The sequence below is a fragment of the Bacillus sp. 275 genome (assembly GCF_001999205.1).
Classification (GTDB): domain Bacteria; phylum Bacillota; class Bacilli; order Bacillales; family Bacillaceae; genus Bacillus; species Bacillus velezensis.
The window spans coordinates 1511088-1626430 of record NZ_CP019626.1 but is presented as its reverse complement, the minus strand read 5'-3'; the positions used below and the strand labels follow the sequence as shown (position 1 = coordinate 1626430).

120 protein-coding genes, 1 pseudogene and 1 riboswitch (2 of these 122 cut by a window edge) are annotated in these 115343 nt (G+C 48.1%); of the genes and pseudogenes, 88 read left to right on the top strand and 33 right to left on the bottom strand.

What is annotated here, in order from left to right; translation table 11 throughout:
* Positions 1-14: the beginning of a cystine ABC transporter substrate-binding lipoprotein TcyA gene (gene tcyA, locus BZ167_RS07795; protein ID WP_015416795.1), read on the bottom strand. 784 nt of this gene lie to the left of the window's left edge; the window shows 14 of its 798 coding nt (coding positions 1-14); the start codon lies at positions 12-14; its stop codon lies off the left edge, out of view.
* 128 nt (positions 15-142) lie between these two features.
* Complete coding sequence (locus BZ167_RS07790; RefSeq protein WP_015416796.1) at positions 143-1015, bottom strand: LysR family transcriptional regulator; 873 nt, start codon at positions 1013-1015, stop codon at positions 143-145.
* Between the two features lie 91 nt (positions 1016-1106).
* Here BZ167_RS07790 and BZ167_RS07785 point away from each other — a divergent pair, with 91 nt between their 5' ends.
* The 4 genes from BZ167_RS07785 to BZ167_RS07770 are packed head-to-tail and all read left to right on the top strand — an operon-like array spanning position 1107 to position 3851.
* Entirely contained in the window at positions 1107-1721 is a 615-nt protein-coding gene (locus tag BZ167_RS07785) for a non-oxidative hydroxyarylic acid decarboxylases subunit B (protein ID WP_094032062.1), read from the top strand.
* Between the two features lie 2 nt (positions 1722-1723).
* Entirely contained in the window at positions 1724-3145 is a 1422-nt protein-coding gene (bsdC, locus tag BZ167_RS07780; RefSeq protein ID WP_007410249.1) for a phenolic acid decarboxylase BsdC, read from the top strand.
* A 17-nt stretch (positions 3146-3162) separates the two neighbouring features.
* Positions 3163-3390, top strand: a complete 228-nt coding sequence (locus BZ167_RS07775; RefSeq protein ID WP_007410250.1) for a non-oxidative hydroxyarylic acid decarboxylases subunit D — start codon at positions 3163-3165, stop codon at positions 3388-3390.
* Entirely contained in the window at positions 3390-3851 is a 462-nt protein-coding gene (locus tag BZ167_RS07770) for a hypothetical protein (protein ID WP_007410251.1), read from the top strand. The genes BZ167_RS07775 and BZ167_RS07770 overlap by 1 nt, the downstream gene beginning before the upstream one ends.
* Before the next feature lie 48 nt (positions 3852-3899).
* On the opposite strand, the gene BZ167_RS07765 is transcribed toward BZ167_RS07770, so the two are convergent.
* A complete protein-coding gene (locus tag BZ167_RS07765; RefSeq protein WP_007410252.1) occupies positions 3900-5378 on the bottom strand; it encodes a peptide MFS transporter in 1479 nt (492 codons plus the stop codon).
* A gap of 278 nt (positions 5379-5656) precedes the next feature.
* Here BZ167_RS07765 and BZ167_RS07760 point away from each other — a divergent pair, with 278 nt between their 5' ends.
* On the top strand, positions 5657-7402 hold the full coding sequence (locus BZ167_RS07760) for a right-handed parallel beta-helix repeat-containing protein (protein WP_077392017.1): 1746 nt from the start codon (positions 5657-5659) through the stop codon (positions 7400-7402).
* A gap of 92 nt (positions 7403-7494) precedes the next feature.
* Here BZ167_RS07760 and BZ167_RS07755 read toward each other — a convergent pair whose 3' ends face one another.
* Positions 7495-7716: a YczF family membrane protein gene (locus BZ167_RS07755; protein ID WP_007410254.1), complete on the bottom strand. Its 222-nt coding sequence runs from the start codon at positions 7714-7716 to the stop codon at positions 7495-7497.
* A 121-nt stretch (positions 7717-7837) separates the two neighbouring features.
* Here BZ167_RS07755 and gerKA point away from each other — a divergent pair, with 121 nt between their 5' ends.
* The 10 genes from gerKA (at position 7838) to BZ167_RS07705 (ending at position 18625) form a co-directional block, all read left to right on the top strand.
* Positions 7838-9478, top strand: a complete 1641-nt coding sequence (gene gerKA / locus BZ167_RS07750; RefSeq protein ID WP_077392016.1) for a spore germination protein GerKA — start codon at positions 7838-7840, stop codon at positions 9476-9478.
* Positions 9465-10691 carry a Ger(x)C family spore germination protein gene (locus BZ167_RS07745; protein WP_020955315.1) on the top strand — a complete coding sequence of 409 codons (1227 nt, stop codon included), beginning with the start codon at positions 9465-9467 and terminating at the stop codon, positions 10689-10691. Before gerKA ends, BZ167_RS07745 begins: the two co-directional genes overlap by 14 nt.
* 24 nt (positions 10692-10715) lie before the next feature.
* Complete coding sequence (locus tag BZ167_RS07740; protein ID WP_015416803.1) at positions 10716-11834, top strand: endospore germination permease GerKB; 1119 nt, start codon at positions 10716-10718, stop codon at positions 11832-11834.
* Between the two features lie 168 nt (positions 11835-12002).
* Entirely contained in the window at positions 12003-13328 is a 1326-nt protein-coding gene (locus tag BZ167_RS07735) for an LLM class flavin-dependent oxidoreductase (protein ID WP_029326230.1), read from the top strand.
* A gap of 13 nt (positions 13329-13341) precedes the next feature.
* Positions 13342-13833: a GNAT family N-acetyltransferase gene (locus BZ167_RS07730; RefSeq protein WP_015388710.1), complete on the top strand. Its 492-nt coding sequence runs from the start codon at positions 13342-13344 to the stop codon at positions 13831-13833.
* 28 nt (positions 13834-13861) lie between these two features.
* Positions 13862-14653, top strand: a complete 792-nt coding sequence (locus BZ167_RS07725) for an amino acid ABC transporter substrate-binding protein (protein ID WP_060675187.1) — start codon at positions 13862-13864, stop codon at positions 14651-14653.
* Positions 14654-14675: 22 nt separating this feature from the next.
* The gene (locus BZ167_RS07720; protein ID WP_007410261.1) at positions 14676-15350 is read left to right on the top strand and encodes an amino acid ABC transporter permease; all 675 of its coding nucleotides are present in this window, start codon (positions 14676-14678) and stop codon (positions 15348-15350) included.
* 13 nt (positions 15351-15363) lie between these two features.
* Complete coding sequence (locus BZ167_RS07715) at positions 15364-16113, top strand: amino acid ABC transporter ATP-binding protein (protein ID WP_012116792.1); 750 nt, start codon at positions 15364-15366, stop codon at positions 16111-16113.
* A gap of 17 nt (positions 16114-16130) precedes the next feature.
* Positions 16131-17282, top strand: a complete 1152-nt coding sequence (locus tag BZ167_RS07710; RefSeq protein ID WP_007410263.1) for a M20 peptidase aminoacylase family protein — start codon at positions 16131-16133, stop codon at positions 17280-17282.
* Positions 17279-18625: an MmgE/PrpD family protein gene (locus tag BZ167_RS07705; RefSeq protein ID WP_033575086.1), complete on the top strand. Its 1347-nt coding sequence runs from the start codon at positions 17279-17281 to the stop codon at positions 18623-18625. Before BZ167_RS07710 ends, BZ167_RS07705 begins: the two co-directional genes overlap by 4 nt.
* A gap of 103 nt (positions 18626-18728) precedes the next feature.
* Here BZ167_RS07705 and BZ167_RS07700 read toward each other — a convergent pair whose 3' ends face one another.
* A complete protein-coding gene (locus BZ167_RS07700; protein ID WP_033575085.1) occupies positions 18729-19412 on the bottom strand; it encodes an ABC transporter ATP-binding protein in 684 nt (227 codons plus the stop codon).
* Between the two features lie 14 nt (positions 19413-19426).
* Positions 19427-20839: an ABC transporter permease gene (locus tag BZ167_RS07695; RefSeq protein WP_053104586.1), complete on the bottom strand. Its 1413-nt coding sequence runs from the start codon at positions 20837-20839 to the stop codon at positions 19427-19429.
* Between the two features lie 212 nt (positions 20840-21051).
* Here BZ167_RS07695 and BZ167_RS07690 point away from each other — a divergent pair, with 212 nt between their 5' ends.
* From BZ167_RS07690 to BZ167_RS07675, 4 genes are all read left to right on the top strand, one after another.
* Complete coding sequence (locus BZ167_RS07690; protein ID WP_007410267.1) at positions 21052-21735, top strand: two-component system response regulator YclJ; 684 nt, start codon at positions 21052-21054, stop codon at positions 21733-21735.
* Complete coding sequence (locus BZ167_RS07685; protein WP_020955322.1) at positions 21722-23155, top strand: two-component system sensor histidine kinase YclK; 1434 nt, start codon at positions 21722-21724, stop codon at positions 23153-23155. Before BZ167_RS07690 ends, BZ167_RS07685 begins: the two co-directional genes overlap by 14 nt.
* Before the next feature lie 152 nt (positions 23156-23307).
* Positions 23308-24456 (top strand): Rap family tetratricopeptide repeat protein, encoded by a 1149-nt coding sequence (locus BZ167_RS07680; protein ID WP_007410270.1) that lies wholly within the window; start codon positions 23308-23310, stop codon positions 24454-24456.
* A complete protein-coding gene (locus tag BZ167_RS07675) occupies positions 24440-24559 on the top strand; it encodes a phosphatase RapC inhibitor PhrC (protein ID WP_003156334.1) in 120 nt (39 codons plus the stop codon). The genes BZ167_RS07680 and BZ167_RS07675 overlap by 17 nt, the downstream gene beginning before the upstream one ends.
* Positions 24560-24706: 147 nt before the next feature.
* Here BZ167_RS07675 and BZ167_RS07670 read toward each other — a convergent pair whose 3' ends face one another.
* Both BZ167_RS07670 and BZ167_RS07665 read right to left on the bottom strand, forming a co-directional pair.
* Complete coding sequence (locus BZ167_RS07670; RefSeq protein WP_369878517.1) at positions 24707-24817, bottom strand: YjcZ family sporulation protein; 111 nt, start codon at positions 24815-24817, stop codon at positions 24707-24709.
* 79 nt (positions 24818-24896) lie between these two features.
* A complete protein-coding gene (locus BZ167_RS07665) occupies positions 24897-26261 on the bottom strand; it encodes an aspartate kinase (protein ID WP_015239155.1) in 1365 nt (454 codons plus the stop codon).
* A gap of 413 nt (positions 26262-26674) precedes the next feature.
* On the opposite strand from BZ167_RS07665, the gene BZ167_RS07660 reads away from it, so the two are divergent.
* The 4 genes from BZ167_RS07660 to BZ167_RS07645 are packed head-to-tail and all read left to right on the top strand — an operon-like array spanning position 26675 to position 30283.
* Entirely contained in the window at positions 26675-27628 is a 954-nt protein-coding gene (locus BZ167_RS07660; RefSeq protein ID WP_015239156.1) for an ABC transporter permease, read from the top strand.
* Positions 27618-28565, top strand: a complete 948-nt coding sequence (locus BZ167_RS07655; RefSeq protein ID WP_014416905.1) for an iron chelate uptake ABC transporter family permease subunit — start codon at positions 27618-27620, stop codon at positions 28563-28565. Before BZ167_RS07660 ends, BZ167_RS07655 begins: the two co-directional genes overlap by 11 nt.
* The gene (locus BZ167_RS07650; protein ID WP_003156330.1) at positions 28559-29317 is read left to right on the top strand and encodes an iron ABC transporter ATP-binding protein; all 759 of its coding nucleotides are present in this window, start codon (positions 28559-28561) and stop codon (positions 29315-29317) included. The genes BZ167_RS07655 and BZ167_RS07650 overlap by 7 nt, the downstream gene beginning before the upstream one ends.
* A 21-nt stretch (positions 29318-29338) precedes the next feature.
* Positions 29339-30283, top strand: a complete 945-nt coding sequence (locus tag BZ167_RS07645) for a siderophore ABC transporter substrate-binding protein (RefSeq protein ID WP_061047178.1) — start codon at positions 29339-29341, stop codon at positions 30281-30283.
* A gap of 41 nt (positions 30284-30324) precedes the next feature.
* On the opposite strand, the gene BZ167_RS07640 is transcribed toward BZ167_RS07645, so the two are convergent.
* The 4 genes from BZ167_RS07640 to BZ167_RS07625 form a co-directional block, all read right to left on the bottom strand.
* Complete coding sequence (locus BZ167_RS07640) at positions 30325-31749, bottom strand: MDR family MFS transporter (protein WP_007410276.1); 1425 nt, start codon at positions 31747-31749, stop codon at positions 30325-30327.
* Positions 31750-31766: 17 nt separating this feature from the next.
* Positions 31767-32642: a TetR/AcrR family transcriptional regulator gene (locus tag BZ167_RS07635; RefSeq protein ID WP_042634829.1), complete on the bottom strand. Its 876-nt coding sequence runs from the start codon at positions 32640-32642 to the stop codon at positions 31767-31769.
* A gap of 160 nt (positions 32643-32802) precedes the next feature.
* On the bottom strand, positions 32803-33549 hold the full coding sequence (gene nfsA, locus BZ167_RS07630; RefSeq protein WP_017419269.1) for an oxygen-insensitive NADPH nitroreductase: 747 nt from the start codon (positions 33547-33549) through the stop codon (positions 32803-32805).
* A 16-nt stretch (positions 33550-33565) separates the two neighbouring features.
* Positions 33566-33853: a putative quinol monooxygenase gene (locus BZ167_RS07625; protein ID WP_003156323.1), complete on the bottom strand. Its 288-nt coding sequence runs from the start codon at positions 33851-33853 to the stop codon at positions 33566-33568.
* Positions 33854-33994: 141 nt separating this feature from the next.
* Here BZ167_RS07625 and BZ167_RS07620 point away from each other — a divergent pair, with 141 nt between their 5' ends.
* Positions 33995-34309, top strand: a complete 315-nt coding sequence (locus BZ167_RS07620; RefSeq protein WP_015416816.1) for an ArsR/SmtB family transcription factor — start codon at positions 33995-33997, stop codon at positions 34307-34309.
* A 27-nt stretch (positions 34310-34336) separates the two neighbouring features.
* On the opposite strand, the gene gabR is transcribed toward BZ167_RS07620, so the two are convergent.
* The gene (gene gabR, locus BZ167_RS07615; protein ID WP_061890423.1) at positions 34337-35746 is read right to left on the bottom strand and encodes a MocR-like transcriptional regulator GabR; all 1410 of its coding nucleotides are present in this window, start codon (positions 35744-35746) and stop codon (positions 34337-34339) included.
* Positions 35747-35853: 107 nt separating this feature from the next.
* Between gabR and gabT the strand changes: the two genes are divergently transcribed.
* The 4 genes from gabT (at position 35854) to gdh (ending at position 40479) form a co-directional block, all read left to right on the top strand.
* A complete protein-coding gene (gene gabT / locus BZ167_RS07610) occupies positions 35854-37161 on the top strand; it encodes a 4-aminobutyrate--2-oxoglutarate transaminase (RefSeq protein WP_015416818.1) in 1308 nt (435 codons plus the stop codon).
* A gap of 105 nt (positions 37162-37266) precedes the next feature.
* The gene (gene gabD, locus BZ167_RS07605) at positions 37267-38655 is read left to right on the top strand and encodes a succinate-semialdehyde dehydrogenase (protein ID WP_007410282.1); all 1389 of its coding nucleotides are present in this window, start codon (positions 37267-37269) and stop codon (positions 38653-38655) included.
* A 154-nt stretch (positions 38656-38809) separates the two neighbouring features.
* On the top strand, positions 38810-39673 hold the full coding sequence (locus tag BZ167_RS07600) for a RhaT/GlcU family sugar-proton symporter (protein WP_003156317.1): 864 nt from the start codon (positions 38810-38812) through the stop codon (positions 39671-39673).
* Between the two features lie 20 nt (positions 39674-39693).
* The gene (gdh, locus tag BZ167_RS07595; RefSeq protein WP_015416819.1) at positions 39694-40479 is read left to right on the top strand and encodes a glucose 1-dehydrogenase; all 786 of its coding nucleotides are present in this window, start codon (positions 39694-39696) and stop codon (positions 40477-40479) included.
* A 46-nt stretch (positions 40480-40525) separates the two neighbouring features.
* On the opposite strand, the gene BZ167_RS07590 is transcribed toward gdh, so the two are convergent.
* Genes BZ167_RS07590 through BZ167_RS07580 form a run of 3 tightly spaced genes read right to left on the bottom strand, consistent with a single transcriptional unit; the run spans position 40526 to position 43383 of the window.
* The gene (locus BZ167_RS07590) at positions 40526-41137 is read right to left on the bottom strand and encodes a YcnI family copper-binding membrane protein (RefSeq protein ID WP_031378676.1); all 612 of its coding nucleotides are present in this window, start codon (positions 41135-41137) and stop codon (positions 40526-40528) included.
* 12 nt (positions 41138-41149) lie between these two features.
* Positions 41150-42778, bottom strand: a complete 1629-nt coding sequence (locus tag BZ167_RS07585) for a copper resistance CopC/CopD family protein (protein WP_015416821.1) — start codon at positions 42776-42778, stop codon at positions 41150-41152.
* Between the two features lie 32 nt (positions 42779-42810).
* Positions 42811-43383 (bottom strand): DeoR family transcriptional regulator, encoded by a 573-nt coding sequence (locus BZ167_RS07580; protein WP_007609432.1) that lies wholly within the window; start codon positions 43381-43383, stop codon positions 42811-42813.
* Between the two features lie 176 nt (positions 43384-43559).
* Between BZ167_RS07580 and BZ167_RS07575 the strand changes: the two genes are divergently transcribed.
* From BZ167_RS07575 to BZ167_RS07555, 5 genes are all read left to right on the top strand, one after another.
* Complete coding sequence (locus BZ167_RS07575) at positions 43560-43901, top strand: hypothetical protein (protein WP_003156306.1); 342 nt, start codon at positions 43560-43562, stop codon at positions 43899-43901.
* 177 nt (positions 43902-44078) lie between these two features.
* Positions 44079-45518 carry a PTS mannitol transporter subunit IIBC gene (locus BZ167_RS07570; protein WP_134816609.1) on the top strand — a complete coding sequence of 480 codons (1440 nt, stop codon included), beginning with the start codon at positions 44079-44081 and terminating at the stop codon, positions 45516-45518.
* A 25-nt stretch (positions 45519-45543) separates the two neighbouring features.
* Complete coding sequence (locus tag BZ167_RS07565; protein WP_012116817.1) at positions 45544-45975, top strand: PTS mannitol transporter subunit IIA; 432 nt, start codon at positions 45544-45546, stop codon at positions 45973-45975.
* Position 45976: 1 nt separating this feature from the next.
* Positions 45977-47098, top strand: a complete 1122-nt coding sequence (locus BZ167_RS07560) for a mannitol-1-phosphate 5-dehydrogenase (RefSeq protein ID WP_061861156.1) — start codon at positions 45977-45979, stop codon at positions 47096-47098.
* 68 nt (positions 47099-47166) lie between these two features.
* Positions 47167-47562, top strand: a complete 396-nt coding sequence (locus tag BZ167_RS07555; RefSeq protein WP_033575072.1) for a 3-hydroxyacyl-ACP dehydratase FabZ family protein — start codon at positions 47167-47169, stop codon at positions 47560-47562.
* A 39-nt stretch (positions 47563-47601) separates the two neighbouring features.
* Here the strand turns inward: BZ167_RS07555 and BZ167_RS20130 are convergent, their stop codons facing one another.
* Positions 47602-47766, bottom strand: coding sequence for a hypothetical protein (locus BZ167_RS20130; protein ID WP_003156294.1), 165 nt, complete (start codon positions 47764-47766; stop codon positions 47602-47604).
* A gap of 127 nt (positions 47767-47893) precedes the next feature.
* Here BZ167_RS20130 and BZ167_RS07550 point away from each other — a divergent pair, with 127 nt between their 5' ends.
* The 9 genes from BZ167_RS07550 (at position 47894) to BZ167_RS07510 (ending at position 55306) form a co-directional block, all read left to right on the top strand.
* Positions 47894-48643, top strand: coding sequence for a Cof-type HAD-IIB family hydrolase (locus BZ167_RS07550; RefSeq protein ID WP_007410293.1), 750 nt, complete (start codon positions 47894-47896; stop codon positions 48641-48643).
* Between the two features lie 207 nt (positions 48644-48850).
* Positions 48851-49615: a 5-oxoprolinase subunit PxpA gene (locus tag BZ167_RS07545; RefSeq protein ID WP_007410294.1), complete on the top strand. Its 765-nt coding sequence runs from the start codon at positions 48851-48853 to the stop codon at positions 49613-49615.
* A 22-nt stretch (positions 49616-49637) separates the two neighbouring features.
* The gene (locus BZ167_RS07540; RefSeq protein ID WP_077392015.1) at positions 49638-50852 is read left to right on the top strand and encodes an NRAMP family divalent metal transporter; all 1215 of its coding nucleotides are present in this window, start codon (positions 49638-49640) and stop codon (positions 50850-50852) included.
* A 25-nt stretch (positions 50853-50877) separates the two neighbouring features.
* Positions 50878-51651 (top strand): putative hydro-lyase, encoded by a 774-nt coding sequence (locus BZ167_RS07535; RefSeq protein ID WP_228903616.1) that lies wholly within the window; start codon positions 50878-50880, stop codon positions 51649-51651.
* A gap of 29 nt (positions 51652-51680) precedes the next feature.
* Positions 51681-52412: a 5-oxoprolinase subunit PxpB gene (gene pxpB / locus BZ167_RS07530; protein ID WP_033575070.1), complete on the top strand. Its 732-nt coding sequence runs from the start codon at positions 51681-51683 to the stop codon at positions 52410-52412.
* A 2-nt stretch (positions 52413-52414) separates the two neighbouring features.
* Entirely contained in the window at positions 52415-53422 is a 1008-nt protein-coding gene (locus BZ167_RS07525) for a 5-oxoprolinase subunit C family protein (protein WP_095284651.1), read from the top strand.
* Between the two features lie 17 nt (positions 53423-53439).
* Positions 53440-54189: an IclR family transcriptional regulator gene (locus BZ167_RS07520; RefSeq protein WP_031378670.1), complete on the top strand. Its 750-nt coding sequence runs from the start codon at positions 53440-53442 to the stop codon at positions 54187-54189.
* Between the two features lie 64 nt (positions 54190-54253).
* The gene (locus tag BZ167_RS07515) at positions 54254-54895 is read left to right on the top strand and encodes a spore germination lipase LipC (protein ID WP_015416832.1); all 642 of its coding nucleotides are present in this window, start codon (positions 54254-54256) and stop codon (positions 54893-54895) included.
* Between the two features lie 195 nt (positions 54896-55090).
* Positions 55091-55306: a YczI family protein gene (locus BZ167_RS07510; protein WP_370529532.1), complete on the top strand. Its 216-nt coding sequence runs from the start codon at positions 55091-55093 to the stop codon at positions 55304-55306.
* Here the strand turns inward: BZ167_RS07510 and BZ167_RS07505 are convergent.
* Positions 55277-55597, bottom strand: a complete 321-nt coding sequence (locus tag BZ167_RS07505) for an antibiotic biosynthesis monooxygenase family protein (RefSeq protein WP_077392013.1) — start codon at positions 55595-55597, stop codon at positions 55277-55279. The two genes, BZ167_RS07510 and BZ167_RS07505, sit on opposite strands and share 30 nt — an antisense overlap.
* A 156-nt stretch (positions 55598-55753) precedes the next feature.
* On the opposite strand from BZ167_RS07505, the gene BZ167_RS07500 reads away from it, so the two are divergent.
* The 10 genes from BZ167_RS07500 (at position 55754) to BZ167_RS07455 (ending at position 68148) form a co-directional block, all read left to right on the top strand.
* Entirely contained in the window at positions 55754-57757 is a 2004-nt protein-coding gene (locus BZ167_RS07500) for a penicillin-binding transpeptidase domain-containing protein (RefSeq protein ID WP_015416835.1), read from the top strand.
* Between the two features lie 113 nt (positions 57758-57870).
* Positions 57871-58773: an aldo/keto reductase gene (locus BZ167_RS07495; RefSeq protein WP_007410303.1), complete on the top strand. Its 903-nt coding sequence runs from the start codon at positions 57871-57873 to the stop codon at positions 58771-58773.
* 299 nt (positions 58774-59072) lie between these two features.
* Positions 59073-61157: a BglG family transcription antiterminator gene (locus BZ167_RS07490; RefSeq protein WP_033575069.1), complete on the top strand. Its 2085-nt coding sequence runs from the start codon at positions 59073-59075 to the stop codon at positions 61155-61157.
* Between the two features lie 222 nt (positions 61158-61379).
* The gene (locus BZ167_RS07485; RefSeq protein ID WP_039252750.1) at positions 61380-62894 is read left to right on the top strand and encodes a class I adenylate-forming enzyme family protein; all 1515 of its coding nucleotides are present in this window, start codon (positions 61380-61382) and stop codon (positions 62892-62894) included.
* Positions 62895-63052: 158 nt separating this feature from the next.
* Complete coding sequence (locus BZ167_RS07480) at positions 63053-63913, top strand: SDR family oxidoreductase (protein WP_007410307.1); 861 nt, start codon at positions 63053-63055, stop codon at positions 63911-63913.
* A gap of 12 nt (positions 63914-63925) precedes the next feature.
* Complete coding sequence (locus BZ167_RS07475; RefSeq protein WP_015416839.1) at positions 63926-64429, top strand: D-lyxose/D-mannose family sugar isomerase; 504 nt, start codon at positions 63926-63928, stop codon at positions 64427-64429.
* A gap of 87 nt (positions 64430-64516) precedes the next feature.
* Positions 64517-65140: a GNAT family N-acetyltransferase gene (locus BZ167_RS07470; RefSeq protein ID WP_077392012.1), complete on the top strand. Its 624-nt coding sequence runs from the start codon at positions 64517-64519 to the stop codon at positions 65138-65140.
* A 6-nt stretch (positions 65141-65146) separates the two neighbouring features.
* Positions 65147-65569 (top strand): pyridoxamine 5'-phosphate oxidase family protein, encoded by a 423-nt coding sequence (locus BZ167_RS07465; protein ID WP_003156270.1) that lies wholly within the window; start codon positions 65147-65149, stop codon positions 65567-65569.
* Between the two features lie 499 nt (positions 65570-66068).
* Positions 66069-66878 carry a lipid II flippase Amj gene (locus BZ167_RS07460; RefSeq protein ID WP_060675201.1) on the top strand — a complete coding sequence of 270 codons (810 nt, stop codon included), beginning with the start codon at positions 66069-66071 and terminating at the stop codon, positions 66876-66878.
* 119 nt (positions 66879-66997) lie between these two features.
* Positions 66998-68148 (top strand): IS3 family transposase gene (locus BZ167_RS07455; RefSeq protein WP_148660071.1). Its coding sequence is split into 2 segments (ribosomal slippage): positions 66998-67271 and positions 67271-68148, totalling 1152 coding nucleotides; the frame shifts between segments, so codons are not numbered across the junction.
* A 56-nt stretch (positions 68149-68204) separates the two neighbouring features.
* On the opposite strand, the gene BZ167_RS07450 is transcribed toward BZ167_RS07455, so the two are convergent.
* Positions 68205-68495 (bottom strand): DUF3817 domain-containing protein, encoded by a 291-nt coding sequence (locus BZ167_RS07450; RefSeq protein WP_007410179.1) that lies wholly within the window; start codon positions 68493-68495, stop codon positions 68205-68207.
* Positions 68496-68670: 175 nt separating this feature from the next.
* Between BZ167_RS07450 and BZ167_RS07445 the strand changes: the two genes are divergently transcribed.
* The 10 genes from BZ167_RS07445 (at position 68671) to BZ167_RS07400 (ending at position 83124) form a co-directional block, all read left to right on the top strand.
* Positions 68671-69105, top strand: coding sequence for a transcriptional regulator LrpC (locus BZ167_RS07445; RefSeq protein WP_007410180.1), 435 nt, complete (start codon positions 68671-68673; stop codon positions 69103-69105).
* Positions 69106-69168: 63 nt separating this feature from the next.
* Positions 69169-71355, top strand: coding sequence for a DNA topoisomerase III (locus BZ167_RS07440; protein ID WP_060675358.1), 2187 nt, complete (start codon positions 69169-69171; stop codon positions 71353-71355).
* A gap of 233 nt (positions 71356-71588) precedes the next feature.
* A complete protein-coding gene (locus BZ167_RS07435; RefSeq protein ID WP_060675352.1) occupies positions 71589-72674 on the top strand; it encodes a lipoprotein YdaJ in 1086 nt (361 codons plus the stop codon).
* The gene (locus BZ167_RS07430) at positions 72655-73503 is read left to right on the top strand and encodes a diguanylate cyclase domain-containing protein (protein ID WP_041482102.1); all 849 of its coding nucleotides are present in this window, start codon (positions 72655-72657) and stop codon (positions 73501-73503) included. The genes BZ167_RS07435 and BZ167_RS07430 overlap by 20 nt, the downstream gene beginning before the upstream one ends.
* Positions 73493-75220: a DUF2334 domain-containing protein gene (locus BZ167_RS07425; protein WP_077392011.1), complete on the top strand. Its 1728-nt coding sequence runs from the start codon at positions 73493-73495 to the stop codon at positions 75218-75220. The genes BZ167_RS07430 and BZ167_RS07425 overlap by 11 nt, the downstream gene beginning before the upstream one ends.
* A complete protein-coding gene (locus tag BZ167_RS07420) occupies positions 75213-76475 on the top strand; it encodes a glycosyltransferase family 2 protein (RefSeq protein WP_017419244.1) in 1263 nt (420 codons plus the stop codon). The genes BZ167_RS07425 and BZ167_RS07420 overlap by 8 nt, the downstream gene beginning before the upstream one ends.
* Positions 76476-76480: 5 nt before the next feature.
* A complete protein-coding gene (locus BZ167_RS07415; protein WP_061890427.1) occupies positions 76481-78586 on the top strand; it encodes a cellulose biosynthesis cyclic di-GMP-binding regulatory protein BcsB in 2106 nt (701 codons plus the stop codon).
* A gap of 135 nt (positions 78587-78721) precedes the next feature.
* A riboswitch (cyclic di-AMP (ydaO/yuaA leader) is annotated at positions 78722-78868 on the top strand.
* Between the two features lie 156 nt (positions 78869-79024).
* On the top strand, positions 79025-80845 hold the full coding sequence (locus BZ167_RS07410; RefSeq protein WP_077392010.1) for an APC family permease: 1821 nt from the start codon (positions 79025-79027) through the stop codon (positions 80843-80845).
* Positions 80846-80898: 53 nt separating this feature from the next.
* Complete coding sequence (locus BZ167_RS07405) at positions 80899-81345, top strand: NUDIX hydrolase (protein ID WP_015239176.1); 447 nt, start codon at positions 80899-80901, stop codon at positions 81343-81345.
* A gap of 57 nt (positions 81346-81402) precedes the next feature.
* Positions 81403-83124 (top strand): pyruvate oxidase, encoded by a 1722-nt coding sequence (locus BZ167_RS07400; RefSeq protein ID WP_060675354.1) that lies wholly within the window; start codon positions 81403-81405, stop codon positions 83122-83124.
* 164 nt (positions 83125-83288) lie between these two features.
* Here BZ167_RS07400 and BZ167_RS20480 read toward each other — a convergent pair whose 3' ends face one another.
* From BZ167_RS20480 to BZ167_RS07370, 5 genes are all read right to left on the bottom strand, one after another.
* Entirely contained in the window at positions 83289-83519 is a 231-nt protein-coding gene (locus BZ167_RS20480; RefSeq protein WP_033575060.1) for a hypothetical protein, read from the bottom strand.
* A gap of 380 nt (positions 83520-83899) precedes the next feature.
* Positions 83900-84457 carry a hypothetical protein gene (locus BZ167_RS07385; protein ID WP_033575058.1) on the bottom strand — a complete coding sequence of 186 codons (558 nt, stop codon included), beginning with the start codon at positions 84455-84457 and terminating at the stop codon, positions 83900-83902.
* Positions 84458-84552: 95 nt separating this feature from the next.
* On the bottom strand, positions 84553-85131 hold the full coding sequence (locus tag BZ167_RS20325; RefSeq protein WP_170936342.1) for a hypothetical protein: 579 nt from the start codon (positions 85129-85131) through the stop codon (positions 84553-84555).
* Between the two features lie 225 nt (positions 85132-85356).
* Complete coding sequence (locus BZ167_RS07375) at positions 85357-85623, bottom strand: hypothetical protein (protein ID WP_060675355.1); 267 nt, start codon at positions 85621-85623, stop codon at positions 85357-85359.
* A gap of 104 nt (positions 85624-85727) precedes the next feature.
* Positions 85728-87005 (bottom strand): Nramp family divalent metal transporter, encoded by a 1278-nt coding sequence (locus BZ167_RS07370; RefSeq protein WP_088005335.1) that lies wholly within the window; start codon positions 87003-87005, stop codon positions 85728-85730.
* Positions 87006-87660: 655 nt separating this feature from the next.
* On the opposite strand from BZ167_RS07370, the gene BZ167_RS07360 reads away from it, so the two are divergent.
* On the top strand, positions 87661-88014 hold the full coding sequence (locus tag BZ167_RS07360) for a hypothetical protein (protein ID WP_007410203.1): 354 nt from the start codon (positions 87661-87663) through the stop codon (positions 88012-88014).
* Positions 88015-88072: 58 nt separating this feature from the next.
* Here the strand turns inward: BZ167_RS07360 and BZ167_RS07355 are convergent.
* The 3 genes and pseudogenes from BZ167_RS07355 to BZ167_RS07345 form a co-directional block, all read right to left on the bottom strand.
* Positions 88073-88288 (bottom strand): annotated as a pseudogene (locus tag BZ167_RS07355) (DUF2188 domain-containing protein); the annotation flags it as partial.
* Between the two features lie 57 nt (positions 88289-88345).
* On the bottom strand, positions 88346-88753 hold the full coding sequence (locus tag BZ167_RS07350; protein ID WP_015416856.1) for a DUF5360 family protein: 408 nt from the start codon (positions 88751-88753) through the stop codon (positions 88346-88348).
* The gene (locus BZ167_RS07345) at positions 88750-89115 is read right to left on the bottom strand and encodes a DMT family transporter (RefSeq protein WP_017419236.1); all 366 of its coding nucleotides are present in this window, start codon (positions 89113-89115) and stop codon (positions 88750-88752) included. Before BZ167_RS07345 ends, BZ167_RS07350 begins: the two co-directional genes overlap by 4 nt.
* Positions 89116-89281: 166 nt before the next feature.
* Between BZ167_RS07345 and BZ167_RS07340 the strand changes: the two genes are divergently transcribed.
* The 4 genes from BZ167_RS07340 (at position 89282) to BZ167_RS07325 (ending at position 91388) form a co-directional block, all read left to right on the top strand.
* Positions 89282-90088 carry an EcsC family protein gene (locus BZ167_RS07340; RefSeq protein WP_053573668.1) on the top strand — a complete coding sequence of 269 codons (807 nt, stop codon included), beginning with the start codon at positions 89282-89284 and terminating at the stop codon, positions 90086-90088.
* A gap of 100 nt (positions 90089-90188) precedes the next feature.
* Positions 90189-90560, top strand: a complete 372-nt coding sequence (gsiB, locus tag BZ167_RS07335) for a glucose starvation-inducible protein GsiB (RefSeq protein WP_012116853.1) — start codon at positions 90189-90191, stop codon at positions 90558-90560.
* A gap of 134 nt (positions 90561-90694) precedes the next feature.
* On the top strand, positions 90695-91054 hold the full coding sequence (locus BZ167_RS07330) for a cupin domain-containing protein (RefSeq protein WP_015416860.1): 360 nt from the start codon (positions 90695-90697) through the stop codon (positions 91052-91054).
* A complete protein-coding gene (locus tag BZ167_RS07325; RefSeq protein ID WP_015416861.1) occupies positions 91029-91388 on the top strand; it encodes a DUF4937 domain-containing protein in 360 nt (119 codons plus the stop codon). Before BZ167_RS07330 ends, BZ167_RS07325 begins: the two co-directional genes overlap by 26 nt.
* A gap of 36 nt (positions 91389-91424) precedes the next feature.
* On the opposite strand, the gene BZ167_RS07320 is transcribed toward BZ167_RS07325, so the two are convergent.
* Both BZ167_RS07320 and BZ167_RS07315 read right to left on the bottom strand, forming a co-directional pair.
* Positions 91425-92246 (bottom strand): manganese catalase, encoded by an 822-nt coding sequence (locus BZ167_RS07320; protein WP_012116856.1) that lies wholly within the window; start codon positions 92244-92246, stop codon positions 91425-91427.
* Between the two features lie 85 nt (positions 92247-92331).
* A complete protein-coding gene (locus tag BZ167_RS07315; RefSeq protein ID WP_061861169.1) occupies positions 92332-93384 on the bottom strand; it encodes a TRAP transporter substrate-binding protein in 1053 nt (350 codons plus the stop codon).
* An 80-nt stretch (positions 93385-93464) separates the two neighbouring features.
* On the opposite strand from BZ167_RS07315, the gene BZ167_RS07310 reads away from it, so the two are divergent.
* The 8 genes from BZ167_RS07310 to BZ167_RS07275 all read left to right on the top strand — a co-directional run bounded on the left by BZ167_RS07310 (position 93465) and on the right by BZ167_RS07275 (position 101813).
* A complete protein-coding gene (locus BZ167_RS07310) occupies positions 93465-95087 on the top strand; it encodes a two-component system sensor histidine kinase DctS (RefSeq protein ID WP_031378646.1) in 1623 nt (540 codons plus the stop codon).
* Positions 95062-95733: a two-component system response regulator DctR gene (locus BZ167_RS07305; protein WP_003156219.1), complete on the top strand. Its 672-nt coding sequence runs from the start codon at positions 95062-95064 to the stop codon at positions 95731-95733. Before BZ167_RS07310 ends, BZ167_RS07305 begins: the two co-directional genes overlap by 26 nt.
* A 108-nt stretch (positions 95734-95841) precedes the next feature.
* Positions 95842-97098 carry a C4-dicarboxylate transporter DctP gene (gene dctP / locus BZ167_RS07300; RefSeq protein ID WP_012116859.1) on the top strand — a complete coding sequence of 419 codons (1257 nt, stop codon included), beginning with the start codon at positions 95842-95844 and terminating at the stop codon, positions 97096-97098.
* A gap of 185 nt (positions 97099-97283) precedes the next feature.
* Positions 97284-98333: an AI-2E family transporter gene (locus tag BZ167_RS07295; protein WP_007410215.1), complete on the top strand. Its 1050-nt coding sequence runs from the start codon at positions 97284-97286 to the stop codon at positions 98331-98333.
* 101 nt (positions 98334-98434) lie between these two features.
* Complete coding sequence (locus tag BZ167_RS07290) at positions 98435-99361, top strand: ABC transporter ATP-binding protein (protein ID WP_061861172.1); 927 nt, start codon at positions 98435-98437, stop codon at positions 99359-99361.
* A complete protein-coding gene (locus tag BZ167_RS07285) occupies positions 99354-100121 on the top strand; it encodes an ABC transporter permease (protein WP_007410217.1) in 768 nt (255 codons plus the stop codon). Before BZ167_RS07290 ends, BZ167_RS07285 begins: the two co-directional genes overlap by 8 nt.
* 94 nt (positions 100122-100215) lie before the next feature.
* The gene (locus tag BZ167_RS07280; RefSeq protein ID WP_007410218.1) at positions 100216-100551 is read left to right on the top strand and encodes a hypothetical protein; all 336 of its coding nucleotides are present in this window, start codon (positions 100216-100218) and stop codon (positions 100549-100551) included.
* A gap of 116 nt (positions 100552-100667) precedes the next feature.
* Positions 100668-101813 (top strand): acyl-CoA dehydrogenase family protein, encoded by a 1146-nt coding sequence (locus tag BZ167_RS07275; RefSeq protein WP_061861173.1) that lies wholly within the window; start codon positions 100668-100670, stop codon positions 101811-101813.
* Positions 101814-101839: 26 nt separating this feature from the next.
* On the opposite strand, the gene fbpB is transcribed toward BZ167_RS07275, so the two are convergent.
* Together fbpB and BZ167_RS07265 are read right to left on the bottom strand one after the other, a co-directional pair.
* Complete coding sequence (gene fbpB, locus BZ167_RS07270) at positions 101840-101986, bottom strand: Fur-regulated basic protein FbpB (protein ID WP_003156206.1); 147 nt, start codon at positions 101984-101986, stop codon at positions 101840-101842.
* Positions 101973-102152 (bottom strand): Fur-regulated basic protein FbpA, encoded by a 180-nt coding sequence (locus BZ167_RS07265; protein ID WP_033575050.1) that lies wholly within the window; start codon positions 102150-102152, stop codon positions 101973-101975. The genes fbpB and BZ167_RS07265 overlap by 14 nt, the downstream gene beginning before the upstream one ends.
* Positions 102153-102365: 213 nt before the next feature.
* Here BZ167_RS07265 and BZ167_RS07260 point away from each other — a divergent pair, with 213 nt between their 5' ends.
* A complete protein-coding gene (locus BZ167_RS07260) occupies positions 102366-103259 on the top strand; it encodes a cation diffusion facilitator family transporter (protein ID WP_031378641.1) in 894 nt (297 codons plus the stop codon).
* Here the strand turns inward: BZ167_RS07260 and BZ167_RS07255 are convergent.
* A complete protein-coding gene (locus tag BZ167_RS07255; protein WP_015416869.1) occupies positions 103256-103573 on the bottom strand; it encodes a thioredoxin family protein in 318 nt (105 codons plus the stop codon). The two genes, BZ167_RS07260 and BZ167_RS07255, sit on opposite strands and share 4 nt — an antisense overlap.
* Positions 103574-103726: 153 nt before the next feature.
* Here BZ167_RS07255 and BZ167_RS07250 point away from each other — a divergent pair, with 153 nt between their 5' ends.
* The 5 genes from BZ167_RS07250 (at position 103727) to BZ167_RS07230 (ending at position 110129) form a co-directional block, all read left to right on the top strand.
* Positions 103727-104812 (top strand): D-alanine--D-alanine ligase, encoded by a 1086-nt coding sequence (locus tag BZ167_RS07250; RefSeq protein WP_031378639.1) that lies wholly within the window; start codon positions 103727-103729, stop codon positions 104810-104812.
* A gap of 76 nt (positions 104813-104888) precedes the next feature.
* A complete protein-coding gene (locus BZ167_RS07245; RefSeq protein WP_015416870.1) occupies positions 104889-106259 on the top strand; it encodes a UDP-N-acetylmuramoyl-tripeptide--D-alanyl-D-alanine ligase in 1371 nt (456 codons plus the stop codon).
* A 331-nt stretch (positions 106260-106590) separates the two neighbouring features.
* Complete coding sequence (gene cshA, locus BZ167_RS07240) at positions 106591-108075, top strand: degradosome RNA helicase CshA (RefSeq protein WP_014416963.1); 1485 nt, start codon at positions 106591-106593, stop codon at positions 108073-108075.
* Between the two features lie 118 nt (positions 108076-108193).
* A complete protein-coding gene (locus BZ167_RS07235; protein WP_077392209.1) occupies positions 108194-108673 on the top strand; it encodes a PH domain-containing protein in 480 nt (159 codons plus the stop codon).
* Positions 108663-110129 (top strand): PH domain-containing protein, encoded by a 1467-nt coding sequence (locus BZ167_RS07230; RefSeq protein WP_021495081.1) that lies wholly within the window; start codon positions 108663-108665, stop codon positions 110127-110129. Before BZ167_RS07235 ends, BZ167_RS07230 begins: the two co-directional genes overlap by 11 nt.
* Here the strand turns inward: BZ167_RS07230 and BZ167_RS07225 are convergent.
* A complete protein-coding gene (locus BZ167_RS07225) occupies positions 110126-110725 on the bottom strand; it encodes a rhomboid family intramembrane serine protease (RefSeq protein WP_003156193.1) in 600 nt (199 codons plus the stop codon). The two genes, BZ167_RS07230 and BZ167_RS07225, sit on opposite strands and share 4 nt — an antisense overlap.
* Before the next feature lie 92 nt (positions 110726-110817).
* On the opposite strand from BZ167_RS07225, the gene acpS reads away from it, so the two are divergent.
* The 7 genes from acpS to rsbS all read left to right on the top strand — a co-directional run.
* Positions 110818-111183, top strand: a complete 366-nt coding sequence (gene acpS / locus BZ167_RS07220; RefSeq protein ID WP_007410229.1) for a holo-ACP synthase — start codon at positions 110818-110820, stop codon at positions 111181-111183.
* 164 nt (positions 111184-111347) lie between these two features.
* Complete coding sequence (locus tag BZ167_RS07215; RefSeq protein ID WP_077392009.1) at positions 111348-112355, top strand: LolA family protein; 1008 nt, start codon at positions 111348-111350, stop codon at positions 112353-112355.
* A 116-nt stretch (positions 112356-112471) separates the two neighbouring features.
* Positions 112472-113641 (top strand): alanine racemase, encoded by a 1170-nt coding sequence (gene alr / locus BZ167_RS07210; RefSeq protein ID WP_015416873.1) that lies wholly within the window; start codon positions 112472-112474, stop codon positions 113639-113641.
* Between the two features lie 119 nt (positions 113642-113760).
* Positions 113761-114042: a type II toxin-antitoxin system antitoxin EndoAI gene (gene endB / locus BZ167_RS07205; RefSeq protein WP_003156188.1), complete on the top strand. Its 282-nt coding sequence runs from the start codon at positions 113761-113763 to the stop codon at positions 114040-114042.
* 5 nt (positions 114043-114047) lie between these two features.
* A complete protein-coding gene (gene ndoA, locus BZ167_RS07200; protein ID WP_003156187.1) occupies positions 114048-114398 on the top strand; it encodes a type II toxin-antitoxin system endoribonuclease NdoA in 351 nt (116 codons plus the stop codon).
* A 117-nt stretch (positions 114399-114515) separates the two neighbouring features.
* On the top strand, positions 114516-115337 hold the full coding sequence (locus BZ167_RS07195) for an STAS domain-containing protein (protein ID WP_015416874.1): 822 nt from the start codon (positions 114516-114518) through the stop codon (positions 115335-115337).
* 4 nt (positions 115338-115341) lie between these two features.
* Positions 115342-115343: a 2-nt sliver of an RsbT antagonist protein RsbS gene (gene rsbS, locus BZ167_RS07190; RefSeq protein ID WP_003156180.1), read on the top strand. It continues 364 nt past the right edge of the window; just 2 of its 366 coding nucleotides fall inside the window; the start codon is cut by the window's right edge — 2 of its three bases fall inside, at positions 115342-115343; its stop codon lies off the right edge, out of view.

Here is a 115343-nt window from a genome sequence, read left to right as displayed (position 1 = left end):
AATGCTTTTTTCATCTTCTTTATTCCCCACTTTTCTGAGTAGTTTTATTGAGAAAAAATAGCTCCCAATTGTAAAGGATAACTTTTTTTTAGTATGAGTCAAGTAATTGGTTTTCATAAGCGGGAATTCTTCGTGTTCCGGATCAAAATAATTCCAAAAACTGTCTGACCGGCTTCGGCAGATAGCTGTCTTTCCTCCAGATGACGGCCGGTGTCATGACAAACGGGTTGTCTTCGATGATAACCGTTTTGACATGCGAGCGCATATGGACGGGAATCATCGTCAAAGGCAGAATTGTGGCGCCGAACCCTGATGATACGAGGCTCAAGAGCGTCGCGGAGTCATGACATTCACAGACAACCTGAAGGTCGAGACCGTACTGTTCACAAACTTGCAGGACTTGGTCATACACACCTCTTCCATTGACGGTGCGCAAAAGGATCAAAGGCAAAGAGGCGATGTCATTCAGTTTAATCGTTTCACCGCACAGTCGTTTTGAATGCTCGGACAGCACCAATACACACGGAATGTCTTCAAGCTCCTTCGATTCAATGCCGTCGTTTTTAATCAAGGTGGTGGTGACGGCGGCGTCAATCTGCCGGGTTTCCAGAAGCTCGAGCAGTGAGACAGGCTCATCTTCCCAAATGTTAAAGGTGAGATGCGGAAACCGCTCTTTCATCTGTGACACTTTCTCAAGCATGAGCGCGGCGCAGTAAATGGTTGACCCGACGGCAAGTGTCCCGGCCACCTCCTCCTTCAGCTCTTGTACCTCGATTATAGCGTCCTCAAACTTATGAAGAATCTCTTTCGCTCTTTTCAAAAAGACATTTCCTTCATATGTAAGGGTCATGTGTTTCTTTTTATTGCGGTCAAACAGAATGACGCCCAATTCTTCTTCGAGCTGTTTCAGCTGTCTGCTTAAAGGCGGCTGTGCCATATGAAGCTTTTTGGCGGCCGTCGTGATTTTCTGCTCTTGGGCAATGGTGATGAAATAACGCAATTGCCGGATATCCATGAGAACGCGCTCCTTTCTGTTATACCTTTAAGGTATGATACATAGATTTAACGAATATTTTTCATATGGATATATCAGGAGTATGATGGTTTTGACACCACATTTCAAGCGTAAAGGAGGGGTCGATATGAAGCTCGTCATCGGAATGACCGGGGCAACGGGAGCCATATTCGGGATCAGGCTTTTAGAATATTTAAAAGCCGCGGAGATCGAAACCCATCTTGTCGTGTCTCCTTGGGCAAATGTCACCATTACACATGAAACCGATTATACGTTAAAAGATGTCGAGAAACTCGCATCCTATACGTATTCTCACAAAGACCAAGCCGCGGCGATTTCAAGCGGCTCGTTTGAAACGGACGGGATGATCATCGCTCCGTGCAGCATGAAATCACTGGCAAGCATCCGCACCGGAATGGCTGACAATCTGCTGACAAGGGCGGCTGACGTCATCTTGAAGGAGCGGAAAAAACTTGTGCTGCTGACAAGAGAAACGCCGCTCAGCCAAATTCATTTAGAAAATATGCTAGCGCTTACAAAAATGGGTTCCGTCATTCTTCCGCCGATGCCGGCATTTTATAACAAGCCGGCTGACATGGATGAATTGATCGACCATATTGTGTTCCGGACGCTCGATCAGTTCGGCATCCGTCTGCCGGAAGCGAAACGGTGGTACGGAATTGAAAAACAAAAAGGAGGAATCTGATAATGGCCTATCAGGATTTTAGGGAATTTCTCGCCGCTCTTGAAAAAGAAGGGCAGCTCTTAACAGTCAACGAAGAGGTAAAACCGGAGCCGGATCTGGGCGCCGCTGCGCGTGCAGCCAGCAATCTCGGGGATAAAACCCCTGCGCTTTTGTTTAACAATATTTACGGACATCACCATGCGCAGGTGGCTCTGAATGTCATCGGCTCGTGGCCGAATCACGCGATGATGCTCGGCATGCCGAAAGATACGCCTGTTAAAGAACAATTCTTTGAGTTCGCCAAACGGTACGATGCATTTCCGGTGCCGGTCAAACGGGAAGAAACCGCGCCGTTTCATGAAAATGAAATAACGGAAGATATCAATCTATTTGACATCCTTCCGCTATTCAGAATCAACCAGGGGGACGGCGGCTACTATTTGGATAAAGCGTGTGTCATTTCCCGCGATCTTGAAGATCCGGACAATTTCGGCAAGCAGAATGTCGGCATTTACAGAATGCAGGTAAAGGGAAAAGACCGCCTCGGCATTCAGCCCGTGCCTCAGCATGATATTGCGATTCATCTTCGCCAAGCTGAAGAACGCGGCGTGAATCTTCCCGTTACGATCGCGCTCGGCTGTGAGCCGGTGATTACGACAGCTGCGTCAACTCCGCTGTTATACGATCAATCCGAGTATGAAATGGCCGGCGCGATTCAAGGGGAGCCCTACAGAATCGTCAAATCTAAATTGTCTGATTTAGACATCCCTTGGGGCGCTGAAGTCGTTCTGGAAGGAGAGATCCTTGCGGGAGAACGGGAATACGAAGGGCCTTTCGGTGAGTTCACGGGCCATTATTCCGGCGGCCGCAGCATGCCGGTGATCAAAATCAAACGGGTATATCATAGAAACAATCCGATTTTTGAACATTTATACTTAGGCATGCCGTGGACGGAGTGCGATTATATGATCGGCATTAATACGTGCGTGCCGCTTTACCAGCAGCTCAAGGAAGCTTATCCGAACGAAATTGTCGCCGTGAATGCGATGTATACGCACGGCCTGATCGCCATCATTTCAACGAAAACGCGCTACGGCGGATTTGCCAAGGCGGTCGGCATGCGCGCCCTGACCACGCCGCACGGACTCGGCTACTGCAAAATGGTCATTGTCGTGGATGAGGATGTCGATCCGTTTAACCTGCCGCAAGTCATGTGGGCGCTCTCAACGAAAATGCATCCGAAACACGATGCAGTCATCATTCCTGACCTGTCCGTCCTTCCGCTTGACCCGGGGTCTGATCCGGCAGGGATGACACACAAAATGATTCTTGACGCCACGACGCCCGCCGCGCCGGAAACAAGAGGCCATTATTCTCAGCCGCTTGATTCTCCGCTGACAACGAAAGAATGGGAACAAAAACTGATGGACTTAATGAATCAATAAGAAAGGATGAGGTTGCAATGAAAACATGCCCGCGCTGTGAATCGAAAAAAGGAGAAACCGTCAGCCAATCGCCGGTCAAAGGCGCTTGGGAAATTTACCAATGCCAAACCTGCTTTTTCACATGGAGATCCTGTGAACCGGAAAGCATCACGAATCCGGCGGCATTCAACCCGGCATTTAAAATCGATCCGAAAGAAACGGAGACGGCCGCACATGTTCCCGCTGTTCCGGAAAGAAAAGCGTAATGCTGACGGAGCACTTGCCGGAGGCGCTTTACACACTTTTAGACGGGACGGAGCTTGAAAAAAAGCAGCACGACGCATTTGTGCTCCAATCCGTGACAAAAGAAGGCCGTCCGCACGCGGCCATGATCAGCGCCGGTGAAATCGTGGCCGTGAGCAGAACAAATCTCCGGCTCGCCTTATGGAAAAACACGACGACCGTAAGCAGCCTTCTGCATTCGGGACAAGCTCTTTTCATCGCCTGGCACGGAGGAGCCGCATATTACGTCACATTGGAATGTGAGGCGCTTCCGCCGCTGAAAGAGGCGAAACACGAGCGGGAACGGTTCAGCTGCCGGGTGATCACCGTCAAGGAAGATCGGGCGAAATACGCGGATCTGACATCCGGACCGGCCATCCAGCTCCACGAACCGGAAGATGTCTTGAAGAGATGGAGAGAAACACTTGAGGAGTTAAAACAATAGACGCATCAAAAAAGCCTGCGGACGATTCCGCAGGCTTTTCTTTATCTGTTATTGAACGCCTTTCATCGCCCGTTTAATGACGGGAGACAGAAGAATCAAAATAATACCGAGAATGATCGAAACAAGACCGATTGAGCCGAAGTAGGCCGCTTCAGAAATCTTATCAAACAAACCGACTACTTTTGCGTTCAGGGCTTGACCGCAGGCGTTTGTTAAAAACCACATACTCATCGTCTGCGCTGAGAAAGCGGCAGGCGCAAGTTTCGTTGTGACGGATAAACCGACCGGTGAAAGGCAAAGCTCACCAAGCACAACCAAAAGGAAGCTGAGCACAAGCCAAAGCGGGCTCACAAGCTCGCCGCTTCCGCCCATAACCGGAAGCACCATGACTAAAAATGATAATCCGGCAAGGATAATGCCGATCGCGAATTTAATCGGTGTTGAAGGCTGGCGTTTGCCGAGCTTCATCCAGATCCAGGCGAACACCGGCGCGAAAATAACGATGAATAATGGGTTCAGAGACTGGAACCATGAAGACTCAAGATGCATGCCTGCAAAGGAAAGTCTCGTGCGCTGATCCGCATATAAAGCAAGAATCGTCGCGCCCTGCTCCTGAATCGCCCAGAACATTGCCGCTGCAATAAACAGCGGAACATAAGCCGCAAGCCGTGATTTTTCCGTTTTCGTCGCTTTTTTGCTCGTGAACATCACGATAAAGTAAATAACCGGAATGACAATGCCGAGGATACTGACGGTGTCAATCACACGCTGGATCGTCAGCCAGCCGGTTTGAATCAGAACGATAATAACGGCTGCTGCGATGACCACTCCGATTCCCGTGCCGATCACTGATGATTTAGAAATCGGATTCGGTACATTGGAGCCTGCTTTGCCGAGGTATTTCTTTCTCGTAAGAGCGAAAACAATCAGTCCGAGGAACATACCGGCCGCGGCGCATCCGAAGCCTAAGTGGTAGTTGTACTTCTGTCCGAGTGTTCCGACAATTAGCGGCGCAAGCAATCCGCCGAGGTTGATCCCCATGTAAAAGATGCTGAAACCTGAGTCGCGGCGCTCGTCTTCCTTAGTATATAAATCTCCGACAACGCTGGATACGTTTGGTTTAAGCAGGCCGGTTCCGATAATGATCAGAGCCATGCTGGTAAAAAACGCTGCCGTGCTGCCAGGGAAGGCAAGAGCGATGTGCCCGAACATAATTAAAATTCCGCCGTAAAATACGGTGTTTGCCGTGCCGAATACCCGGTCGGCCAGCCATCCGCCGATGACGCTCGACATGTATACGAGAGATCCGTATATGGACATGATGGCAACTGCGGTCGTTTTATCAAAGCCGAGACCGCCATGAGCGACTTCCGTGTATAAATAGTAAAGCAATATGGCTCTCATACCATAGTAGGAGAAACGCTCCCAAAATTCGGTGAAAAACAGTGTAAACAAGCCGCGGGGATGACCGAAAAAGCCTCGTTGCGGCACAGTTTCTGTTATAGAGTCCTTATCAATAGATGCCACCTGAGCCAACCCTTTCTTAAAAAAGTGTATTACAAAAATCATATTCTTATATAATACTTGTGTCAATATAATTTATACTGAATTCAAAAAATTCCAGAATGAAAAGATATTAAAACGTTGAATATAGACGAATTTCCCTAATTCCAATGACTTATTTTGTTATATTATCTAACTAAACTATCTTTATAAACTTTTTTAATAAAATTTAAAGTATGTACAGGCGGAGCGGGATATGGCGGAATAAGATGACAATAAGAGAGGAAGGAGGAGATTATCACTTGCCGAATCGTATATTGGATATTACGGATTGCGGTGTGGCGGCAGACGGAAAAACCGATGTGACGGGCGCCATCAACCAATGCTTGGCCAAGGCCGTCAGCGAAGGCTGTCATACGGTGTTTTTTCCGCCGGGAACCTATAAAATCAACGGCACGCTTGGCGGGGACAGCAGCCAGCCGTTTCGGAACGCCGGGATTAACGTGCCGAGCCATCTCACCATCGTTTTAGATCCGGAATGCACGATTAAAGTGGCGCCGAACAGCTCCTGGGGCTACTCGGCTTTCTATATAGGCAGGCGGGAAAATGTCACCATCACCGGCGGCCGGATCATCGGGGAACGGGATGAACACACGTATACCAATGTCCCTTTGCGTTCGACCCATGAATGGGGGTTTGGAATCTGTATTGAAGGCAGCAGCAATGTGCTGATCGAAAATGTGAAGATTTCGGATTTTACGGGAGACGGCATTATTGTCAGCCCGCTCGGGTTAAAAACAAACAGTGATTACGAAACTTCAGAACAGGTGACCATCCGCCGCTGTGAGATCAGGCAGTCAAGGCGAAACAACATTTCAATCACCGGCTGCAATACCGTTACGGTAGAAGAATGCGTGATTGAAGACGCCGGGCAAGGGAACGGAACGGCTCCGAAATTCGGAATCGATATTGAATCGTACGGAGAAGGCGATATTGATTATGAAGAAGCTCTTCATATTACGGTCCGCAACAACTTCTTTTCCGGAAACGCCGCAAGCTCAGTCACCAACTTTAACGGATATCATGTGTTAATTGAAGGAAATCATTCCGATAACACAATCAGCTACGGGTATGGGGCACATACCGTCATTTCGGGGAATATCTTCTTTCGGTCAGACGGCGGCTCAAGGACCGCAGTCGCCGGACAAGGTGTGTCACAAGGACAGGACAGCAGCAATGCCGTCATTTCCAACAATCTGATTACCGGTTTTTCCACCGGAATAGATGTAAGGGGAAAAAGCGTCCTCGTCACCCATAACAAAATCAGTCAATTTGAAAATACGGGCATTTCCGTCTATCAAGCGGAAGATGTGACCGTTGACGGCAATGTCATTGAAAACGGACGTTCCGAAACGAGACGAAGCACGGGGATGCGGGCGACGCTGTCGGAAAACGCCGTCTTTATGAATAATACTCTGAATCAGGTAACGGACGGAATCAGCATGTCGGCCGGCAATATCACCGTAAAACAAAATGTGCTGAAATCGTTCAGCCGGGGCATATGGGTCACAGGCGGAAATGCCGTTATTGAAGGAAATACGCTGATTCCGAATGCGTATCAGGGCGCCGCGGAGTCCTATGCCGTATCTGTGACAAATGACGCCAGGGCTGTCATCAAGGGAAATCTCTTCAAAAGCTACAAAAACTATCCCATTTTCAGTTCAACATCCTCGGGAACCTCTGTCATCAGCAACCGCTTTGAATCATCACCGCTTATCGTTACCGTGTATCTGAATTCAGGCACGCATGAAGTCATAGACAATACGCTCACGATCAACCGAACGGCGGGCAGCCCGATCGGCATCTATCTGAACGGATCCTCAAATTCCCTCGTGTCGGGAAATACCATCAACAACCTTTCCGCCGCTTCTGCTTCCGCCATCCAAACCAATTCCTCCGCAAGTACTAAAATCATCGGCAACCGCATTATCAAAGGCGTCATTGTGAAACACGCGACAGATACGGACAGCGGAAATATCGTCATCTGAAAACAATCTGCATCGGAAAAATAAAAAGAACACATGAACTCCGAATGAAGGAGGGATGTGTTCTTTTTTGACACAATACAGCCGTGCGCCTGTCAGGCATCTTTTTTACCGGATTTATATAAAACGATCATTTCTCTGATTAAAAAGAGGGCGAATAAAAACAGCATCAGCCATTCTGAGAAGGTGGTCAATTTAAAAGCGGACAGGTTGTTTTGGACCGCTCCATAGAAACTGAAACCTTGCAGCATATCTATCGTTACTGAAATGATCAGACAGGCAGCCAGCAAAAAAAATGAAACCCCCAATATTTTCATGCGCATCACTCTCCCTTTTTATCCTTTTCGATTACGCAGAACTTATACAGACTTTCCGCCGTGCATAATCTTTTGCCGTACAGGAAGAATATGAAAAAAACGAGGAAAGGTTTTTTGCGATATGCCGCCATTTTTTAAACAGAAGAAACAAAAAAAAGCCGAACAAAACGACCGTGACAATGAAGGCAGAAAAGAAGCGGACAGCCAGCCGGACAAAGAGCGGGATGAGCCGATCTCCCTCAGCTTAAAGCAAAATATGAAGAAGCTGTCTGGGAGGTTCGGCAACAGTGCCGATGTCGTCATCCGCCGGCTGAAAATCGGAAAAGAAGAGCTTCCGGCCGCAATTGTGTATATCGCCGGTTTGGTAGACGAACAGCTCGTCAGCCAATCCCTTCTGGAGGATTTAATCGACATCCCGTCCGTTCAGCCGGAACAAGCGGTCTGCCTGATATACGATAAAACGCTTGCGATCGGCGGGGTGAAAGAGGAAGAAAAATGGAAAAGTCTTTATGCCGGGCTGGTGGCGGGCAGCACGCTCATTTTTGTCGACGGGGCTGACAAGGCGCTGATTGCCAGCACGGAAGGGGGAGAGCATCGGTCCATTCAAGAGCCGAGCACCCAGGTCTCTTTCCGCGGCCCGCGGCAGGGATTCACCGAATCTCTGCAAACCAATATTTCCATGATCCGCAGGTATGTAAAAACGCCTGATGTATGGGTTGAAAAAATGGAGATCGGACACGAAACGAATACGGATGTCGCGCTGATGTATATTAACGGAATTTGCGATAAAAAGCTGATTAAGGAAGTCCGCAAGCGGCTGAAGCACATTGACATCGACAGCATTCTGGAATCCGGCTACATTGAACAGCTCATTGAAGACGCGCCGTTTTCTGTGTTTCCCACCGTATATCATACGGAGCGGCCGGACGTTGTGGCGGGGAATCTGCTGGAAGGACGATTTGCGATTATCGTGGACGGAACGCCGTTCGTTCTCATCGCGCCGGCCTTATTTATTCAATTTTTTCAATCCGTTGAGGATTATTATTCACGATTTGATATCGCCACTAGCATCAGGGTGCTGCGGGTTTTGATCTTCTTCATTTCACTGGTGGCGCCGGGGATTTATGTGGCGGCGACGACCTTTCACCAGGAAATGATTCCGACGCAGCTGCTGATTGTCATCGCGGCCCAGCGGGAGACGGTGCCGTTCCCGGCCGTGATTGAAGCGCTAACGATGGAAGTGGCCTTTGAGATTCTCAGGGAAGCGGGTGTCCGGCTTCCGAGAGTTGTCGGCTCCGCCGTTTCCATAGTCGGAGCGCTTGTCATCGGCCAGGCCGCCGTACAGGCCGGCATTGTTTCCCCAGCCATGGTTATCGTCGTCGCCCTGACGGCGATTGCCAGCTTTGCGACCCCGGCTTTTGACATGGCGATATCTGCGCGGCTGATCCGGTTTCTCTTTATTCTGTCGGCGGCGGTCATGGGATTTTACGGGCTGATTCTGGGCATTATCATGATGTTTGTCCATCTGTGCGGCCTGCGTTCATTCGGATTTCCGTATATGTCCCCGCTCGCTCCTTTAACCCCGGGCGGGCTGAAAGATTCCCTCCTCCGCGCCCCGTTATGGGCGGATGAAAAAAGGCCGGGACTGCTCGTGCAGGAAAACAACAGGCGCCAGGGGGAACATCAAAGACCGAAACCGGAGACATCCAGAGGAATGGTTAATAAAGATGTAGAAGAGGGCGACGGTAATGAAAAGACGTAAATGGATGCTTATCCTTTGTACGATGGTTTCCCTTATGTTTGTATCCGGATGCTGGGATAAAAGGGAGCTGACCGATTTAGCGGTGATCTCCGCCATCGGTATTGACCGGACCGAAACGGGAAAATACGTCCTTCACTTGCAAATTATCAATCCGGGAAACGTGGCCGGCGGTCTGCAGGGCGGCGGAGCGGGAGACCGGCCTCCGGTTTCCGTCTATTCGGTGTCCGGAGACAATATGACGGAAGCTTTGAGAAAAGGCTCGATGAAAGTGTCCAGAAGGCTCTATTTTGCGCATACGAATCTCGTGGTGTTCAGTGAAAAACTGGCGAAAGAGGAAGGGCTCAGTTTTATTCTGGACAATCTTGACCGCGACACCGAATTCAGGACGACCGCAACCGTTGTGATCGCGCATAATTGCAAGGCTGAAGACATTATTAAAGTGCTGACGCCGATTGATAAAATCCCTTCCAATAAAGTGAACAAGACGCTCAGCTTCACGCAGGAACAATACGGCAGAGTCATTAAAACCAGCCTTCAGGACGTTCTGATTGATCTCGCTTCTCCGGCCGGGTCGCCGTTTATTCCTGGTTATGAAATGCACGGAGACGATAAAGCCGGTCCTACGATGGAAAATACGCAGACAACTGAACCGAAAGCAGTGCTGTCAGCGGACGGACTGGCGGTGTTCAAAAAGGATGGGAGGCTGGATTACTGGATTGAGGATGACGACAGTGTGGGGGCTGTATGGCTGCTCAATAGGATCAAGCATACGTTCATCAATGCGGATTGGAAGAACGTGAAGCATGCAATCAGTCTGCAGGTCACCCGCCAGAATACAAAAGTGACGGCCACTTTTCCGAACGGAAAACCGCATATTCACGTGCATGCTCAGGTCGAGGGGCTGGTGGACGCTGTCAGATACCCTTTCCATCTGTCTGATCCGCAAGTGCTGATGACGATGCAAAAGGCGCTCAGCGTGCAGCTTGAGAAAGATATCACCAAATCGATTGAAGATATAAAAGCCCATAAGAATGACTTCGTCGGCTTTGGAGACCTGATCTATCGGAAGCATCCGGACAAATGGAAAAAGTTCAAAGGGAAGTGGGATGAAGAATATTTCCCAAATCTCCCCGTAGATGTCAAAACGGAAGTCATTATCAGAAGAACGGGCTTGCGGAATAATCCTCTCTCAGACAAGCTTGAGCATGATTGATTTGAGGAGAAAGGAGCGAAGCGTATGGAAAATGCGAAAATCGGCACGCGTCAGCTGTTTATTATGATCATTTTGTTTGAATTGGGCAGTTCGTTATTGATCCCGCCGGGCACGATGGCCGGGCGGGATGCATGGCTGTCCGTGCTTCTCGGGTGCGTTACCGGTCTCGGACTTTTCTACGTTTATCAGGCGCTGTATCAATTTTTTCCTGAGTCTTCTCCGAGAGATTACATGAACGAACTGATCGGCAGACACCTGAGCTGGGCGGTCTCCCTTCTTTATATTCTCTATTTTGCTTATATCGCCGCCCGCGTATTGCGGGATTTCGGCGAAATGCTTGTCACCTTCGCCTACCAGGACACGCCGATTTTAATTGTGAATGCCATGCTGATGATCGCCGCGATATTTGCGGTCAGAAAGGGAATTGAAGTGATAGCGAGAGCCGGCGAGCTGCTGTTTGGCATTATGTATTTCCTGACAGCCGTCGGGCTGATCCTCATTATCAGCTCAGGCACGATAAACCTCAGATTTCTCCAGCCCGTTTTAGCGGAGGGTGCAGGAACGGTCATTTATTCCGTGTTTAAACAGACGATGTTCATCCCGTTCGGTGAATTAATCGTGTTTGTCATGATTTTCCCTTATTTAAAAGATCGGAAAAAGGTGAAGAAAACCGGATTTCTGGCGATTATCATCAGCGGGCTGTTTTTGGCAATGTCAGTGGCGATTAATATTTGTGTGCTGGACGTCAACTTAATGCTCCGCTCTCAATTTCCGCTGCTGAGCACCATACAGACAATTAAAGTGGAAGAGTTTTTAGACCGGCTGGATGTCTTTTTCATGCTCGTGCTCGTCATCGGCGGTTTTTTCAAAGTCAGCCTTTTTACATATGCGGTTGTCGTGGGCGTGTCCACGCTGTTTAAAGAAAAAAATCCGTCCCAGCTGGCCTTCCCGGTCGGATTGGGGGTGCTGATTCTCTCCATCAGCATCGCAAGCAATTTTTCGGAACATATGAATGAAGGTTTAAACATTGTGCCGATCTATATTCATCTTCCGTTTCAAGTGCTGTTCCCCGTTTTGCTGCTTATCATTGCCGTTATTAAGAAAAAGGTCAAAGGGACCGTCTATACAGTTTCGAAGAAATAACCCGGCCGGTGCGCCGGGTTATTTTAAAAATCATGATTTTTGTCTTCATGCATTGACAAACTTGCCTGACAATTGTACATTTTGATTTATTCTTATAAAATTACTAGGAAATATAGGTTTAGTGGTGTTAATGTGTTCCGAACCGTATTTCAGAATAGAAGGAGATCCATCATGACAAAGAAAAAAGAAATCAAACTCGGTGTGTTTCTCGCGGGCACCGGCCATCATGTCGCTTCTTGGAGACATCCTCAGGCACCGGCGGACGCGAGCATGAATTTGGATTATTTCAAAGAACTGGCGAAAACAGCGGAGCGGGGGAAATTGGACATGCTGTTTTTGGCGGACAGTTTATCAATAGACGGCAAATCACATCCGAATGTGCTGACGCGCTTTGAGCCGTTTACGCTTCTGTCGGCGCTCGCTCAGGTCACATCCCGCATCGGTCTGACGGCGACCGCGTCTACCACATACAGCGAACCGTTCCATATCGCGAGACAATTTGCATCGCTTGATCATCTTTCCAACGGCCGCGCGGGCTGGAATGTCGTCACATCTTCGATTGAATCGACCGCGCTTAATTTCAGCGGCGAAAAGCATCTTGAGCACCATCTCAGATATCAGCGCGCGGAAGAATTCGTTGAAGTCGTCAAAGGATTATGGGATTCGTGGGAGGAAGACGCCTTTATCCGTGACAAAGAATCAGGAGCATTTTTCGATAAAGACAAAATGCATGAATTGAACCATAAAGGAACATATTTCTCCGTGAGAGGGCCGTTAAATGTCGCCCGCACACCTCAAGGGCGCCCGGTCATTATTCAGGCCGGATCATCAGGAGACGGAAAAGCGCTGGCCGCCAAAACGGCGGAGGTCATTTTCACCGCGCAAAATCATTTGGAATCTGCGCAGGAATTCTATCAATCTATTAAAGAACAAGCGGCTTCTTTCGGCCGTGATCCTGAAAAAATCGCGATCATGCCGGGAATTTTCCCCGTTATCGCCGATACCGAAGAAGAAGCGCAGGCAAAATATGAAGAGCTCCAAGACCTCATCATTCCGTCTGTCGGCCTGAACATTCTGCAAAACTATCTGGGCGGCGTCGACCTGTCCGCCTGCCCGCTTGACGGCCCGCTGCCTGAATTGGATGCGGATGCGTCGAATGCCGTTAAAAGCCGCTTCAAGCTCGTTCAGGAGATGGCCAAACGCGATAACATGACCATCCGCGAGCTGTACAAATATGTGGCGGGTTCAAGAGGCCATCATATCTTTGTCGGAACGCCGGAACAGCTTGCCGATAAGATGGAAGAATGGGTCGGAAAACAAGCTTGTGACGGTTTCAACATCATGCCGCCGCTTTTGCCTGAAGGTCTCACTCTTTTTGTAGACAAAGTGATTCCGATTTTACAAGAACGGGGCGTGTTCAGAAAAGAGTATGAAGGAACGACGCTCAGAGAACATTTCGGACTGGAAAAACCGGCAAACCGATATGCCGACTAAAGGAGGGCTCATCATGTCAAGACAATACCGGCTCGCAACGGAGGCAGACGCTGATGAGCTGCTTTCACTGACACTGCGGGCGTATGAACCGATCCGCAAGCTCGGCATCAACTTTGCCGCTGCCACGGCGGATAAAGAACTCGTATTAACTAACATACAAAAAAACGCCTGTTACGTTTTGGAGGAAGACGGCCGGATTCTGGCGACGATTTCTCTGCGGATGCCGTGGGGGCCGAATCCCGGGCCGTACGGTGTTCCTCATATTTGGTGGTTTGCCGTCGATCCTGAAACCGGAAAAAAAGGGACGGGCTCAGACATGCTGGAGTGGCTGGAGAATACAGTGCTCCGCGACACATTAAAAGCGCCTTTCGTGTCACTGGGCACAGCGGATAAGCATCCGTGGCTGATCGGCATGTACGAGCGGAAAGGCTACGTCCGTGCAGGCGAAAAGGACTTAGGAAAAGGGCACATCACCATTTATTTGAAAAAACAATTGCAGGATTAACATTCTAATAGGAAAAGGCGGGATTTCAATGAAGAAGAAAACATGGGCTTTGCTGCTGTCTGCCGCACTTTTGGCGGTCTTATCAGCATGCGGAAACGGAAAAGAAAGCGAAGGCGGCGATAACGTACTGCATGTCGGCGCCACGGGACAAAGCTATCCGTTCGCATATAAAGAAAACGGCAAGCTGACCGGCTTTGACGTGGATGTCATGGAAGCCGTCGCAAAAAAAATCAACATGAAACTGGACTGGAAGCTGCTTGAATTCAGCGGTCTGATGGGAGAGCTCCAGACCGGCAAACTCGACACCATCTCTAACCAGGTCGCTGTCACGGACGAACGCAAGAAAACGTATAACTTCACAGAACCGTATTCGTATGCGGGCACTCAAATCGTCGTCAAAAACGATAACAAAGACATCAAATCAGTCAACGATCTAAAAGGAAAAACAGTGGCGGCCGTTCTGGGCTCAAACCACGCGAAAAACCTTGAGAGCAAGGACCCGGATAAAAAAATCAACATAAAAACATATGAAACACAAGAAGGCACGCTGAAAGACGTGGCTTACGGACGGGTTGACGCTTATGTAAACAGCCGCAGCGTCCTGATCGCCCAGATCAAAAAGACCGGTCTGCCTCTGAAATTAGCAGGAGACCCGATTGTCTATGAAAAAGTCGCTTTCCCGTTTGCGAAAGATGCGGCTCACGATAAAATCCGCAAAAAAGTAAACAAAGCCATTGAAAACCTGCGAAAAGAAGGCACGCTGAAAAAGCTGTCTGAAAAGTACTTTAAAGAAGATATCACAACAGAAGCAAAGCATTAAGAAACGGCGGTGAAAATCGAGAATGAACAGCATTGATTGGGGATTTATGTTTTCAGCTTTTCCCGCGTTAATCGAAGCCTTGCCGATCACATTACTAATGGCCGTCGCAGCCATGGTATTTGCCGTGATCGGCGGCCTTATATTAGCGCTTATCACAAAAAATCGTGTTCCTGTGCTTCACCAGCTGTCAAAGGTGTATATTTCATTTTTCCGGGGCGTGCCGACGCTCGTCCAGCTTTTCTTAATTTATTACGGCCTGCCTCAGCTGTTTCCCGGAATGAGCAAGATGACGGCGTTAACTGCGGCGATTATCGGGTTAAGCCTGAAGAATGCCGCCTACTTGGCTGAAATCTTCCGCGCGGCGCTCAACTCAGTCGATGAGGGGCAGCTTGAAGCCTGTCTGTCTGTCGGAATGACAAAATCCCAGGCGTACAGACGGATCATTTTCCCGCAAGCCGTCAGAAACGCGCTTCCCGCGACGGGAAATACGTTTATCGGCCTGTTAAAAGAAACATCGCTCGCCTTTACATTAGGAGTGATGGAAATGTTCGCCCAAGGAAAAATGTACGCATCAGGCAACCTCAAATATTTTGAGACGTATTTAGCCGTCGCGGTCATGTACTGGATTCTTACGATTATTTACAGTGTGCTGCAGGATCTGCTCGAACGGGCGATCAGCAAGCCTTATCGCACATAGGAGGAGGCTCAGGATGATACAAGTCAGACATATTCGAAAAGCATTTAAAGACCTTACCGTACTTGACGGGATCGATCTTGAGATCAAAAGCGGCGAAGTCACGGCCATCATCGGCCCGTCAGGCTCGGGAAAATCAACGCTCCTCCGTTGTTTGAATCTGCTGGAGCGCCCGGATGACGGAATCATTGAAATCGGTGATGCAAAGCTGAATGCAGCGTCCTATTCGCGCAAAGACGTTCATAAGCTTCGCCAGCAGACGGCGATGGTGTTTCAGAATTACAACCTGTTCAAAAACAAAACCGCCCTGCAAAATGTGACAGAGGCGCTGATCACCGCGCAAAAGAAACCGAGAAAAGAAGCGGAACAGATCGGTATGGATCTGTTGCGGCAAGTCGGTTTAGAACACAAAGCGGACAGCTACCCGATTACGATGTCAGGCGGGCAGCAGCAGCGGATCGGGATTGCGCGTGCCTTGGCCGTTGATCCTCACGCGATTTTACTGGATGAACCGACTTCGGCCCTTGACCCTGAGCTTGTAGCCGGGGTGCTCCAAGTCATCAAATCAATTGCCGAAAAACAGACAACCATGATCATCGTCACGCATGAGATGGCTTTTGCTCGTGAAGTGGCCGACAAGGTCATATTTATGGCGGACGGACGCATCATCGAACAGGGAACGCCGGAAGAGCTGTTTGACAATCCGCAGAACGAACGGACGAAAAAATTCATTAAGCAAGTGGGAGAGCCCGCCGAACTTGTCTAAGAAGGGAAGAAGAAGAAATGGCAAATGAAACGTATGAATCATTAAACAAACGTTTAATCAATATCCGCCGCGACCTTCATGAACACCCTGAGCTGTCAGGCGAGGAATACGAAACGACGAATAAAATCCGCCGCTGGCTGGAGGAAGAAGGAATCACGGTTCTTGATATGCCGAAACTTCAAACCGGAGTGATCGCTGAAATCAAAGGAGACAAAAGCGGCCCCGTCATCGCCGTCAGAGCGGACATCGACGCACTGCCGATCGAAGAGAAAACAAACCTTCCGTTTGCTTCGCGTAACAGCGGCGTGATGCACGCCTGCGGCCATGATTTCCATACGGCATCTATCCTCGGCACGGCTTTTTTATTAAATGAGAGAAAGCATGAGCTGAAAGGAACGGTGCGGTTTATTTTTCAGCCCGCGGAAGAAATCGCCGCCGGAGCAAGACAGGTCATTGAAGCCGGCGCGCTTGACGGTGTATCGGCGATATTCGGCATGCATAACAAACCTGACCTCCCCGTCGGCACGGTCGGTCTGAAAGAAGGCCCGCTGATGGCGAGTGTCGACCGCTTTGAAATCACTGTTAAAGGAAAAGGCGGCCACGCCGGAATCCCTGATAACAGCATTGATCCGATTCAGGCGGCAGGACAGATCATCGGCGGCCTGCAATCAGTTGTCAGCAGAAATATCAGCTCGCTTTATAATGCCGTCGTCAGCATCACAAGAGTTCAGGGCGGCAGCTCTTGGAATGTCATCCCGGACCATGTTGAAATGGAAGGCACCGTCCGGACGTTTCAAAAGGAAGCGCGTGACGCTGTTCCGAAACATATGAAGCGGGTTGCCGAAGGAATCGCGGCCGGATTCGGGGCAGAGGCTGATTTCCGCTGGTATCCTTACCTTCCGTCAGTGATGAACGACGCCCGTTTCATCCAGGCGGCGGAACAAACGGCTGAAAGCCTCGGGCTTCAGACCGTTCGGGCAGAACAGTCGCCCGGCGGGGAAGACTTCGCATTATATCAAGAAAAAATCCCCGGCTTCTTCGTCTGGATGGGAACAAACGGAACGGAAGAATGGCACCATCCCGCCTTCACACTCGACGAAAAAGCGCTCCCGGCAGCGGCTGAGTTTTTCGCCCGGCTTGCCGTCAACGTATTGGAGCAGACGGAATGAATACGGAAAATCTGACGGCCGGGCTTGCTCAGGCCGTCATGTCGTCTGTGCCGGAAACATCCGCTGAAGCGATGAAAGAAGCGCGCAAAGGACTGCTTGATTTTACAGCGGCAGCTTTTGCGGGGAGACGGGATAAAGGAGTTGAAAAGCTGGTAAAACTGGCCGAAGAAGAAGGCGGGGTGCCGATAGCGCCGCTTATCGGCAGAAATCAGAAAACCACGCCGTCCCAATCCGCGCTCATTAACGGATTCATCGCACATGCGCTTGATTTTGACGATGTTCATTCTGATGTAAGAGGACATCCGAGCGCAGTCATCCTTCCGGCTTTGATTGCAGCCGCATCAGCCGGCCGTATAGACAAAAGCCGTTTTCTCGGTGCTTATGTGACGGGAATCGAAGTGATGGCGCGGCTCGGCGAGTCAGCTGGAAGGCATCATTACGAGAAAGGCTGGCACAATACAGGAACGTTAGGTGCCATTGCGGCCGCATGCGCCGTCGGATTCGCGGAGAATCTGAATCAAACCCAATTGCAGAAAGCAATCGGGTTTGCGGCTGCCCGCTCCGGAGGCATGAGAGTGCAATTCGGGACAGAAATGAAGCCGCTCCACGCCGGACTGGCCGCTCAAGCCGGGTTGTTCGCCGTGCAGCTTGCAAAGGCCGGTATCGGCGGCTCAGTTCATGCGCTCGACGGGGAGAAAGGTTTTTTCGGACTGTACGGCGATCTTGAACGGGCAGAAACCCTCCTTGTAAGCGGGTGGGGAAAACCTTGGCGGATTGTGAGCCCGGGACTTTGGTTTAAGGTTTATCCGTTTTGCTCGGCGGCTCATCATGCGGCGGACGCCATTCTCAAGCTGAAGGCCGAACATGGTCTCACTTTCGGCCAAACGGAACGGATCGACGTGATTTATCCGCCGGGCGGTGACGCCGCATTGACAGAACGGCGTCCGAAAACAGGCGAAGCGGGGAGATTCAGCGTGGAATATGTGATCACCTTAGCTTTGCACGGTAAGGATTTTTCAGTTGAACATTTCACATCCGCGCCGATTCCGGAATCCCTTCAAAAAGGATTTGAGCTGATTCACCGCAGTTGCGATGACCAAATTCAGCCGGCTGAAAACGCCGTTCCGAAGGGCCGTTTTACAATTGTGCGGGTCACGGCTACCGGCGGTCATGTCTATGAAACACGTATCGACTGTCCGAAGGGAGCGCCGGGAAACGGTCTTTCTGAAAAAGACATTGAAGACAAACTCCGGCTCGCTTTGCCGGGAGAAGAGAAAAAGGCGGAAGAATTGATCAAAGCAGCCGGACAATCAAATATGGACCGTTATTTACAGCTGATATAAATAAAAAGAGCGAGGGGATGCAGCCCTCGCTCTTTTTACGTTCACTTCTATTGAATAGGGGGATATAGGGTGCGCCCCTGTCTGCGCTGGCAGGGGCGCGGTATCAGGAAACGGCCGTGCCGTTTTCTTTAACCGTGAAACTTCCTCTTGATAAGCGGATGTTGATATCCGAAACTTTGGCAATTTGTTCGTCGTGCGTAACCATGATGACGCATTTGCCGTCTTTATGCGCCAGATCCTGAAAGAGCCGGACGATTTCCTTTGACGTATCCTCGTCGAGATTTCCCGTCGGCTCGTCCGCGCAAATCAAATCCGTGTTACAGCTGAAAGCCCGCGCAATTGAAACGCGCTGCTGCTGTCCGCCGCTTAATGTCAGCACCCGCTGACGGGCCTGCTGTTCGGTGATGCCGACTTTTTTCAGCATGCTGAGCGCGAACGCATCTTTGCTGTTCTCCTTAGAGCCGGTGATCTCCATCGCCGTTGTGACATTCTGGAGCGCCGTCATATACGGGATCAGATGATAAGATTGAAAGACGATAGAGACATATTGATTTCTGAATTTGGTTAATCCGATTTTGGAGATGTCTTTTCCGTTATAAAGGATGCTTCCCTCTTTAGGTGTGTCAAGGCCGCCCGCCAGAGACAAAAACGTTGTTTTCCCCGTTCCGGAGGCGCCGGCAATTGTATAAAACTTCCCTTTTTCAAAGCTGATCGTTATATCCTGAAACAGCGGCTGTGATTTATCTTGGTACCAGTAGCCGGTCTGTTGAAAGGTTAATAGGCTCATTATGCTGCCTCCTCTTATTCCTGCTTGGTCAGGATCGTTTTAGGGTGAAGCCGCATGACTGATACAGACGGCAGTAATGTGGCGATGACGGCAATTGCGACGCCGATCCCGCCAAGAATCAGAAGGTCATTCAGCGAGACGTTTACCTGCATTGTACTGATGACATCCGCGCCGGATGAATGCTGACCGAACATGCCGCCCCAGCCGCTTGTTTGCTGCTGTGAATCATCGGCTGAGCTGACCTGCTGGGAAAGAAGCTGATTTCCGAGCTGATTCGCCACAAGGCTGCCCGTGACGGATGCGATCCCGATGGCAATAACGGCGACAACCAGAATTTCCGTTAAGAATTGTCCGATGAGCTTCCAGCGCTTTTCGCCGATCGCCATCAAGACACCCATTTCATACTTGCGTTCCCTGATCGACATCATCACGATCAACCCGAGAATGACCGCGCCCGCGATGGATACAAGGTATACCACGTTTTTAGAAAATGACGCGACATTTTCAATCGGGCCGACCATTTGCTGATACACCTGATCATTTGTCGTCAGCGCGTAGGTTTTATCATCTATAGATGTTTTTTTCGCAGCCGCAACGAATGAGTCAATATATTTGGCATCATCCATATAATAAACAGCTGAGCTGATTTTGTTTTTGTTATCAGACCCTTTTAACGCCGCCGCGGCGGTGTAAGGCGTATAGATTTTATTGTCAGGATTTAAGAATGAAAAATGCTGTGCCTGATCGTCTCCTGATGATGTTGTTTTATAGATTCCCACAATTTTAAGCTTCGTTTTCACAGAATCATCCGCTGCTGAGGAAACGGTAATGGAGCCGCCGACCTTCAGTTTGTTTTGATCTGCCAGCGTTTCATTAATCACGGCGACTTTTGCGTTCTCATCTGTTTTTGTGATGGCGCGTCCGTCAGTGATTTTTGAGCTCCCGCCTGTGAAATCATCAAGCAATGCCGTAGAGAGCACGCCTTCGATCGAGATATCAGCTGAAATCATCTGTCTTCCGCCGCCTTGAAAACGGCCGGCGCCGGAACGGTTATCGGCTGATTCGCCTGAGCTTTTTATCGCGTCAAAGCTTTCTGCATTTGCTGACGCTGTCGTGAGGAAGTTGTAATTTTTAACATGCTGTAAAGATGTAAGCTTCTTGGCATCTGAGACGGAAATCGGCGTTGATTCAAACGTCCTCTTTTCACCGTCTTTTTGCTGCTGCGCCATTTGCTTTTGGCGGTCAGCCTGGAGTGTGACGCTCCCGCCGAGCTGCTGCCTTGCCAGTTCGCTTGATTTCTTTGCCGCTGACTGGATCGTAAGACCGGACAGGACAAAAATGCAAATCACTGAAAACACAACCAGCTGCAAAAATGTTTTTCCCTTTTTTGCCTTCATGCTCCAAAAGGCTCTTTTTATAAAGTTCATGTCTGTTCCTCCGTGTGGGTGTCAGATCTTGTAAAACCGGCCTTCTTTAGCACCGGCCATCCGATATGTATATAGTAGGAGAAATGTATGAAAAAAATATGAACAAACTATTTCCGGGTGATGAAATAAAAACTAACAATTGTGAAACCCGAAAACACCCGGGTAAAATGGTGCTATTATAAGAAAAAGCGTGAAGATAAGCGGAGGAACCAATGAAGATATTAATGATAGAAGACAATATAAGCGTATGCACCATGACGGAAATGTTCTTTTTTAAAGAAGGATTTGAAGCCGAATTTGTCCATGACGGAGTGGAAGGCTATCAGCGTTTCACGGAAGAGGACTGGGATTTGGTCATTCTGGACATTATGCTTCCATCCATGGACGGAGTGACGATCTGCCGGAAAATAAGAGAGACGAGCAGTGTGCCGATTATTATGCTGACCGCAAAGGACACGGAGTCTGATCAGGTGATCGGGTTTGAAATGGGGGCGGACGACTATGTCACCAAGCCGTTCAGCCCGCTGACGCTAGTAGCGCGGATTAAAGCGGTGATCAGAAGATACCGGGCGACGGGGCAGGCCGTTAAAAGCGACGACTTGATCGAAACGGCGTGTTTTTCAATCAATAAGAAGACGCGGGAAGTGTTTCTGCACGGAAAACCTGTCGAGAATCTGACGCCGAAGGAATTCGATCTGCTCTTTTATCTCGCACAAAACCCGCGCCAGGTTTTTTCGAGAGAGCAGCTGCTTGAGCAGGTGTGGGGCTATCAATTTTACGGCGATGAACGTACGGTTGATGTTCATATTAAACGGCTGCGCAAAAAACTGTCCAGTGAGGAAAAACCGTTTTTATACACGGTGTGGGGGGTAGGATACAAATTTGATGAGGATTAAATACTTATATCAGCTGCTGTTAAGTCATGTCAGCATTTTGATTTTGGCCTTTTTCATCATCATTTCCCTGTTTTCGCACTTTGTGAAAGATTTTGCGTATCAAAATAAAGTGGATGAGCTGTCATCTTACGCCCAGCAGATCACAAGTGAGCTGAACGGCCGCGAGCTTGATCTGCGCCGCCTGTATCCGTATCAGGACATGTTAAAAACGCGCGAGACCAGGTTTATTATTTTTGATGAACATCAGCGGCCTTACTTTTTTCCTGACGATATGCCGCCGCGCGAGAAGCTGAAAAGTAAAGAGTGGCACATGCTGAAGCAAGGGAAAACCGTTCAGATCAGAGCGGAGATGAACCGTTTTAATACGGAAGGCTTAGAAGTATCGCTTGTCGCAAAACCGCTTTTTATCAACGATCAATTTAAAGGCGCGGTGCTGCTCGTGTCTCCCGTCAGAGGGGTCGAGCAGATGATCAGCCAGGTCAACCGCTATATGATTTACGCGATCATCAGCACCCTGATCATCACGATTCTGCTGAGCTGGCTTTTATCTAAATTTCACGTCAAGCGGATTCAGACATTGCGGGATGCGACCGGAAAAGTGGCATCCGGTGATTACGATATTTCGCTCAAGAACAGCGGCGGCGATGAAATCGGCATGCTGGCGTCTGATTTCAACACCATGGCCAAAAATCTGAAGCAATCGAGAGAGCAGATTGACCGCCTCGAAAAACGGAGGCGCCAATTTATCGCCGATGTCTCCCATGAGCTGAGAACGCCTTTGACGACCATTAACGGACTTGTGGAGGGGCTTAACAGCAACACCATCCCGGAAAAAGATAAAGAGAAATGCTTCTCGCTGATCAGCGAAGAAACGAAGCGGATGCTCAGGCTCGTGAAAGAAAACCTGGATTATGAAAAAATCAGATCCCAGCAAATCAAACTGGACAAGCTCAGTCTGCCGCTCATCGAGGTGTTTGAAATTATTAAAGAGCATCTCAATCAGCAGGCGGAGGAAAAACAAAATCAACTGCGAATTCAAGTGGAGGACGGCGTCAAAGTGTTCGCCGATTATGACAGGCTGATCCAGATTCTCGTCAACATCACGAAAAACAGCATTCAATTTACGCAAAAGGGAGACATCACGCTGCGCGGGTATGAAGGCTATAAAGAAACGGTGATTGAAATCGAAGACACCGGGATCGGCATCTCCAAAGAGGAAATTGAGCATATATGGGAGCGGTTTTATAAGGCGGACGTGTCCCGGACGAATACGGCATACGGCGAATACGGACTCGGCCTGTCCATCGTCAGGCAGCTCGTCGAAATGCACAAGGGCACGATAGATATTGACAGCGAAAAAGGAAAAGGCACGACCTTTACAATCCGCCTTCCGCTGAATACGAAACATGAATCATCTTGAAAGCGGCGGTCCCGTCTGGCCGCCGTCTGTTTTAACTCCACTCGGAAAATTGCGCTCTGCCGAAACAAAGTTTGCGTGTTTTTCGGGATGGAAAGAGACGGAAACGTGATAAAATAACTGGTAAACAGGTCTTGGATGGGGAGGGTGAAGGAATGAAGAGCGGGTTAATTCCTTCTTCAGCAGTCGGGCAGAAAATTAACGAGTGGTATCGATACATCAGAACATTCAGCGTGCCGGATGCGGAGATCTTGAAGGCCGAGATCAAACAAGAGCTTGACCATATGGAGCCTGATTCGAACTTAGTGCTTTATTATTCCCTCATGGAATTTCGCCATCAGCTGATGCTGGACTACTTGGAGCCGCTGGAAAAACTGAAGATAGAAGACCAGCCGACCCTGTCGGAAATTCTTGATAACATTGATAACAGCCAGGCCGGCCTCAAAGGGCTTCTCGATTATTACGTCAACTTTTTCAAAGGCATGTTTGAATTTGATAAAAGAGAATTTATCTCAGCGATTACATATTATAAACAAGCTGAGAAAAAACTGGCCTTCGTATCGGACCACGTGGAACGGGCAGAGTTTTATTTTAAAGTGGCCGAAGCTTATTATCATATGAAACAAACGTATTTTTCTTTGATACATATAAAAAACGCTTATGAAATTTACGTAGAGCAGGACACATATAACGTCCGGATCATTCAATGCCATTTTGTATTCGGCGTCAATTTAATGGATGAAAGGCGCTTTGAACAGGCGGCCAAACATTTTCAGCACGCTCTGCAAATGGCCGAAAAAGAACAAAAAGCGCAGCTTGTCGGGAGGGCGCTGTATAACCTCGGACTGTGCTACTACAATCAGGACCGCATCGGCGAAGCGATTCCGTACTTTGAACGGGCGGTCGATACATTTGAATCACAAAGAATCGTCAATTCTCTTCCTCAAGCATATTTTCTAATCACACTCATTTACTTTAAACTCGGAAAAAAAGAAAAAGCGTCGGAATATCACAAGCGGGGATATGAATATGCTAAAGAAACAGACGATCCCGTTTATACGGTAAAATTCGAATGGCTGCAGGCTCTGTATCAGGCGAAACCGGATGAGGAAACAATCAGCGCGTGTTTCCGTTACCTGGAAGATAAAAATTTATACGCCGATATAGAGGATTTAGCACTAGAAGCAGCTAAATATTACTATGAACAAAATTGCTTTAAAATTTCTTCTGACTATTTTCTGAAAGTCGAAGAGGCAAGGAAACAAATACAAAGGAGTGAGGGTTTGTATGAAATTGAAATCTAAATGGTTTGTTATTTGTTTAGCAGCCGCCGCGATTTTTACAGTGACAGGTGCAGGCCAGACAGATCAGGCTGAATTCCATGTAGCTGAAAGAGGAATGACGTGAGAAGAAAATAACCTGAACAAAGGAAAAGACTGCCCGAGAATGTTCTCGGCAGTCTTTTTTGCGCGGCCGGACTTGGACAGCGGCGGAAAACAAAAGAAAACGCCGCAGGTCAAAACCCGCAGCGTCCTCATATAGACGGAGTGATGTTTAGAAACCGCCAACGAAGGCAGTACCTACAATAATCAACAGGATAAATAAAACAACGATCAAAGCGAAAGAGCTGACTCCAGAATATCCTGACATGAGCTTCACCTCCATATTGTCTATACCATACAATATGTAAAAGAAGCTGTTTTGTAAGGGATATTAGTGGACAAGAGAAAAAAGAGGCGGTGCCCTATGAGAGTAAGACTCCGGCGAAAAATTCGTCATACAGCGCACGCACCGCGTGTTTTTCCTGTTCTTCTTTCACTCCGAACATCATGCTGACTTCCGATGACCCTTGATTGATCATCTCGATGTTGACGCCGGCTTCCGACAGGGCTTTGGATGCCCTGGCGGTTGTGCCGACATTATGGCGCATCGCTTCCCCGACGACCATAATCAGCGCCAGATTGTGCCTGACTGTGACTTCATCTGCTTGAAGTTCCTGCTTCAGGCGGGTGACGAGCCTGTGTTCCAGTTCTGAGTCCATCTGATTGTGCCGAAGGATGATCGTGATGTCGTCAATGCCGGATGGAACGTGTTCATACGTCAATCCTTCTTCCTCCAAAATGTGAAGGGCTTTGCGGCCGAAACCGATTTCCCGGTTCATTAAATATTTGCTTATGTAAATGCTGCAAAAGCCCGTGTCGCTTGCGATGCCGATGACTGGCCCGTTCGTATTGTCACGGCTGCTGACGACCCGCGTTCCTTTCGCATCCGGATTATTCGTATTTTTAATCTGAACGGGGATGCCGGCCCGAAATGCGGGAATCAGCGCTTCATCATGAAAAACGGAAAATCCGGCATAGGAGAGCTCACGCATTTCCCGATACGTCAGTTCGTTAATTTCTTTCGGATGCCGCACGATTGACGGGTTGACGGAATAGACGGCGTCCACATCAGTAAAGTTTTCGTACAGGTCGGCTTTTAAGCCGCTGGCGAGAATGGAGCCGGTAATATCAGAACCGCTCCTGGAAAACGTCACAATCTCATGCTCCTTCGTGTAACCGAAGAATCCCGGAAAAATGATCAAGCCTTCACGGTTTCTCAGACGGTACAAATGATCATAAGACTCAGGGAGCACCTGCGCGCTTCCGGGTTCATTCGTCACAAACAGCCCCGCTTCTTTCGGACTTACGTATTCCGCTTTCACGCCCTGCCGTCGGAAGTAGGCTGCGATCAGCTTCGCGTTGTTGTCCTCGCCGCTCGCCTTCACCGCATCCATATATTGTTTGGGATTGGTTTTACAGCTGTTTAAAAGAGCGAATAGGTCACTGCGGATTCTTTCTATAATAGAGAAATCCAGGTTCAGCTCACGCGCGATGGCGGCGTACCGTTCAATGACCGTTTCGGCAAGCTCGGGCGCTGCACCTTTTTGCAAATAATGCTCCGCACAGCGGATTAACAGATCCGTCACCTTTGTATCGTCCGAGAAGCGTTTTCCCGGCGCCGATACGACGACGGCTTTCCGCGCGGGATCAGCCGTCACGATTTGAAACACTTTCTCAAGCTGGGCTCCTGACGCAAGAGAGCTGCCTCCGAATTTTACAACTTTCATGATTTACATCCCCTAATATTTAAATTTTCTCACAAATTTAATTTTTATTATCTCTCTTTCAAACATGTAAATCAAGGATTTTTTCTACGTGGGGAGAACATTTGTATTTTCATGGAGGAATTTTGCCGCTGTTTGTCAGATTTGTTTCCCTCAAGCGTGTCATCATGTGCAAAAAATGATAAGCAGCCAAATGAAGGTTATAGAAAATCCTGCAAATTCTTGATAGACTGATTGTAAGACAATTTAGTGTACGGCCCGCGGATGACCGCTTTTGAAAGCAAAACTGTATTGACTGCGCTTGGAAAGATGATAAGATTATAATTGTCGTTGATAATGATAATCATTACGAGTGGGATATATGGGAGTTGTTTGGCAATCAGTCATACCGTTTGTGATGGGTGCAGGGAGGCAGCATGAAGCTACGTTACTTACTTTTGCTACTGGCGGTTTTGGCGTGTACTTCTATATTTATCGGTGTAGAAGATTTGTCGCCGCTGGATATTTTTCATTTAAATAAAGAACAGGCAGGTACATTGTTTGACAGCCGGCTGCCGCGTTTGGTGAGCATTATCATCGCCGGCATGAGCCTGAGCATCTGCGGATTAATCATGCAGCAGATCAGCCGGAATAAATTTGTATCGCCGACGACTGCGGGAACGATGGACTGGGCAAGGCTCGGAATTTTGATTTCATTAATGCTTTTTACGTCAGCGAGTCCGCTTGTGAAAATGTCTATCGCTTTCGTTTTCGCGTTGGCGGGAAATTTCCTTTTCATGAAAATCCTCGAGAGAATCAAGTTCAATGATGCGATTTTTATTCCTCTCGTCGGTTTAATGCTTGGGAACATCGTCAGCTCAATCGCCACGTTTATCGCATATAAATATGACCTGATCCAAAACCTGTCGTCTTGGCTGCAGGGAGATTTCTCACTGGTCGTCAAAGGCCGGTATGAGCTTTTATATCTGAGTATCCCGCTGGTGATCATCGCTTATGTGTATGCGGATAAATTTACGGTGGCGGGAATGGGAGAGAGCTTTTCCGTCAATCTCGGCCTGAAATACAAACGCGTCGTTAATATCGGTCTGATTATCGTGTCGCTCATCGCTTCACTGGTGATCCTGACCGTCGGGATGCTGCCGTTTCTCGGTTTGATCATTCCCAATATGGTGTCGATTTACAAAGGGGACAACCTGAGGAGCAGCCTGCCTCACACCGCTCTGCTGGGCGCTGTTTTTGTGCTGTTTTGCGACATTTTGGGAAGAGTGATTATCTTCCCGTACGAAATTTCCATCGGCCTGATGGTCGGTGTTATCGGCAGCGGCATCTTCCTGTATATGCTGTTAAGGAGAAAAGCATATGAGTCATAATAAAAAAATTACGCTGCTGGCGGCGCTCGCCATGATATGTATCGGATTCTTCCTGTTCTACGGACTGGGCAATTGGGAATACTCCCTGCCGAGACGATGCTTCAAAGTGCTTGCCATGATGCTCACCGGAGGAGCGATCGCGTTTTCGACGGTCATCTTCCAGACGATTACAAATAACCGCATACTGACACCGGGCATTTTAGGCCTCGATTCCCTGTATATGCTCATTCAGACCGTCATCGTGTTCCTGTTCGGTTCAATGAATATCGTCATGATGAACAAAAATCTTAATTTCGTCATCTCCGTCGGGCTGATGGTGCTCTTGTCACTCGTTTTGTATCAGCTCATGTTTAAAGGCGAGGGGCGGAACGTGTTTTTCCTTCTGCTTGTCGGCGTCGTGTTCGGCACGCTGTTCAACAGTCTGTCATCCTTTATGCAGATGCTGATTGATCCGAATGAGTTCCAGGTTGTTCAGGACAAAATGTTTGCCAGCTTTAACAATATCAACACCGATCTTTTATGGTTTGCCGGTGCTGTCTTTCTTCTGACGGGCATTTATGTCTGGCGGTTCACGCGGTTTTTTGACGTGCTGTCGCTCGGCAGGGAGCACGCCGTCAACCTGGGGATTGATTACGATAAGCTTGTGAAACAGATGCTCATTGTCGTCGCCATTCTTGTGTCTGTCTCTACGGCTCTTGTCGGACCGATTATGTTTTTAGGACTGCTTGTCGTCAATCTGGCGAGAGAGTTTTTAAAAACCTACAGGCACACGTATTTAATCGCGGGTTCTGTCCTGATCAGCATCGTCGCGCTCGTCGGGGGCCAGTTCGTCGTGGAGAAAGTGTTCACGTTTTCCACGACGCTGAGCGTCATCATTAATTTTGCCGGCGGGATTTATTTTATCTATCTGCTGTTAAAGGAGAATAAATCATGGTAGAGGTCAAAAATGTAAGCAAACAATACGGAGGGAAAACCGTCCTTGAGAAAACGTCTCTATCCATTCAAAAGGGCAGGCTCACCTCATTTATCGGTCCGAACGGCGCGGGAAAAAGCACGCTGCTGTCTATCATGAGCCGGCTGATTAAGACGGATTCCGGGGAAATCACGGTCGACGGGCAAGAGATCGGGGCCTGTAAAAGCAACGATCTGGCAAAAAAAATCAGCATCCTGAAGCAGACGAACCAAATCAATATCAGGCTGACGATTAAAGACCTGGTCAGCTTCGGCAGATTTCCGTATTCCCAGGGGAAACTGACGGATGAAGATTGGGTGCATATCAACCAGGCACTCAGTTATATGAAGCTGGATGACTTAAAGGATAAATATCTCGATCAGCTCAGCGGAGGCCAGTGCCAGAGGGCGTTTATCGCGATGATCATCGCTCAGGATACGGACTATATTTTTCTCGATGAGCCGCTGAACAATTTAGATATGAAGCATTCCGTTGAAATGATGAAGCTGTTGAAGCGGCTTGTGGAAGACTTCGGAAAAACGGTCGTCGTAGTGATTCACGATATCAACTTCGCATCCGTATATTCAGACCATATCGTTGCACTGAAAAACGGCCGGATCGTCAAAGAAGGGCCGGCGGAGGAGATCATTGAAACCTCCGTGCTTGAAGATATTTATGATATGACCATCCCGATTCAAGAGATTGACAGTCAGCGGATCGGTGTGTACTTTTCTTAAAAACCAGATGAGGTGAAAATCATGAAAAAATTCGCATTGCTATTCATTGCGCTCGTTACGATTTTTGTTGTTTCTGCATGCGGAAACGGGGACAAAACATCAGGCAAATCAAAAGAAACAATCACAATCAAAGATGACCTGAACAAAGAAGGCGTCAAAGTGCCGAAGAATCCGAAAAAAGTCGTCGTATTCAACTTCGGAATGCTGGACACGATGGATGAACTGGGTTTACAGGATCATGTGGCGGGGCTTCCGAAACAAAACATTCCAAAATACTTATCTTCATATAAAAGTGATAAATACACCAATACAGGCGGTTTAAAAGAACCGGATTTTGAAAAAGTCGCGGATATTGACCCGGATTTAATCATTATCGCTCACAGACAATCTGATTCTTATAAAGAGTTCTCAAAAATCGCGCCGACGATTTACCTTGATGATGACTATACAAACTACGTTGACAGATTCAAGCACAACACCGATGTGATCGGCAAAATCTTTAACAAAGAAAATGAAGTGAAAGATAAGCTTGCGAAAATTGACAAATCCATTGCGGATCTGAAGAAAAAGACAAGCAGCACGGATAAAAACGGGTTAGTGGTGATGGCGAACGACGGCAAAATCAGCGCGTTCGGATCTAAATCAAGATACGGCTTCATTCATGATGTGTTCGGCGTCAAACCGGCTGACAAAAACATCGAAGCCTCATTGCACGGACAAAGCATTTCTTATGAATATATCGCCAAAACAAACCCTGATTATATGTTTGTCGTTGACCGCGGAACAGCGATCGGCACAAAATCTTCAACAAAACAAGTGGTTGAAAATGATTATGTAAAATCGGTGAAAGCCGTGAAAAACAACCATGTTGTCTACCTTGATTCAGCTACATGGTATTTATCAGGAGGCGGCCTGGAATCCATGGCGCAAATGGTGAAAGAAGTTAAAGACGGAATCGAGAAGTAAAAAAAGAACCCGGTCACATATGTGATCGGGTTCTTTTTGGTTTACCGCGTAACGGCCTGCTGCTGCTCGGGCTGACGCGGTTTTTTCTTCAATATAAAAGATAGGAGGAAGCCGGCCAGCGCGATGCAGGCGGCTACGACAAATGCCGCATTCATGCCGTGCAGGGCGGCGTTTGCCGGAGTTGTCGCATTTGCGTGCGCGGCCTGGCTGCTCATCACGGAAACTAGCAGCGCCGTACCGATAGAACCGCCGACTTGTCGGACGGTATTGTTCATGGCTGTGCCGTGCGGAATTAAGTGGCGCGGCAGGGCGTTGATACCCGCTGTCGTCACCGGCATCATAATCATGGCTGTTCCCAAAAGCCGCGCGGTATAAACGACGACAATCCAAATGAGAGACGTCGAGTCCGTCAGATTCATAAACGGCAGGGACGTGAGCAGGATGATGAAGAATCCGGTCATCGCAAGGCCCTTTCCGCCGATTTTGTCAAACACCCGGCCGATAAACGGAGACATCATCCCCATCACAATCGCGCCCGGCAAAAGCATTAATCCGGTATCAAACGCGGATACGCCCCGGACTTTTTGCGTGTAAAGCGGGAGAATGGTTTCCGTTCCGATCAGCAGCGCGAAAACAAGCGTTCCGAGCAGGGTGGTCAGGCTGAAAATCCCGAAAGAAAACACACGGAATTCCAGCATCGGTTTTTTGAGCTTCATCTGTCTTGCGATAAAGAAAATCAGCGCGACCGCTCCGACAAGCAGCGAAGTCAGCACTTCAGTACTGGTCCACCCTGATGAACCGGCGCTTGAGAAGCCGTAAAGCAGACCGCCGAATCCGAGGGTCGATAAGATCACAGATAAAATATCAATCTGTGTTTCTCGTAATGTCGTGACGTTTTTCATCAGAATAATCGCTAAAAGCAAATCGATGACTGCGATCGGGAAGATAATATAAAACAAAGACCGCCAAGAGAATGCTTCGACCGCCCATCCGGAAAGCGTCGGGCCGATCGCCGGCGCGAACGAAATAACCAAGCCGACCATACCCATGGCGCGGCCGCGCTTTTCCATCGGGAAAATCGTGAGAAATACCGTCTGCATGAGCGGCAACATAATTCCGGCGCCGGCCGCCTGAATAATCCGGGCCGTTAAGAGCACCGGAAAGTTCGGGGCGAATGCGCCGACAATGGTGCCCGCCGTGAAAATACTCATGGCGGAAATCAAGAGGGTGCGGCTTGTGAATTTCTCTATTAAAAACGCGGTAATCGGAATCAAAATCCCGTTCGTCAGCATAAACGACGTTGTCAGCCATTGCGCTTTGTTGGCGTCTATATTGAAGTCATTCATAATGTGCGGCAGCGCCGTAATAAGCAGTGTCTGGTTCAAAATGGCGACGAACGCACCCGCCAAAAGAATCCCGACAATGACAGAGCGGTTGTATGGTGCAGTTTTAATACTCTTATTCAAGCTGATTCCTTCTTTCTTTATAGTTTGAGCAATGTTTTAACGGCTGCAAGCGGCTGGTGCAGCGGTCCGGCCTGCTCCAAATAACCGATGAGCGCTTTTATAAGAAAATCTCGCGGCTGTTTGTCCGCTGATTCTTTCTCCAGCATAGCCGCAGCGGAAGCGAGTCCTGCGGCGTCATATTTTTCCTCCGGAAGGGCTGAGACGGCTTCTTTCAGTTCCTTCAGGCTTTCAGCCAGCAATACGGTTTTGTCTTTCGGCTCAAATGAGGAAGCGGAGGCGGTATAAAGGTCAATCATCTCCTGAGGCAAAGCGGTTTCGGTTGTCCTGTTTTCGACGATGAGATTGAGATGGCGGATGATAAACTCCGTGAGCGGCTCCAGGGCGAGCGGTTCTTTTTCCAGCTTAATCAGCGTGATGCATTCTCTCAGGAGCCCCTGCAGGACGATCACCAGCTCCCATACATAAGGAATAATGTCTTCGCCGTACGTCTGAATCAGTGAATCGCGATGCCAGCAGATAAAGGTGGAGCGGGCCCTGTGAATATGCCGTTTTACCCGCTCATTAATGGAAGAGGGGCTTCCGTACATCAGCATATTAAAAAATTGCTGATTGCGCCTGAAGCCTTCAAGCTCAGCCATCAGTTTTTTGGCAAACCGTTCCTCAGGGGAGAGGCTTGTTTCTTCATTCAATAATGAAGCCGCGGCTACCATCTGTTTCTGGTTAAAGTCGAGCAGCTCCAACAGCAGGTCTTCCTTTGATTCAAACAGCTTATATAAAGATGCTTTGGAGACTTTGCACTCCTCTGCGATCGCCTGCATCGAAACCGACGAAAAGCTTTTCCCGGAAAAAAGCTTTCTTGCCGCCAGCAGAATATCCGTTTTCTTATCATTCATAAGCCCAGATTCCTTCTTTCGTCACAATAGAAAACCCATCGGTTCACAGAAAACCAATGAGTATATGATGAAAATATTAACAAAAATTTTTACACAGTGTCAACGCTTTTGTTTGAGAAACAGAAAAAACCTGCCGGAGTGTTCCGGCAGGCTGATCCGCTTATTTATCCGTCTTAAATCCTTGTTTTTCAAGCATTTCACGAATGTGAGGATAATAAAGCTGCTTATAGTAGGAGGTGATGCCTTGTGACCAGTTTCTCGTTTCCTGTCCGTCGGTGCGTTTTTTCATGTATTCGGACATCTGCTTGTCATAGGCCTCGATATGGGTTCTTACATCTTCTTCTTGATACGTTTCATGATGCAGAACGGCTGCTTGCGGCAGACGCGGTTTTTTCGCGGAGCGGTCTGCCGGATGGCCGATGACGAGACCGGAAACCGGGAAAACGTATTTCGGAAGTTTCAGCAATTCAATGAGTTCGTCCGGCTTGCCGCGCACGGCGCCGATCGGCACAGTGCCGAGTCCCATTGATTCAGCCGCAGCCGTTGCCGTACCCAGCGCAATCCCGACATCTACGGCTCCGACTAAGACGGACTCTAAACCGTTCGTGATCTCAAGCGGTGTATCATTATACTCTTCAAGCGCAATTTTGGCACGGTTAAAATCAGCGCAGAATAAAAGGAAAACCGGCGCTTGGTCAATCCACGGCTGGCCGCCAGCCAATTCGGATATTTTTTTCTTCCGTTCCTTATCTTTCACCGCAATAACGGTAAATTGCTGGCCGTTAATGGAAGTCGGCGCTGCCTGAGCGGCTTGGATGATAAGGTCCAGCTGTTCATCCGATACGGGTTCATCTGTGTAGCTGCGGATGGAACGGTGGTCTGTTAATATTTGAAGGACTTCGTTCATGTCATTCATCCTTTCGTTACTCTGACAGTTCTGTGCGGACGACGTCAAGCGGCGCACTCAGCACTTCTTTTGCTTTTGCCACGAATCCTTGGAAATGGTCAGTTGCGTTGTGGAATTTCATCGCTTCTTCATCTTTCCATTGCTCAAGCATAACGAATGTATTTTCCTCACCGACTTTTTCGAAAAGATCGTATTGCACATTTCCTTCTTCCGCGCGTGAATGCTGAACAAGTGATTGCGCTTCTCCTAAAAATTCCTCGCGTTTATCCGCTTTTACTTTCATGTAAGCCTGTAAGACGATCATTGTTATTCCTCCTGATTGGGTTTATTTGTTATAGTTCGAATATTATCGAACTAACTGTAACATGTTTCGCTGCGAATGGTAAAGGAAAAACCCTCACCGCCTAAATTGTCACCCGCCGATGATCTGTGTTACATTTGACTCATGAACATTCCAAACCATCCTGAAACCGAACGCTTACAGCTGACAAAGGTTCTTCATGCTCTGAGTGATCCGCTCCGCTTAGAGCTGGTCAAACAATTGGCGGAAACAACAGAAAAAACGTGCGGAACCTGCGCTGATGTCCGGGTCGCTAAATCAACGCTGTCCCATCACTTCAAAGTGCTGCGGGAAGCGGGGATCGCCCAAGTGCGCATAGACGGGAAGCACCGTTATTATTCCCTGCGCAAACATGATTTACAAGCGGCGTTTCCCGGCCTGTTGGAGGCGATTTTGCAGACAGAACCGGACCGCTGGTAAATAAGTCCCCGAATTCCGGGGGTTTTTTTATGCGCCGAAAACCGCCCGGTAAAGCCTGTAGACGCCTTCTTGAATATCGCTCTCCTTCAGGCGTGCGAACCCCAGGATAAGCTGCGGCTTATTTGAATCGCCTCCCGCTTTCAGACGGAATCGGCTCATCGCAAACAGATCGAGCTGTTCTGCATCCGCCCGTGCCAATATCTCTTTTTCTGAACGTGCGCATTCAAACTCAGTGACAAAATGAAGCCCCGCATTGGCGCCCTTTACACTGATTCTTTCTCCGAATGTTTCTTCCAAAGCCGAAATGAGGCATTCCCGCATGTTCTTATAATGCTGCTTCATCTTTTTAATATGTTTCTGATATTCACCTGATTCGATAAATTCTTTAAGCGCGAGCTGGGCAAGCGTGCTGCACGTTTGCAGGTCATACGTTCTCTCTTTGAACGTCCGCAAAAGCCCGGGCGGCAGAACCATATAGCTGATGCGCAGACCTGGGAAAAGGGATTTTGAAAAGGTCCCCATGTAGATGACATTTTGAAACCGGTCAAGGCTTTGAAGCGCCGGTATCGTATCGGCGTCATATTTAAATTCACTGTCATAATCATCTTCAATGATGAAGCGGCCGTTCTGTTCGGCGGCCCAGTTTAAAAGCTGAATCCGCCGGGAAGCCGGCATGATCACGCCTGAGGGGAATTGATGGGAAGGCGTGGTGATCAATACAGAGGGCCGGCGTTTTTCGATTTCGTTCATGGACATGCCTTTTTCATCAAGGCTGATCGTCGCAACCTTTTTCCCGAGGTTTTGCAGCAGCCGGTACATCCTCATATATCCCGGGTTCTCCATGGCGTAGAGCGCGTCTTTTGGCAGCAGTTCCGTCAGCAGCTGCATCAGCATTTGTGTGCCCGCTCCGAGCACGATTTGTTCCGGGCGGCATGTAACGCCCCTTGTCAGGGAAATAAGCCGCGAAATTGTTTCACGGACTTCATATAAACCTTGAGGATGGACGAGTTCTCCGAGTGTATGAAATGAACGGGCGGCTGCTTTCTGCTCACAGCGGAACCAGCTTTTCAGGGGGAAATGCGCCGTATCCACGCTCATATGTGAAAATGAAATCCAGCCGCTTTTATCCGTCTCCCGCTCTTTCAAATCATCAGGCAATAGGAGCGAAGGCGTTTCTTCATAATAAACCGTATCAATTTCCTCCACGAAAAAACCTTTTCTTTCGACCGCATATAAATAACCTTCCGAAAGCAGCTGCTGATAAGCTGAATTCACTGAATTCACGCTGACCTTCAGCGTCTCGGCAAGCTCCCGTTTAGACGGCACCTTTGTATGAGGCATCAGGCTGCGCTTAAAAACGGCCGCTTTTATGTGCTGATAGATCTGCTGATAGATATAATCCGCCGTTTCCGAATGATCAATGGAAATCGTCAGCATCCAGACCCTGCTCCTTTCTGATACCATGGATAAATTGATTTTGGTACTTTTCATCATACCAAAAAGAAGTCAGAATGATAAGAAAACAATGCAGGGGGATGGAATCTATGAGTCGAACAGCATCATCGGAAGTGACAACTGCCCAGTGGCAGCAAAAACGGGATCAATTCGTTTCCAAGGGGGTCGGCAACGGAAACCGCAGCATGGCGGTAAAAGGGGAAGGGGCGCTTTTGTACGATTTGGACGGCAGACGATTCATTGATTTTGCCGGAGCGATCGGAACGCTGAATGTCGGCCATTCCCATCCGAAAGTGGTGGAGGCCGTGAAGAAACAGGCGGAGGATCTGATTCACCCGGGATTTAACGTCATGATGTATCCGTCTTATATTGAGCTGGCCGAAAAACTTTGCGCCCTTGCGCCGGGAGATCATGCGAAAAAAGCGATTTTTCTCAATTCGGGGGCGGAAGCGGTGGAAAACGCCGTAAAAATCGCCAGAAAATATACGAAGCGCCAGGCTGTCGTGTCATTTACAAGAGGGTTCCACGGCCGCACGAACATGACGATGAGCATGACGAGCAAGGTGAAGCCTTATAAATTCGGTTTCGGCCCGTTTGCCTCAGAGGTGTATCAGGCGCCGTTTCCTTACTATTATCAAAAGCCGGCCGGCATGAGCGACGAGCAGTATGACGACTTTATCATCAGCGCTTTTGAGGATTTCTTTATCGCCGCAGTTGCACCGGAAACCGTCGCCTGTGTCGTCATGGAGCCGGTTCAGGGAGAGGGCGGCTTCATCATTCCGTCAAAACGTTTCGTGCAGCACGTCGCCGCTTTTTGTAAAAAACACGGCATCGTTTTTGTAGCGGATGAGATTCAGACCGGTTTTGCCAGAACGGGAACGTATTTTGCGATTGAACATTTCGGGGCCGTTCCTGATTTGATCACCGTTTCCAAATCACTTGCGGCCGGATTGCCGCTGAGCGGCGTCATCGGCCGGGCGGAAATGCTTGATGCCGCCGCGCCGGGGGAACTCGGGGGCACATATGCGGGAAGCCCGCTCGGCTGTGCGGCTGCGCTTGCGGTCTTGGATATTATTGAAGAAGAAGGGCTGAATCAGCGTTCCGAGGAGATCGGCCGGATCATCGAGCATCAAGCGCTCGAGTGGAAAAAAGAGCATGCCTGCATCGGAGAAGTGCGCAGACTCGGCGCGATGGCGGCCATCGAAATTGTCAAAGATCCGGACACGCGGGAACCGGACAAAGCAAAAGCCGCGGCGATCGCCAAAACGGCGAACGAGAACGGACTGCTGCTGCTGACGGCCGGCATTAACGGCAACATTATCAGATTCCTGACGCCGCTTGTCGTGACGGATGAGCAGCTCAAAGAAGGCCTTTCCATTATCGAAGCAGCTCTGTGAGTTCAATTATTGGAATGCCGGCGGATGTGTCTGCTATCATGAAAGTGTGAGATACATCAACTAGCATTCAATGGCTTTACTATAGCAGAGAAAGGAATGTTCAATATGCCAGAACAATTAACAGTGTACAACCCGGCAACGGGAGAGGCGATCGAAAGCATCCCCCAGCAGACGGCCGAAGATGTTGAAAAAGCGATTGAACGTTCACATCAAGCGTTTCAATCATGGTCCAAAACATCAGCGGGAGAACGTGCCTCACTGCTGAGAAAATGGTATGAGCTGATTGTTGAAAATAAAGAAGAACTTGCGGAATTAATTACGAAAGAAAACGGCAAACCGTACGAAGAAGCGGTCGGAGAAGTTTTATACGGCGCCGGCTATATTGAATGGTTCGCCGAAGAAGCAAAACGGATTTACGGCAGAACAGTACCTGCGCCGACAACGGGCAAACGGATTGTCGTCACCCGTCAGGCGGTCGGCCCGGTAGCCGCGATCACGCCGTGGAATTTCCCGAATGCGATGATTACAAGAAAAGCCGCGCCCGCTTTGGCGGCAGGCTGTACGTTCATCATCAAACCGGCGGAGGATACGCCGCTTTCCGCTTACGCCCTTGCGCGTCTCGCATATGAAGCGGGAATTCCGAAGGACGTGCTGCAAGTGGTGATCGGTGACGGAGCCGAAATCGGAAACGTCTTCACCAGCAGCCCGAAAATCCGCAAAATTACCTTTACCGGCTCAACGCCTGTCGGCAAAATCCTGATGAAAAACAGCGCCGACACCGTAAAACATATGTCAATGGAGCTTGGCGGACATGCGCCGCTGATCGTGGATGAAGACGCTGATCTTGATCTGGCGGTAGCCCAAACAATGGCCTCTAAATTCAGAAATGCCGGCCAAACCTGCGTCTGTGCGAACCGGCTGATCGTACACGAATCCGTAAAAGACGAGTTTGCGAAAAAACTGAGTGAAGAAGCTGCGAAACTCAAAGTCGGAAACGGTCTTGAAAAAGGCGTAAACGTCGGCCCTGTCATCAACAAAAAAGGCTTCGATAAAATCGTCGGCCAAATTAATGACGCCGTGGAAAAAGGCGCAAAAGTGCTGACGGGCGGAACGTATGACCAAAACGATGAAAAAGGCTGCTATTTCGTGACGCCGACCGTGCTGTCAAATGTAGATACATCCATGAACATCATGCATGAAGAAACATTCGGCCCGGTTGCGCCGATCGTTACGTTCTCAGATATTGATGAAGCGATCAAGCTTGCGAACGATACGCCGTTCGGGCTTGCGGCTTATTTCTTCACAGAAAACTACCGCCGCGGCATTTATATTTCTGAACAGCTTGAATACGGCATCATCGGCTGGAATGACGGCGGTCCGTCCGCGGTTCAAGCGCCGTTCGGAGGAATGAAAGAAAGCGGCATCGGCCGTGAAGGCGGTACGGAAGGCATTGAGCCGTACCTGGAAACCAAATACATGTCTATCGGACTTTAATCAGCCGAAAAGTAAGCCCCGCTTCTAAGCGGGGCTGTTTTTATTGAGCAGTCTGCCGGTGAATATCGCCGGCAGGCTTTTTTGATCTTGCGGGAATAATCGGTTCGATTCCAGACAAAATAACAGCAAATACGATTGAAAGAAGGTCGCCATCATGGATATATTACTGGCTCTTCTCCCGGCTTTATTTTGGGGGAGCATCGTGTTATTTAACGTCAAATTAGGCGGCGGGCCTTACAGCCAGACGCTGGGAACGACAATCGGGGCGCTCATCGTTTCGTTTGTGTTGTATCTGTTTGTCCACCCGGTGCTGTCTGGGCGCATTTTTATTGTCGGCATCATCTCGGGGCTGTTTTGGTCGCTCGGCCAAAGCAATCAGCTAAAAAGCATACAGCTGATGGGCGTTTCAAAAACGATGCCGATATCAACGGGAATGCAGCTCGTCTCGACTTCTTTGTTCGGTGTGATCGTATTCAAAGAATGGTCAACCCCGATCGCGATTACGCTGGGTATTCTCGCCCTTATTTTTATCATCATCGGGATTGTGCTCACATCTTTAGAAGATAAAAAGGGGCGGGCGGACGGAGAACCGGGAAACTTAAAAAAAGGCATTGTCATCCTGCTGATCTCCACGCTCGGTTATTTGGTCTATGTCGTTGTGGCCCGGCTGTTCGGCGTATCCGGATGGTCAGCGCTTCTGCCGCAGGCGATCGGGATGGTCATCGGCGGGCTGCTCCTGACGTACAAGCATAAACCGTTTAATAAGTACGCCCTCAAGAACATTCTGCCAGGAATCATCTGGGCGCTCGGGAATATGTTTCTGTTCATCTCACAGCCGCGCGTCGGAGTCGCGACAAGTTTTTCCCTCTCTCAAATGGGGATCGTCATCAGCACGCTCGGCGGAATCTTCATTCTCCGTGAGAGCAAAACGAAGCGTCAGCTGGTCGCCATTGCCATCGGGATTATCCTGATCATTGTGGCCGCGGTATTCTTAGGCGTTGCGAAATCAAATTCATAACAAATGCAGGAGGTTTGAACATGTACACGGATTTAAAAGGAAAAGTCGTTGCCATTACGGGAGCTTCATCAGGATTAGGAAAAGCGATGGCGATCCGCTTCGGACAGGAGCAGGCGAAAGTCGTGGTTAACTACTATAGTAATGAAAAAGACGCCCAAACCGTTAAAGAAGAGATTCAAAAAGCGGGAGGCGAAGCGGTCATCATTCAAGGCGACGTCACAAAAGAAGAAGATGTCAAAAACATCGTGCAGACCGCGGTGAAGGAATTTGGCACATTGGATGTCATGATCAATAACGCCGGTATGGAAAATCCGGTTCAGTCGCATGAAATGCCGCTCAAAGACTGGAACAAAGTCATCAATACCAATCTGACCGGCGCTTTCTTAGGAAGCCGCGAAGCCATTAAATATTACGTAGAGAATGATATTCAAGGAAACGTCATTAACATGTCAAGCGTACATGAAATGATTCCATGGCCTCTGTTTGTTCACTACGCGGCGAGTAAAGGCGGCATCAAATTGATGACGGAAACGCTGGCGCTTGAGTACGCGCCGAAGCGCATCCGTGTCAACAACATCGGGCCGGGAGCCATCAATACGCCGATCAACGCGGAAAAATTTGCGGATCCCGTTCAGAGAAAAGATGTGGAAAGCATGATTCCGATGGGATATATCGGTGAGCCGGAAGAAATCGCGGCTGTCGCCGTCTGGCTTGCTTCAAAGGAATCAAGCTACGTAACCGGCATTACGCTGTTTGCTGACGGGGGAATGACCAAATATCCGTCATTCCAGGCAGGCCGCGGATAAGAAAAAAAAGCGATCGCAGGCTCTTTAGAGCCGGATCGCTTTTTGCTTACGCGCGTTTTTTCTTTACAAGCGCCGCGATGGAAAGGATAATCGCCGCAGCTGACAGAACGATGGCTGCAATATCAAACGCTGATACGCCGGATTTGCTTTCTTCGTTTGGCTGTTCAGCTCCGTGCGCATCCGTCACGCTGGCCGATTTCGTGATTTTCGTAATCGAGTGGGGCGTGTCGGCTTTCTCATCACCCGTCCATTCTACAATGCTGCCGTCTTTGTAATATTGATAAGCGTCCCAAGCGGCATCTCCGCTCTTTTCAGGATTTTTCGCAACGAACGTGAACTGCTGGAATTGGCCGGGCTGAATGCCGCCGTCCTTTGCTTCCCAAGTGACGGAGACCGCTTTGTCATCATGTTTGGATACGGATGTTTTCCAGCCCGGAATCGGCTGATACTGCTGAAATTCAACGCCGGCGGGCATTTTCAGCACGACTTTCGTTGTCGGCTCATTCTTTTCCACAGGCACTTTCATCGTGTACGTTTCCCAAGAACCGGCCGCGGATTCCGCCGGTTTGACTGAGACGTGGGCGCTTGCTGCCGCCGTAAAACCGACGAGTGACAGGGTCACGGCGGATATGAATAATAAAGCCTTTTTTTTCAACATGAGATACACTCCTTAGTTTGTCGTTGAGAATATTTGGTTGATTTCATTAAAATCGTTTGTCAGCCCGTGGACTTTGATCTTCCAGTTTCCCTTTTCGGTGATGGACAGGTTGGCGGCTTCGAATGTGCCTTCTTTCGTCTTCTTCAAATCAAAGGTGCTTTCATGCTGGTTGCCGCTGAAGCCCGTCTGGTAAACAGTGACCGTAAATTGCTGAATGTCTTTTACCAAGCTGCCGTTGTGATCGGTGACAATGACTTGAAATTCATTTTTACCCGGCTGGTTCGGCGTAATGTGCAAGGACAGGGTTTCCCCGTTTCCGATCGTTTCTGAGCCGTTAAAAGGCAATGGCGCAGGCGGCGGCGGGCTGGGCAGGCTTGTGAAGACGGCGGTTGTAAATAACACCGCAATGCCTAGTGCCCATTCGGCCTTTATCGTTGCGCTGATGCTCCTTTTTCTGCTGAACTTCGTCATCCATACGTGAACGGCGCCGAGCACAAGCATGATGACAAACAGTCCGATTTTCAAAAGGAGCGTCTTACCGTAAGCGGTGTGAAAGAGTGAATCAAACGTGCGGATAATGAAAAATCCGTTCAGCACACCTGAAAATAACAGCACACCGACAGAGGCGAACGCCCAAGGAGAAAACCGTCTGACCGTTTCCCAAGCGATGGTTTTATCGGGTTTTCTCCACTCTGATGAAAGAAGCAGCACAAGCGCGGCGATACCGCCCATCCATACAGACGCGGCCGATAAATGGAGAAAGTCCATCGCGATGCCGACCGCTTTTTCGTCGATAACCGCCGCATGCCCTGCGAATGCTTTTGCCAAAAGCGAAGCGAAGAAGAACAACAGCGGCGCCGTCCAGTACGCAAATGACCGGAATGCTTTCTTCTTCAACAGCGGGATCATGGACAGGGCGAGCAGGATAAATAAGCTGATCTGGATCATCCAGACATACCCGCCTGCCGTTTTCAGAAGCGTTTCTTTTACATAGTCAGGCTGGAACGCGGCGCTCCAAGCGCCGCCCGCGTTTTCTTTCGTCTGGATCGGGAGCTGGCAGATAAGCGCGAGCCCCGTTACACATAAAGAAATCACGAGCAGCTTTACAGTTCGTTTTGCTTTTGATGAATCTTTATTATTTCTGTACCAAAACAGATGGAAAAAAGCCGTGCCGATAAACAGGGAGAGAGCGATGTACAAAATACCGCGGCCGATGGCCGCTTCGGGATGAAGCGCCGCTTGCGATGATGTCTGCTCCTGAAGTTCTCCGCCGGCTTTTCCGATACTGAAAGGGATGACGCCGGATACCGGATGTCCGTCGGCCGATACCGCGTTCCATTCTGCTCTGTAAATATCATGCGGCAGATTTTTTTTCAATGCCGCGGTCATGATGCGGGCATCATTTTTTTGAATCACCGTTTTGCCCGCATCGACCCGTTCGCCGGATGAATTATAGACCTTAATGGAGTGGAATCCTTCTTCAATCTGTTCATTAAACTCAATTTCAATCTGCTTCGGCGCTTGTTTTAATTCGCTGTTCTCACCCGGATTTGAGTTTGTGATGTAGGCGTGGGCGAAGCTTGTTTTCGGAATCAAAACAAGGAACAGCAAAAAGATGAGCCAGCGTTTGTTCTGTCTCATGGATGATGACACCGCCTTCCGGTTGGTTGTTGTTATGTCTTGCTGCAGGTGCATCCCTTCTGCCTGTCGTGTAAGATGATATCCGCCGCCTCGTCAAAGGTGCAAATGACCCCGCCGAATCCTTTTTGAAACCGTTCTGCGTAATCAAGTGTTGAGAAGGGAATCGCCTGAGGCCGGCAGCAGTGAAGGTCAATATCGGCATGGACTAAAAAGTATGCGGAAGCGGCCGTCAGCGTCGTCTGGAGAAGAAAATCTTTACAAATGACGTGGGACACTTCTTCCTTTTTATCCTCATACCGCAAAATCGCGCAATGAATGCAGCACATCTGCTCAACGGCTTGTGAAACGGTAATAAGCTGAACAGAATACGAATGCTGAATCGGCCGCAGGCAATAGCCGCATTGATTGGCGCTTCGTTCTGAAGCGGGAGGGAGCGTAATGCCGCCGGGTGTCCGGATAATCCGGTTTGCATCCGCCAGCTGATTGACGTCTCTGTACACGGTCATCTCGGAGACGCCGAATCTCTCGCTTATGTCAGAGATTTTCAGCGCGCCCTCTTCTTTCAGCCATTCAAGCAAGGTTTGCTGTCTGTGAATCGGAAGCAATTCTGCATCCTCCTTTTTATGCGAATGAGTGATGAACCTCCCTCTAAGAGTAGATGTTTTCACAAATGCACACAAGAGCCTGATGATAAAATATGTGAAAAAATGTTGAACAATCACAAATGTAAAAGACGTAGTCAGACTCTGTTATAATAGAAGAGTTGAATGGAGGAATAAACATGAAAGAAACGACCTGCCCGAACTGCGGCAAGCCGATTACAGGCGACATGGTCAGATCATCCATGATCCCGTGCCAGTTTCAGTGCGGGCATTGCCATGTGAAATTGCGTGAATATAAAGTATCAGCTCCGATTATGGCTGCGGCCATTGCGATCACGGTGCTTTTGATTTATCTTGTGCAGATGGCCAGAACCGCCGTCATGCCGATGTTTCCGGCAGCGCGGTATGTGCCGGCCGCCATTTTCGCGCTCGTATGTGCGTATCCGGTGTTTATTGTCAGTGAGCGGCTCATTGCCAAACTCGTTGTCACAAAAGGACACATTATATACAGAAAGCGGTAAGACACCTTTGATGAGGTGTCTTTTTTTTGTTAAGGAGTTGTCACAGTCTCTGTGCCAAACTCCTCTTTACTTTTCATTGAATGAGAATTGTAAGCGTTTTATGATGAAGACACAGGGGAGAGAGAGAAACCCCGTGTCTTATTTATTTTCATCTGAAGGCAAGCAAACAGGGAGGGAATGAACATGCAGCAAGAACAGCAAGCTGGCATGAAAGTGAAGATACAGCGGTTCGGCAGTTATTTAAGCGGTATGATCATGCCGAATATCGGCGCTTTTATCGCATGGGGAATTATCACCGCGCTGTTTATACCTAAGGGATGGTTTCCGAATCCGCAGCTGAATACATTGGTAACCCCGATGATTACGTATCTTCTGCCGCTTTTAATCGCATATACGGGCGGAAAAATGATTTACGATCACCGCGGGGGAGTCGTCGGAGCGACGGCGGCCATCGGAGTCATTGTCGGAGCGGACATTCCGATGTTCTTAGGGGCAATGATTATGGGGCCTTTGGGCGGTTATCTCATTAAACAATTAGACCGTGTATTTAAAGATAAAGTCAGACAGGGTTTTGAAATGCTGATCAACAACTTCACGGCGGGAATTATCGGAGCTGTGCTCACGATTATCGCGTTTTATGCGATCGGCCCGGTCGTCCTGTCTCTTAACAAATTGCTGGCGGCGGGTGTGGAAGTCATTGTCCACGCGAATTTGCTGCCGATTGCAAGCGTTTTCGTAGAACCGGCGAAAGTCCTGTTCCTGAATAACGCGATCAACCACGGCATTTTAAGTCCGATCGGAATCGAGCAGGCCGCCAAAGCGGGTAAATCCATTCTGTTCTTAGTGGAAGCGAACCCCGGGCCGGGACTCGGTATTTTACTGGCATATATGTTCTTTGGGAAAGGCTCTTCAAGATCGACGGCTCCGGGAGCGGCGATCATTCATTTCTTCGGGGGGATTCATGAAATCTATTTCCCTTACATTTTAATGAAACCGATGCTGATCCTCGCGGCGATCGCCGGGGGAGCGAGCGGACTTCTTACATTCTCGATCTTTAACGCGGGTCTTGTCGCGGCATCATCTCCGGGAAGCATCATCGCCATTTTAGCGCTGACGCCGAAAGGAAGCTACCTCGGCGTGCTGGCGGGCGTCATCGTTGCCGCGGCCGTATCGTTTATCGTCTCGGCGCTTATTCTGAAATCGTCTAAAGCGGGCGAAGAAGATTTGACAGCCGCGGCGGAAAAAATGCAGGAAATGAAAGGCAGGAAAAGTGAAGCGGCGGCCGCGTTGGCGGACAAAGAGGAAGAGCCGGAAAACAGCGCCGCTGATATTTCCGCCGACCAAGTCAGCCGCATTATCTTCGCGTGTGACGCGGGTATGGGATCGAGCGCAATGGGCGCCTCCATTTTAAGAAACAAAGTGAAAAAAGCAGACCTGGATATTAATGTGACAAATACGTCGATCAATAATCTGCCGAATGACGCGGATATCGTCATTACGCATAAGGACCTGACTGACCGCGCGAAAGCGAAGCTGCCGCAGGCGGTGCACATTTCGGTTGATAATTTCTTGAACAGCCCGAAATACGATGAACTGATTGAAAAGCTTAAAAACTAATCAAACAGAAAGAGGGATTTTCATCATGGAAGTATTGGCTAAAGCGAACATCAAACTGAACCAGACGGTGAACTCAAAAGAGGATGCCATCCGCCTCGCGGGACAGACATTGATTGATAACGGCTACGTGAAGAACGGCTATGTGGAAAAAATGTTCGAACGTGAAGAAACATCATCGACGTTTATGGGGAATTTCATCGCGATCCCGCACGGCACGGAAGATGCGAAGGATGAGGTGCTTCATTCAGGCATTTCCGTCATCCAGATTCCGGACGGTGTTGAATACGGTGAAGGCAATACGGCAAAGGTCGTTTTCGGTATCGCCGGAAAAAACAATGAACACTTAGACATCCTGTCAAACATCGCCATCATCTGCTCAGAGGAAGAAAACATCGAACGGCTGATCAGTGCAAAGACGGAAGAAGAACTGGCCGCTATTTTCAGCGAGGTGAACTGACATGATTGCCCTTCATTTCGGAGCGGGAAACATCGGGCGGGGCTTTATCGGCGCCCTGCTCCATCATTCCGGCTATGAGGTAGTTTTCGCTGATGTGAATGAAACAATGGTCAGCCTTCTCAATGAAAAGAAGGAATATACCGTGGAGCTTGCCGACGGCGGCCGGCAGGCTGAAATCATCGGCCCCGTTTCAGCCATCAACAGCGCGGTGCAAGAACAAGAGCTGTACAGGCTGATCAATGAAGCGGCGATCATTACGACGGCGGTGGGCCCGAACGTTCTCAGACTCATCGCCCCGTCCATCGCGGAAGGGCTGAAGCGCAGAACGTCCTCTGAACCTCTCAATATCATTGCCTGTGAAAATATGATCGGCGGCAGCAGTTTTCTGAAAAAAGAAGTTTTCGGACATTTGACGGAAGCGGAACGGGAACTCGTGAACCGGACGGTCGGCTTCCCGGATTCTGCGGTGGATCGGATCGTGCCGATTCAGCACCATGAAGATCCGCTGAAAGTATCCGTAGAACCGTTTTTTGAATGGGTCATAGACAGAACCGGCTTTGCCGGCGGCCAGCCGGTACTGGAAGGTGCGTTGTTTACGGATGATCTTACGCCGTTCATTGAACGGAAATTGTTTACCGTCAATACCGGTCATGCCGTTACGGCGTACGTCGGCTATCAGCGCGGATTAAAAACCGTCAAAGAGGCCATCGGCCATCCGGAAATCCGGCGTGTCGTGTACGATGCACTTTCAGAAACGGGCGAGTACTTGGTGAAAGCGTACGGCTTTAAGCAAGCCGAACACGAGCAGTACATGAAGAAAATCATCGGCCGCTTTGAAAATGAATACATCACGGATGATGTGACAAGAGTCGCCAGATCACCGCTCAGAAAACTCGGAGCGAATGACAGATTAGTAGGGCCGGCCAAAAAAATAAAAGAACCGAACGCGCTGGCAGAAGGCATCGCCGCCGCCCTGCGTTTTGACTATCAGGATGATCCGGAAGCGGTTGAGCTGCAAAAGCTTATCGCGGAAAAAGGCACGAGCGGCGTTCTTCAAGACATTTGCGGTATTCAGCCGCATGAGCCGCTGCACGGCATCGTGCTCAAAAAGCTCAATCAATAAAAATGAACCCGCGTCGGGGGACGCGGGTTTTTTCTTGCGTTATAATGAGAGAGAAGGGAGGCTGCGTGATGAATCAGAAGCTATTGCCCCATCGTTTTCCGTTTCTTTTGATTGACGGCACGACGAACAGTGAAGCCGGAAAATGGGCGGCTGCTTACAAAAACATCAGTGAAAATGACTGGTTTATAACTGAATCCCAAAGAGAGATGCCATTTTCGCTCGTCGTTGAAGCAATGGCCCAAACGGCGGCTTGCGCGGGAATTACCGGCGGTGACGGCCTCGGTCTCTTATCCGCGGTGAAGAAAGCGGAAAGGTTAGGTGCCGCTTTGCCGGGAGACCGTCTGGATCTTTTTTTTGAGGTCACGAGAATCAGACGCGGTTTTGTGTTCGGCCGGGCGAAAGCGTCTGTTGCCGGGAAGCCTGTGGCGGAAGCTGAGCTCAGCATATATATCCAGCCATCGTAAAAAAAAGCCGCCTCCAGCGGCGGCTTTCGGACAAGCCTGTTATTTTGTATCATAATCTCTTTCACTTTGTGAATTGTCCCTTTGGTCATGTTTGTGTTTTTCGTCATTGGCGTTTTCCTTCAGCTCTTCCAGCGGAATCGGATCGGTTAAATCATGATGTTCAGGATTTTCATTCGGTTTGTTCTTTTGTTTTCTTTCTTTCATCCTCCATCACCTCAATATTTCTTTTCCTCAACGTTCTCCCCGCCAAACGCATGAAGCGGTTTTTTGTTCCTGTGGGTCATATGTATTAAAATAGAGACGACTACATTATAAAAAGTGAGGTACATATATGCCGATACAAAGAGAAGACGCAGATATTAAACTGATCGCGATTGATATGGACGGAACCCTGCTCAATGACGAGCAGCTCATCCCGGAGGAAAACCGGCGGGCGATCAAGGAAGCGGAGGCGAAAGGAATTCACGTCGTCATCAGCACAGGACGCACGCTGATGACCTGCCGCGAACTGGCTGAGTCTCTCGAGCTGTCATCCTTTTTAATCACGGCAAACGGCAGCGAAATCTGGGATTCTGACTTTGAGCTGGTTGAGCGCAAGCTTCTTCATACCGATCATATTCAAAAATTATGGGATCTGAGGAATAAGCACAACACGAATTTCTGGGCCTCTACCGTCGATAGAGTGTGGAGAGGGGAATTCCCGGAAACGATTACGGATCATCAGTGGCTCAAGTTCGGATTCGAAATCGAGGATGACGAAGTGCGGAATGAGGTGCTGAAAGAGCTCAAGGAATACAAGGAGCTCGAGATCACAAACTCCAGTCCGATCAACATCGAAGTCAATGCCCTCGGTATCAACAAAGCGGCTGCGCTGGCGAAGGTATCGGAAAAACTCGGCTTCACGATGGAAAATGTGATGGCCATGGGTGACAGTCTGAATGACATTGCCATGATTGAAAAAGCGGGTGTCGGCGTCGCCATGGGGAATGCGCAGGACATTGTGAAAGAAACAGCTGACTGGGTGACTGATGTCAACACGGAAAACGGGGTCGCCAAAGCGATCCGCCACTGGGTGTTATAATAGAAAAAAGAGAGAGTCTCAGTATGAGACTCTCTTTTTTTTTGTTTTGTCAGATTTGTGACTAGGTCCATGGTAGGTTTTCTGACAAAAGGATGTTCAAACCTGTCAGAAATAAATATAATGAAGAGAAATCCAACAATTCGGAATAGTCATTCCGAATAGCGGAATGATAATCATATAAAACGTTTACAATACAGGAGGGATCTTATGTTTCAGATTGACATCAATTGTGATTTAGGAGAGAGTTTCGGTGCTTATAAAATCGGGCTGGATGAAGAGATTTTGGATTATGTGACATCTGCAAACATCGCCTGCGGCTTTCATGCGGGTGATCCCAGCGTGATGCGCAAAACGGTTGCGCTTGCGGCGGAAAAAGGCGTGAAAATCGGCGCTCATCCCGGGCTGTTCGATCTGCAGGGATTCGGGCGGCGGCAGATCGCGATTACACCCGAGGAAGCGTATGATCTGACGCTGTACCAAATCGGCGCGCTGTCAGGGTTTTTAAAAGCAGAAGGTGTCGAGATGCAGCATGTGAAGCCGCACGGCGCTTTATATAATATGGCCGCCGTCAATCCCGGCCTGTCTGAAGCCATCGCTCAGGCGGTCTGTCATTTTGATCCCGGGCTTATTCTTTTCGGGCTTTCCGGAAGCGAGCTGATTAAAGCGGGAGATCGAATCGGACTGAGGACGGCAAGCGAAGTGTTTGCGGACCGCACCTATCAGGAAGACGGCACGCTGACGCCGCGTTCAGAGCCGGATGCGCTGATTCAGGATGACAAAAAAGCGGTCGGTCAAGTGATTCAAATGGTGAAAGACAGCACGGTGACATCACGTAAGGGACAAGCTGTAAGCCTGAAAGCGGACACGGTCTGCATTCACGGAGACGGGGCCCACGCCCTCACATTCGCAAAAACAATCAAAAAAGAATTAAAAGCGGCAGACATTCAAATCAGCGCGCTTTCAAAAGACTGAGCAGCAGAGGGAGGAAGACAGCATGGAGCAAAAGAAAAAAACAGCCGGAAAGGCTTCCGGCAAATGGTCGCTTCTTTTAGGCGCGACATTTTTGATGGCGACATCATCAATCGGGCCCGGCTTTCTGACGCAAACGGCCACGTTTACCAATACATTGGCGGCAAGCTTCGGCTTTATCATTTTAATTTCTATTATTTTGGACATTTTCGCGCAAACCAATGTATGGCGGATTATCGCGGTTTCCGGAAAGCGCGGCCAAGAGATTGCCAATATGGTGCTTCCGGGCGCCGGTTATGCCATTGCTTTTCTGGTCGTGCTCGGCGGACTTGCGTTTAATATCGGAAACATCGGCGGCGCGGGTCTCGGTCTTCAAGTATTATTCGGAATCAAACCGGAGATCGGCGCTTTAATCAGCGCAGCGGTCGCGGTGCTGATTTTTGTCATAAAGGAAGCCGGAAAAGTCATGGACCGTTTTATGCAGATCGCCGGAATCGTCATGATCGTATTGACAGTGTATGTTGCCGTAACGACGGCTCCGCCGGTCGGACACGCCGTTGTGAAAACTTTTATGCCTGATCATATCAGTGTGCTGGCGATCGTGACGCTTGTCGGCGGCACGGTCGGCGGATACATTACATTTGCCGGCGGCCACCGTTTGCTTGATTCAGGCATCCAAGGGAAGGAAGTCCTCCCTCAGGTTACGAAAAGCTCCATCACAGGCGTTCTGATTACATCGATTATGCGGATTGCCCTGTTTCTCGCCGTGCTCGGCGTCGTCTCAAAGGGCCTGAGCATTGATCCTGAAAATCCGGCGGCTTCTGTATTCCGGCTTGCGGCGGGAAATGTAGGCTATAAAATTTTCGGCGTCATCATGTGGTCTGCCGCTATCACGTCTGTCATCGGCGCCGCCTATACATCGGTGTCATTTTTCAAATCATTTTCAACAAAAATCGAAAAGCACTCACATCGCGTCATTATCGGTTTTATCATCGTATCCACTCTTATTTTTGTTACGATCGGCCAGCCTGCCAAAATTCTGGTCGCTGTCGGTTCGCTTAACGGCTTAATTCTGCCGCTTGCATTAGCGATGATACTGTTGGGCGCTTATAAGAAAAAAATCGTCGGCGATTACAAGCATCCGATCTGGCTCACGATTGCAGGGGCGATCGTAGTGGTTGTCATGGCGGTTATGGGCATCTATACATTATTCACGCAGATGCCGCAGCTATGGAGCTGATGATATGAAAAACCATATGAGTGACATGAGCCCCGAAGAAGTCAGACAGCTGATCAGGAAGGGGCAGATGACCGGGCCGACGGCGGGGATGGCCGCTTTTTACGCACAAGCCAATCTCGTCGTTTTGCAAAAGGATCTTGCCTTTGATTTTCTCTTATTCTGCCAGCGCAATCAAAAGCCTTGTCCGGTGCTTGATGTAACGGATGCGGGTTCACCCGTTCCGGCAATAGCTGCGCCGGGAGCTGATATCCGGACGGACTTTCCGAAATACAGGATTTATCGGCATGGCGTGCTTACTGAAGAGGTAACGGATATTACGCCGTATTGGAAGGATGATGATGTCGGGTTTTTAATCGGCTGCAGTTTTTCATTCGAGCAAGCCCTTATTAATCAGCACATTCCAATCAGGCACATCGATGAGGGTGTGAATGTCCCCATGTATAAAACAGACATTGACTGTGTTCCCGCCGGCCCGTTTTCTGGAAAGATGGTCGTCAGCATGAGACCGATTCCGGAAAGGCTTGCAGTCCGCGCGGCGCAGGTCACGTCACGTTTTCCCGCCGTGCACGGCGCCCCCGTCCGCATCGGAAATCCGCAAAGCATCGGTATCAGCGATTTGCATCAGCCGGATTTCGGAGATGCCGTAACGGTGCGGGAAGGCGAAGTTCCCGTATTCTGGGCTTGCGGCGTTACGCCCCAGGCGGTGATCATGGAAGCAAAGCCTGACATCGTAATAACACATTCACCGGGGCACATGCTGATCACCGATATACGAAATGAATCGCTTGCTGTCCTGTAAGTGAGAAAGAATACAACGAGGTGATGACAATGATGCAGTATAGCGGAAATACAGCGCTTGATATACAGCCGTACGGTGATTCCGCCGTTATCATCCGCTTTGGCGGGCACATCAGCGAAGAGGTCAACGGCCGGGTGCATGCGGCGGCAGCCTGTATGGAAGAACGGCCGTTTCCGGGCTTCGTTGAATGTATTCCGGCATTCACAAGCTTAACGATCTTTTATGATGTGTATGCCGTCTCAAACATAAAAAAAGGCGTCTCTCCTTTTGCCCTGGTCAAGAAAGAAGTGACAGAACGTCTCAGCCATATAATGACCGGCCGCAAAGAAGAGCGCCGGGTGATGGAAATCCCCGTTTGCTACGGCGGTGATTTCGGTCCCGATTTAGAAGAGGTCGCTGAGATGAACGATCTGACCCCGGAAGACGTCATCCGCATTCATACTGAAGGCGAATATCTCGTTTATATGCTCGGATTTGCGCCGGGATTTCCGTTTTTAGGAGGAATGTCTGAGCGGATCAGAGCGCCGAGAAAGGCGTCGCCAAGGCCGTCCATCCCGGCCGGTTCAGTAGGAATCGCGGGAATGCAGACCGGTGTGTATCCGATATCCACTCCCGGCGGCTGGCAGCTGATCGGCAGCACCCCGCTCCGGCTTTTCAGGCCGGAAGAACATCCGCCGAGTCTATTGAGAGCGGGCGATACGGTGAAATTCGTCCGGATCACGGCAGAGGAGTACAGCCGCATCAAGGAGGGAGCCGAATGAGTATGAAAGTGGTAAAGCCCGGTCTCTTGACGACGGTTCAGGACAAGGGGCGGACGGGATATCAGAAATACGGTGTGCTGGGAAGCGGCGCAATGGATACGATCTCACTGCGCATCGCCAATCTTCTTACCGGAAATCAAGAAAAAGAGGCGGGACTGGAAATTACGCTCATGGGGCCCGGGCCTTCCTTTGAATTTTCAGAACCTGCGGTTATTGCCGTCACGGGAGCTGATTTCGCCTTTCATATTAATGGGGAGCCCGCTCCTCTGTGGAAACCGGTTTTGATAAAGGAAAACAGCGTCGTCTCATTCGGGCCGTGCAAGATGGGGAGCCGCGCTTATCTCGCCGTCGCGGGGGGATTTGACGTGCCCGCCGTCATGGAAAGCAAAAGCACATATGTCAGAGCGGGGATCGGCGGCTTTTGCGGAAGAGCGCTGCAAAAAGATGATGAGCTGCCGCTCGGCCGTATGACGCCATGTTCGGAATCAATCGCGTACCGTCTGAGCGATTCTTTCGGACAGCATGGTTTCTCAGCGCCTGATTGGTCTGTCAGCAGCAGAGGATTTCTGCCGCTGAAAAAAAATCCGGTCATACGAGTGCTTGAAGGCGCTCAATTTCACGCTTTTACAGAAGAAGCAAAATTGCGTTTTTATCACGAGTCATATATGGTCACGCCTCAATCCGACCGAATGGGCTACCGGCTGAAGGGCGCTCCGCTTGAATTGCGGGAGCCGCTGGAGATGGTATCTGAGGCCGTGACGTTCGGAACGGTGCAGGTGCCGCCGGACGGCAATCCGATTATTCTGCTGGCTGACAGACAGACGACGGGGGGCTATCCGCGGATGGCGCATATCATATCCGCCGATCTTCCTCTCGTCGCCCAAACGATGCCGGGGGAACATATCACGTTCCGGGCCGTTTCGCTGGAGGAAGCGGAAATGCTGCTTTTAGAGAAGGAACAGCAGCTGAAGGAGCTGAAAGCAAGGCTCAAAATGGAATGGCTGATCTGACAAAGGGGCTAAAGACCATGGAAAACAAAAACAAAACCGTCATCAAATCAATGGAACTGCTTCACTTGTTTCTGACTGAACCGAGCCTGAGCTTAAATCAACTGGTTTCTCTATCGCAGATGCCGAAGACCTCGGTTCACCGGATGGCAAGCTCGCTGGAGGAAACGGGATTTCTCACCCGGGCAGCGGACGGCCGTTATCAGCTTGGTCTGATCTTTTTACAATTCGGCCAGCTCGTCTCTGAACGTCTGGACATCAGGAAAATAGCCAAACCGATTATGGAAGAGCTGTGCGGCGAAGTGGATGAGGCCGTTCAGCTGATCATGAGGGACGGAGATGAAGCCATTTACGTCGAAAAAATTGAAGGCACTCAAACCGTCCGCCTGTATACGGCAATCGGCCGCCGGTCGCCGCTGTACGCGGGAGCGTGCGCCAGAAGCATTCTATCGTTTCTGCCAAAAGAGGAGATTGACACATACATTCAGAAGACAAAGCTTGCCGCAATCGCCTCAGGCACGATGACGGATCGGGCTGAACTGCTTCACTCCATTGAAAGATCCTTACAATCAGGTTATACGATCAGCTATTCGGAATTAGAAGATTACACGGCGGCGATCGGGGCGCCGATTTTCAATCACGAAGGTAAGGTGGCTGCCGGAATCAGCATCGCCGGCTTCGAAGCCCGGTTTTCAGAGGACAGGCTGCCGTATTTAACCGAAAAGGTCAAAACCGCTGCACAGTATATTTCTGAGAAATTGGGTTATTGACCGAGCCAATTTTTCTTCACTCGCGTACATTACAATATCGATAGTAACGAGTGGAGGAAAGAAAATGGGACTTGTTTATACGGCGCTGGGGGATTCTTTGACGACGGGGAGGGGATCCGGGCCGTTTTCCGCCGGTTTTGTCCAGCGGTTCGGGCGCATGATGGCAGAAGATTTACAGACAAGAACCGACGTATCCATCTTTGCCAAATCAGGCCTTGAGACGGGAGAAATTCTCGGGCTTATGTCCTTGCCGTACATTCAGAGGCGGATTCAGGCTGCTGATATGATTACGATTACGGGCTGCGGCAACGATTTGATCGATTCGGTTCAGGCATATCAGCAAACATCGGACGCTTCGGTGTTCACCGGCGTGTCCGGTCACTGCCATGAGAACTTTGAAAAGATGATTGCCAAGATCGCCGCCTTAAAAGGGCCGCACCCGTCTCCTTATGAGATCCGCGTCTTCAATTTATACAATCCTTTCCCGGGAATCTCCATTGCAGAAAAATGGATATCCTCTTATAATGCGCACCTCAGCACACTCGCATCGGCGCCGTACGTCAAAATCGCCGACGTCCACAGCGCTTTCAAAGGAAAAATGAATGAATATCTCTCTCATGACCGCGTACACCCCAACAGCAAGGGATATGAAGTCATGGCATGCGTCCTGCGGGGGCTCGGATACGGAAGCCTCGCCGGCTCATAACCGCGCGCTCCTTTTCATCGGGAGCGCGCTTTTCGTGCTCCTTAAAACAAACTTAAAATTGTCCGACTTTCGTTCTATCCGCGCAAAAAATACGCTAGAATAATGGGGGATAAAGACAGAAATAGAATTGTGTTCAAAAAATGATAACAGAAAGGATGGATTGCTTTGCTGCGCGCCTTAAAACTGTCACTCGCGATGCTGATTATTATACTTGCGGCCGCCGCATTTACGTATGCGGAACATACCTCTGTCATACAGCCGGTTATGCTCGTGTTTCTCGGTGCGGTCATGTTCATTCAGGGGCTGGAGGAAAAACGGAAAGAAAACGAGGGCTCCGGGAAATTCAATATCTATACCGCCGTTTTTGTATGGTCGATCTCCTTAATCGGTTTTACGCTTCACGCGATCTGAGGCTGATAGATCCTGAAAATGCTCCACAACGGGAAATGGTGAATAAAAACGGTGCAGTAAGGCTTTCCATTCCTGATATTCCGGCGATCCGCGAAAGCCTTTTGTATGATTTTCCAATGTCTCCCATTCCACAAGCAGCAAATATTTATGCGTCTTTTCCATACATTTGGACAAGGAATGGGACAGATAACCTTTCATGCCCGCGATAATCGGCTCCGCCCGGCGGAATGCCTCTTCGAATTCCCCCTCAAGACCTTCTTTTACATACAGCATGGCTGCTTCTCTGATCATCTGAAATTCCCCCTTTTTTTAATAGATACATTGTATAAGAATATGGCCCGTGACGGCAGGAAAAACAAAAAAATTTTAAACAATATGAGAAAAAAATCCTTGCCAGCCTGATTTGGTTTAGGAGAAAATAACAGTTGGAAGGCAGGGGAATAGACAGTGAAAAAAGGGTTATACCTATTACTTTTACTCGCAGGAATCATAGGTTTGATCGGCTGCTCGAAAACGGAATCGGCCGAAGACAGAATGAAAGATTTCGTAAAAGACTGGAACGGCGGTCACTACGATAAGATGTACCAAAGCCTCACCCAGGATGAAAAGAAAAAACGATCCAAAAAGGATTTTGTAAAGCGATATGAAACCGTTTATGAACAAGCAGGGGTCAAAAATCTGAAAGTCACTGCCGAAAAACAGGACGAAGACGACAAGAAAAAAGATGACCTCCAGCACATCGATTATAAAGTCAGCATGGATACAAAAGCAGGGAAGGTCGCTTTTGAAAACACGGCCGTCCTGAAAAAAGAAAAAACAGACGATGGAGAATCATGGAACATCGACTGGAATCCTTCTTTTATTTTCAAACAGCTTTCCGATGACAAAACCGTGCAGATCGCAAATGAAGAACCGAAGCGCGGACAAATTTACGACAAAGACGGAAAAGGTCTCGCCGTGAATACCGAGGTGCCGGAAATCGGCATTATCCCTGGAAAACTCGGCAAGGATAAAGACAGCGTGATCAAAAAACTGTCTGAAAAACTGGACCTTTCTGAAGACGATATCAAAAGCAAACTGAACCAGGGCTGGGTAAAAGACGACTCTTATGTCCCGATTCAAAAAATCAGACCGGATGATGAAAGCAAGGTCAAAAGCCTGCTCGCATTAGACGGCGTGACGAAAACGAAAGTCAGCTCCCGCTACTATCCGTACGGCGAAAAAGCGGCCCATCTGACCGGCTATATTAAAACCATCACAGCGGAGCAGCTGAAAAAAGCGAAAGACGGCCAATACAGCGATACTTCCAAAATCGGCATCGCCGGCCTTGAGAATGTATATGAAGACAAGCTGCGCGGCACGACCGGCTGGAAAATTTACGTCCCGCAAACAGGTGAGGTCATTGCTGAAAAGAAAGCAGAAAGCGGGCAGGATATTCATGTAACGATTGACATGAAAACGCAGACGAAGCTGTATGACTCTATGAAAGATGACAGCGGAGCGGCAGTCGCCCTCGAACCGCAAACGGGAGAGACACTCGCGCTCGTCAGCGCACCGTCTTATGACCCGAACGGCTTTCTTTTCGGCTGGAGCGGCAAAGAATGGAAAAAGCTGAATGAAGATAAAAACAATCCGTTTTCAGCGAAATTCAACAAACTTTATGCGCCGGGTTCAACGATTAAACCGATTGCCGCGGCAGTCGGCCTGACAAACGGAACATTGAAAGCGTCAGAAAAGAAAAAAATCACCGGAAAAGAGTGGCAGAAAGATTCAAGCTGGGGCGGTTACCATGTCACACGCGTATCAGAGCGCCTGAATGAAGTGGATCTCGAAAACGCGCTGATCACATCGGACAACATCTACTTTGCGCAAAATGCCATAGATGCCGGAGCGGACGCGTTTACAAAAGGATTAAAAACATTTGGGTTTGATGAAGAGATTCCGTACCAATTTCCGATTGAAAAGTCTTCAATCGCTAACGGCAAGCTTGATTCCGAGATCCTTCTCGGAGATACGGGCTACGGCCAGGGGCAGATGCTGATGTCTCCGCTGCACTTAGCGGCTGACTATACCGCATTTGTCACAGACGGAAATCTCGTCAAACCGACATTGATCAAAGACGGAGAAAAAACACCGCAAATCTGGCATAAGCAAGTGGTGTCGAAAGCCAATGCCGAAGAAATCACAAAAGGGCTGAGAGGCGTCGTTGAAGATCCGCGCGGCTCTGCATATCAGCCGGCCGTAAGCGGCATTACCGTAGCCGGAAAAACCGGTACAGCCGAGCTGAAAACGTCTAAAGAAGATAAAGACGGCAAAGAAAACGGCTGGTTTGTCGGTTACGATTATAAAAAGAAAGACCTCTTGATCGCGATGATGATTCAAGACGTCAAAAAACGCGGCGGAAGCCATTACGTCGTTGAGAAAGCGAAAAAGCAGTTTCAGAATCATTAAATGACGATTTTTGCGGGCTGAAAGGAAAATCGGCCGCCGAAGCAGAATGAAACAGCATGGGCAATTCCTGAAAACAGAGATACAAGAGGCTCTAAGAAAAAGGGGGATTTCACATGCAGCGCATTCAATTGGCTGAAGACCTGGAATTTTCAAGAGTGATACACGGGCTTTGGCGTCTGAACGAATGGAATGTTTCAGACGGAGAGCTGCTGAATTTGATTGAATGGTGTATCAGCCAAGGCATCACCACCTTCGACCATGCCGATATATACGGCGGTTATACGTGTGAAAAGCTCTTCGGCGGCGCTTTGTCCCTTTCGCCTTCAATAAGGGAGCGAATCGAAATCGTCACAAAATGCGGGATTGTCATTGAATCACCGGAACGGCCCGGAAACAAGTCGCATCATTATAATACGTCGAAGTCTCACATTTTAGCGTCGGCGGAGCAGTCGCTCTTGAATCTGAATACGGATTATCTGGATGTGCTGCTCATTCACAGACCGGACCCGCTTATGGAACCGGAGGCGGTGGCTGAAGCGTTTCATGCGCTGAAAAGCTCGGGAAAGGTCAGATATTTCGGAGTATCGAACTTTAAAGCGCACCAGTACAGAATGCTCGAATCCTATTTGGATGATCCGCTCATCACAAATCAAATTGAAATCTCGGCGTACGAGCTGGAAAATATTCATGACGGCACGCTGGATTTCTGTCAGGAAAAACGCATTCCGCCGATGGCGTGGTCACCGCTTGCGGGCGGGAGCGTCTTTACCGGACAATCAGATAAGGACGTCCGTATCCGTGCCGCGCTTCGTTCCGTACAGGAAGAAATCGGTGCCGCTTCCATTGACGAAGTCATGTACGCATGGCTGTTCACCCACCCGGCAGACATCATGCCGATTGTCGGCAGCGGAAAAGAGAACCGCATTTCCGCCGCGGTGCGTGCATCCGCGTACAAACTCAGCCATGATCAGTGGTTCCGGATTTATACCGGTGTCCAAGGCTGCGATATTCCATAAACAGAACAAACGCCCGGAAGCTATCTTCCGGGCGTTTGTTTATGTGGTGTGCAATGTCTAAAAACAAGTAAGGTCACTTTGAAGTATAGCCGTGCGGATCAAGAGTAACAAGCGTCATGGCATATTATCTGACACATTTTTCTTTTTCAATACTGTCACACGGCCCAGTGCCAAATTGCCATTTGAAAATGGTTGAATAATCATTGAAAGCGTTTTATATTATAACTTACACCACTTTCCCCGGCAGCACTCCCCATATGCCATACTTCTCACAACTAGAAAATCTGGAGGCGCGTTTCATGTATATGACAGCGAGAGAACAAAAATTAATGAAACATCTATTACTGCAGAACCGGTACGAGACAGTGCATGAACTGGCGGAAGCTTTACAAGTCAGCACAAGAACCGTTCACCGCGAGTTAAAAACAATCAAACCGATAATGGAATCATTCGATCTGGCACTTGATAAACAGCCCGGCAAAGGACTGAAAGCGGTAGGAAACCCGGAGGACAAACAAAAACTCCTGTCAGACCTGTCCTATGAACAGCATGAATACAGCGCTGAGGAGCGGAAACTTTTAATTCTATGTTCACTATTAGAGTCTCAAGAGCCGATCAAGCTCTACAGTCTGGCGAACGAACTGCAAGTGACAAACGCGACGATCAGCTATGACCTGGATGAGCTGGAGACTTGGATTGCGCCCTTCGGCTTGACGCTGATCCGAAAAAGGGGCTTCGGCATTCAGCTGACGGGGCCGGAAAATGCGAAACGGAAAATCGTCGGCAATCTCATCGTCAACCGCCTTGATATTCAAAGCTTTTTGGAAGCGGTTGAATTGAATATTAAAGGAAAACCGGCCGATGCTGAAAAAATGTTCGGCGTCGTAAATAAAGCGGAACTTTTGAAAATGGACCGGCTCTTAATTCAGCTCAAGGAAAAAATCGCGATCGCCTTATCTGACAGCTCATACATGGCGCTTGCGGTTCATTTAACCTTTGCGATGGACCGGATCAGGCTCGGAGAAACCATCACGATGGAGGCTTCGGAACTAAAAGCGCTGCAGCAGACGAAGGAGTACGGCTCTGCGCTGGAAATGGCAAAAGAGCTTGAAAAAGCGTTCGGCGTTTCAATTCCGGAAGCTGAGATCGGATATATCACCATTCATTTGCGGAGCGCCAACCGCAAATACAAAACGGAATTCAAACCGGAAGACATAGAGGTTGAAACGGCCTTGCAAACGAAGCAGCTGATCGGCTTCATTTCTGAAAAAATTAAAATTGATCTGACGGAAAACGGTTCTTTATACGACGGTTTAATCGCCCATCTGGAGCCTGCGATCAACCGGGTAAAAGAAAATATCGACATGTACAACCCGATGACCGAGCAAATTAAACGCGACTACTTCCTGCTGTACATGGCCGTAGAAGAAGGAATGGAAAAATTCTTTCCGGGGCTTCTTTTCTCTGATAATGAGATCGCTTTCATCGTTCTTCACTTCGGCTCTGCTTTGGAAATCAAACGGGAAGAAGCGAAGATCAAAGCGCTGATCGTCTGTTCAAGCGGCATCGGGTCGTCCAAAATGCTCGCATCCAGGCTGAAAAAAGAGCTTTCGGAAATCCGTTCCTTTGATATGTCTTCCCTCATCGAACTGAAGGATCGAGACATCACCGCGTATGACATGATCGTATCCACCGTTCCGATCCCGTATGAAAACATTGATTACGTCATGGTCAGTCCGCTTTTAAACGAAGAAGACGCTGATCAGGTCAAGCAGTACATCAAAAGAAAAATTCCGCTGATTCTTGACAAAAAAAGAAACGGTGAAAGAGAGGAGAAGCAGCCGGAGACGCCTGATATGCTGGAAGCGGCCGGCCGTATGGCGCATTACGCGGCGGTTATCCAAAGCGTGCTGCGGAACTTTTCGATCAAATCCATTGATTCAAACACGGCGTATGAGCTGTTTTTGAACCGTATGTTTGACATGCTGGAGCAAGAAGGATTGGTTCATAATGCCCAAAAAACCGCACAGCGCCTTGCTGAGCGTGAACGACAGGGCGGACTCGGCATTCCGGGAACGGCGATGGCCCTGTACCATCTCAAAAATGAAGAAATTGTCACGCCTTTTTTCAAAATTTATGATTTGACAGCTCCATGCAGTGTCAAAGGCATGGACGGAAATTCCCTGACCGTCGACCGCGCTTTGGTGATGATGGCGCCGGCTGATATGCCCGCTGAAGGCTCGGAAATACTAAGTGCGGTCAGCTCGGCCATCATCGAGTCCGAAGACAGTATAAAAGCCTTCCAGACTGAGGATGAGGCCGATTTATACAAACGTTTAAACAAGCTGTTTTATCATTTCATTCAGGAGAAAGGACAGCGGTAAACAGGAAGCGCACACCTCATGTGGGGTGTGTTTTTTTGCGCATGTATGAGGGTAAGGGGAAGGGAAGAAACTAAAAACACGGGACTATTGTATCATTCACTGATGGAATAGTTCTAAAACAAAATAGTTTTACAAGTTATATTTTTTGGTTTAAAATGGGTTGCGTGAGAAAGAAAATCTGACAGAGTTTTTTTGTGATTTATCATTATGGGAGATGAAAATATGGAGACATTACAGCATCTGATTCTGCATGACATTTCAAATAGCGAAGAGATCGAAGCTGTAAAAAGCGGTGCGTATACCCTGACCTACGCGGAATATCGAAAACGAATCAACCAGCTTGCACAAGCGCTTCTTGATAAAGGAATAAAAAAAGGCGACAGAGTGGCGATGCTTTGCAAAAACGGCCACGCGGCATCCATTGTCATGTTTGCGGCACTCGAAATCGGCGCGGTGGTTGTGCCGGTCAGCTGGCAATTAACACCTTACGAAATGAAAGGCATTTTAGCAGCCTGTGAACCGAAAGCTGTTTTTTACGGCACTGAATTTAAAGAGATCATGGAAGAAGTGCTTCCTGCGCTGGTATCTTCTCTTAAACTGAAGGTCGAGACCGGAACAGCTGCGGAGACAACGCCTCAGTTTGACGCTTTATTGACAGGCTCCGGTGATACACCGGATGTCGAAACGGTGTCTGAAAACGATACGGCATTGCTGATGTTTACCTCAGGAACAACCGGCAATCCGAAACGCTGCATGATCACTCACGGCGGTATATACAACTACGTAAACGCGACATTGGCATACACGGGGAGAATGCAGCATGTCCGCTTCTTAGCATGCCATCCGAATTACCATACGAGCGCGATTATCTGCCAGATGGTCGGCACGATGAGCGGAACGACATTCATTATGACAGACAATCAGGACCCTGTGGAAAACCTGAAGCTCATCGAAAAAGAAAAAATTCAAACCATCATGGCGCTGCCAGTCTATTTCACATACCTGCTGAAAGCATGGGAAACGCATCAGACTGACATGTCTTCTATCGTTTATATGATGACGGGAGGCACAAAGGTGCCAAGCAGCCTGATCCAGCAGTATCTCGATATCGGCATTCCGCTCATGCACGGATACGGAAGCACGGAAGCGTGGGGCATCAGCTCTTGGAATCCGCAAATGGGAATGGATAAAGCCGCTTCCGCGGGTAAACCGATGGAAGAAGTGGACGTCCGCGTTGTAGATCCGGAAACAGGTGAATTCCTTCCGCAAGGCTCAATCGGAGAAGTCGTTGTGACAAGTCCGTTTTTATTCAAAGGCTACGAAGGTAATGAAGAAGCGACACGAAAAGTGCTGAAAGACGGCTGGTTCCATACCGGCGATTCCGGCTATGTGGATGAAGACGGATTTATCTTTATCACCGGACGTTACAAAGATGTCATCATCTACGGCGGCGACAATATTTATCCCGACCAGATTGAAGAGGTCATTCAGCAAGTGCCGGGCATTCTCGAAACGGCGGTTGTCGGTATCCCTGATCCGCTTTACGGTGAAAAGCCGAAAGCGTTCATCGTGACAAACGGCAGAGAAGGCCTGACAGAAGAAGAAGTGACCCGATTCCTTCAAGAACGTCTTGCCGCCTTTAAAATTCCGGAAATTGAGTTCGTCAGCGAACTTCCGAAAAACAACCTTGGAAAAGTGAGAAAAGACGTGCTCCGCAAACAAGCGGTCCGTTCATAATTGAAAACAAAAACCCGGCTGCCAGCCGGGTTTTTTTCTTGCGTTCCATGTGAAACATTTTTCTCCGAAAACATTCTGAACTGTCTCAATCATGTTTATCCGGAAGACTGACGAGGTAGACAAGAAATATGAGATCGAACAAGAAGGAGGAACTTAACATGGAAAACTATCCGAAGGAATTCCCGGCGGAATCACAAAACCGCCAGCCGGGCATTGAAAGCGAAATGAATCCGGCGCCTGTTTATGAATACAAAGAATATAAAGGCGCTGATAAATTAAAAGGGAAAACCGCACTTATCACAGGGGGCGACAGCGGTATCGGACGCGCCGTAGCGGTTGCTTACGCGAAGGAAGGCGCAAATGTCGCGATCGTCTATTTTGATGAACACGGTGATGCGGAAGATACAAAAAAACGAGTGGAAGAAGAAGGGGTAAAATGTCTGTTAATCCCCGGCGATGTCGGTGAGGAAGACTTTTGCAATGAAGCGGTTGAAAAAACGGTTGAAGAATTCGGGCGTCTTGATATTCTCGTGAATAACGCCGCGGAACAGCATCCGAAAGAAAGCATTAAAGACATCACAAGCGAGCAGCTTCACAGAACCTTTAAAACAAACTTTTACTCACAATTTTATTTGACTAAAAAAGCGATTGATTACATGAAGCCGGGCAGCGCGATCATCAATACGACATCCATTAATCCTTACACAGGCAATCCGCAGCTGATTGACTACACGGCTACGAAAGGCGCGATTAACGGTTTTACGAGATCCATGGCGCAAGCGCTCGTCAACGACGGTATCCGTGTCAACGCCGTGGCGCCGGGGCCGATCTGGACACCGCTTATTCCGGCGACATTCTCAGAAGAAACAGTCGCTTCCTTCGGTCAGACTACGCCGATGGGCCGGGCAGGCCAGCCTGTTGAACATGTCGGCTGCTATGTGCTCTTGGCCTCAGACGAATCATCTTATATGACCGGACAGACGCTGCATGTCAACGGCGGCAAATTTGTAACCACATAAGGGGGCTGAAGCATGACGATATCGAAACATGATGTGAATGCATACTATCAAAAAGCGGGAATCGTTCTGACTGATAATGAAGTCGAAGACATTCAAATCATGGATTACGGCTTAGGCAAGCTTGAGAAAACCGGGCTTCAGCTGTTTATTTACGTGAATACCGACCGCTACTGTTCGAAAGAATTGGTGCTCTTCCCGCGCCAGACGTGTCCGGAACACCGCCATCCGCCGGTCGGGGGCGAGAAGGGAAAACAAGAGACATTCCGCTGCCGCTGGGGGAAGGTGTATCTCTACGTGGAAGGCGAAAAGACAGAGAACCCAAGCGTCCTCCCGCCGGAAGAAGACAAGGAATACTACACCGTCTGGCATGAGGTTGTGCTTGAGCCGGGCGGACAATACACCATTCCGCCGGATACGAAGCATTGGTTTCAAGCGGGAGAAGAAGGGGCGGTCGTCACGGAAATGTCATCGACAAGCACGGATGATCACGACATTTTCACCGACCCGCGCATTTAAGGATGAGGCTGCACGCCTCATCTTTTTTTGTATGGAAAAAAATGAATTTACCTGTATAATGGCTAATAAAGGAAAGAAGGTGCGGTCGTGTTTTCCTGTCAAATCCGGGAACATCTGACGATCAGATTGCTTGCCAAAGAAGATACGGACGAATTGTATTCTGTTATGAAGCGAAATCAAAACCATCTCAGCGAATGGCTCAGCTGGGCGGAAGAACTGGCTGATATCGATACGTACCGCGATGTGATCATCCCCGAATGGCGCTATAAATACGCGGAAGAAAATGGGTTTGACGCCGGAATTTTTGTGAAGGGCCGGTTTTGCGGCATGATCAGCATCCATAATGTCGATACAGCCAATCAAAAAGCAGAGATCGGCTATTGGCTGGATCGAGAGTATGAAGGGTTCGGCATTATCACCGCAAGCTGCCGGGCGGTCATCACCCATGCATTTCAGGATCTCGGCCTGAACCGTATCATGATCAGCGCGGCTGAAAAAAACACGAAAAGCAGGGCGGTGGCGGAACGGCTCGGATTTCAGAAAGAAGGACTGACGAGAGAAGGCATTTTCGTACAGGGCGCCTATCATGACACGGTGAACTACAGCATGCTGAAGCGGGAATGGAGCGAAGATCGGCAGAAGAGCACATTTCTTGGTTTAAATGTCTCCCCAATGTGGAAAAGTAAAAGCGGAGACGTTAAAAAGGAGTGATTCTTCATGAATCAAAATGAAATCAAAGAAAAAGTGCTTGAAGTACTGGATCATCATAAAGTCGGTTCGCTTGCGACGGTAGAGCAAGGCAAACCGCATTCACGCTACATGACATTTTTCCATGACGGCTTAACGATTTACACGCCGACGAGCAAAGACACTCATAAAGCGGAAGAAATTGAAAACAATCCGAATGTTCATATTCTGTTAGGGTATGACTGTGAAGGATTCGGTGACGCTTATGTGGAAGTGGCCGGAACCGCCAAACTGAACAACTCAGCCGATTTAAAAGAAAAGCTGTGGGATCCGAAACTGGAACGCTGGTTTGACGGAAAAGACGATCCGAACCTGGTGATTCTTGAAATTGAACCGAAGCAGATCAAGCTCATGAACGCGGGTGAAAAAACGCCGGCCGAGCTGGAACTTTAATAAATCATTTGATTATTCAGGGGCAATCTGTTATAATTAACTGCTAAGTGACAACATGCAAATAAAAAAGAAAGTAAACTTCTTTTTTCTGTTTTGATATAGAAGCTTCAGGCTTCAACGGACAGCTTGAAAAAAAGCTGAGCTTATTCTTTTCCTTCTGATATTCGCCCCTAACGAAGAGATGGAAAAAAGACTTTTTGTTTTACAATTCACACCGGCGCGGCTTCGGAGCCGCAGTGACGATTGAGAGGTAGGGCTTTCGTTGTCTTGTGTTCAAGAACTTCCATGGTGTTTACTTTCGAAGAATGATTCTGTCGGAACTGTTAATACACGAATCACCCGCGGGCTAAGGCGGGCAACCATATATTATTTATTTGCGTAAGAAAAGAATAAGACAAAACCGCTCCGGACATCCGGGCGGTTTTTTTATGTAACCGGCCGAAACCTCGCCGCAGTCTGCAGAGTCTAATCAGTAGAAAAGATTTGGAGGAATCATACATTGCACGTTATTACTTCACAAGTACTGTTTATCTTCTGTTTTCTGCTGCTGATACATTCGATTGAAACGCTTGCCTATGCAACACGGCTTTCCGGCGCGAGAGTCGGATTTATCGCGTCCGCGCTGTCATTATTTAATGTCATGGTCATCGTGTCGCGCATGTCAAACATGGTTCAGCAGCCGTTTACCGGACATCTGATTGATGCCGCCGGATCAAACGCCCTGTCTGTTGTGGATGCTCAGTTTCGATTTTTAATATTCGGCTCCACGATCGGAACGATGCTCGGCATCTGTCTTTTGCCGACATTCGTCGCGTTATTCTCCAGGGCGATTATACACTTGGCGGACGGAGGAGGCTCCGTCATGCAGGTATTTAAGAAAGGATTTTCACTGAACGGGCTGAAGCATGCGCGTTCTTATATCAGACTGCCGTCAGTCTCCTATTTAAAGGGGCTTCAATTCCGAATGATTCCGAAACGCTTGTTTGTCATTAATATGGTCATTACGTCTATTTACACGATCGGTGTTCTGTCCGCTCTGTACGCCGGCCTTCTGGCGCCTGAGCACAGCACGACCGCCGTGATGGCATCAGGCTTAATCAACGGAGTTGCGACTATGCTGTTGGCTGTGTTTGTTGACCCGAAAGTATCCGTACTGGCAGACGATGTGGCGAAGGGCAAGCGCAGCTACGTCTCCTTAAAATGGACATCGTTGACGATGGTGACATCAAGGGTGGCGGGCACGCTTCTCGCCCAGCTCGTATTCATCCCCGGCGCTTATTATATCGCCTGGGTGACGAAATGGATGTAACGCATGAAAAAAGCTCCTCTGCAGAGGGACTGACCCCATAATATGAGACAAACAAAAAACACCTTCAAGTTTGAAAACGGATCGTTGTTATCCGAAATTAGACTTGGAGGTGTTTTTCTATGAGGGCAAGAGTGAGTTATCCGGTTGAAGTCAAACAGAAGGCTGTAGAAATGAGATTGGCGGGCGTGCCTGTGAAGGAGATCATGCAGGAATTGAATATAAAGAATAAGACGCAGGTGCAGACATGGGTCAGGTGGTATAAAGCTGGGGACACACATCGATTCGAACAACCTGTCGGAAAGCAATATTCTTATGGAAAAGGTCCAGAGTATTCTTCCGAATTAGAGAAACTGCAGGCAGAAAATCGTTATCTGAGACAAAAGAATGAAGTGTTAAAAAAGTACAACGAATTGGAAAGGAAGCTGATAGCGAAACGCCAGTCGAGCTTGTAGAAGCATTGCGCGGCACAATGACCATACAGGATATCTGTATTCATTTAGGTATCTCACGAGCATCTTATTATCGTTGGAAGAAGAATCTGATGAAAGATAACCCTAAATACCATTTAGAAAAACAAATCGGCACGTTGTGCCGAGAACATAAGTATCGATATGGCTATCGGAAAATCACAGCCATATTAAAAAAGGGAATGCGTATTAATCATAAAACGGTTCAGCGCATTATGCAGAAAAACCAGTGGCAATGCCGGGTTAAGGTGAAAAAGCGCAAGAAGAATGGGCAGCCATATGCCGTGGCCGAGAATATATTAGATCGGAACTTTCAGTCTGATCGCCCTCTGGAAAAGCTAGTAACGGATATCACATATTTGCCTTATGGGCAGAAACAATTGTATCTTTCCAGTATATTGGATTTATACAATGGAGAAGTGATTGCTTTTACGATTGGCGATAGACAGGACACAGATTTTGTCTTACACACACTTGATCAGCTGCCCGTACTCCCAGAGAACTGCGTGTTACATAGTGACCAAGGTTCTGTTTATACATCTTATGAGTATCAGAAAGCTGTTAAAACAAAAGGCATTACCATGAGCATGTCCCGTAAAGGGACACCCGCTGATAATGCCTCCATCGAATCGTTTCATTCCTCACTAAAGTCTGAAACGTTCTACCTCGACAGGTTGGAAAGCACTACGACGACCATCGTAGAGCAAACTGTCGAAACCTATATATACTATTATAACAACATTCGTATTCAAACGAAACTAAACAACCAGCCGCCGGTCACATACCGACAGCTGGCTGCTTAAAGGTGTTTTGATCCCTGTCTCAAAAACGGGGGTCAGTCCCCAGAAGAGGAGCTTTTTTATTGATAATGTCTCAGGCCGCGATCATAAATAAAATTACCGAACGGAATAAAGGCCGCGATAAAACCGGCGGCTGACCATTTCACATGCCATTTGACAGTAAACGCCGCATACGCCAGCACCGCCAGATAAATGATAAACAAACCGCCGTGAATGGAACCGGCAATGGTGACGGCGAGCGGATGATGAGCCCAATACTTCAGCGGCATCGCGATAAACAGCAGCACCAAAAGCGACATTCCTTCAATAAACCCCATCGTGCGAAGTCTGCCGATAGGCGTGTGTAACATACAGCTCCCTCCTGTCGGACATCTTTTTTCCTCTATACTATAAGCAAAGGGCAGTCCTAATATGACCATTTCGCGTCAGTTCCTAAAAAACCTTTATTAATTCAGCCTGTTGTTCTTGTCATTTTTCGGATTTCTCTTGATAATATAGCCAAAAGGGTAAGGAAGGACTACAGTCATGAAACTAGATAATGTGGATCTGAGCATCATTAAAGAGCTGCAGCGGGACAGCCGCCTGTCCATGCGGGAACTGGGCAGAAAAATCAAATTGTCAGCCCCGTCCGTCACAGAGCGTGTCAGACAGCTTGAATCCTTCGGCGTCATTAAGCGCTATACATTGGACATTGATCAAAAAAAGATCGGGCTTCCTGTTTCCTGCATTGTCGAAGCGACAGTGAAAAACGGAAAATACGATCAATTTAAAACCTACATTCAATCCATTCCCAACATTGAATTTTGTTTTCGGGTCGCCGGGGCGGCGTGTTATATGCTGAAGATGAACGCGGACAGCCTGGAAACGATCGAACACTTCATCAACCGCACCTCTCCGTATGCCCAAACCGTGACCCACGTCATTTTCTCAGAAATTGACACAAAAAACGTCCTCGATTAGAGGGAGCGTGAGGAAGTCTGTTATAATAACAGGATGATTGTGAAAGAAAGAGAAGTGAAAAGCATGTCAAAAACAGTTGTATTAGCTGAAAAACCTTCAGTCGGCCGGGACTTGGCCCGCGTTCTGAAGTGTCATAAAAAAGGAAACGGATATCTTGAAGGCGACCGCTACATCGTCACATGGGCGCTCGGGCATCTGGTAACGCTCGCTGACCCTGAAGGATACGGCAAAGAATTTCAATCATGGCGGCTTGAGGATCTGCCGATTATTCCGGAGCCTTTAAAGCTCGTCGTCATTAAAAAAACAGGAAAACAGTTCAATGCGGTCAAAGCTCAGCTTGTCCGGAAAGACGTCAGCCAGATCGTAATCGCTACAGACGCAGGACGGGAAGGGGAGCTTGTGGCCCGCTGGATTATCGAAAAGGCAAACGTCCGCAAACCGATTAAGCGGCTGTGGATTTCCTCTGTGACGGATAAGGCGATTAAAGAAGGATTTCAAAAGCTCCGCAGCGGAAAAGAGTACGAAAACCTGTATCATTCCGCCGTTGCCAGAGCGGAAGCGGATTGGATCGTCGGCATCAACGCGACCCGCGCGCTGACCACAAAATTTAACGCGCAGCTGTCATGCGGACGCGTCCAGACTCCGACATTGGCGATGATCGCCAAGCGTGAAGCGGACATTCAGGCGTTCAAACCCGTTCCTTATTACGGTCTCCGCGCGGCGGCTGATCAGATGACGCTGACATGGCAGGGTAAAAAAACAAAGCAGACAAGAACATTCGATCAGACGGTGACCGGCCGTTTGGCAAAAGACCTGCAAGGAAAGCCGGCAGTCATTTCAGAATTGAAAAAAACGGCGAAGAAAAGCTTCGCTCCCGGTCTTTACGACTTGACGGAATTGCAGCGGGACGCTCATAAGCGCTTCGGTTTCTCCGCAAAAGAGACGCTGTCCGTGCTTCAAAAGCTGTATGAACAGCATAAGCTTGTCACTTACCCGCGGACGGATTCCAGATTCCTTTCCGCAGACATCGTGCCGACTTTAAAAGACCGTTTAAACGGCATGGAAGTTAAGCCGTACGCACAGTACGTCAATCAAATACTGAAGCGGGGCGTCAAAGCGCATAAAGGATTCGTCAATGATGCGAAAGTATCGGATCACCATGCCATCATTCCGACAGAGGAGCCGCTGATCCTTTCAAGCCTCAGCGACAAAGAACGAAAGCTTTACGACCTGATTGCCAAACGTTTTCTCGCCGTGTTAATGCCGGCGTTCGAATACGAAGAAACAAAGGTCACAGCCGATATCGGCGGCGAAACATTTACCGCAAAAGGGAAAACGGTTCAATCGCCTGGCTGGAAAGCCGTGTATGATATGTACGAGGATGACGACGATCATGAGGAAGACAAAGACCAGACGCTCCCGGATCTTCAGCAGGGTCAGCGCCTCACTGTCTCATCACTGAAAGAAACGAGCGGACAGACGAAACCGCCGGCGCGCTTTAATGAAGGCACGCTGTTATCTGCGATGGAGAACCCAAGCGCCTTTATGCAGGGAGAAGAGAAGAACCTTGTGAAAACATTGGGTGAAACCGGCGGACTCGGAACAGTCGCCACCCGCGCTGATATCATTGAAAAACTGTTCAACAGTTTCTTGATCGAGAAAAAAGAAAAAGATATTTTTATTACGTCAAAAGGGAAGCAGCTCTTACAGCTCGTCCCGGAAGATTTAAAATCACCGGCCTTAACCGCTGAGTGGGAGCAAAAGCTCTCCGCCATCGCAGCGGGCAAACTGAAATCCGCCGTGTTCATTAAAGACATGAAAACATATGCGGGCAAAACGGTGAAGGAAATCAAAAACAGCAGCCAAACCTTCAGACATGACAACATTTCAGGCACCGCCTGCCCTGATTGCGGCAAAATGATGCTTAAAGTCAACGGCAAACGCGGCACGATGCTCGTATGTCAGGATCGTGAGTGCGGAAGCCGGAAAACGCTGGCAAGAAAAACAAACGCCCGCTGTCCGAACTGTCATAAGAAAATGGAGCTTCGCGGCCAGGGCGAAGGCCAAACCTTCGCATGTGTATGCGGCCACCGGGAGAAACTGTCCGTCTTTGAAAAGCGCAAGGCGAAAGATAAATCCGGACGCGCATCCAAGCGGGACATCAACTCTTATATGAAAAGCCAAAACAAAGAGGAGCCGATGAACAACGCGCTGGCAGAACAGCTGAAAAAACTCGGCCTGGATAAATAGATCAGAGAAAGGCAGCATTTGTAAAGAAATGCTGCCTTTTGTTGTGTTTTTTACTGTAATGGGAATACGATCCAGACGAAAAGGGAAAAGGTGAGCAGACGGCGCTCCCATTTAAAATTTCCCAATGTGAAAAAATGCTAGTATTCTTTTATCGTTTCCTATATAGTAAAAATACTTTGTGAAAAAATAAGATATGGGTCTAAAAAAGGATTTATAAAATAGGAGGATGGACTGTGAAGCAATTCGTTTTTCGCCTGATGATCCTTTTGATTTCGATCGTTCTGACGGCGGGGTGCGCGGAGGCCGGCACTGAAAAACAGGCGGCAGCCGAACCGTCCGGGCCGCTTCAGCCCGCAGAGCATTTTATTTATCATAAATTGATGAACGGGCGGGGGATGATCCGGACGAACATAACCGGTGAGCCGGAATATTTATCAGAGTCTCTCGGACTATGGATGGCATTTTTGCTGAACAGGAAAGATGAACGGCAGTTTCAAGCGCAATATCAGCTTCTCACCGATTCGTTTCTGACGAAAAACGGGCTCGTGTCGTGGAAGATTGACGGGAATAAAGCGAGCGGCACCAATGCCTTAATTGACGATTTCAGAATCATGAACTGTCTGAATGAGGCCGGAACCCTATGGGGAAACAGTGAATACGGGAAAACAGCGGTGCAGATCGGGAAGGCGCTGGAAAAATACAATACGAATGACGGGTATTTTACGGATTATTATGATGCCGCTTCAAATGCCGCGTCAAAGACCGTGACGTTGTCCTATGTCGATCCCGGCGCCTTACAGATGCTCAGAGAAAAGGGGATTATCGATGAGAAAACGGAAAACAGGAACCTCGATGTTCTCAATCTTGCGCCCCTGAAAAATGGTTTTTTGCCGAAATCGTTCAATACCGAAACTAAGGAATACAAATATGACAGCGAAGTCAATGTTATCGACCAGCTGTATGCCGCCGTGAATCTGAAGCGGGGCGATGGCAAAGCCGCTGTGCTGTCGAAATGGATGATAAAGGAATTTAAGTCGCGCGGACAGCTGTACGGACGATACAGCGCAGACACGAAGGAGCCGGCGGTTCAATACGAATCACCGTCCGTTTACGCCCTGGCCGTTCTTTTTTTAGCAGAACAAAAAGCTGATCCGGCTGTCATCAAGCCGCTTTATGAAAGAATGACTTCATTTGAAACACTGGACACGCTGAAACCTGATTACGGCGGCTATATGAGCGGGGGCGATACACATTCTTTCGATAACCTGCTGCCGCTTCTGGCTGAAAGGAAATTGTTTAATGAAAATATCATTCAATGAATCACAAAAACTGTGCAGCTACACAGCGGTTATGCTGGTGCTGCTGTCTTTTTTTATTTACTATGCGTCTCAGCAATCCGCAGGGCTTCTGATAACCTGCATCACATTGCTTGTTGCGGGAGCCGGCATATGGTTCGGGGCAATCTACGCGCTCGTCATCACCTTACTCGTCTTATTTGTTCTCGGCAGTCTGCTCCTGTGGTTTCAGACCGGGAGCTTTATGGCGTCTGCCGGTGCCGAAAGTCTGCAGGTGCTGGTCATTTGGGGGATTGCGCTGCTCGTCTTTTCTTACATAGCGGGAAGGATTCACGAGTTGGCGAAGGGGCTTGAGCGCTCAGTGAAACAGCTGCGTGAAGAGATTACGAGCTTTGTCGCCGTCGACAGGGTGACCGGCTTTGACAACCATCTGCGGATGAAGCTGGAGCTTTCTGAGGAAATCAAGCGGGCGGAACGTTACGGCAATTCCTTCGTCTTTTTGCTGCTGCACATGCATTATTTCAAGGAATTCAAATCCCTCTACGGAGAAAAAGAGACCGACCGCCTGCTGGCGTTTATCAGCCGCCAAATCCGGTCAAGCGTTCGGGAAACAGACAAAAAATTCAGGCCGTCCGCCGAACGGTTCGGCATCGTGCTGACCCATACGCCTGAAGAACACATGCCGGCCGTTCTGGCGAAGCTGAAAAAGGAATTGGATACGTACCGGCTGCAAAACGGTAAATACGTCTCCATCACCTTCCGTGTATGTTACTTGGCGTACCGAAAGGATTTACAAACGGCCGAGCAATTTTTAAATGAACTGGAAAACGAGATGATGATGAATGAACTCTAAATGGATACGTCTCTTACTCTCGGCGCTCTTCATGATTTCGGCGGTTTATGTTCCCCGTCCGGCGGAAGCAAAAGACAAAAAGGACGGCATTCTCATTATTTATACAAGCACGGACGGCAAAGAAACCGCTGAGGTCAAAATGCTTGATCTGACCGCGGGCCATTTCTCATCCGCCGTCACCGTGAAAAGCGACGGAGACATCACAGCCGCGGACCTCAAAAAGAATCGGCGCGTCATCTATTACGGCGTCACGAAAAAAAAGCTCAGCGCATCATTCGTGTCTCTGATCAGCAGCATGCCGCAGCAGCTTATCAGCATCGGCTATAACGCCGGGCAGTTCCGCCAATTTGCGGGTTTGTCCCTGACAGAGAAAGAAACGGTATACCGCATTTACGGTAAGAAAGAAAAAACAGACATGCCGCTTGAAAAAGGGATGTCCGTGCTCGGCGTATCGGGAGTAAAAGGGGAGTCCCTTTATACATACCGGTCCGGTGACGGCAGCACCCGCCCTTTTATGTGGAAAACGGCGCGCTCTGACTATTATTTCGGTGTGACGAGCCTGTTAAATGATTCGTTTCTGACGGCGAAAGCGCTGCGCAGCGCATTCGGAGAATCAGCGGGCGGCACCCTCCTTTATTTACGGCTTGAAGACATCAGTCCGATGTCAGATGAAAGATTGCTTTACGAAGCGGGCGCTTACCTGCATAAAAGACACATTCCGTTTATTCTGGCGGTCATTCCGGTCTATCTCAATCCGGAAAACGGAGAAAAAGTATACTTGGCGGACAAGCCGAAAATGGTCAGCGTCCTGAAAAAACTTCAGCAAATGGGCGGCAGCATCATTGTTCACGGCTACACGCACGCATACCGATACAGCGAAACGGGAGAAGGCTTTGAATTTTGGGATGCCAAAGCGGATCAGCCGATTACGTCAGAAAATGCGGATGATACTCCGGTCAAGCTTGAAAAGGAACAGGATTTTCCGAATGAAAAAGCGTACCGGGCGTATGTGAAGCCTTTCCGTGAAAAAGAAAAAATCTACACGAGAACGAAGCTGGAGCAGGCGATTGACGATCTGACAGAGCTCGGCCTTTACCCGCTGTCATTCGAAGCGCCGCACTATACGATGTCTGAAGAAGGCTACAAAATCGCATCTTCTTATTTCTCCAGCATTTTCGGACAAGTGCAGCTCAGCGGCACGACGTGGAAAACCTCGGGCGCCCCTCCGTTCGTCTCAAAGCCGGCTATGCTGGACGGGATGACGCTGTACCCGGAAACAATCGGTTATGCCGATAACTCAAAGGAAAATCCGCTCGGAGATATGGAGAATCATATTTCGCAGATGATTGATTTCGGCGGCGGAACGGCGGGCGGTTTCTACCATCCGTATCTCGGCATGAAATACCTCCCCGAGCTCGTCAATCAGATGGAGCGAATCCCCGGCGGCGAGTGGCTCGATCTGAAGAAAACGAAGCAAACGGTAACGTCGGACAGCGTCAGGATCAAAACGGACGGAGACGGGACCATTCATGTGGAAAACAAGATTCATCCGATAACGGCCTTTTTCAATCACCATCAGCAGACGCCTCTGGAAAAAGCGCTTTGGATTCTCTCCGGCGTGGTGTTATTGTTTATCATCATGTTCGCCTGCTACGTCCTTTATTTGCGCGCCACATTAAAAAAACGAATTTTTAAGGAGAGAAGGAGCCTTGAGTAACATTCTGTTTTTTATCTCATTAAGTTTAATATGGGTGATGCTTCTCTATCACATGTTTCTGATGCAGGGCGGATTCAGGCATTATATGACCTTCGAACGGAACATTCCGAAATGGCGCGCAAAGATGGGGGAGCTCCCGAAGGTCAGCGTGCTCATTCCCGCCCATAATGAGGAGGTCGTCATCAGGCAGACGCTGAAGGCGATGGTGAACCTGTATTATCCGAAAGACAGGCTTGAGATCATCGTCGTTAATGATAATTCCTCCGACCGAACGGGAGACATCGTCAATGAATTTTCCCGTCAGTATGACTTCATTAAAATGGTCATTACAAAGCCCCCGAACGCCGGAAAAGGAAAATCTTCGGCGCTGAACTCAGGGTTCGCGGAATCGAACGGAGACGTGATCTGCGTGTATGATGCGGACAACACGCCGGAAAAAATGGCGGTGTACTACCTGGTTCTCGGTCTGATGAATGATGAGAAAGCAGGAGCGGTTGTCGGGAAATTCCGTGTCATCAACGCGGCCAAAACGATCCTGACGAAGTTTATCAATATTGAAACCATCTGCTTTCAGTGGATGGCGCAGGGCGGCAGATGGAAATGGTTCAAAATCGCCACCATCCCGGGGACGAACTTCGCGATCAGGCGGAGCATTATCGAACAGCTCGGCGGCTGGGATGATAAGGCGCTGGCGGAGGATACAGAGCTGACCATCCGCGTCTATAATCTCGGCTACCATATCCGCTTTTTCCCGGCGGCTGTGACATGGGAGCAGGAGCCTGAGACATGGAAGGTGTGGTGGCGTCAGCGGACAAGATGGGCGCGCGGCAACCAATACGTTGTTCTCAAGTTTTTATCCCAATTTTTCAAGCTGAAACGCAAGCGGATCATCTTCGATCTGTTTTATTTCTTTTTTACGTATTTTTTGTTTTTCTTCGGTGTGATCATGTCAAACACGATTTTTATCATCAATCTTTTTTATGACCTGCATCTGGCTGTCGGGTTTTTGGCGATGATTTTGTGGATACTGGCCTTTTTCCTGTTTATGACTGAGGTCATGATTACTTTAAGCATTGAAAAAACAGAAATGAACAAACAAAACTTCTTTATCGTATTTCTGATGTACTTTACATACTCCCAGGCTTGGATCGTGCTCGTCATCTGGTCACTATTCACAGAGATCAAGCACCGCTTGTTCAAGCAGGAAGTCAAGTGGTACAAAACGGAGCGATACAATCAAAATAAAAGCGGGTGACCTTTTTGAAAAAAGCGATCATATTGATAACTGGCCTTTTGCTATTGATGTATAACGGGCAGGCGGCCGCGGCCCGGGAACTGAAAACGGACGGTTCCGCCCTCGGAACAAGCGCCGGCGCAAAAGAGCAGCAGGCGCTGACTGGCGATCTGATGACACTGTACGGGGCGAAAGACAGCGCAGAGCTGACCTATCAGATTCCTGCGGGAGCTTCGAATGCCGATCAGTCGCTTCTGATTGATTACGAGGCGTCAAACTTATTAATTGCCCCGTCTTCTTTAACCATCGCAATTGATGATGAACCCGTCAAATCCATAAAGCTTGACGGCAGCTCCAAGCGGAAAACGGTGAAGCTCAATCTCAGCAAAAGCCAATCCGCCCAAGGCTATCACAATGTATCATTGCAATTTTACGGCGTATTAAAAGAGGGCGTCTGCGTCAGGCAGGATACGTCAGGCAACTGGATAAAAATTTATCCGGACAGCCGCCTTGTGCTTTCAGAAGCAAGCAAGTCAAAGGGAGCGGATCTCGGCCATTTCCCGTATCCGTTTGCCCAATCAGGCAATACGGGTGAAGAAACCGATATTATCCTTCCTGACAAAACGACCTCGGCGGAAGCTGAAGCCGCAGTCAAAGCAGAAGCATTTCTGAAAACGGCAGACAGCAGGCTGAAGGTATCCTATGTAAAAGAATCCGACGCCGGCAAAATCAGCAATCCGTCAATTGTCATCGGCGCTGATCAGCATTGGAACGGGAAAATAAAAGAGCTTTTCGAACGCGGGAACATCAAAGCGGAAGACAACAAACTTCTTCTCGCTGAACGGGTTCTGACATCAGGGGACAAACGGCAGCCCGTCCTGTTTGTCACGGCGCAATCAGACAAAACGCTGGCGGATAAAATCCGCGTCATCACAGACAGCGCTTATTCAAGCCAGCTGGGCGGAGATACTTTGACAATCGGCCGCCTTCAGCCCGCTGCGGAAAAGACAGGCAATAAACTGACACTAGAGGACTTCGGCGCGGGAAATGTAACGGTCGGATCAAACAAAACGGCGTCAGAGCACTTCTTTTACCCTGCGGCTGCCGCTGTTGATAAAGACGGTAAGGTCAAGCTTTCACTTACATTAAAAACGTCGGAATCGATCCGGACGAAGGCGGATTCAGATGATGACGCTGAGAGAGCGGAGCTGAACGTCATGGTCAACGGACAGCCGAATGCGGTGCGTCTTGATGATCTCGGCAATAAAGATAAAGACGGCTTTTACCACGTCTCCATCCCGATTGATCCGAAGCTTTTGCGAAGCAGCAGGTACATTGATCTGCAATTTGTCACATCAGGTTTGAAACATAACAATCCGTGTATCGACCGTGACGAAAACAAATGGGTCTATATTGATAAAAGCAGCACGCTGACGTATCCGGTAAGCGATGCGGCGCAGAAAGCGGATTTCGGGCAATGGCCGCTCCCGTTTGCGGGCGGCGGGAAAGAGAAAACAGTGATCGTCATCCCGGATGGCGTAAACATACAGACATTGAAAGAACTTTCTCTGGTGGCGGATTCATTCGGAAACGGCTTTACCGTAAAGACGGCATCAGACATGAAGGAAGCGGATGCCAAAGGCCGGAATGTTGTGTTTATCGGAGGCCTGCCGCAAATCCCGCTTTTAAAGTCAAACGCCTCTAAGCTTCTCGTGCCGTCAGACCGCAGCGGCGCGTACGATGTTTCTTCGTTTCAGATGCTGAATGAGACAACGAAACAAGTTGCGTTTACCCAGGAATCACCTTGGGACTCCGGCCGGAGCATCGCTGTTTTTGCTCCGTTATCGGGAAGCGGCGCGTCTGTCACAAAAGAGCTGATCAGCTTTTTAGACAGCACAAGCGATGCCGCAACCGTCATTAACGAAACAGCCGGCCGGCAGCTGTTTTCGAATCATCAGCAAATCAAGTCCGATGACAGCAGTCCGGCGGCTGATACGAAGAGCCGGTCCGCAGCACTGAACGTTACGTATATTGCTGTTTTCGCGGCGCTTATGATCATTGCGGCCGGTCTGATCTGGCTGACGGCAAGAAGGAAAAAAAGGAAAGCGGATCATGAAAAAAGCGAAGAGTAATGATGGAAAAAGAGGCCGTTCACAGGCCTCTTTTTTTTGTATTTTGATTTCCATTTTTGGCGGTGATTTTTTTATTTTTGAAACAGCATAAAAGCCCCTTTACAACTGAACGGGACGGGAGTATGATCTCTTTTATAATCTATATCGCTTAATCTGTAATCAGAGCGGGGGAACCAATTTGCGGCGCGTGATGCCGCTTGGGGTGAATCCTTTTTCAGGTAGGGCCAACTCTCATCAGCCCGAATCCGACAGCTAACCTCGTAAGCGTTCATGAGAGGAGATGAATGAAACCTGTGCACGATTATGGCGCAGGGGCATCCGTTTGCCTCTGTGTCTTTTTGCTGTGCTGAAATATGGCATGCAATCAGCATTCGGAGACATCATAGCAGTAAGGGTTTGTAAATCAAACGGAAAATGAAAAAAAGGGGAAAACAACAAATGTACCATTCAATCAAAAGATTTTTGATTGGGAAACCGCTGAAATCACAGGCGGCCGGAGAGCAGAAACTCACGAAACTCAAGGCGCTCGCCATGCTTTCTTCAGACGCGCTGTCATCAGTTGCTTACGGAACGGAACAGATTCTGATCATTTTGGCTGCGGTAAGCGCGGCCGCGTTTTGGTATTCCATTCCGATCGCAGCGGGTGTTCTCATTTTGCTGCTTGCTTTGATTCTGTCCTACAGACAGATTATTTACGCTTATCCGCAAGGCGGAGGCGCTTATATGGTTTCTAAAGAGAATCTTGGTGAGAAGCCCGGCCTGATTGCGGGCGGCTCATTGCTTGTTGATTATATTCTGACGGTGGCGGTAAGCATTTCTGCCGGAACTGACGCGATTACATCGGCATTTCCGGCCCTGCACCCGTATCATTTGCTCATTGCTGTTTTGCTTGTGATTCTGATTATGATTTTAAATTTGAGAGGACTGTCAGAGTCGGCGTCCATTTTGGCGTATCCCGTCTATCTGTTTGTGGCGGCGCTTGTCCTTTTGATCGTCGTCGGGCTGTTTAAGCTCATGACGGGCCAGGTTCATCCGGCCGAGCATACACCAATCGGCACGCCCGTAGCGGGCATCACGCTGTTTTTGCTGCTGAAGGCCTTTTCTTCAGGGTGTTCGGCGCTGACCGGTGTTGAAGCCATTTCAAACGCGATCCCGGCCTTTAAAAATCCTCCGGCAAAAAACGCGGCCCGCACTTTGGCCATGATGGGGATTCTGCTGGCGATCTTATTTACGGGGATTACGGTGCTGGCGTACGGCTACGGCACGGGTCCGAAGCCTAACGAGACCGTTATTTCACAAATCGCCGCGGAAACATTCGGCCGCCATACGGTGTATTATTTCATTCAAGGCGTTACATCATTGATTCTCGTGCTTGCGGCGAATACGGGCTTTTCCGCATTTCCGCAGCTGGCGTTTAATTTAGCGCGCGATCAGTATATGCCGAGAATGTTTACGGTACGAGGCGACCGGTTAGGCTTTTCAAACGGCATCATCTTTCTCGGTATCGCGTCCATCCTGCTCATTCTTTTATTCGGCGGCCGCACGGAACATTTAATTCCGCTTTATGCCGTCGGCGTGTTCATTCCGTTTACGCTGTCGCAGACGGGAATGTGCATCAAGTGGATCAGGCAGAAGCCGAAGGGCTGGGCGGTAAAAATGCTGATTAACTCATGCGGCGCCGCCATTTCATTTATGGTGCTGTGTATTTTATTCGCGACGAAGTTCAATCTTGTCTGGCCGGTGCTGTTATTCATGCCTGCTGTCGTGATGCTGTTTTTCGTCATTAAAAATCACTACACCGCGGTCGGCGAACAGCTGCGGGTCGTTGATCAGCAGCCTGAGGAAATCAGGGGAACCGTCGTCATCGTGCCTGTCGCTGGTGTCACCACCGTCGTCCAAAAATCGATTCAGTATGCGAAATCATTATCGGATCAGGTCATTGCGGTTCATGTTTCCTTTGACAGAGAACACGAAAAAAAGGTGGAAAAGCGCTGGGAAGAGCTTCATAACGGCGTCCGTCTCGTCACCCTGCATTCCTCATACCGCAGTCTGGTTCACCCGTTTGATAAGTTTTTGGAAACGGTCGAACAGAAAGCGAAAAAAGAACAGTTCTCCGTGATGGTGCTGTTTCCGCAATTTATTACGAAAAAACGCTGGCAGACCATCCTTCACAACCAATCAGCCTTCTTGCTCCGCGTCCGGCTGTTTTGGAAGAAGGACATAATCGTCGCCACCCTGCCGTATCATTTTAAAAAGTAACGGCAAAGACCGCAGGCTAAAATGCCGCGGTCTTTTTTGTAAAGGAGGACGACATGGCACAAGGCGCTTTTGTCATCATACAAAATGACGGGCGGGACATATTGCTCGTAAAACGAAAAGACGTTCCACTATGGGATTTGCCCGGGGGCAGGATTGAAGAAGGTGAAACACCTGAAGCCGCAGCCGTCAGAGAGGCCTTCGAAGAAACCGGGTATAACGTGACCATCCTGCAAAAATCCGGTGAGTATGAAAGGCCGGCATTTGAAGATACACAGCACGTTTTCATCGGAGCCATTACCGGAGGAACACCGCTGATGAACGGATCGGAAACCGCCGCTTTACGCTGGTTTTCCCCAAACCGGCTGCCGCTGTTCATGGTGCCGAACAGAAAACGGCAAATAAAAGACGGACTCAATGGGGCGGCAAATCGTAAGGCAGTCCTTAAAGACCGAAATCTGTTATCCATCCTTGATCTGCTAAGAAAAAAGCTGAGAGTATAGCCCGTGTTTCAACCCGTATGAAAAAGGGGATGAATACAGGTAAAAGGAGGATGCAGTATGCCAAGTAAAACAGCAGGACACGTAATGACGGAGCTGCTTGAACAATGGGGAGTCGGTCATATATACGGCATTCCCGGAGACAGCATTAATGAATTTATCGAAGAACTGAGACATGAACGAAATAACCTGACATTCATCCAAACCCGGCACGAAGAAGTCGCAGCCCTGGCTGCCGCGGCTGAGGCAAAACTGACCGGGCAGATCGGTGTCTGCCTTTCAATCGCAGGACCGGGGGCCGTTCATCTGCTGAACGGTTTATACGACGCCAAAGCGGACGGCGTTCCGGTGCTGGCGATTGCGGGACAGGTGGCTTCCGATGAAATCGGCCGTGACAGCTTTCAGGAAATCAAATTAGAGCAGATGTTTGAGGACGTGGCGGTATTCAACCAGCAGGTACATACGGCAGAAGCGCTGCCCGATCTTCTGAATCAGGCGATCCGCACGGCTTACAGCAAAAAAGGTGTTGCCGTTTTAACCGTTTCTGATGATTTATTCGCGCAAAAAATCAAACGGGAGCCGGTTTACACATCGCCAATATACCTCAAAGCTGATATAGAGCCGAAAAAAGAACATCTCGTGACATGCGCGCAATATATTAACAACGCAAAAAAACCGGTCATTCTCGCCGGCCAAGGGTTAAAATCAGCAAAAGAGGAGCTGCTCGCATTCGCCGATAAAGCGGCCGCTCCGATTGTGATCACCCTTCCGGCAAAAGGCGTCGTGCCTGACAGCCATCCCCACTTTCTCGGGAATCTCGGGCAAATCGGCACAAAGCCCGCCTACGAAGCAATGGAGGAATGCGATCTGCTGATCATGCTCGGCACATCGTTCCCATACAGGGATTATCTCCCGGATGATACGCCCGCTATTCAGCTTGATTCGGATCCGGCGAAAATCGGCAAGCGCTATCCCGTCAATGCGGGAATCGTCAGTGATGCGGCTCTGGGGCTGAAAGAGCTGACGGAATACATTGAATATAAAGAAGACAGAAGATTTTTGGACGCCTGCACCGAGCACATGAAGCATTGGTGGAAGGAAATCGAAAAAGATGAAACCGAGGCGACTCATCCGCTCAAGCCCCAGCAGGTCATCGCCCGGCTTCAGGATGCGGCCGCAGACGATGCCGTTCTGTCGGTGGATGTCGGAACGGTTACGGTGTGGATGGCCCGCCATTTTAAAATGAAGAAGCAGGACTTTATCGTCTCAAGCTGGCTCGCCACGATGGGATGCGGGCTTCCGGGAGCGATTGCCGCAAGCCTTGCCGAACCTGAGCGGCAGTCCATCGCCATTTGCGGAGACGGCGGATTTTCAATGGTGATGCAGGATCTGCCGACAGCTGTTAAATATAAACTGCCGATTACGGTTGTCATATTAAACAACGAAAATTTAGGCATGATTGAATATGAACAGCGGGTCAAAGGCAACATTGACTACGTCACCCAGCTGCAAAATATGGATTACGCCGCTTTTGCAGAAAGCTGCGGAGCAAAAGGCATCAAAGTGACGAAACACGAGGAATTGGCTCCCGCTTTTCATGAAGCGCTCAACTCAAATGAGCCGGTCGTCATCGACGCCGTCATCGGCGACGAGCCGCCGCTTCCGGGGAAAATCACTTACGGCCAGGCGAAGGGCTTCAGCAAATACATGCTGAAAAACTTCTTTGAAAACCAAAAAATCGAAATGCCGTCACTCAAGAAAAGCTTAAAACGGCTGTTTTAAAAAGCCGGCGCTTTTAAAAAATAAACAGGCAGCATGCCTGTTTATTTTTTTGTTTGTTGAGCGGCTTGCTTGCATATAGCCGTCCTAAATGAAAACGATGATTGTGAAAATCGGCAGCTGGCGAGCGCTGGCTGATCAAAAAACTTATGAAGGACCAGTGCAATTCATCTCAAGAACAGCCAGAGAGCGGTCACAACAGCGATCATAAAGTAATCTCCCTCATTCAGTGTAGTTCCATTTTTGACAAACACATGTCCCATCCGGTTTGTCTTTGTCCCTTCCGGGGTTTTAAGCGCAATGTTCTTCCCTATATTGTAATAAACAATTTTAAACAAATAATACGCCAGCGAACAGAATAAAAAGAGCAACATGAACTTGCCAATAAACAATATCATGTTTCATTACTCCCTATTGCAGTTTTTTCGTTTGAATATATGACGGAAAAGTCAGGATGTTATATAAAAGGAGAAGTATTTTAAAGAGGCTGGTGTTAAAGATTAATGAACGGTTCGCCGCAACATCCCCAGATCCGGAATCATTTCAAAACGAAAGAGAAGCCCGAGGATTATTAAAAAACAGTCGCTAATTTGTCCGCTTTTTTTTGAACATTTGATCTAAGATGAACATAAAGAGGGTGAATAAGAAGGACACCGTAATCATATCTATCAGAAATATATTAGAGGTTCTTTTTATTAATAGCAGCCATACCACCTGCAAAACTAAAGAAATAGAAAAATAGGATATATATGTCATAATTCTCATATTTGTTACCCCCTTAGCCTAATTTCTCTTTTGTGATCTTATCCAAATTAGTGAAAAGGATATCCAATCCCGAAAATAAGAAAGTGATGAACAATGAAAGAAGAATTTCTCCACCTTGAAATATAGATATGTTCTCAATGATATGATTGGAAACGTATTGGATTGAGAAGTAAACAGCAGCCCATGCAAAAATGAATTCAAGGATATAGGCTGACCAAGCAGGCAATGTCAAAACATGAGTCATTCCTTTTACAATTGCCGTAAGGATTAGCATATAAACTAAAGCTAAAATACTGACGACGACAGAAAATATGTATAAGTCTGAAAGTGAACCATAGATGATATATTCTCCGAAAAAATGATTTACAGTTATAGCTGCAAAATACATAACTAGGCTGGGTACAGTTATAGCGAAGAACAGGGAGAATCCAATAAGTAAGATGAATGCTGCATGAGCTAAGCGGTTTGGCGGTGTATCCACGATCTCTTTTTTTAATAGAATCATAAAAATAAGAGATGAAATCACAAGGCAGCATAAGAAAGTGAGCAGAACAGTAAAAAAGACAGTCATGTGCCATCTCCAATGAAAAAGTGCTATTAGAGTGAATCTAACAGCACTTTGCATTACTTCATACGTATTTTCCTGACGATCATTTATGAATGATTTTAAAATGCTTTCATTGCTAAAGTTGTCAATTGAGCGAGGTTTTTAGCCTGGCTGTCAGAAAGTCCGGACTTTTTAAGTGAAAGATAAAGATTCTTTTCCACGTCAGTCCAGCTTAAGGCGACATACTCGTTCAGCATTTTCTTTAAAACCGGTTCGATGTGTTCATTGAAAACGGATTCGAGTTCATTTCTTATTTTCTTTCCTGCTAATTTTTCAACAAGATTGAATAATTTTGTTTTATTTTTCAGCACTTCTCTGATTACATCTTTGACTGGTTTTGACACAGATGCATCGCTTTGTGCTTTAAGTCCGTAGGAAAATTGCGTATCAGTCTGATAAAAAAATGATTTGGTCGTTCCAGTGGCATTGGCAGTATTATTATGATTTTCTTTAGCTAAGGATGCGGGGACAAAAGTAGTAGTTACAAGGGCTAAAGATGCGGCAAACAGAATGCCTTTAGCTGCGTGTCTAATGGGAAATCCTCCTTTAGAAATGTAGTGTAGAGAGAAATGATAGACTATGTATTTAGGCGGGACCGATATGATCCGCTTTGAACATTTTCCCCTCTCAGATACCATTCTATCAATAGGTATTTTTGGGGTAAATAGGATTTTAATACAGTATTTTTCTTATAATTCAAAATCTTCTTTAGCAGGATTCATTTTGGCTGCAGTTTCGATGAGATGGGACATGGGCTGGAGCCTATATAACACATGTACAGGCTGATTGAGGCGGAATCACATTATCGGAGCGGTTTTATAATTTAGGGTTAATGAATAAAAATAAACAGGCGGCATGCCTGTTTATTTTCGTTTGCGTGAAAGAGCGAAGAAAAACGGGAAGGCGGAGCCGGCCAATAACGTACCGAATAAAAACATGCCCCCGATGAACACATGATAGTTCACCCCGCCGATCCAAAGCCCCGTGATTAAGGAAACGATGCTTAATGCGATCATGAAAAAGCCGGGAATCAGACGTTTCTTACCCGTTGTCCGATAAGCAAAAAGAGAACAGAAGATGCCGATGACAATCGGCACAATCCACAGATAAAAAAGGATAAATACTGACATAAGCAAAACTCCGATTTTTCTTCTATCATACCAAAAACGCCCGGAAAAAGATACGAACGGCACCCGGCGTCAAAAGAAAAACCGGCCGCAATGGCCGGTTTTTTCTAACGGAATGAATCGTAGATCACAAACAGATTAAGCGCGATCACCAAAACCGCAATCAGCCAGGCAAGAGCCGTCACCCATTTTCGGTTCGTCAGGGCGCCCATCAGGCGTTTGTTGCTTGTAAACATAATCAGCGGCACGAGCGCAAAGGAGATGCCGAATGAAAGAACGACCTGGCTCCATACGAGCGCTTCTGTGGCGTTGACCCCCGAGATAATGATGATCATCGGCGGAATGATGGTAATGAAACGCCGCAAATAAAGCGGGATACGGTAACGGATGAAGCCCTGCATGATAATATCGCCTGACAATGTGCCGACAGAAGAGCTTGAAAGCCCTGCGGCCAGCAGCCCGATCCCGAAGAGAATGGCTGAAGCCGGTCCGATATAGTGGCCGAATTGCTGATAAGCCACGTCTAAATCTTCTACATACAGCCCGTTCTTGAAGAAAAGCGCGGCAGCGACGATGAGCATGCTTGCGTTAATCGCCCCGGCGATCACCATCGCGATGAGAATGTCAATCGTCTCGAATCTAAAAATCTTTTTCCGCTCACTATCTGTTTTTCCGACGACACGGCGCTGTGTCAGCGCGGAATGTAAGTAAATGGCATGCGGCATCACGGTTGCGCCGAGTATCCCGGTTGCCAAGAGCACACTGTCCATTCCGTCAATTTTCGGGATAAACAGCCCTTCGAGAACGGAGGCGGCGTCAGGTTTGGCAAAGAAGGTTTGCAGAGCGAAGGCGATCACCACGACAAACAGAAGTCCGGCGATGCCCGCTTCCAGCGCCCGGTAACCCCGGCGCTGCAGCTCTAAAATCGCGAATGATCCGATCGCCGCGATAATGGCCGCTTCAACCATCGGTATGCCGAACAGCAGGTTGAGCCCGAGCGCCGCCCCGATAAATTCTGCCAGATCAGTTGCCATAATCACCAGTTCACCCTGTATCCACAGCCCGGCTGATACCCATTTCGGATACCGGTCTCTGGCGATTTCCGGAAGGTTTTTACCCGTGGCGATTCCGAGCTTCGCGGAAAGAACTTGAATTAAAAAAGCCATCAAGTTTGAAAAGAGGATGACCCACAGCAGCATATACCCAAATTTCGAACCAGCTGAGATATTCGTAGCGAAGTTTCCCGGATCAATGTAGGCAATCGCCGCGATAAAGGCTGGGCCTAAGAAAGGCAGAAGCCGCTTGAATCCCTTGCTTTTGCCGTCAAGTGCATCCTGCACGGCTTTTGCTTGCAGTGATTGTGCTGAGATGTCTTTGCTCATTATGTCTCACCTAAATTCCGATAGATTTTTAGCTAAATAACAAAAAGTTTCCTAGATGCAAATTATTTTATCTACATCATAAATCCGCTATTATGAGATGTCAAGTTCTTTATGTTCAATAAACCGGCACATTGATGCCCTGTTTTATCTATGATATGTATCCCGCCGAAGAAAGGTCCGAAAATGAAAACGGCATCGTTCCGGGAAAGAAGCGATGCCGTTCGCAAAGCGTGTTTCCGCCTCCGATCATGCACGGATGCGTGGAGCGTTCTTTTAAAAAGGTGAAAAGAGGACACTTGCCTATATAACTTCACAACTTTCTGTCCGCCCAACTGATTTGAGAAAAAGACGCTGTATTTCCTCCGTTTTCCCAGGTAAATAGAATAATAATGTTTCTTTCCATTGGAAGATAAAACCTTTCTGTACCATTCAAATGACCTCCGGAAAAACTCCGGCCGCTCTGAATAAACGTTTGAATCAACGATATATCAGTGATTCCAGTCCAATAAACCGCTGTTATCTATCAAAAAAAGAATCGGCATGGTCACTTGCGAAGAAAAGAAGTTGGAGCATTAGACTTATTTCAGTCTCCCGGGCAAAAAAGTATAATAACGTCAGGAAAGCTTTCCAGCCATATGATAAAAGAGGGGGAATTTTCTTGGTACGTCGTTTGTCGATCATTTCTTTAGCCATGATTTTTGCTGTTTCTTTATTCGCTTTTGGCGGCTCTGCATCAGCAGCAGCTTTCAAACCTAAAGCTGAACCGGACGTTTCCATTTTAGCCAGCGGGGGCACAGTCGGTATTTACGGTGCTAATATGCGCTCATGCTCTAAGGTCAGCTGTTCAACGATCACAACATTCTCAAGCGGTAAAAAAATTACAGGTTCTTGGGTAACCGGAGAATATGTTCAAGGCCACTACACCAATTCCAATAAATGGCTGAAAGTCACGTATGCAGGAGCGACAGGCTACGTTTCAGTCACCACACTATCTTATTATTACGGTTTATAATCAGAAAAACCTCGTTCTCTTGAGAGCGGGGTTTTTCCTTTATTCCGATTCAATTTCCGCGTTTCGTTTCATCATCGTGTTTCATCAGCTGATCGATTTCTTCCTTAGAAGCGTTTTTTTTCCACTCTTTCGCCTGACTTGTCGCAATGGGAATGGCCCGTCCTTCTTCATAACCCTCATCTACCATCGCATTCGCGATTTCGATCGCTTTTTTCTTCACAGGTTCCTCGAGATTCTTCAATGATTGCGGATAATCCTTCATAGACCAAGGCATGTCTATCACTCCTTTATGAAAAGTGTTTCCCGCCTGAAGAAAAAGAAAACCGCCTTATCAAAAAGAATGACAGCTAGTTTTACGAGAGACCAGCAATTTCCGAATAAAATATAAAGGATAAAGAAGCAAGTACAGATTGAATGCCCACCACATAAGATCAAAATCACCGATAAATACCCAAAAGGCTATCGCTTGCAGGCCTGAACAAAAGGTCAGCACAAGTGATATTAATGCGAAAGAGCGCCATAACGCATGTTTCCGTTTATAAAGAAACAAGCTGTACAGCCCGGTTATCGAAATGAAAATATCTAAGGGAAAGAATGACCAGTTCCAGGCCATGATCATGGCGTTATCATAATCTTTAAACACCATGTTTTTTGGAATCCACTCAAAAAAAGTAACAATCCAATAAACGATAAATCCAATATCTGTAATGAGGAAGAGAACCTTTAACCCTTTCATCATCTGTTTCTGTCCGTATGAACGCTGATGCCGTTTGATGACGTTTCACTTTCAGAAATAAAGTTTAAGGAAACGACACCGATGATGATCAAAAGAACAGAGACAGCTTTTATGACAGAGAACTGTTCATGAAAGAAAAAAATTCCGATCATGGAAATCAGCACGATCCCCATCCCCGACCAGACCGCATACGCGATGGAGACACTTATATATTTCAAAGTCAAAGTAAGAAAACAAAGGCTGCCGATATAAAACAATAATAATAAAATACTTGGGACAAGTTTTGTAAATCCATTTGATAATTTCATGCTGACCGTACCCAATACTTCAAAAATGATCGCTAAACTTAAATAAATCCATTGCATTCAACATTCTCCTTCAATCGTATTATTCAAAATTATACAATATACAGAATTTGAAGAAAATTAAACAATGGAATGTTTTCCGGATAAAAAATCCGGCCGGGTGTAAAAAGAAAACGCCATAAAGGTATACTATGAACAAAGAAATCAGAAAGGACGTGCAGGACGGGTGACAGAAGAGCGGACAGACCTGGAAAGACAACTGAGAGACATTCAAAAATGGGAAAAGGCGCAGCAGAGGGTGATGTTCTGGCAAACATTCACCCGCTTGCCGTTTCAGCTTTTGGACAAGCTGACACCGCAATTTATTCAGAGGAAAATCGGACTCATTCTCGATGAAACGGGAACGTTTATTCAGTCAGGCGGACAGTACCTGACATCTGAAAAGCGCATCATGAATAAGTTTCAAAAACGGCTGCCGCACGGTACATGTCAAACGCTTCACGACATCCGCATTGCGCCGCTTGCCGTCATGGACGAAATCGCAGAAGCCGTAGCGCGTACAAGCGTAAAGGCCGCGACGGTGCAGGGAGCCGCAACGGGAGTCGGCGGCGTATTCACGCTGGCGGCAGACATTCCGGCGATGCTCGGCCTGTCCTTAAAGACGCTGCAGGATATCGCGGTTGCTTACGGCTTTGATCCGAAAGACAAGAAAGAACGCGTGTTTATCGTCAAATTGCTCCAGCTTGTATCCAGTGACGTCATCGGAAAAAAAGCGATCCTGCAAGATTTACGGCAATATGATCAAAACGACCGCGCCTATCAGCGCGTCGCCTCGCAAATCCAAGGCTGGCGGGAAGTCGTTTACAGCTATCGCGATACGTTCGCCGCGAAAAAACTGCTGCAAATGGTTCCGGCCGCAGGTATCATCTTCGGCGCGTCCGCCAACCGTTCAGCTTTAGAAAGCATCGCGGAAACAGGCATCATGCTTTATAAAAAACGCCGGATTCTAAAACGCATGAAGGATACAGAATGATAAAAAACCGCCCGAAAACACATTCAATGTGTTTTCTTTGTTTAGCAGTTCTGAAATCGGGAAACCAACAACCAACACCAATTAAAGGAGGAATTCAAAAATGGCACAAGATAATAACAAAATGAGCAGAGAAGAAGCAGGTAAAAAAGGCGGAGAAGCGACAAGCAATAACCATGACAAAGAATTCTATCAGGAAATTGGTCAAAAAGGCGGAGAAGCAACAAGCAAAAATCACGACAAAGAATTCTATCAGGAGATCGGTGAAAAAGGCGGAGAAGCAACAAGCAAAAATCACGACAAAGAATTCTATCAGGAAATCGGTGAAAAAGGCGGAGAAGCCACTAGCAATAACCATGACAAGGAATTCTATCAAGAAATCGGCCAAAAAGGCGGAGAAGCCACAAGTAAAAATCATGACAAAGATTTTTATAAGGAAATCGGCCAAAAAGGCGGAAACAGACGAAGCAGCTAATAAAAGCATAAAAGGCAGACAACCTGCAGATCAAAAGCGATCCGGCGCATCAGCTGGATCGCTTTTTATTTTGGGAAAATCTTGATCTGAGCCGCCGTTGAGATACAATAAAATGAAAAAGGGGTTTTTCACTCGTGTCTGACATGCTGAATTTGCTCGCTATCGCCAATAAAGTCAAAGAAAAACACGACAATTTTTCAATCGCGGAGATCAATGACCACTGTGTGCGCCTCGCAGTGTTTACGGGAGAATATGACTGGCACCATCACCCTGACTCAGATGAATGGTTCATCGTTCTGGAAGGTGAGCTGCTGATCGATTTTAAGGACAAAGAAACCGCAGTGCTCAAAGCAAATGACAGCCTGCTCATCCCGAAAGGCACGATTCACCGCACCCGCTCTTACGTCAGAACCGTGAATCTGTGTGTTGAGCATACGCGTGCGAAAACAGTCATCACAGAGGAACGTCATGCTGATCAAAAAGATTGTATGTGAAACAGACGCTGCAAACGCTGAAGCATTTGCGCAAGCACAGTCAAGGTGGGGAGCATTATCATGTGTAAATGGCTTCGTCAAACAGGCCGGCGGGTGGCGGAAAAACGCAGACGGCCTGTTCATCGCAGAGATTATCAGCGTTTGGGAGAACAGACAGGCCTATGATGATTTTATGGAGAACGAACATGACCGAATATACGAAGAAAACGAGCAGAAGGCTGCGATTCTTTCAATAGAAGTGATGCTGTATGAAGAGGATGAACATGTCATTCACGAGCTGTTACATCACCCGGACATCCGATACGAACCGGACTGGACGGTTCTGAAGGCATAATGAAAGCCCAAAACAGTTTGTTTTGGGCTTGTGTCTTTACTCGCGTCCGGGAAGCGTGTTGTGGACATACGGCGGGACGGGATCCAGCTTAGCTATTTCGCCGTGCGCTTTCGGTTCCTTTTCGTATTCGAATGGTTCTCCGTCCGGCGCTGTTTCCTTCAGCCAATTTTGTTCAGCGCTTTCTCCGCCATCTGAGAAATGAATAAGCTTATGGGAGAATGACTGTTTTTCCAGCGCCTTCGGGAATGTGGAAGGAACGATCGGACCTTCCTGTTCTTCTAATTCTTTAATGGCCGCAAGCCATTGGTTTTGATGCATGGTATCGCGGGCCAATAAAAAGCTGAGCATATCTTTCACGCCTTTATCATCGGTCATTTCATACAGGCGTGCGACTTGAAGCCTTCCTTGTGATTCGGCGTTCAGATTGGCGCGGAAGTCTGCCAGAAGGTTTCCGCTTGCGACGATATAGCCTGCGCTCCACGGAACGCCCGTGCTGCTCTCCGGCATTGCGCCGAGTCCTGAGACAATCGCATGATGCGGATTCATCCCGCCTAAAATGGACCCGATGACCGGATCATCAGCCGCTTTTTCCTGCTCTGCCAGCGGGGCGTCTTCTAACAGTCTCGCAATCATCGTCGCGATCATTTCGACATGGCCGATTTCTTCCGTCGCGGTATCCATCAGAAGATCCTTATATTTTTCATTGCCCCGTGTATTCCATCCTTGGAACAAATATTGCATGGCGACGGATATTTCCCCGTATTGTCCCCCTAAAATTTCCTGCATCTTTTTTGCGAACAGCGGGTCAGGACGATCCGGTTTAGCCGGATGCTGCAGTTTTTTCGTATGTGTAAACATGTCTCCATCTCCTTTTTTTTGCTCTGTCCCTATTTACTTCCCCGGCGGGAAAAGGGATGAAACGGAGATGGGCGTATTGGTCCTGCTAAGGCTCGCGGCGCAAGGATAACAAATCCTGCACAAGCCCGCGGCCGATCATCTGTTCATATTGTCCGTAAATCGGGTCGAGGCGTTTCATCCATGTGTTCTTTTCCGCTTTGCTCAGCACATGAATATGAATGGATGAATTCTTCTTTATCTCTTCAAGCTGGTCTTTATTCATTTTCTCAGCGGAGGCTTCGTTCCATTCCGTCGTTTCTCTCATCGCCTCCGTTAAGATGGTTCTCGTTTTTTCTGTCTGCGAATTCCAGAAATGCTCGTCGGTCATCACGGCATAACCGAGGTACCCGTGATTGCTGATTGTCAAATAATCTTGAACATTATAAAATTTTTTAGAATAGATATTTGAAATCGTATTTTCTTCTCCGTCTACAAGATTGCTTTCCAAGAGCTGAAACGTGGAATTAAAGGAATCCTGCCGCGGGCGCGCGCCGAGCAGGCGGTACTGGTCTTCGATCACGCTGCTCGGCATGATCCTGAGCGCCTGTCCTTTCAAATCGTCCGGAGTGAAGATCGGTCCTTTATTTGACGTAAGCTGCTTAAACCCGTTCGTCCAGTACGCCAGTCCTTTCAAATGATGCTTTTCTAATGAAGCGAACAGGCGTGTGCCGATTTTGCCGTTCAGGCCTTCTTGCACGGCTTTATAGTTTGTAAACGCGTACGGCAGATCCAAAACACCCCATTCGGGAGACAGTGATCCGAGCTTTGAGGTGGAGGGAGCGATGAATTGCACGTCCCCGTTTTGGAGGGCGTTTATTTCTTCATTATCCGAATAGAGGCTCCCGTTTGGAAACACCTCTACTTTAATGGTGCCGCCGGATTTTTGATAGACAAGTTCGGCAAACTTATTCGCCGCCCGCCCTTTTGGCGTGTTTTCAGCAACGACATGGCTGAATTTGAAAACGATTTGATCTTTCAGGCCTTCCTGTTCGTCATCATAATACGGTTCTTCCGTTGAGAAACGATCATGAAAGCCGATGAATAAAGCGGTTCCGATACCGAGTACCATCAGGCTGAGACAAGTCAGCAAGCTTTTCATCGAAAACCCCCTCCGCCATTTTCTATAACAAGCATAATCGGGCGGGCCGTTTTCGTAAAGAGACGGAAAGGAAGAGGCCAATGACGAAAAAAAAGCTCACCATCCGCTGGAAAATCACCATACTTTCGTATATCGTCGTGCTTTTTACCTTTTTGATCGTCGGCATCGTGCTGATCGGCAATATTCAGCATACAGAGGAGCGCGAGCTGAAAAAACGGCTGATGAATACCGCGCGGACGGTATCTGAGATGACCGATGTCAAACGCGCCCTCGAGCAGAAAAAACAAAGGGAAGACGTGCGCCATGCGGTCGAAGAAATAAGGATCATCAATGAAGCGGACTACATCGTCGTCATGGATATGGATCATATCCGCTATTCACATCCCGTCAGCACAATGATCGGAAAGCGTTCAAGGGGTGAGGACGAAGCCGCGGCGTTCGCCGAGCACATTTATTTTTCCGAAGCAAAGGGAGAGATCGGCACCGCCGTCCGCGCTTTTTATCCCATCAAAGACCGGAATTTGAATCAGATCGGCGTCGTTCTGGCCGGTAAAACGCTGCCCGGATTCGGTGAAATTCTTCTTCAGCTGAAACATGAAATTCTGTTTATCGTTCTGCTGGCGCTCGGGTTCGGACTGGCCGGCTCCTTTTTGCTGGCCCGCCACATCAAAAAACAAATGTTTTGGCTGGAGCCCCATGAGATCGTGAGAATGTATGAGGAACGGACCGCTACGTTTCATTCAATGAATGAGGGCGTCATCGCGATTGATAATCAGCATCACATCACCATTTTTAATGAAAAAGCGAAGCAGATATTCAATGTCAGACAAGAAACAGACGGCAGGCTTATCTGGGACGTGTTAAAAGATTCGCGCCTCCCTGAAATCGTCGAGCGGAACCGAGCCGTATATAATGAAGAAATCCAAGTCAGCGGAAAGGTGATCATGAGCAGCAGAATTCCGATCGTCATGAAAAAGAAGGTCATCGGAGCCGTCGCCATTTTTCAGGACAGGACGGAAGCGGCGAAAATGGCGGAAGAACTGACAGGTGTGAAAAATTTTGTCGATGCGCTCAGAGTTCAAAATCATGAACATATGAACAAGCTTCACACCATCGCGGGACTGATTCAGCTCGGAAAATCAGAAAAAGCGCTCCAGCTTGCTTTTAAGGAATCATCAGAACAAGAAAGCGTCACCGATTTTCTTCATCAGGCCATTCAGAATGACGCTGCGGCGGGACTGCTGTTAAGCAAAATCAAAAGAGGAAAAGAGCTTGGCATTTCTGTGAAAATTGATGAAAACAGCAGTTTCTCGGCATTTCCGGAGCATGTCGACCAGCATGACATCGTCGTCCTGCTCGGCAATTTAATTGAAAATGCGTTCGGCGCATTCGAAACAGCGGACACGGAGGACAAACATATTGACATCAGTATCGAGCAAAATGATGAAGTGCTTGCTATATTAATAGAAGACAACGGAAGCGGGATTTCCGATCAGCACATCCCGCACCTTTATGACAAAGGGTTTACCGTCAATAAAACGGGAGGAACGGGATACGGCTTGTACCTCGTCAAACAAATCGTCGACAAAGGGATGGGCATTATTGAAGTCGACACACGGCAGGGACAGGGAACGGCATTTTCTATTTTATTTCCGATGAAGGGGGAGGAATCATTCGATGGACATCAAGGTGCTGCTTATTGAAGATGATCCGATGGTGCAGGAGGTGAATAAAGAATTTATCACCGGTGTTTCGGGGTTCAGCGTCATCGCCACAGCCGCTGACGGAGACGAGGGAATCAGGCTTATAAAAGATCTGAGGCCCGGGCTCGTGGTATTAGACGTATACATGCCGAAAAAAGACGGAATTAAAACACTCCAGGAAATCAGAAAACAAAAGCTCGAAGTGGACGTCATCATCGTCTCGGCCGCAAAAGACAAAGAAACAATCCAGCTTATGCTGCAAAACGGTGCGGCCGACTATATTTTGAAGCCGTTTAAGCTGGAGCGGATGAGACAGGCGCTCGAAAACTATAAACAATATAAACGGAAAATTGAAGAGCATGACACCATGTCGCAAGAGCAGCTTGACATGCTGCTTAAAATTCCGCAAAATCCGTCCCGGGATCTGCCGAAGGGGTTAAATCATTTTACGATGAATGAAATTTTGACCTATATGAAACAGCAGACGGAGCCGCTTTCAGCTGAAGAAGCCGCCAAAGCGCTCGGAATCGCCAGGGTGACAGCGCGGCGTTATCTTGATTTTCTTGAAAAAGACGGCCAGATTAAGCTCGACATTCAATACGGGGGAGTGGGCCGGCCGGTTAACCGCTACAAATTCGTCCGCTAGCCGAGACCAAAAAGACCAAAATGTCCGTTATGATCATAAGCTTCCCCTCTTTGTTTGAAAACGCTATCATTTTCGTATAGACGCAGCGAGAGGCAAGGGGGAGTAGGGATGAAAATTTTCAAAAATCTTACGGTGCAGGTCATCACGGCGGTGATCATCGGCGTTATTGTCGGACTCGTATGGCCTGAGGCCGGGAAGCAGATGAAGCCGCTCGGCGATACATTTATCAATGCGGTAAAAATGATTATCGCACCGATCATATTCCTGACGATCGTGCTTGGCATCGCCAAGATGGGAGACATGAAAAAAGTCGGCAAAGTCGGGGGAAAAGCATTTATTTATTTTGAAGTCGTGACCACCATCGCCCTTATTATCGGACTTCTGGTCGTCAATATCATGAAACCCGGTGAGGGGCTTGATTACAGCAAGCTTGAAAAAGGGGATGTCTCTCAGTACACGCAAAACGGGGGACAGGGGATTGACTGGATTGAATTTATCACTCACATCGTTCCGTCAAATATGGTTGACGCTTTCGCAAAAGGCGACATTCTTCAGGTCTTATTCTTTTCTGTATTATTCGGTGTCGGCCTGGCGGCGCTCGGTGAAAGAGGCAAAAGCATTATTGATTTCTTTGATAAACTGTCGCACGTTTTTTTCAAAATCATCGGCTACATCATGCGCGCGGCGCCGATCGGCGCATTCGGGGCCATGGCCTATACGATCGGGCACTTCGGCCTTGATTCCATCAAGCCGCTGGCGAGTCTGATGCTGTCTGTATACGTTACGATGTTCCTGTTTGTATTTGTCGCTTTGAATATCATTTGCAAACTATTCGGTTTCAGCTTGTGGAACTATCTCCGTTTTATTAAAGATGAACTGCTCATCGTTCTCGGCACAAGCTCTTCTGAGTCCGTCCTTCCGCGGATGATGGATAAAATGGAGCGCTACGGCTGTTCCAAATCGGTTGTCGGCCTTGTCATTCCGACGGGATATTCTTTTAACCTGGACGGCACCTCGATTTATCTGTCCATGGCGACGGTTTTTCTGGCGCAGGTGTTCGGCGTTGACCTTACCATCGGCCAGCAGGTTACGATCATTCTCGTGCTGATGCTGACATCAAAAGGCGCGGCGGGCGTAACCGGAAGCGGATTTATCGTGCTCGCCTCCACTTTATCGGCGCTTCAGGTTATTCCGCTGGAGGGGCTGGCGCTGCTCCTCGGCGTCGACCGCTTTATGAGTGAAGGAAGGGCGATCGTCAACCTGATCGGAAACGGAATCGCCACCATCATCGTAGCCAAGAGCGAAAATGAGTTTGACGAAGCGAAAAGCACACAGGCCGTTAAAGAAATGAAAACGGCAGTATAAAAGGAAAGGAACGGCATGCATCGGGCATGCCGTTCTTTTTTTCGGCCGCCATGAGTAAAAAAGATAAATTTGTTTAAATTTATTAGGAGGTGGACAAAGACCTTAGCGTCATTTTGTTATATAATTTACAATTAGAGAGTGAAAGATGAAATCTAAGGGCTTTTTGTCCTAGCAGGAGTGTATAAATGGCGGCTATTTTTAAATTTTTTCAGCATCCGGGTGTCAGACGTTTTTCCGTTTTTCTTGTTTTGACTGGGGTGTTAGTTGTATTCCGAAGTATGATTAATTTGATTTTGCTTACGTTTATTTTTACTTTTCTGATGGATCGGCTGGAGACTGTCATCCGGCACGTGTTGAACCATTTTTTCCGGATCAGCCAGAGGGTGGTCATCACCGTTTTATATATTGCGCTGGCTGTCGGGGCGACTGTCGGAGGCTTTGTCTTTTACCCGATTGTTGCCAAGCAGATTGAACAGCTGATTAAGCAGATCAAGCACATCGCGTATCATCCCGATGTCATTCCGTTTTATGATGAGATATCGAGCGTGTTCGGCGATATCAATATCGGTTCCTATGTAAAAGAAGGTTTTAATGTACTGTATACATACTTGGCCGATATCAGCACTTTCGGTTTGCAGGTCGTGATGTCACTGATTCTCAGCATGTTTTTCCTGTTCGAGAAAAAGCGGCTCACGGAGTTTATGAAAAAATTTCAGCACAGCAAGCTGTCTGTTTTTTACTACGAACTTGCTTATTTCGGCAGCAAGTTTGCGAGAACATTCGGCAAAGTGCTTGAAGCCCAATTTATTATCGCGCTGGTGAACTGTATCCTCACCTTGATCGCATTGGCGATTCTGCATTTTCCGCAGCTGTTCGGCCTGTCAATCATGGTCTTTTTCCTCGGGCTCATTCCCGTTGCGGGTGTGGTGATTTCGCTCATTCCGCTCAGCATCATCGCGTATACGACGGGCGGCGCAGCGTATGTCATCTACATCGTGCTGGTCATTTTCGTCATCCATGCGATTGAGACGTACTTCCTTAATCCGAAACTGATGTCAGCGAAAACGGAACTGCCGATCTTTTTTACTTTTACAGTTCTGATTTTCTCGGAACATTTCTTCGGCATTTGGGGCTTGATTATCGGAATTCCGATTTTTGTGTTCCTGCTTGATATTCTGGATGTCGTCAATAATGAAGAGAAGGAAAAAAACGGACCGGTCCCGGATAAGACATAACGTCGGCTCCGGCTCTTCACGAATATATGACTAATGTTATAATGCAGACAGTGCCTATGTACGGGCACTGTTTATTTTTTGTGAAAAAGGAGGAAGGCTGTATGACTGAGCCGATTTTACATATTGAAGGCCTTGACAAAACAATAGGCAAAAAGCACATTTTAAAAAACATCAGCATGGATGTCAGGCAGGGCGAGATCATCGGTTTGCTCGGTCCGAACGGGTCGGGAAAAACCACACTTATCCGAATCATCGTCGGTCTTTTAAAGAAAAACAGCGGCACGATTACAATTAACGGCTTTCAGCACGATGCTGATTTCGAAAAAGCGCTTGAATCCGTCGGAGCGATCGTGGAAAATCCTGAATTCTACCCGTACCTGACGGGGTGGGAAAATCTGAAGCACTTTGCCAACATGCACAAAAATATCAAAGAGGAGAGGCTTCAGGAAGTCATCGAGCGGGTCGGGCTCACCAATGCCGTTCATGACAAAGTTAAAACGTATTCCCTTGGCATGCGTCAGCGTCTCGGAATTGCGCAGGCCATTCTTCACCGTCCGAATCTGCTCATTTTAGATGAACCGACAAACGGGCTTGATCCCGGCGGAATGAAGGATTTCCGCGATCACTTAAAGGAACTCGCGGAGCTTGAAGGGACGAGCATCCTTTTTGCGACGCATTTATTGCGTGAAGTGGAGGACCTTTGCGACCGTGTCATCATCATTCAAAAAGGTGAGATTAAAACAGAGGTTGTTCTGCGCGGCGCTGAGGAAAAAGAAGAAAAAGCCGTCCTCGACATTCAGCCGGCTGACGAAGCATTCGAATGGCTGTCCCAACAGCAATTTGCTCCGGAGAAAAACGGCGGGGGCATTACCGTCACCGTAGCGAAGAAAGACATCCCGGCATTAAACCGTGCGCTCGTCGGACAAGACTTTCTCGTGTATTCCATCATGCCGTATGCGGAATCGCTGGAGGATGAATTCATGAAAGTGACGACGGCGCTTCAAGAGGAGGGGGAGACGAATGTTTAAATTGACAGCGAATGAGCATATGAAACTCTTTAACCGAAAAGTCTCATTAGTGGCGCTGATTCTGATGGCCGTTCTCCAATTTATTATGGCGCTTGTCATTAAACGGCTTGTCATCAGTTCCGGAACGGATGAGAATTTCATCGGCTATATGGCGTACGCGCCCGGGCTGAATATTCTGCTTGAGGCATTAACGATCGTGATCGCGGCAACGATCATTTCCGCTGAATTTGATAAGAAAACGATCAAATTTCTGTTAATCCGCCCGGTAAAGCGGGAGCGGATTTTTGTATCTAAACTCATTACCGTATTTTTGGTCAGCTTGTACCTGTATGCGGCGTACTATATTCTGTCTCTGCTGTTCGGCATGGCTTTCTTCGGCGTGTCGGTGACATCTGAATCAGGGACGCTTCTTATGAACACCCTGAAAGTAATCGGCACGAACTGGGTCGAAGCGTTTGCGATGGCATGCTTTGGCTTGCTGTGTTCTTCTGTATTCCGAAACAGCGCAACGGCCGTCATTTTGTCATTTATCGTGCTGTACGGCGCAAAATCACTCGTGACGATTATGTCGCTCTTCCAAAACAAATGGGGAAGTTTTCTGCTGTTCGCAAATACTGACCTGACGCAATATATGAGCGGGGCGAAACCGCTGTTTGCGGGAATGACGCCGTTATTTTCCGCAGGCATTATCATTATCCATATCGTATTCTTCTTAGCCGTCGCTTGGTGGAGCTTTTGCAAACGCGATGTTCGGGTATAAAGTAAAGGAATGACATTTTTGTGAAAAAGATCACGATAAATCAATAATTTATGCTATTTTGATTTATAATAAAGGTAATGACGGAGGTGCTCACTTGAGAAATTTTATTACCGCATTACCGATTGTGTTATTGCTTGGTTTTTCCTTTGTGTCATTCATGTTCCAATTCGAACATCTTGTTTATTTCAGGCTTGCGCTGGGTTTGTTTTCTACAGTGGGGCTGTTTCTCTTATATAAAATGAAGTCGGGATTCCGTTATTTCATCATCTACCTGTATGCAAGCTGGATCGTGCTTGCGGCAGTTACCGCGTTTGAAGAGCCGATTTTTTCAAGCTTTTTCTTTGGCGGGCTTGTGATGACGATGGGTTATCTCACATATATGCTGATTTATCTCGGGCTTAAGCAGGACCGCGGCCCGGAAGCAGTCTGAACGCGCTATTCCATGGAATAGCGTGTTTTTTTGTACAGGCCTCACAGTTGCGAAACGAGACTTGAATCTCTATAATACTTATTAACTTTATCGGAATTATAATGGGGGGGATTCCAGTGTCTTTATGGATACAGAATGAACGGCAGAGGGAATGGATGGAAAAAATCGGCCTGCTTGCAGACGAATTTCAAAAAACAGCCGCGCTTGATGATGAGGCGGGCCGTTTTCCCGCGGAGAAAATTCAAAGACTGCGCGACGCGGGATATACGGCGTTAACGGTGCCTGAGGCCTTCGGCGGTGCAGGCATTTCCGTTTATGATATGGTGCTGTTTCAGGAACGGCTGGCGCGGGGAGACGCGGCCGTTGCACTCGGAATCGGCTGGCATTTATCCGTCATGGGTGAGCTCGGAGAAGGAAACAGCTGGGATGAAGATGTCTTTTCATTTATCACAGAAGAGGTGAAAAAGGGAGCTGTCCTGAACAGGGCAGCGACGGAACGGCAGACCGGCAGTCCGACGAGGGGAGGAAGACCCGGCACCTCCGCTGTCAAAAAAGACGGAAAATGGGTGCTGAACGGCCGAAAAACCTTTACAACCCTTTCGCTGACTTTGGATTATATGCTTGTGACGGCATGGATTGAAGAAAAACAAACGACCGGTGTTTTTCTCATTCATAAAGATCAGGCAGGCGTTTCAGTCGAAGAAACATGGGATATGATTGCCATGAAGGCGACCGGAAGCCATGATCTCCTTTTAGATCATGTCACGGTCAGTGACGAGCGGCTTGTGGAGCTTATCAGCGGGCCGAGAGCGGCGAAAGTGAATGGCTGGCTGCTTCACATTCCCGCTGCTTATCTGGGTATCGCTCAAGCGGCAAGGGACTATGCCGTCCGGTTTGCATCCGAATATTCGCCGACCAGCCTGAACGGACCGATTAAAGACGTGCCGGCCGTTGGGCAGCGTGTCGGGGAAATGGAGCTTGAATTGTTAAAAGCGAGACAGTTTCTCTTCACGGCGGCGCAAATGTATGATGACCCGAAACGCCGCCCTTTCATCAAAAGCGAGCTCGGCGCCGCAAAACATATTGTGACAAATGCCGTCCTTTCTGTTGTTGATAAAGCAATGAGAATCACCGGCGCAAAAAGCCTGGAGCGAAATAATCCGCTTCAGCGGTATTACCGGGATGCCCGGGCCGGCCTTCACAATCCGCCGATGGACGATGCAGTCATCGGCAAATTAGCGGCGGAAGCCTTTGAGCAATAAAAAAAAGAGCCTGAAAAAGGCTCTTTTTATGTATGGCTGTTGTGCCGGAGCAGTTTTTGATGCTTGCGGTCAATTCTGTCATAGATCACATTCATCAGCTTTTGATTATTCATAATGGCCGCCTTGTTTTCTTTTATCAGCTGTTCGTATGTTTTTATTTTACGTTTCGCCATGAGCCCGCACCTTCCTAACATATTTGTATTCGCTTTCTAATTCTCCGAGCGATAATTCATATAAATGCCGTTCCGACTTTTTGTATATTCCGTTATTGATCAGCAAATGGATCAGATGTTTTTTTCGTCCTTCAACTGATGATCCGAGCTGAGGAGAAGACCTCATGATTACCCTCCTAATCAAATGATATTGAGAATCATTATCATTTAATGAAAGTATACAATGGGCATATTCATATGTAAAGGAAAAATAACGCCAATTTTTCGACAAAAAGTTTCCCGGGGAATAATACTGTCGAATATTGCATTTGCTCAGATCAAAGCTGCTATTTTTCCGTTTTTCCATCCATACTATGAATGAGAATGGAGGAGTCCTTACATGAATGATCAAACGGCAAACTTAAAACGGGGTGAGAAAGGCGCGATTCTTAATATCGCCGCGTACCTCATCCTTGCCGCCGTCAAACTGGTGATCGGTCTTATTTATCATTCCGAAGCGCTCCGAGCGGACGGTTTAAATAATGCCACGGATATTGTCGCATCACTGGCTGTGCTGATCGGGCTCCGGATTTCCCAGCGCCCCGCGGACAGTGATCATGCCTACGGACATTATCGGGCTGAAACAATTTCTTCATTAATTGCGTCTTTTATTATGATGGCGGTCGGTATTGAAGTGCTGATCGGAGGAGCAAAGGCGATTGTCAGCGGAACGGAGGCCGAGCCGAGCTTCATTGCGGCATGGACGGCGCTCGGAAGCGCGATTATAATGTACGGCATGTATGTATATAACAGCCGACTTGCGGATCGGGTTAAAAGTTCTGCGCTTCATGCGGCGGCGAAAGACAGCCGTTCTGACGCCTATGTCAGTATTGGGGCGTTTATAGGCGTCTTAACCGCCCGGCTTCATCTGCCGTGGATTGATCCGGTCATTGCTTTTCTGATCGGAATCATCATCTGTAAGACGGCATGGGACATCTTCAAAGATGCTTCCCACTCATTGACGGACGGGTTTGATCTGAAAGATTTGGAGCCGTATAAACACACGGTGAAAGAAATAAAAGAGGTCAGCAGGCTGAAGGATGTGAAAGCAAGGTATTTAGGGAGCACGGTTCATGTGGAAATGGTCATTACGGTAGATCCGGGACTGTCTGTGAAAGAAGGCCATGCAGTAGCCGATGAGGTCGAATATGCAATAAAACATGAACATGATGTGACTCATGTCCATGTTCATGTAGAGCCTGAAGTCATAAACAAAGATCGTGAAACGAATTAAATATGCTGTGATAAAAACTCTGTGACTTCTTCGGGCGTTTTCGCGTTTGCGCTGTGAAGATGCGCTTTCTTTTCGCCGTTTTTAAAGATCAGAAGGCTCGGTATGCCCATTACCTGATATTTGTCGGCAAGCTCAGGGAGCTCGTCTCTGTTCAGTTCATACCAATCATTTTGATTATATTCTTCCAAAATATCGCCGATGAACATATTCATGCGCGTGCAGTCAGGGCACCAGTCAGCGAAAAATTTCACGATGATTTCCTTGTCGGATTGAATAAGTTCATTAAATTGTTCTGTTGTATTGATTTTTTTCATATGACACATCTCCTTTTCCATGCCATTTTAATATAAAATAAAAAGGAATTACATACAAATGCTTTCATATTCAGAATGCCCAAAAATAATTAGATCATTTTCTGAGGAAAGTGATAAGATAGTAAAGATGAATTGTTGTGGGGGGAATATCCATTGAAAACAAGTCTAGGATTGGTGTACGGCGGAAAGTCAGCCGAACACAATGTATCGCTGCAGACAGCATTAGCTGTAACAAAAGCGCTTAATACTGAGAAGTTTGATATACATCCGATTTACATCACTGAAAAAGGAGAATGGCAAAGAGGCCCGCTGCTGACTGAGCCGGTTTCCAACGTGAAAATGCTTCAGCTGGAACAAAACGGTGAAAGTTTCGCTCTATCAGCATTGAACCGGGAAATGTTTCCTGAAGCGTCGCCTGACGAAAAGGCGCCGATCGATGTCGTATTTCCGCTTCTCCACGGACCGAACGGTGAAGACGGCACCATTCAGGGTCTGCTGGAATTGCTGAACGTTCCTTATGTCGGCAACGGGGTGCTTGCATCATCAGCCGGCATGGATAAAGTCATCATGAAGCATTTGTTCGCTCAAGCGGGGCTTCCGCAGGCGAAGTACGCCGCTTTCTTAAAAAAGGACTGGAAACAGACGCCGGACAGCTGCTTACAGCAGGTTGAAGAGGAGCTGGGATATCCGTGCTTCGTCAAACCGGCGAACCTCGGATCAAGCGTCGGAATCAGCAAATGCCGAAACCGTGAAGAGCTTGAAAAAGCCTTCGAACTGGCTTTTGAGTATGACCGGAAAATTGTGGTGGAAGAAGGAATCGCCGGCAGAGAAATCGAAATCGGCGTACTCGGAAATGACGAACCGAAATGCTCCGCCGTCGGTGAAATCGCGCCGAAAACCGACTTTTACGATTACAAAGCGAAATATGAAGACGGCGACACGGATTTAATGATTCCCGCGCAAGTGACGGATGAGCAATATGCGGAAATCAGCGAGATGGCGATTAAAGCCTTCAAAGCGATTGACGGATCAGGCCTTGTCCGCGCCGATTTCTTCCTGACCATTGACGGTCAAGTGCTCATTAACGAAGTGAACACAATGCCGGGCTTTACGCCATTCAGCATGTTCCCGCTGCTTTGGAAAGAAGCAGGCGTAGATTACAGTGATCTGATCGAACAGCTGGTTGAGCTGGCAAAAGAACGCCATGCCGAAAAACAGCTGATTAAACATACATTTTAATGAAGACGGACACTGCCTGAAGGGGCAGTGTCTTTTCCCGTAACAGACAACATTTTCAGAAAGCGAGGTGCCACCTTTGATAAAGCGAACTGTAAAACGAATCGCAGACATGGTCAAAGGCACACTGACAAATCCCGAATTTGAACAAACAATGATTGAGGGCGCCGCAACCGATACGCGGACTTTGGAAAAAAATCAGCTGTTCATTCCTTTAAAAGGCGAGCATTTTAACGGCCACACCTTTGTGCCGCAAGCATTCGAAAAAGGCGTTTCCGCGGTATTGTGGGACCGCTCTGAACCGAATCCGCCGGAAGAGCGTGCTGTCATCCTGGTCAATGACACGCTGGAGGCGCTGCAAACATTGGCAAAAGCTTATTTGGAAGAGCTCGGCACACGGGTTATCGGGGTGACCGGGAGCAACGGAAAAACGACAACGAAAGACATGCTTCACGCCGTTCTCGGCACGCAGTACCGCGTTCACAAAACCGCCGGCAATTTCAACAATCATATCGGCCTTCCGCTGACCGTGCTTGCCATGCCTGAAGATACAGAAATCGCCGTTTTAGAAATGGGAATGAGCGCGAGAGGCGAAATTGATTTTCTGAGCCGTCTTGCTGAACCGGAAGCGGCCGTCATTACCAATATCGGCGAATCCCATATGCAGGATTTAGGCTCAAGAGAAGGAATTGCGGAGGCGAAACTTGAAATTATAAACGGACTTCGGGAAGACGGCGTTCTGTTTTATTTCGGGGATGAGCCGCTGCTTCGCGAAAAGACGTACACTTGCCGGACAACGACATACGGCGCAGGCGCGGACAATGATCTCCGCCTGAAAGAAATAAAACAGGCGGAAGAAGGCACGTACTTCAATATCGACGGAATCGACCGTTCTTTCTTTATTCCGGTTCTCGGCAGACATAATGTGATGAATGCCATGGCCGCATACGCCGCCGGCATCTATTTCGGCATTACGCCGGAAAATGCCGCTCTGGGACTGAGCCGCCTGAAGGTGACGGGGATGAGATTGGAACTGGTCAAAACGGACAACGGCATCTCGATCGTAAACGACGCGTATAATGCGAGCCCGACGTCAATGAAAGCGGCGGTCGAATTAATCGAAACGATGAAAGGCTATCGGAAGAAAATGCTCGTGCTCGGTGATATGCTTGAACTAGGTGATGAAGAAAAAGCATTCCACGAAGAATGCGGAGCTGCGGTCAATCCGGCGGAAATCGACCATGTATTTACTTACGGCACACTCGGCGCATTCATCGCTGACGGAGCGCGCCGGCATTTTGAAGAAGGGCGCGTCAGCCATTATCTTGACAAAAAAGAACTGCTTCACGCCATACAGGAAATGGCCGCTTCCGGCGATCTCCTTCTGTTTAAAGCATCGAGAGGTATGAAGCTCGAAGAAATCGTTAAAGATTTATTAGAGAAGAACTGAAAAAATACTGATCAGCATTATAAAAATATACAAAAATGAAGAAACTAATTCAGGGTGAAATAATTCTGTCCGTATTGAAAAAGAAAGGCCGCCGGCTGGGAAATCCCGTCCGGCGCGGGGTCCGGCCTCGTTCGCGGGAAGAATCCGGTCAGGCCGCTTCCGGCCGCCTGACCATCTCGCCTTATTGAAAAACACATAGTGTAATGGTAAGATTAAACGTAAAGTAATTCGGGCTTTGTATACGTATGATCCTGTCCTTTGGATGAAAGGGCGGTTTTTAGTGGTAAATCACGACATTACTGAAACAGCAATCAGAAGGAGTTTGAATAATTTGACTATAACGTTTCAAGATTTCCAATTAAGTTCTGATCTCATGAAATCAATCAATCGTATGGGATTTGAAGAAGCAACACCGATCCAGGCACAAACGATTCCGCTCGGACTTTTAAATAAAGATGTCATCGGACAAGCGCAAACAGGTACAGGTAAAACAGCTGCGTTCGGTATACCCCTTGTTGAAAAAATGAACCCCGAGTCTCCTAATATTCAAGCAATCGTAATCGCGCCAACCCGTGAATTAGCCATTCAAGTATCTGAAGAGTTATATAAAATCGGACAAGATAAGCGTGCGAAAGTACTGCCTATTTACGGCGGCCAGGATATCGGACGTCAGATCCGCGCATTGAAGAAAAACCCGCATATCATCGTAGGTACGCCGGGGCGTCTTCTTGACCATATCAACCGCCGCACGATCCGTTTAAACAACGTGAATACGGTTGTCATGGATGAGGCTGATGAAATGCTGAACATGGGATTCATTGATGATATTGAATCCATTCTCTCAAACGTGCCGAGCGACCACCAAACGCTCTTATTCTCAGCAACAATGCCTGCGCCGATCAAACGGATCGCAGAGCGTTTCATGACTGAGCCGGAACACGTAAAAGTAAAAGCGAAAGAAATGACTGTGTCCAACATTCAGCAGTTCTACTTGGAAGTGCAGGAGCGCAAAAAATTCGATACGCTGACTCGTCTTCTTGACATTCAGTCTCCGGAACTTGCGATCGTATTCGGACGTACGAAACGCCGTGTCGATGAGCTTGCTGAAGCCCTGAACCTTCGCGGATATGCAGCTGAAGGAATTCACGGCGACTTAACGCAGGCGAAACGTATGGTTGCGCTTCGTAAATTTAAAGAAGGTGCGATCGAAGTGCTTGTAGCGACTGACGTTGCCGCCCGCGGACTTGATATCTCAGGCGTTACCCACGTTTACAACTTTGACGTGCCTCAAGATCCTGAAAGCTACGTTCACCGTATCGGAAGAACGGGCCGTGCAGGAAAAACGGGTATGGCGATGACGTTTATCACACCGCGTGAGAAAAGCATGCTTCGCGCGATTGAACAAACGACAAAACGCAAAATGGACCGCATGAAAGAGCCGACGCTTGACGAAGCATTAGAAGGACAGCAGCAGGTGACGGTTGACCGTCTGCGCACGGCGATCAGCGAAAACAACCTGAACTTCTACATGACGGCAGCTGCGGAATTGTTAGAAGATCATGATGCAGTGACAGTTGTGGCTGCAGCCATTAAAATGGCGACAAAAGAGCCGGACAGCACGCCTGTACGCCTCACTGATGAAGCGCCGATGGTCAGCAAACGCTATAAAAACCAGCGTACTTCTAAGCGCAGAGACGGTCAAGGCGGCGGCTACCGCGGCGGCAAAGGGAAAAACAACAACCGTTCTTCCTACGATAAAAAACGCTCAAGCGACCGCCGTTCTTCAGGTGACAGACGCCAGAAAAAATCATACTAAAACACAGGAAGCGGACCCTTTTACGGGGGTCCGCTTTTTTTTTGATATGCCGGAAAGTGAATCTTTTTTGCAAATCAGCCGTATTTGTATGTATGATAAAAAATGGGAGGTAGGTATGTTGAGAGCACAGCCAAAAAATCGAATCAGTCCAAGCGGCTTAAAAGTCTGGCGTCTTCAGGAAATCATCCTGTCCGCCTTCTGTCTTCTGGCCGTTATAGCAGCAGCTGTTTTAAGCCATTTCTTCCATTGGCCGTATTGGATCACCGGAGTCCTCGGCATCATTTGGATATTCGGTTCAGTGATATCCGTCTATGCCATACCGAAAATCAGGGACAGGATCTGGCGCTATGAAGTCCATGAAAATGAAATTGATATTCAATCCGGCATTTTTATTGTCAAACGGGTCATTGTGCCGATGGTGAGGGTGCAGCACGTAGATACTTCACAAGGCCCGCTCCTCAGAAGGTACCGTCTGGCCTCAGTCAAAATCTCCACGGCGGCAACCGTTCATTCCATTCCGGCGCTTGATATGGAGGAAGCTGACCGGCTGAGGGATTCCATTTCCCGTCTGGCAAGGGTGACGGAAGATGATGTCTGAGCCGAAACGTCTGCACCCGGCGGCCGTGATTTTGAACTTATTCCATATTATTATCGAAACCATTAAAAACATTATTCTGCCATTTTTTCTCGTCTATATTGTTAATTCCAACCACTTCATCCGCTTTTACGGAGGCATTGCGCTCGCCGTCCTGCTTATCTGGCTGATTACGGCTAGTGTGATCGAATGGAGAAAATTCACATACCGGATTGAGGACGGAGAATTCAGAATTGAAGAAGGCTTGTTTTTTACGAAAAAGAGATACATCTCCATTGACCGGATTCAATCAATGAATACGAGTGCCGGCATCATTCAGCAGCTTTTTAAGCTTGTTAAGCTTCAAATCGAAACGGCCGGCGACGGGAAAAACGCCGAGGCCGTCTTATCCGCCATTACTGTGGAAGAGGCGGAACGGATCAGAGCGGCTGTTTTTCAGCAAAAAGCGGAACAAGAAGAACGAGGGGAGACCGCAGCGGAGCAGGAGCCGATGCGCGGGGAAGATGTGCAATCCGTTTACCGATTGTCTGTAGGTGAGCTGCTTATGGCCGCCTCAACATCCGGGGGAATCGGTGTCATCATCTCAGCGGTATTCGCCCTCTTTTCTCAGATTGATGAAGTACTTCCGATGGACTGGCTCTATGACAGGTTTTCTTTTCTCAAGCATGCGAGCATCGGTATATACGCCGTGATCATTTTCATAGGATTGTTCATCGCCTGGCTGTTAAGCATCGCCGGTATGATGATCAAGCATGCCAACTTTAAAATAGAAAAAAAGGAACACGAATTGGTCATTACCAGAGGAATTATTGAAAAACATCAAGTGACAATCCCGCTCCGTAAAATCCAAGCCATTAAAATGAAAGAAAATGTGATCAGGCAATTATTCGGATACGCGACGGTGGCGATTGTCAGCGCAGGCAGTGCGGGGAATGAGAAAGAAGGAGCACAGACGATTCTGTTTCCGATCATCCGCAAATCAAAGCTCGGAGTGATGCTGAACGGTTTCACACCGGATTACGTGCTGGAAGAAAACCGGAATCATTTGCCGAAAAGGGCGCTGCGCCGGTATTTATTCCGATCCATAATCTTCTCGGTTTTCGTGATCATCCCGCTTTGTATTCTGTTTAAGCCGTGGGGATATGCATCGCTCCTTGTGCTTCCCGTCGAACTGGTGCTTGGATATGCCTCGTTTAGGACAGCGTCATGGTGCATAAACGGCGGCAGGCTTCAGATTACCACGAGGCTGATCGGGAAGACGACCACGATTATGCTGAGAAGAAGAATGCAGATGTTTGAAGTCAGCCGCTCCTTTCTGCAAAAAAGAAGGCGGCTCGCATCTGTGGCTACCGCAGTGAAATCAGCTCACCACATGGAGCATGTCATGCTGAAGGATGTCAGCGAGGAAGATGCCGAACGCATCGGGCGCTGGTATTCATATGAAAAAGCGGACGGTTAATACCGCCGCTTTTTTTGCTGCACGCATAAAAAGGAAAGCAAAAATCCGCCTGCCAGTCCGAACAAATGCGCCATAATGTTAATATTAGAGTTGATAAACGTCGACAGCACCGCGATGATAAGCAGGGTCATAATCATTTTCGACTGATCCCGGCCGATCAGCTCCTTGCGGAAAACAGTCAAAAACACATACACGCCGAAAAGTCCGAAGATCGCGCCGGATGCGCCGACATGCACATAATCAAGCGGTTCGGCAAGATACGTGCCGATATTGCCGATGATGCCCGATGCGATGTACACAATCAGAAAACGGACTTTTCCGAGCATCTGCTCAAGCGGGGGCGCGAATAAAAAGAGAGACATGGAGTTAAACAAAAGGTGAGTGAAATTCGCGTGTAAAAACATCGGTGTCACCAGCCGCCACCATTCTCCCGAGGAAACGCCGTAATTATAGCCGGTCACAGCATCTGACCACATCATGACGGAATGAAGCGGCATACTGAAAAACAGCCACAAGAACGCCTGCAGCGCCAAGATACAGCTGACGGCCGGATAACGTCTGATAAAAGTCTGGAAATTTTCCGTTCGTATAAACATCGCAAGCCCCTTTGCATCTGATTTGTTACATATATAGTAACACGTTTATGACATAAACCGTTTTTTAGTACGGACTTTTAGGAGGAATTCACATGATTTTCGGAATCGGAATCGACATCGTTGAACTGCACAGAATTGAAAACATGCTCAGCCGGCAGGCGAGATTTCCGCAAAGAATATTGACGGAGGCTGAATACGCCCGTTTTACATTGCTGTCGGACAAAAGGAAAATTGAATTTCTCGCGGGAAGATTTGCGGCAAAAGAAGCCTTTTCGAAAGCATACGGCACAGGTATCGGCAAAGAGCTCAGCTTTCAGGATATTGAAACCGGAAACGACAAAGCGGGAAAGCCTGTGCTGGCCTGCGCCAAGCTTGACGGCGCGGCGGTTCACGTCTCCATTACCCATACAAAAGAATACGCCGCGGCACAGGTCGTGATTGAAAGGTTGTCACGCTAGTCTGCATATTAGCCGGAACCCCTTCATATATTTGATAGTGCATTAAGGGAGACAAGTTGTTTGAGGCTTTTATGGTACGCGTCCGTCCGTTCAGGGCGTACCGTTAAAGTCAAACAAGCGATTTCTTCCCTTTACATCAATTGAGAAGAAGGGGTTGAAAAAAGGTGAGAAAAAGCTTTGTTTTGCTTTTAACGGGACTGCTTGCCGTCCTTATTCTTTCGGCCTGCGGCCAAAAATCACAGGAAGATATCGTGAACGGTTTAGATAAGAAGGCGAAAGAATACACCTCGTACAAAGCGAAAGCCAAAATGACCATTGAAACGGGGAGTGATCCGCAAGTATACAATGTGGAAATCTGGCATAAAAAGCCTTCCCTGTACCGGGTCTTTTTGGAAAATCCGAAAAAAGACCAAAACCAAGTCATTTTACGGAACGCCAACGGAGTCTTTGTCCTCACGCCGTCGTTAAATAAGAGCTTCAGATTCCAAAGCGACTGGCCGAATAACAGCAGCCAAGTATATTTGTTTGAGTCACTTGTAAAGGACGTGCAGCATGACAAAGACGCCGTCTATTCCGCCAAAGATAAAAAGTACACGTTTGAAACAAAAACAAACTATCAGCACAACAAAATGCTGCCGACTCAGGAAATCACTTTCAACAAAAAGGACATGAGCCCGTCGCTCGTCAAAGTCATGGATACAGACCGGAAAGTGATGGTAAAAGTCGAATTCAAAAGCTTTGAATTCAACAAGCCGTTTGATAAAGACTCTTTTGACGAGAAGAAAAATATGACGCTTTCCCAGATGGACGTCGCCACAAGCGCCAAGCCGTCTGATTCATTTGCGGTCAAAACACCGCTTCAAGTGCCGGCCGGCGTCAAAAAGCTTGAAGAGAAAGATATTTCAACGGCGGACGGCAAACGGATCGTCATGACTTACGGCGGAGAAAAATCATTCACCCTTATTCAAGAAAAAGCCCATATCGCAAAAGCCGCCTCTGCCGTCACGCTGAAAGGCGAACCGGTTAATCTCGGCTTCACGGTGGCCGCATTATCTGATACGTCTTTAACGTGGACATATGACGGAGTGGATTATCTTCTGTCATCACAGGATCTGACAAAAGATGAAATGGTGGCCGCCGCAAAAAGCATGCAGGGACAGTCGTCAAAATAACGTCAAAAAAGAGGCCGCCGCTGTCGGTCTCTTTTTTGATTCCATTTCACTTTGCAGAATAATTTTAGTATGATAATAACAATATGAATTGAAAATAATGCTAGGAAGTGTATCGAATGAACACAGCATCCTTTTACAGAGAAACGTGGGCGGAAATCAACCTGTCCGCGATTAAAGAAAATGTCACGCATATGAAAAAACACATCGGGCAAAACGTCCATCTCATGGCGGTTGTAAAGGCGAACGCTTACGGCCACGGAGATTTGGAAGTTGGGAAAGCCGCGCTTGAAGCGGGTGCCTCTTGTCTTGCCGTAGCCATACTGGATGAAGCGATTTCATTGAGAAAACGGGGCATTACAGCGCCGATTCTCGTGCTTGGCGCCGTGCCGCCCGAATATGTACAAGCAGCTGCCGAGTATGACGTAACACTCACGGGGTATTCTGTTGAATGGCTTCAGGAAGCTGCGCGCCACCTCGGAAGTGCGACAGTGCCGTTTCATCTGAAAGTCGACACCGGCATGAACAGACTCGGAGTCAAAACGGAGGAAGAAATCCAAAGCGTGTTAAAAATCCTCAGCCAAAATCCCGGTTTAGTCTGTAAAGGCGTATTCACCCACTTTGCTACCGCGGATGAGAAAAACAGAGATTATTTCCTCTTCCAGTTTGACCGCTTTAAAACATTGATCGCTCCGCTTCCTTTAAAAGAATTGATAGTGCACTGCGCGAACAGCGCTGCCGGACTTCGTCTTAAAAAGGGCTTCTTTAACGCGGTTCGTTTCGGCATCAGTATGTACGGGCTTCGTCCTTCTGCTGACATCCAAAGCGAAATTCCATTTCAATTAAAGCCGGCTTTTGCGCTGCACTCTGTTTTATCCCATGTGAAAAAGATCCGCAAAGGGGAAAGCGTCAGCTACGGCGCAACATATACGGCAGAGAAGGATCAATGGATCGGAACGGTTCCCATCGGCTATGCAGACGGGTGGCTCCGCAAGCTGAGCGGCACGTCTGTGCTGATCGGCGGCAAACGGATGAATATCGCGGGAAGAATCTGCATGGATCAATTGATGGTCGAATTAGATCAATCTTATCCGCCGGGCACCAAAGTCACCCTGATCGGCAGCCAGAAGGAAGAAACGATCACGATGGATGAAATCGCCGGGCGGCTTGGGACGATTAATTACGAGGTCCCTTGTACCATTAGTTCCCGCGTTCCCCGTATGTTTTTGGAAAATGAGAGTATAATGGAAGTAAGAAATCCTTTACTGCAAGATAATACAAACAAGTAGCCGTCATCCGGAAAAAGAGAATTTATAAAACAGCTTTGCTTGACGTTTGAATAATGGTATCATTATGTCTGGATGGATGAATTGGTCGTATCCGTAAGTTTGGTGGAGGTGTATGTTTTTTGTCTGAATCCAGCGCAAGAACCGAAATGAAAATCAGCTTGCCCGAAAACTTAGTAGCTGAATTGGATGGTGTAGCGATGCGGGAGAAACGAAGCAGAAACGAACTGATATCACAAGCAGTGAGAGCGTATGTCAGCGAACGGACAACTCGCCATAACCGTGATTTGATGAGACGCGGGTATATGGAAATGGCGAAAATCAACTTGAATATCTCTTCTGAGGCTCACTATGCTGAGTGCGAAGCAGAAACGACCGTTGAGCGCTTAGTCAGCGGAGGATAATCATTTTGATTGTAAAGCGCGGCGATGTTTATTTTGCTGATTTATCTCCTGTTGTTGGCTCAGAGCAAGGCGGCGTACGCCCGGTTTTAGTGATCCAGAATGATATCGGAAATCGCTTTAGCCCGACTGCTATTGTTGCAGCCATAACAGCCCAAATACAGAAAGCGAAATTACCAACCCACGTCGAAATTGATGCAAAACGCTACGGTTTTGAAAGAGATTCCGTTATTTTGCTGGAGCAAATTCGGACGATTGACAAGCAAAGATTAACGGATAAAATAACTCATCTGGATGATGAAATGATGGATAAGGTTGATGAAGCCCTGCAAATCAGTTTGGCACTCATTGATTTTTAGTCATATTTTGGTTGCTCATATAGAGCAACTTTTTTTGTTTTCGAAAAACATAAGCGCTATAATAAAGAGATAATCAAACAAAATTTGTTGTTTTGTGTCGGGAGGTCAGTGAAACCCATGTCGAATCAGAAAGTGTATCAGTTTATCATTGATCAGCATGATGAACTGCTTGATACTTGGACAGCCAAACTAAAAGAAGTAGGCAATCAGGAAGACTATCAGCTTACGAATCACATATGTGAAAATATCTGTAAAGACTATATAGACATTCTTTTATTATCGACTAAAAATGACGAGGCTGCGGAAGAGCAGATCAGTGAACTCGCACTGCGCGCCGTTCAGCTCGGCCTGTCACTGAAACTTCTTTCAGCCACCCTGTCAGAGTTTTGGAAACTGCTTTACGAAACGATGGTCGACCTTAATATGGCCGATCAGGACAGAGCGGAACTGATATTGGAGATAGACAGCTTTTTCAGTCCGATCAACACGGAAATCTTAAATCAGTATTCTATCTCATGGGAAAAAACGGTTACTTTGCAAAAAATCGCGCTTCAGGAACTGTCCGCTCCGCTGATCCCGGTATTTGAGCATGTAACGGTCATGCCGCTTGTCGGGACGATTGATACGGAGCGTGCAAAGCACATTATGGAAAATCTGTTAAACGGAGTCGTGAAGCACCGTTCACAGGTTGTATTAATTGATATTACCGGCGTGCCGGTCGTTGATACGATGGTGGCGCACCATATTATCCAGGCGTCAGAAGCGGTGCGGCTTGTCGGCGCAAAATGTCTGCTCGTCGGAATCCGTCCGGAAATCGCGCAGACGATCGTTAACCTGGGAATTGATTTGTCGCAGGTTATTACGAAGAATACCCTTCAAAAAGGAATTCAAACAGCGCTTGAAATGACAAATCGAAAAATCGTTTCATTGGGGGAATAACATTGT

What these genes read in the sequence shown, in the direction of transcription:
- BZ167_RS07560 (WP_061861156.1), top strand. Translation starts at nt 45,977, where the DNA reads ATGATTGCCCTTCATTTCGGAGCGGGAAACATCGGGCGGGGCTTTATC.
- BZ167_RS07635 (WP_042634829.1), bottom strand. Translation starts at nt 32,642, where the DNA reads ATGAATGATAAGAAAACGGATATTCTGCTGGCGGCAAGAAAGCTTTTT.
- BZ167_RS07705 (WP_033575086.1), top strand. Translation starts at nt 17,279, where the DNA reads ATGAATACGGAAAATCTGACGGCCGGGCTTGCTCAGGCCGTCATGTCG.
- dctP (WP_012116859.1), top strand. Translation starts at nt 95,842, where the DNA reads ATGAAAATTTTCAAAAATCTTACGGTGCAGGTCATCACGGCGGTGATC.
- BZ167_RS07575 (WP_003156306.1), top strand. Translation starts at nt 43,560, where the DNA reads ATGAAAGAAACGACCTGCCCGAACTGCGGCAAGCCGATTACAGGCGAC.
- BZ167_RS07345 (WP_017419236.1), bottom strand. Translation starts at nt 89,115, where the DNA reads ATGCAATGGATTTATTTAAGTTTAGCGATCATTTTTGAAGTATTGGGT.
- gabT (WP_015416818.1), top strand. Translation starts at nt 35,854, where the DNA reads ATGAGTCGAACAGCATCATCGGAAGTGACAACTGCCCAGTGGCAGCAA.
- BZ167_RS07675 (WP_003156334.1), top strand. Translation starts at nt 24,440, where the DNA reads ATGAAATTGAAATCTAAATGGTTTGTTATTTGTTTAGCAGCCGCCGCG.
- BZ167_RS07710 (WP_007410263.1), top strand. Translation starts at nt 16,131, where the DNA reads ATGGCAAATGAAACGTATGAATCATTAAACAAACGTTTAATCAATATC.
- BZ167_RS07770 (WP_007410251.1), top strand. Translation starts at nt 3,390, where the DNA reads ATGCTGACGGAGCACTTGCCGGAGGCGCTTTACACACTTTTAGACGGG.
- BZ167_RS20130 (WP_003156294.1), bottom strand. Translation starts at nt 47,766, where the DNA reads ATGAAAGAAAGAAAACAAAAGAACAAACCGAATGAAAATCCTGAACAT.
- BZ167_RS20325 (WP_170936342.1), bottom strand. Translation starts at nt 85,131, where the DNA reads ATGGTATCTGAGAGGGGAAAATGTTCAAAGCGGATCATATCGGTCCCG.
- BZ167_RS07480 (WP_007410307.1), top strand. Translation starts at nt 63,053, where the DNA reads ATGGAAAACTATCCGAAGGAATTCCCGGCGGAATCACAAAACCGCCAG.
- BZ167_RS07230 (WP_021495081.1), top strand. Translation starts at nt 108,663, where the DNA reads ATGATGTCTGAGCCGAAACGTCTGCACCCGGCGGCCGTGATTTTGAAC.
- BZ167_RS07465 (WP_003156270.1), top strand. Translation starts at nt 65,147, where the DNA reads ATGAATCAAAATGAAATCAAAGAAAAAGTGCTTGAAGTACTGGATCAT.
- BZ167_RS07195 (WP_015416874.1), top strand. Translation starts at nt 114,516, where the DNA reads ATGTCGAATCAGAAAGTGTATCAGTTTATCATTGATCAGCATGATGAA.
- BZ167_RS07715 (WP_012116792.1), top strand. Translation starts at nt 15,364, where the DNA reads ATGATACAAGTCAGACATATTCGAAAAGCATTTAAAGACCTTACCGTA.
- BZ167_RS07695 (WP_053104586.1), bottom strand. Translation starts at nt 20,839, where the DNA reads ATGAACTTTATAAAAAGAGCCTTTTGGAGCATGAAGGCAAAAAAGGGA.
- BZ167_RS07565 (WP_012116817.1), top strand. Translation starts at nt 45,544, where the DNA reads ATGGAAGTATTGGCTAAAGCGAACATCAAACTGAACCAGACGGTGAAC.
- pxpB (WP_033575070.1), top strand. Translation starts at nt 51,681, where the DNA reads ATGATGCAGTATAGCGGAAATACAGCGCTTGATATACAGCCGTACGGT.
- BZ167_RS07225 (WP_003156193.1), bottom strand. Translation starts at nt 110,725, where the DNA reads ATGTTTATACGAACGGAAAATTTCCAGACTTTTATCAGACGTTATCCG.
- fbpB (WP_003156206.1), bottom strand. Translation starts at nt 101,986, where the DNA reads ATGGCGAAACGTAAAATAAAAACATACGAACAGCTGATAAAAGAAAAC.
- BZ167_RS07430 (WP_041482102.1), top strand. Translation starts at nt 72,655, where the DNA reads ATGAAAATATCATTCAATGAATCACAAAAACTGTGCAGCTACACAGCG.
- BZ167_RS07720 (WP_007410261.1), top strand. Translation starts at nt 14,676, where the DNA reads ATGAACAGCATTGATTGGGGATTTATGTTTTCAGCTTTTCCCGCGTTA.
- BZ167_RS07535 (WP_228903616.1), top strand. Translation starts at nt 50,878, where the DNA reads ATGAGCCCCGAAGAAGTCAGACAGCTGATCAGGAAGGGGCAGATGACC.
- bsdC (WP_007410249.1), top strand. Translation starts at nt 1,724, where the DNA reads ATGGCCTATCAGGATTTTAGGGAATTTCTCGCCGCTCTTGAAAAAGAA.
- BZ167_RS07755 (WP_007410254.1), bottom strand. Translation starts at nt 7,716, where the DNA reads ATGAAAATATTGGGGGTTTCATTTTTTTTGCTGGCTGCCTGTCTGATC.
- nfsA (WP_017419269.1), bottom strand. Translation starts at nt 33,549, where the DNA reads ATGAACGAAGTCCTTCAAATATTAACAGACCACCGTTCCATCCGCAGC.
- BZ167_RS07730 (WP_015388710.1), top strand. Translation starts at nt 13,342, where the DNA reads ATGTCAAGACAATACCGGCTCGCAACGGAGGCAGACGCTGATGAGCTG.
- BZ167_RS07620 (WP_015416816.1), top strand. Translation starts at nt 33,995, where the DNA reads ATGAACATTCCAAACCATCCTGAAACCGAACGCTTACAGCTGACAAAG.
- BZ167_RS07290 (WP_061861172.1), top strand. Translation starts at nt 98,435, where the DNA reads ATGACTGAGCCGATTTTACATATTGAAGGCCTTGACAAAACAATAGGC.
- BZ167_RS07585 (WP_015416821.1), bottom strand. Translation starts at nt 42,778, where the DNA reads ATGAGACAGAACAAACGCTGGCTCATCTTTTTGCTGTTCCTTGTTTTG.
- BZ167_RS07555 (WP_033575072.1), top strand. Translation starts at nt 47,167, where the DNA reads ATGAATCAGAAGCTATTGCCCCATCGTTTTCCGTTTCTTTTGATTGAC.
- BZ167_RS07590 (WP_031378676.1), bottom strand. Translation starts at nt 41,137, where the DNA reads ATGTTGAAAAAAAAGGCTTTATTATTCATATCCGCCGTGACCCTGTCA.
- gabD (WP_007410282.1), top strand. Translation starts at nt 37,267, where the DNA reads ATGCCAGAACAATTAACAGTGTACAACCCGGCAACGGGAGAGGCGATC.
- BZ167_RS07540 (WP_077392015.1), top strand. Translation starts at nt 49,638, where the DNA reads ATGGAGCAAAAGAAAAAAACAGCCGGAAAGGCTTCCGGCAAATGGTCG.
- BZ167_RS07295 (WP_007410215.1), top strand. Translation starts at nt 97,284, where the DNA reads ATGGCGGCTATTTTTAAATTTTTTCAGCATCCGGGTGTCAGACGTTTT.
- BZ167_RS07740 (WP_015416803.1), top strand. Translation starts at nt 10,716, where the DNA reads ATGGAAAATGCGAAAATCGGCACGCGTCAGCTGTTTATTATGATCATT.
- BZ167_RS07545 (WP_007410294.1), top strand. Translation starts at nt 48,851, where the DNA reads ATGTTTCAGATTGACATCAATTGTGATTTAGGAGAGAGTTTCGGTGCT.
- BZ167_RS07680 (WP_007410270.1), top strand. Translation starts at nt 23,308, where the DNA reads ATGAAGAGCGGGTTAATTCCTTCTTCAGCAGTCGGGCAGAAAATTAAC.
- BZ167_RS07625 (WP_003156323.1), bottom strand. Translation starts at nt 33,853, where the DNA reads ATGATCGTCTTACAGGCTTACATGAAAGTAAAAGCGGATAAACGCGAG.
- BZ167_RS07255 (WP_015416869.1), bottom strand. Translation starts at nt 103,573, where the DNA reads ATGAAAAAAATCAATACAACAGAACAATTTAATGAACTTATTCAATCC.
- BZ167_RS07260 (WP_031378641.1), top strand. Translation starts at nt 102,366, where the DNA reads ATGAATGATCAAACGGCAAACTTAAAACGGGGTGAGAAAGGCGCGATT.
- gerKA (WP_077392016.1), top strand. Translation starts at nt 7,838, where the DNA reads ATGCCGCCATTTTTTAAACAGAAGAAACAAAAAAAAGCCGAACAAAAC.
- BZ167_RS07450 (WP_007410179.1), bottom strand. Translation starts at nt 68,495, where the DNA reads ATGTTACACACGCCTATCGGCAGACTTCGCACGATGGGGTTTATTGAA.
- BZ167_RS07790 (WP_015416796.1), bottom strand. Translation starts at nt 1,015, where the DNA reads ATGGATATCCGGCAATTGCGTTATTTCATCACCATTGCCCAAGAGCAG.
- BZ167_RS07520 (WP_031378670.1), top strand. Translation starts at nt 53,440, where the DNA reads ATGGAAAACAAAAACAAAACCGTCATCAAATCAATGGAACTGCTTCAC.
- BZ167_RS07645 (WP_061047178.1), top strand. Translation starts at nt 29,339, where the DNA reads ATGAAAAAATTCGCATTGCTATTCATTGCGCTCGTTACGATTTTTGTT.
- BZ167_RS07485 (WP_039252750.1), top strand. Translation starts at nt 61,380, where the DNA reads ATGGAGACATTACAGCATCTGATTCTGCATGACATTTCAAATAGCGAA.
- BZ167_RS07445 (WP_007410180.1), top strand. Translation starts at nt 68,671, where the DNA reads ATGAAACTAGATAATGTGGATCTGAGCATCATTAAAGAGCTGCAGCGG.
- BZ167_RS07310 (WP_031378646.1), top strand. Translation starts at nt 93,465, where the DNA reads ATGACGAAAAAAAAGCTCACCATCCGCTGGAAAATCACCATACTTTCG.
- BZ167_RS07315 (WP_061861169.1), bottom strand. Translation starts at nt 93,384, where the DNA reads ATGAAAAGCTTGCTGACTTGTCTCAGCCTGATGGTACTCGGTATCGGA.
- BZ167_RS07745 (WP_020955315.1), top strand. Translation starts at nt 9,465, where the DNA reads ATGAAAAGACGTAAATGGATGCTTATCCTTTGTACGATGGTTTCCCTT.
- BZ167_RS07285 (WP_007410217.1), top strand. Translation starts at nt 99,354, where the DNA reads ATGTTTAAATTGACAGCGAATGAGCATATGAAACTCTTTAACCGAAAA.
- acpS (WP_007410229.1), top strand. Translation starts at nt 110,818, where the DNA reads ATGATTTTCGGAATCGGAATCGACATCGTTGAACTGCACAGAATTGAA.
- BZ167_RS07265 (WP_033575050.1), bottom strand. Translation starts at nt 102,152, where the DNA reads ATGAGGTCTTCTCCTCAGCTCGGATCATCAGTTGAAGGACGAAAAAAA.
- BZ167_RS07375 (WP_060675355.1), bottom strand. Translation starts at nt 85,623, where the DNA reads ATGTCAGTATTTATCCTTTTTTATCTGTGGATTGTGCCGATTGTCATC.
- BZ167_RS07405 (WP_015239176.1), top strand. Translation starts at nt 80,899, where the DNA reads ATGGCACAAGGCGCTTTTGTCATCATACAAAATGACGGGCGGGACATA.
- gsiB (WP_012116853.1), top strand. Translation starts at nt 90,189, where the DNA reads ATGGCACAAGATAATAACAAAATGAGCAGAGAAGAAGCAGGTAAAAAA.
- BZ167_RS07510 (WP_370529532.1), top strand. Translation starts at nt 55,091, where the DNA reads ATGCTGATTATTATACTTGCGGCCGCCGCATTTACGTATGCGGAACAT.
- BZ167_RS07440 (WP_060675358.1), top strand. Translation starts at nt 69,169, where the DNA reads ATGTCAAAAACAGTTGTATTAGCTGAAAAACCTTCAGTCGGCCGGGAC.
- BZ167_RS07690 (WP_007410267.1), top strand. Translation starts at nt 21,052, where the DNA reads ATGAAGATATTAATGATAGAAGACAATATAAGCGTATGCACCATGACG.
- BZ167_RS07650 (WP_003156330.1), top strand. Translation starts at nt 28,559, where the DNA reads ATGGTAGAGGTCAAAAATGTAAGCAAACAATACGGAGGGAAAACCGTC.
- BZ167_RS07660 (WP_015239156.1), top strand. Translation starts at nt 26,675, where the DNA reads ATGAAGCTACGTTACTTACTTTTGCTACTGGCGGTTTTGGCGTGTACT.
- BZ167_RS07425 (WP_077392011.1), top strand. Translation starts at nt 73,493, where the DNA reads ATGAACTCTAAATGGATACGTCTCTTACTCTCGGCGCTCTTCATGATT.
- BZ167_RS07550 (WP_007410293.1), top strand. Translation starts at nt 47,894, where the DNA reads ATGCCGATACAAAGAGAAGACGCAGATATTAAACTGATCGCGATTGAT.
- BZ167_RS07515 (WP_015416832.1), top strand. Translation starts at nt 54,254, where the DNA reads ATGGGACTTGTTTATACGGCGCTGGGGGATTCTTTGACGACGGGGAGG.
- BZ167_RS07495 (WP_007410303.1), top strand. Translation starts at nt 57,871, where the DNA reads ATGCAGCGCATTCAATTGGCTGAAGACCTGGAATTTTCAAGAGTGATA.
- BZ167_RS07725 (WP_060675187.1), top strand. Translation starts at nt 13,862, where the DNA reads ATGAAGAAGAAAACATGGGCTTTGCTGCTGTCTGCCGCACTTTTGGCG.
- BZ167_RS07600 (WP_003156317.1), top strand. Translation starts at nt 38,810, where the DNA reads ATGGATATATTACTGGCTCTTCTCCCGGCTTTATTTTGGGGGAGCATC.
- BZ167_RS07700 (WP_033575085.1), bottom strand. Translation starts at nt 19,412, where the DNA reads ATGAGCCTATTAACCTTTCAACAGACCGGCTACTGGTACCAAGATAAA.
- BZ167_RS07400 (WP_060675354.1), top strand. Translation starts at nt 81,403, where the DNA reads ATGCCAAGTAAAACAGCAGGACACGTAATGACGGAGCTGCTTGAACAA.
- BZ167_RS07570 (WP_134816609.1), top strand. Translation starts at nt 44,079, where the DNA reads ATGAACATGCAGCAAGAACAGCAAGCTGGCATGAAAGTGAAGATACAG.
- BZ167_RS07320 (WP_012116856.1), bottom strand. Translation starts at nt 92,246, where the DNA reads ATGTTTACACATACGAAAAAACTGCAGCATCCGGCTAAACCGGATCGT.
- BZ167_RS07525 (WP_095284651.1), top strand. Translation starts at nt 52,415, where the DNA reads ATGAAAGTGGTAAAGCCCGGTCTCTTGACGACGGTTCAGGACAAGGGG.
- BZ167_RS07775 (WP_007410250.1), top strand. Translation starts at nt 3,163, where the DNA reads ATGAAAACATGCCCGCGCTGTGAATCGAAAAAAGGAGAAACCGTCAGC.
- BZ167_RS07505 (WP_077392013.1), bottom strand. Translation starts at nt 55,597, where the DNA reads ATGATCAGAGAAGCAGCCATGCTGTATGTAAAAGAAGGTCTTGAGGGG.
- BZ167_RS07325 (WP_015416861.1), top strand. Translation starts at nt 91,029, where the DNA reads ATGCTGATCAAAAAGATTGTATGTGAAACAGACGCTGCAAACGCTGAA.
- BZ167_RS07385 (WP_033575058.1), bottom strand. Translation starts at nt 84,457, where the DNA reads ATGACTGTCTTTTTTACTGTTCTGCTCACTTTCTTATGCTGCCTTGTG.
- BZ167_RS07410 (WP_077392010.1), top strand. Translation starts at nt 79,025, where the DNA reads ATGTACCATTCAATCAAAAGATTTTTGATTGGGAAACCGCTGAAATCA.
- BZ167_RS07655 (WP_014416905.1), top strand. Translation starts at nt 27,618, where the DNA reads ATGAGTCATAATAAAAAAATTACGCTGCTGGCGGCGCTCGCCATGATA.
- BZ167_RS07475 (WP_015416839.1), top strand. Translation starts at nt 63,926, where the DNA reads ATGACGATATCGAAACATGATGTGAATGCATACTATCAAAAAGCGGGA.
- alr (WP_015416873.1), top strand. Translation starts at nt 112,472, where the DNA reads ATGAACACAGCATCCTTTTACAGAGAAACGTGGGCGGAAATCAACCTG.
- gabR (WP_061890423.1), bottom strand. Translation starts at nt 35,746, where the DNA reads ATGCTGACGATTTCCATTGATCATTCGGAAACGGCGGATTATATCTAT.
- BZ167_RS20480 (WP_033575060.1), bottom strand. Translation starts at nt 83,519, where the DNA reads ATGATATTGTTTATTGGCAAGTTCATGTTGCTCTTTTTATTCTGTTCG.
- BZ167_RS07350 (WP_015416856.1), bottom strand. Translation starts at nt 88,753, where the DNA reads ATGATGAAAGGGTTAAAGGTTCTCTTCCTCATTACAGATATTGGATTT.
- BZ167_RS07665 (WP_015239155.1), bottom strand. Translation starts at nt 26,261, where the DNA reads ATGAAAGTTGTAAAATTCGGAGGCAGCTCTCTTGCGTCAGGAGCCCAG.
- BZ167_RS07305 (WP_003156219.1), top strand. Translation starts at nt 95,062, where the DNA reads ATGGACATCAAGGTGCTGCTTATTGAAGATGATCCGATGGTGCAGGAG.
- gdh (WP_015416819.1), top strand. Translation starts at nt 39,694, where the DNA reads ATGTACACGGATTTAAAAGGAAAAGTCGTTGCCATTACGGGAGCTTCA.
- BZ167_RS07670 (WP_369878517.1), bottom strand. Translation starts at nt 24,817, where the DNA reads ATGGAGGTGAAGCTCATGTCAGGATATTCTGGAGTCAGCTCTTTCGCT.
- BZ167_RS07490 (WP_033575069.1), top strand. Translation starts at nt 59,073, where the DNA reads ATGTATATGACAGCGAGAGAACAAAAATTAATGAAACATCTATTACTG.